Consider the following 115,343-nt stretch of genomic DNA (forward strand, 5'->3'; position numbering starts at 1 on the left):
AGTCCCAAAGTTGAAAAAGGGATCGGGTACGGTTGCGATGAAGCTGCATTAAAAGCTCTTACTGCAACAAAATGGGTCCCGGGTGTACACAAAGGGAAAAAAGTAAAGGTAAGAGTGGCACTCCCAGTAATGTTCAAACTGCAATAGGCTTTAAACAAACGGCAGTATATAGCAAAACACCGCAAGAATCATCCGGTCTGAACCGGTCGCCTTGCGGTGTTTCATCATAAGGGTTACTTTAATTCCGGGGTAAATTAAAAGAAGAACTGTTCCAGAACTATTTTGCCATCCTTTACCTGATAAACACAGACTTCTTCCATGTTCATGCGGTTGCCGTCCTTCAATGTGCAGTCGACTCCCATCGTCAAACTGAAATGACTGCCTGCAACTATCGGATCACCTACGAATGCACTGTGAATCTCTCCGATCATGGCATTCCATTCTTTTCCCTTCTCAAGGATTGCATCGATTCCCTTCACTTCTCTGTTTGGGGAACCTTCCCCTTCGATGCTGACGCAATCGGGTGAATAAAGTTCTTCGTAGCAAGTGGCGTATGCACCTTCTTTACAAAGCTCCACGAGGCGGTTTGCAATTTCCTGTACTGTCATTTTTCTGACTCTCTGATTGATGATTAAAAGATGAATGATGAAGGTGAAAATTAATACTTTTTTAGTATTATTCCCAATACTCAGTGTTGAATGGTTACATAATTTGATAAAAATTTTAAACTTAACTTGCCTTATATTTGTCAAATAAAAGTATTCTTATATAAAGCACTTATGGAAATCCGATGAAGCATCTCTATTTCATGTCTCTTCTTTTAATCGCACTCTTTCCTTCCGTTTTTGGGCAGTCGTTTACCGTTAAAGGTATTGTGGTTGATTCGCTTGACGGTTCACCTCTCCCGGGAGCCAGCATTTCCCTGATTCCCGCGAGAGCTGATCAGCAGCAAATGAATATGCTCTCCGGTTTAAACGGCGAGTTTGAGTTCAAATTGGCGAATCCCGGACGATATCTCATAAGAATTTCCTTTATGGGTTATTTCGATTTTGCTGACAGTGTGAGAGTCAGAAGAAACGAAACCACAACAGATCTGGGCAAACTCAAACTTAAAAGAACCAGCATTGAGATGAAGGAAGTAGACATCACAGGTGTCGCAATCCCCTCCTCTCAGAGTGAGGACACCCTGAGTTTTGCTGCGAAGGGATACAAAACCAATCCGGATGCAACCGCCGAAGACCTCGTTACAAAGCTTCCGGGTGTGCAGAAGGAAGAAGGCACTCTGAAAGCCCAGGGTGAAGAAGTGAAGCAGGTACTCATAGACGGACAACCGTTTTTCGGTGACGATCCCAATGTGACATTGAAAAATCTTCCTGCAGATCTGATAGAAAAAGTTGAAATATTCGACAAACTTAGCGATCAGGCGAGATTTACGGGATTTGATGACGGACAAACATCCAAAACCATCAACATTGTAACCAAAAGAGACCGGAGAAACGGACAATTCGGGAAATTGTACGGTGGTTACGGTTCAACAGAAAAATTCCAAAGTGGTGGTACCGTAAATTTCTTCACCGAGGGAAGAAGAATAAGTCTGCTTGGACTCGCCAACAATGTAAACCAGCAAAACTTCTCGCAGCAGGACCTTCTCGGTCTAAACCAGGGTGGCGGCAGCGGTGGACACCGTGAAGGGTTCCAGGGCAGAGGTGGCGGACATGGCGGTGGAAACAGGGGTGGTGGTAATGCAGCAAACAATTTCCTCATCGGTGCACTTGAGGGTAACACAAAAACCTGGTCGACAGGTATCAACTACCAGGAAAACTGGGGTAGAACTGCTGTGCTGACCGGAAGCTACTTTTTTAATTTTTCCGATAACAGCAACAACCAGACCATCGGCAGGCAGTATTTTACATCCTCCCCCGGCAGTCAGTTGTATGATGAGATATCTTCCTCCAATTCAAAAAATTATAATCACAGACTGAATTTCAGGCTGGAGTATAATCTTGACACCATGAACACAATCGTCCTCACTCCGAGATTCAGTTTCCAGACCAATGAATCGGCAAGTCTCTACTATGGCATCAGTACATTCGGAAATCAGGGAAGGTCAAACTCGACTGACAGCAAATCAGGAAGTGACGGATCGGGCTTCACATTCAATAATGAGTTGATCTACAGACTCCGATTCGCAACTCCGGGAAGGAGTCTGTCATTCACCATCAATACCGGCGTGAATCGCAGAACTCTCGACCGAAACCAGTTTTCTGACAACAGATTTACCACCGGAAACAACACAGTCACTTTTGACACAATTAATCAGAAGGGAAACGATCTTGTAAAGGGCTACAATTATTCCGGAAATGTGGTTTACACCGAACCGGCGGGTAAAAACGGCCAGTTACAGGCAAGCATCAGTGCCGGCTTGACAAATAATTTTAGCGACAAAAACACTTTCAACTACAATTCTGCCTTAAACCGGTATGACTTGATCGACTCCATCTCCACAAACAAATACGATAACGATTACATGACCTGGAGAGGCGGGCTCGCCTATCGTCTGAGAGATGAGGCTATTTCACTGAATGTTGGACTAAATTATCAGATTGCGCAGTTGACGGGAGACCAGTCGTTCCCGCACAAGATAAAAACTGAAAAGGATTTCTACAATTTCCTCCCCTCCTTGAGGTTTAACTATAAAATTTCGGAGGCACAAAATTTCAGGGTATTCTACAATACGAATGTGAACGCACCCTCGATTACCCAGCTTCAGAATTTTTACGATGTTTCCAATCCCCTCTTTATCAAAGCCGGAAATCCTGACCTGAAAGCGGAATTTTCCCACAGGATGTCTGCCCAATACCTTACCACTGATAAAACAAGCGGAGCCAACTTTTTCACGATGGCATTTTGGCAAATCACAAAGGATTATGTCGGAAGCTCCTCCTTCACTGCACAAAAGGATACTCTCGTTGGTAAAAATGTTCTCGTAAAAAGAGGGTCACAATTTTCATTCTCAAGAAATTTTGATCAGAGTAATATTGGAAGATTTATGTTGAGTGGCGGACTCCCTGTCCCATTCATCAAAAGCAACATTTCGCTGAATGTGGGCATCGGATATCAGACGCTGCCTTCGGAATATCAGTCTTTGACAACGGAATCAAAAATTTACTCTTTCAACCAGGGTATCACGATTGCGAGCAATATCAGTGAAGACATCGATTTCAAGTTCACCTGGTCACCTTCATATTACATCGCGAGAAACGAATTGCTGCCAAACACGAATGATGAGTACTGGGTACATTCGGGTACCGCAAACCTCTTCTTCAATGTTTTCGACCTGTTTTTCATAAGAACCGATTATTCGCTATACAAGACTTCCGGTATTTCCAACGGCGGAGACATCTCGTATTCACTTTGGAACGCAGGAATTGGTGTTAAATTTTTGGAAGGTGACCGTGCAGAGTTGAGACTTGATGTGTTTGATCTGCTCAATGAAAACAAAAGTTTTATCAGAACAGCAACCGATATTTATATCGAGAACAAAACAACCCAGGTTCTGAAACAATATTTCATGCTGACTTTTACATATAACCTGAGAGCTTTTTAATTTAACAGGATGCTGCCTGAAATTTCATATTCAGGCAGCTTCGAATATTTATTTCAGAAGTGTCATTTTACCGGTTTTTGTTCCTGATGGTGAGACCAGTTTATAGAGATACACTCCTGATGGCAGGTCTTTAGCGTTGAATGTCACAGAATGATTCCCGGCTTTGGTGTATCCGTCGAGAAGTGTCGCCACTTCTTTCCCGATAACATTGTAAACCTTAAGTGTGGTTTGTCCATCCGCTTCGAGACTGAAATTAATCTTTGTGGAAGGATTAAACGGATTCGGATAGTTCTGTGATAACGAAAATGCTGAAGGTGTCTCGATATCATCTCCAATACCGGTAATGGTATCGGGTTTGTAATAGAGCCCGTCCAGCCGTCCAGCCCAGATTTTTCCTCCGCTGATATTCATCGAATAAGCAAGAGAACCCGACTGCATATCATTCCTCCACCAGGTAACGCCATTGTCATTCGAGTAGTAGATATAATATCTCGCTGCTTTCGAGAGTACGATCACAATAGTGTTCCCTTTTACGGAAATTTCGCTGCTTTCAACGAGACCGATTCCAAAGGTGTGTTTTGTCCATGTCAATCCGCTGTCGGTGGAAGTGTAAACTCCCTGATGTGCAGATGCTACTATTTTGTTGCCACTCTTCCCGAATGCGAGTATCCCGTTGGCTTCACCATTGAACCAGTCGAAAGAGATTTCAACCCAGTTTGAAGTATTTTTCCGGTTGACATAGAAAAAACCGTTTACACCTCCACCAGCATAAAGATCGCCGTCGATGTTTTTGATACAATAGACAGTCCAGCCGGTATTCCAGGGTATTCCGTCAGAAAAAAGAACCCATTCACCCGGATTGGTCAGGGAGTTTCTGTAAATGCCGCCTCCGATGGTGGAGACATATACATAATCATCCCTGACCGCAAAATCACTGATCTCCTTCGCTCCCAGTCCGGTCAATCCCGCAGATCTTTCTTCCCACGAATTGCCAAGGTTTGAAGAGAAATAGACTCCTTTCAATGAAGTACCAATATATATTCCCCCATTGACCGGTAAAATAGCGTTAATTCCGTACTCAACATCCGGCACCTTGGCTGATTTAGCCCATGTGCTGCCTGAGTCAAAAGAGTAGAACAGGAGACTGTCACCACCGGCAAAAAGTGTATCACCCGAAGACCATAGTGAATAGACAGATCCCGGTGATACCGGCTCGACCTTCAGCCACTGTCCGAAGGTTACTCCCAAAGAGGAAAGCATCAGAAAAGTTATAAGCGCATAAATGCGTTTCATAGTCATAAATTCCAAAATTGTGTAGCCCAATTAAACATCCAAACAGTTGAGATTGAACCGGGAATATGTTTCTGGTGTATTATAATGATAAATGGTTATTATTTTTGAGGATTACTGCTGTCAGGAAAGTGGAAGAGTAAAGTAAAATGTCGTTCCCTTTTCGGCATTTCTGCGTACCTTGATTGTGCCGCCGTTCTGTAATATAAAATCATGGCATAAAATCAACCCGAGACCTGTCCCCTTTTCACCAAGAGTACCAGTGGTTTTGATTGATTCGTCGATCCTGAAAAGCTTTTTTATGTCTTCTTCTGCAATACCCACACCATCATCTGTTACTGAAACAATTGCCATACCGGAAGAGATTTCAGACGAGATGGTTATTTTTCCACCGGGGGCGGTAAACTTGCCCGCATTTGTTATCAGATTTCTGAGTACAGTCTTTATCATATTGGTATCAGCGAACACTTCTAGTGAATGTGGTACCTCAATTTCGAGACTAAGTTTTTTCAGAGTTGCCTGAGAGCGATACGATTCCACTGTCTTCATAATCAGATCGCTCAGGTCGAACTTTACCGGTGCAAATGCAAGGGCACCTGTCTGCTGTCTCGACCATTCGAGCAGGTTCTCGAGAGTCTTGAATGTTTCTTTTGCAGTTTGATTTATTTCATTCAGCAACTTAAGTTTTTCATCATCCGGAAGCTCGGCATAATCTTCTATTACAATGTCAGAAAGACCGATGATCCCAAAAAACGGATTTTTCAAATCGTGAGCAATTATCGAAAGGAGTTTGTCTTTTGCGGAATTCAGTTCCTTGAGCTCATTTCTGTTACGGGTCAACACTGCTTCACTCATTTTAAGATCGGTAACATCGGAAACACTGATTAATCTGCCTTGGGGGTTTCCTTCCTGATCGGAAATATCAATTGATGTGGCACTGAAATTCATTCCATTGAAAATGAAATCGATCTTCGATATCTCTTTTTTGTCACAAATCTCAGCAAGTTCGGGAATATTGGAGAAGAGTATCGAAGGTTTTCCGCCAGTCAGGGCTTTTTTCCCGGTGTATGTAAGAAAGGTCTTGTTTACATCAATTATTCTTCCTTCTCCGTCAAGTACAATAATCCCTTCATTCAGATTATCAAACAAAATGTTTCGGGCGACAGGAATAAGATCGAGAAATGAGTACTTGAAGATTGCAGTGGAAATCAAGACCCCCGTAACTGCAAATGCAACAGGTGTCGGATCGATATAGCCAATGTACTCACCAAAGAAGACATAAACTGCGTTTACTGAGATAGGCAAAATTTGTGCAATCAGCAGGAGCAGGAGTTGCTTTCTGAAAAGACCCGAGAAAGACCAGATTCCCCTTAGAAGATGTAAAATTGTTGCTCCCACTGCAGAGTATGTAACCACTACAACGATGTAGAAGAAGAGACCATGACCGTAGTCTGCCGTTATACCTGCAGCTCCGTTTGAGAGTGTGACTGCGGGCCAGAGAAGCTTGTGATAACTGTTGGTTGCCGCTGCCAGGAAAGCTGTTGCAGGGAAGATAAAAAACAGTATTTTGGTCAGTTTTATATGAAAACCGGAAGATTGTGTAAACCGGAGAACAAATGACAAAAATGCGAATGGAATCAAAGGAATAGCAAGATAGGTGAAGACCGACCAGAATGTTTTCGCTTCCACAGTTGTGACTGCCTGCTCGAATGTTCCCCCTAAACACCAGATGGAAACGGCAACAATCATCAAAAAGAAATAGTCACCCCCCCTGACTGTCCCTTTTCTCTGATAAACTGCGATCGAAACGAAAAAAGATAGTAAAAATGCTATAAAAAGAAGGGCTATATAGAAATTAAATTGCATATATTTGAATTAAAATAATTCTCAATCTACGAAATTGTTTCGTTTAATTTACTGATTAAATAACTCTCTAATTTCTATGTCATTTCTAATAGTTGCGCTTGGTTCTGCTCTTGGTGGAGTGCTCCGCTACTGGCTCTCGAATGTGGTTTACAACTTCCTGCCCGCGACCTTCCCTTTCGGTACGATGCTGGTAAATTTCGCGGGTAGTTTCATTATCGGTGCCACAATCTTCGGGCTAAGCGACCGGGGTTTAATATCTCAGGATTTGAGACTCTTCCTCACTGTCGGATTCTGTGGTGGTTTCACTACTTTTTCAACCTTCTCGTTGGAAACCGTCAATCTCCTGCGAAATTCTGAATATATCCTTGCCGGCGTGAACATTGGTTTATCTCTCATAATCTGCCTGGCAGCAACTTTTCTCGCATTTGTAATTTTTTCACAGGAGCAGTAATATGGTAATCCCAAAAGAAGCCAAACTGTTGAGAATTTTTATCGGTGAGTCTGATAAAATTCACCTGATCCCCGTTTACGAAAAAATCGTATTGTTAGCCCGTGAATCAGGACTTGCGGGTGCCACTGTTTTCAAAGGTATCATGAGTTTTGGGGGAAGAAGCCGGATTCACACAACAAAAATTTTAAGGCTGTCTGAAGATCTGCCATTGATAATCGAAATAGTGGATGACAGCGAAAAAATAGAGAAGTTTTTACCCGTTGTCGATGACCTGTTTTCGAAAGCCGGGTGTGGCGGACTTATTACAATTGAAAGAGCGGAAGTTATCAAGTACACTTCGGGCGGATAAAGGATTTCAAACAAAAAATACCAACATTAAATAAATTTACTTTCAGAACATCTACCGGAAAAGTTCAATGAACACAAACATATCAAAATTCTGTATCGCAATTTTAATTGCTATAATACTATACAGTCCAATACACTCCCAAAATCCTGTTATAGAGAAAAAGATCGACTCCCTTCTTTCCATAATGACCATTGAAGAAAAAGCCGGTCAACTGCATCAGGTTAGTCTTTCATGGAGTACGGGTCCTGCTTCACCCGAAGGAAACAAACTGGACGACATTAAAGCCGGGAGAATGGGTGCCATTCTGAATATTCTCGGAGCAAAAAAGATTCGCGCCCTTCAGGAACTGGCAATGCAGTCCAGACTTAAAATACCGCTTCTCTTCGGACTTGATGTTATTCATGGCTACAAAACCACTTTTCCCATTCCTTTGGCGGAATCGATGAGCTGGGATCTTGCAGCAATTGAAAAAGCGGCGAGAGTTGCTGCATATGAGTCCGCTTCAAGCGGGATCAACTGGACATTCGCCCCAATGGTCGATATTGCAAGAGATCCGAGATGGGGCAGAATAATGGAAGGCGCGGGGGAAGATACATATCTTGGTTCACTTATAGCTGCAGCAAGAGTGATTGGATTTCAGGGAAAGGGTCTTGGAAGTCTCGATGCTGTGATGGCATGTGTGAAGCATTTTGCAGCATACGGTGCAGCAGTCGGGGGAAGGGATTACAATTCAACAGATATGAGTGAAAGAACACTTCGTCAGACTTATCTTCCTCCGTTTAAGGCTGCCACTGATGCCGGTGCCGCCACCTTCATGAACAGTTTTAATGATTTGAACGGAGTTCCCGCAACGGGAAGTGCTTTCCTGCAAAGAAAAATTCTTAAGGGTGAATGGGGATTTAACGGTTTTGTTGTCAGTGACTGGAACTCAATCGGCGAAATGATCCCGCATGGATTTGCTCTCGACAAATACGATGCTGCGAAAAAAGCCATACTCGCCGGAAATGATATGGACATGGAAACTTACTCTTACAGGGATCTCCTGGCAGAACTTGTGAAAAACGGGGATGTACCTCTCTCAATAGTTGACGATGCAGTAAGAAGAGTCTTGCGGAAAAAATTCGAACTCGGTTTGTTTGATGATCCGTACCGTTTTACGAACGAAGAAAGAGAAATCAAAGCCCTTTCTGACCCCGAAAACAGAAAGGCAGCCCGGGATATGGCTAAAAAAAGCATCGTCCTTATGAAAAACGAACATAAAACTCTGCCTCTTTCGAGGAATAAAAAGGTTGCACTTATTGGACCCCTTGCCAAATCTGAAACCGACATGCTCGGTGGATGGTCTGTTGGCTGGGATGACAACAGCGATGTGGTCTCACAATTCGAAGGACTCGAAAATCTTCTAGGAAAAGGAAATGTCCTCCACGCTGAAGGTTGTGGAGTAAAATCACTTGAGAAAAAAGGATTTCGGGAAGCCATCGAAACAGCAAAGAAAGCTGATGTTGTAATTCTTACTCTCGGAGAGAGCCGTGATATGAGCGGGGAGGCTCAAAGCAGATCTGATATCACAATTCCCGGCGTTCAGGAAGAACTCGCTGAAGCTGTTTTTGCACTCGGCAAGCCTGTGGTTGTATTGATTAATGCAGGGCGACCTCTGGTTTTTGAAAAAATAGCGAAAAAGGCTGACGCAATTTTTTATACATGGTTTTTGGGAAGTGAAGCCGGAAACGCAATCGCTGATGTACTCTATGGCGCGTATAATCCTTCCGCAAAACTGACAGTTTCTTTCCCCAGAACTGTCGGTCAGGTACCTATCTACTATGACCACTTCAATACGGGAAGACCCTCAATGACCGACATCCCTTCGAAGGATTACAGAACGGGATACACAGACTTAAAACAAAGCCCTGAATACCCGTTTGGATACGGACTCAGCTACACCACTTTTAAGTATGATGGATTAAATACTTCAAAAGTTGAGATGAAAGCGGATGGTAAAGTTGAATTCACATGTACGGTGACAAATACAGGCGACTATCCAGGTGAGGAAATTGTCCAGCTATACATTCGCGACAGGGTAGCTTCACTGGTAAGACCCGTAAAAGAATTAAAGGACTTCGCAAAAATTTATCTGAAACCCGGTGAATCGAAAAAGGTGAGTTTTGTCATCGATAAGGAAAAGCTCTCCTTTTATAATGAAAATCTGGAATGGGTGGCAGAACCGGGTGCGTTCGATATCATGATTGGAGCATCTTCAGCCGATATCAGGCTTTCAGCAGAACTTAAACTGGTTAAATAATAACTGATGGTTAAACTTCTTTTTTTTGAACATTGTCTATGAGTCAGAAAAAACAGGAATAACTTTGCGAATATTAATTTTTCTGCAGATTCTGTTGCTTGGGATTTCCCAGGCACAGAATCTCTATTTTCCTCCCCTCACCGGAAGTGAGTGGGAGACAGTATCCCCTGCATCTCTTGGCTGGGATTTAACAAAAACCGACTCTTTATACGCTTTCCTCTCTTCCACCAATACAAAGGCATTTTTGGTATTGAAGGACGGGAAAATTGCCATCGAAAAATATTTTGGTTCCTTCACGAAAGACAGTGTATGGTATTGGGCATCTGCGGGAAAATCATTAACTGCAGTTCTGGTCGGAATTGCAAAACAGGAAGGGAAAATTAATCTCGATGACTCCACTTCCAAATATCTTTCACAGGGCTGGTCTTCCCTTTCACCCTCACAAGAGGGCAGAATAAAATTAATCCATCAGTTGACCATGACTACCGGACTTGATGACGGAGTTTCCGATCCCTACTGTACACTTCCCGCCTGCCTCATTTATAAAGCTGAACCGGGCACCAGGTGGGCATATCACAACGCCCCCTACACTCTCCTTGATAATGTGATTGAGAGTGCCACCGGACTGAACATGAACCAGTTTTTCCAGCAAAAACTCCGTCCTTCTACAGGTATTAACGGGCTCTATCTGAAAAACGGCTACAATAATGTCTTCTACAGCAACGCGAGAAGCATGGCACGGTTCGGTCTGTTAATGCTTAACAAGGGGAAGTGGAACTCGACATCAGTGGTCACAGACACAACATATTACAGGGAGATGGTAAACACCTCACAAAACCTTAACCTCTCCTACGGTTATCTGTGGTGGCTGAATGGAAAAGAATCATTTATGTTACCTCAGACTCAGTTTGTCTTTCCCGGTGCTTTTGCACCGGATGCCCCTGCTGACATGATTGCCGCCATAGGCAAAAACGGACAACTTGTAAATGTAGTACCCGGTGACAGGCTTGTAATGATCAGGATGGGAGACGCTCCCGGTTCAGGGGTTGAAGTGCCAACATTTTATAATAACGATATTTGGAAGAGACTGAAAGTGGTGGTTAACCCCGCCACATCGATTAAGGAAAACTCATTTTCAAAAAAAGAAGAAGTCGGGGTATTCCCGGTTCCGACAGGCAGCACACTTTTCATCAAAGGATTGGGTGAGTCGAAGGAACCTGCAGAGGTAAATATCTACTCAGTGACCGGCGAGAAGGTTCTCAGATCATTTTACAACGGTTCTCTCGATATCTCTTCTCTGTCCGATGGAGTCTGGATTGGGGTGATTGTCACGGAGAAAGGAACCGGCACCTTTAAGTTTGTGAAATCATCACAATAACGCATTTAATGCGAAATATGACATCATGATTGCATAGAGAATAGTCGACAGGGAGAAACGAACCAGTCTGCCAACCGATCTATTCTCAGAAGTGAAGAAACGGTATCCGTGAAGGATACCCGCCTGAAAAAGATAGAGAGCATATCCGAGTATCACAACTGCCTGTGCAACCATCCCTCTGTCAGGAAATACGGCGACAAATCCCGCAATTCCAAATGCAAGATTTGCAAATCCAACTTCAAACATCCAGTCCGGACGGTCGGTTTCCCACCCCATCCTTTTTGCATCTGACTTGTGAAAAATTACATGTCGTATGAATGCAAGAACACCGACAATTCCAACTGTGGTAATGGTTACCGTTTTAAGTGCCAAAACGGCATTGTTTGAGGTTATGAAGTAAAATCCGAAAAATATTCCGATAGTGCCGCATAGTGTGCCGGTAATACCGATTATGTTGGCAATCATCTTTCAACTCACTGAATGGTTAATTAAATGCTGTTGTCACGGGCTACAATGATCTTACATTAATTTTCGGATGCAGGGAGAGAAAATCTGAAAGTGGCACCTTTGTCGACCACTCCTTCAGCCTCCACTGTTCCACCATGTTTCATAACGATCCTCTGAACAATCGCCAGTCCGACACCGGTACCCTCAAATTGATTCATCCCGTGAAGCCTCTGAAACACTCCAAAAAGTTTGTCTTTATATTTCATGTCGAATCCTGCTCCATTGTCAGAGATTGAATAAATTATTTTGTTTGCGACAGATTTACAGGAAACAGTTATTTCGGGTTGCGGAACCCTGGAAGAAAACTTCACGGCATTCGAAACGAGGTTGTAAACAACCTGCCGGATCATCGTGGCATCTCCATAACATTTTTCAAGCTCCTGCCTGTTAAATGTGATTTTATCACGATATGATCCGGTTGTAATCTCCATAAAGGTTGCGTCAAATAAAGCGTTCATGTCGATGGGTGACCTGATTATATCTTTTCTTGCGAGTCGGGAGAAACTAAGCAGGTCGTCGATAAGTTGCCCCATCTTTGTGGAATTCTCCTTGATAATCGAGCAAATTCTTCTTCCCTCTTCGTCAAGCTTGTCACCATAGTCCTCTTCAAGCATTGAGGTGAATCCATTTACCGCCCGAAGCGGTGCCCGCAAATCATGTGAGACGGAATAACTGAATGCCTCCAGTTCCTTGTTGGCAGCGAGGAGCTGCTCGGTTCTCTCCTCAACTCTTTTTTCCAGTTCGGTGTTAAGCCTGAGGAGCTCTTCACGGGTTTGCTTTTTTTCAGTAATATCGGTGATTATGATTTGAATCGCCGGCATTTCATTGAATGAAACAGGGGTCTCAATAATTTCCACATCGATTTCGGTTCCGTCAAGCCTGAGATAGACCTCTTCGATTGGAAAATGTTCCAATGAACCCTGGATCAGCCGGTCAGTCCTTTCCTGGGATTGTGTTCTGAAGTCGGGGTGAATAAATCCCTCAATTTCTTTACCAAGCAACTGATAGTAGGAACTGGCACCCAATAAATGAAGAGCCGAGGGATTTAGATAAACAATATTTCCCCATTGTTGAACAATAATACCAACCGGAGCAACATTTAAAATATTTTTGTATCTCTCCTCACTCTCCTTCAGCGCAAGCCCGGCGAGAACTTCCTCCGTAACATCCACAATTGTGGAAATCAGTAAATTGGATTCAGGCAACGGAATACTGGTAGCAGTAATGTACCTCATTATCTCTCCACCTCTCGAGATTGGAACATTCTCCCATCGCATCCTCGATTGTTCACCCGAAGCAATATCCTCCAACACTCTTTTCTTTATATCCGCTCTGAATTCAGGATCTTCATATACTGCCTCCCAAAATGCGTCAGGATCTGTTAATTCCTCCCTGGTAGTGCAATAATATTTTGTGAATAAATCATTCATAAAATGAAATTTCACATCAGGGAATACCGAGTTGACTGAAAGTCCGATTGGGAGATTCTCCATTATAAGTTTAGAAAGCTGCTCTTTTTCCTTAATCTCAAATTCTGCATTTTTCAACTGTGTTATGTCCGCAACCACCCCGAAATACCCGGTTACAACTCCGTCATCATCGAACATGAATTTCGATTTTGAAAGAATCCAGAAAGGGGATCCGTCTTTTCGGAAAGCGCTCAATTCATGACACCATATTTTGTCTCCTGTTGGCTGACCGGTTTCGATGAGATTCGATTGCTCAAGAACGGTCTCCGATATGGCCTGAAGAGATTCCGTGGTCAGAAAATCTTTCTGTCGAAGTTCTGAGAACTCTGCGGTCGTATATCCAAATATCTTTTCAACAGACGGACTTACGAATGTAAGATTCCTGTCGAGGTCTGAGGTCCAGATCATTTCGGAAATGTTTTCTGTTATCCTCCGGTATTTGAGTTCGCTCTCTACCAGGAGTCTTTCCGAGACTTTCTGTTCGGTTATCTCCTGAAAAATAATGGAAATCCCGTTTGGTGAGGGGTAGATTCTGTTGGCGAACCATCTGTCCCATGGGGGGTAATATTCCTCGATGAAAATCGGTTTTTGTGTTTGAAAAGCTTCAATATATGCATCTGCAAACTTCGTCCCTTTTGCCTCAGGGTACTCTTCCCAGTAGTTTTTCCCGACAAGGTATTTGGACTCCCTACCCAACATCGTGCTGGCATGATCATTTACATATATGTAGTTAAACTTCTCGTCGAACGCAACCACTCCGTCACTAATTCGTTCGAGCAATTCCTCCAGCATATTTACTCTTTTTTCAGATTCAGATTTTAATTCAACGGCAGCCATTTTTTTCTCGATTCAAAATATTCTCACAACAACAAGTAACTTATCTAAAAACTTCAAAACAGCAAAAACAGGATTAAAGCAGCATTCCTATTTGCCATTTATTTGGAAACCGTAAAATCGAATCTGGTCCCTCTGCCGGGTTCTGAATCCACTGTAATAACGCCACCCATCCCTTCAACCAGTTTTTTCACCGTGGCGAGTCCGATCCCGTTTCCTCTTCCTCCAAAGCGGTCACGAGTTGATAAAACCGTAAAAATCTCAAAGATTTTATCCTTAAACTGAGGAGAAATACCTCTCCCGTTATCTGAGACAAAAAAGTGGTAAAATCTTTCCGATTCACTGAACCCGATTTCCATCTGAACCCGGTCGCTGTCGTTATATTTTATTCCGTTCGAAATCAGATTTAGCAATACCTGCTGCAATCCGGTTTTGTTAACTACAATCTCCTTTCCGGCTTCGGGCAGAATCAGGTCTGTCTCTTTTGCCGCCGGTATAAGGGCAAGTGTCTCTTTGAGGAAGTGGTCGAGGTTTAGATTTTCCTTTGACATTTTGGCAAACCCCTGAGATCTGCTGTGTTCGAGAATGCCATCTACCAGACTTCGAAGTTTGTCTGCCGACCATCGGATTGCCTGCAGCATCTCTTTGGCATCATTATCCACTCTTTCACTGTATTCCTCGAGTAACATCTGTGAGAGTGCCGACATACTGCCAAGAGGCGATTTTATGTCGTGTGCTGCAACGAATGCGAATTTCTCCAGTTCGGAATTTCTCTCCTCCAGATCGTCAATTGTCAAATCGAGTGCTTTTTTGTTCTTCCGCAGTTCAAAGAGCTTAACAACCTGTTTTGCAAGAATAATAAGAGCCCTGACATTTTGTTCACTTATCACTCTCGGCTCATGGTCGATAACACATAGCGTACCCATTGGCAGCCCGCTCGCTGTAACCAATGGTACTCCTGCATAGAAGAGTATCGGCGGGTTTGCAAGTACATTTGGGTTGTCGTGAAATCTTTCGTCCAGTCTTGCATCAGGTACAATAAAAATCGATCCGGGATGGTTAATCGCGTGGGAACACATCCCCAACTCTCTCGGAGCTTCAGTAAATGGAATTCCGAAATGAGATTTAAACCATTGACGGTTTGAATCTATCAGATTCACCAGAGAAATTGGTGTTCCACAGATGAACGATGCGAGTTCGGTTATATCATCATATTCCACTTCAGGCATCGTATCAAGAATTGAAAATTCTTCAAGTTCTTTTAATCTTTCCGCTTCCCGGGGATGCATCTCAGGTTTTATCATCAATATCGCAGTTTTAAGTTTAAAAATGAAAAACGAAGCAACTGTGTCAGGCAAACTGTCAATATTTTTTTTTGAAGTTTGCCAACTTTCCTGTCCTAAAATAATAAATTAGACAAAGAATTAAGCAGTGATTTTTTTGTTTTTGGTTCCAAATCGGTCCTCGTTATACAAAAAGTTAAACCCCCTTTCTTTTTGAGAATTATTTTTGTATTTTTCATTCTATTTAAAAATTAATAAGTACTCTGTTCATGTTGAAGTCATAATCAATAACGAAAAATGATAACATCCTCTCATTCGCCAGTCAGGAGATCACTTAAATGGTAGATTATAATGACATGTCTAAAAATGATCTGATCAAACTGATCAGTGGACTTAAGGAAGAGGTCGACAGGTTAAAAACCGCCGAAAAAAAGAGATCCGGTGAAGCCGCTTTATCAGGGATAACAGATCTGGAAGAGAATATATATATCACTACTGCCGAGTACTCCGAGATACTTCACCGTATACCGGCGGGAATCTATATTTTCCTTATTACTGCCGCCGGTGAAATGAGTTTCGTGTACGGGAGCAGCAAATACTGCGAAATGCTTCAGATAAGGAAGGAAGAACTTCTTTCGAATCCTGAGGTTGTGATGGACAAAGTACACCCCGATGACCGCCCTTCTCTTGATGAAGCAAACAGACAAGCCTGGCTGAATAAAAAACCTTTCCGCTGGGAGGGGAGGTGTAAGATCGAGGGTGAGATGAAATGGGTCCGAATTGAGTCCATCCCAACCATTTTGCCGAACGGTGATTCATACTGGAACGGTATCATGTTCGATATTTCAGAGCAAAAAAAGTTTGAGTCAGCGCTCATTTCAAGTGAAGAGAAATTCAGGTCACTGTTCGAAAATATGATCGAAGGGTCTGCAGTACATGAATTAATCTATGATGAATCATCAACTCCATACGATTACAGGATACTTGATGTAAATCCTTCTTTCGAGAAAATACTTGGTTTGAAGAAGGAGAGCATCCTGAATAAAACGAGTCGTGAGGCGTATGGCATAGCCGACCCTCCATTCCTGGATATTTACACTAAAACAGTTGCAACAGGTGAGCCGGTTGTCTTCGAAACCTCGTACCCCCCTCTCAATAAATACTTTTCAATTTCTGTATATAAAACAGACTCGAGTGGTTTTGCCACAATATTTCAGGATATTACGGAAAGAAAAAAATGGGAAGACGCTCTCAACAAAAAGAATGAAGAGCTTGAACGGTTTGTGAAAGAGAAAGAAAAGTTTTTCTCGATAATAGCCCATGATCTCAGAAGTCCGTTTCTTGGATTATTGGGATTGACCGAGATACTCGCTGATGACGCAGCGGAGATGGAGAAAGATGTACTCCTCAAGTTCAGCAAAAGTGTCCACAATAATGCGCAAAATATTTTTGAGCTCCTAAAAAATCTGCTCGAATGGTCTCAAATGCAAAAGGGTTCAATGCCTTTCGACCGGACTGTGTTCAGTCTGAACTCGATTATTGAAAGTAATATCGAATCTCTGGCAGAAAGAGCATCACAAAAGGAAGTTCAGATTGTCAACAAATTTACTGATCCTGTGAATGTAATCGCTGATAAAAACATGATTAATTCCGTCATACTGAATCTGCTGACTAATGCAATCAAATTCTCAAAAAGGGGTGGATATATCTGTTTTGACATCGAGGCTCTGGATGATACTATGGTTGAAGTATCTGTGAGAGATACAGGAGTCGGAATGGACAGTGAAAGATTGGCAAAACTTTTCCATCCGGGAGAAAAAACCGGTTCAAAAGGGACAGACGGTGAAGCAGGAACAGGTCTGGGATTGCTCCTTTGTAAGGAATTCGTTGAAAAAAATGGAGGAACTATCCGGGTTGAAAGCAAGGAGGGTGCAGGAAGTAAATTCTCATTCACTTTGAGAAGATCAACCGGCAACTAAACAGCTAAAATATCCTGAAGTTAAAAAAACGGGCTGGAAATAAATTCCAGCCCCCTGAATTATACGAGGTCTCTTCCGTCAGCCATTTTCATGCTGCCGGTGATGATCTGAATAAGATCTATCAGTGACCAAATACCGCAACCACCAAGCGTGATTAACTGCAACCACCAGTTGGAATAGCCCATCATAAGACGATGAATACCAAGTCCTCCGAGAAAAAGACAAACGAGGATCATGGTTACCTTTGATTGAACTGGTTTCTGTTCTGTCATAATTATACCTTTTGTTTCTCCTACTCGTCAGGCTTTTCGGTGACGCCCCGTTTTTTAATGTGGTTTCTGGGCTCCACAGTATATTAAAAAATATTGGTCTTGAAATCAATTGACAATTCAGGTAATTTCAGACAATACATCCCGACGGCAGGCAAAACTCGGTGAGTGACGATAGTCGCTCGCTGTGCCGTCAGCAAATTGTGTATTTTTTTGTTATATCAGAGATTGATATAATTGGGAGGTTTTTGGACCTGAGTCGAAGAAAACTATTATTAAAGTAACGGTCGAAATTAGTTTTTTTTCACATTACTACCAAATAAAATTTTGAAAAATATATTATTTTTTAATAATGGGATTTTATTAAAGTAAACAGGTGGAGTAATGTTTTTCATCACTGCAAAATTTTGATGACTACATTCCCTTTTTTGTGTCCTTTTTCCGCATATTCGTGGGCCGCTGCAGTTTCCTCAAGCGGATAAATTCTGTCGATTACCGGTCGATACTTTCCATTTGCAATCTGTGTTGCCAGAAAGTTTAGATTCTCCGTGGTCTCCTTTACAATACCCCCGGTCACTTTCACCTTTGTTGTCAGGTTCGTCCACAATCCCCTGAAAAAATCCACGGGACTATGATGAACCGCTCGCAAATATCGCCCGCCGTCTTTCAATGATTTTACACATCCCCTAAACGGGCTTTTCCCGACTGTACAATAAATAACATCATATTTTTTACCATTCTTCGTAAAATCCTCTTTTGTATAATCCACTGTGAAGTGTGCTCCCAGCGATCTGACCAGGTCGGAATTGGAACCGCTGCATACAGCCGTCACTTCCGCACCCAAATCGTTCGCTATTTGAACCGCCGCCGTACCAAGACTCCCCGAAGCACCATGGATCAACACTTTATCCCCCTTTTTTATATTTCCTTTTTGCAGGAAGTAAAGACTGGTCAGTCCGCCAAATGCAATGGTTGCAGCCTCTTCAAATGAAATATTCTTTGGTTTATGGGATATAATTGCGTTTTCAGGGAAGCAGCGGTATTCAGCGTAAGTACCGAAATCAAATCCCGCTGATCCGAAAATCTCGTCATCTTTTTTGAACAGAGTAACATTTTTACCCGTCTCCTCAACAATTCCTGAAAACTCAATGCCCAGGATTTGCTTTTTTGGAGCGGAAAGACCATACACTAATCTTGCTACCCACGGGTCTGCTTTTCTGATTCTAATGTCAGCCGTGGCAACCGTTGTAGCCATTATCTTAACTAAAATCTCGTTGTCGTTGGGGGAGGGTTTTTCCTGTTCCTTAAGTTGAAGTACCGAGGGGGGACCATATTTCGAATAAATTATTGTTCGCATGAATTTCCTGAGGAAAGTGACAAATAAAAGGAGATAACTTTTTTCGTTTGTAGTAAAAATCGCAAAGACTTGCCAAATTTTAATGGCGGTAATATAAATTACGATTTCAGTCTGCTAAGTTACAACTATCCAAAGAGCATGAGTCCTGAATAGTTTGAACGGGTGAATTGCCTTTCAGACGGTTCTGTTTATGCCCTCGTCGCTTAATGCCTCATTCAGATAATCTATAAGGGGTTTATTTGCCAGATATGATTCTTCAACCAGATCGATCAGCCCACCTGCCGTAACCTCATTAGTTGAAAGCGTTTTAAGCGAAATAAAACTTTTCATCTTAAGAAATTCGATGTATTCATGATCTTTTGGGAATCCTTTGGGAGCAGTCCTGAGAGTTTCTTCGCTTGAATCGAGGCATCCATAGAAATTGACAAAACGGTTTTCAGTCACAATTTCTTGAAGTTCCTTGCCGTTTTGTGCCACGAATCTTCTCACATTTGCGAGCAGGTCAGCAGGTGGACGGTATAGTCCCCCACCAACAAACGACCTGCCGGGACTGATGGAAAGATGAAATGATGCATGAGCAATCTTCAGATACGGTGTGAAAGTGAAATTGTCTTTATAGACCGGTTTGTCGGGCTGAAATCTCCGGTTGTTGTAGATTCTGTGGACTGTGTCCTTCGGTTGTATCCCGTGCAGTAGCTCGTCGTAAATCGAGAGTCTGTCGAGCATTTCAGCCACCTGATCCATCCAGAAATCTCTGACAGCGAGGTATCTGCTCTTCTCTTTGTCCATCCACTCTTTTGAATTATTCGCTGAAAGGTCTTTCAAAAAAGCCAGTATATCGTTAATATTCACTTTTACCTCCAATGATCGAATGAAACAAAACAAATCAATTACTAAACTCCTGCAAGTCGCATCACGAGAAAAACAAGAATTGCTGCTGTGGAACTCCGGTATATCCATTTAATATACACCCTTCCCTCGTCACCTTCTGATTGAAGAAGCCGGAACACAGAAAGGATTATTACCCCGTCCATAACGAGAAAAGGAATCAGGAAGGGAATCTTAAACCAGCCCAAAACAAACGGGATAACGGTCAGAAGTATAACAAAACCAAATATGTAGCTGCTGATCTTTAATGCCCGGGTTCGTCCGAATTTGATAGCAAGAGATTTGGATTGAATTTTTTTATCGCCTTCCAAATCCATCGCATCGGCAGATATTTCCTCCCCCAAATCCAGCATGGCAGCAAGCAATCCAAAAAATAAAACCGTTTTCTCAAAAGGAAGTCCAACCGAAATTCCGCCAAATACAAAAGTCATCCCGACGGAAAAGCTTACCATAAGATTTCCGGGGAATCCCGTTCGCTTCAGTCTCCAGTTGTATAAAAAACCAGTGATCGCCAGAACAATCCCTGCCGTGAATGCAATAATATTTAAGAGGTAACTCAGGAACAATCCAACAGAAAGCAAAACGATAAAAAGTACAAGAGCTTCTGATTTTGAGATCATCCCTGAAGGGATCGGGCGATGGGGAGCATTAATGATGTCTGACTCGACATCGAAATAGTCGTTGATTGCCAGAATGGCACCTGAGATCAGGGCGACTGCGAAGAACCCGGTAATGGTTTGCAGGAATGATGCAGGGGCTCCAAGAGCAAGAAGTTGACCTGTCACAACACAGATTCCCGCAGCAACAGAGAGGTCGGGTCTAATGAGAGTAAGACTGCCTTCTATCCGGTTCATCGGCTCAGCGATACTGTGAGAAAAAATAAATCATCATTGTCAAAAATAACCGAAGTGGAGCATTTAAAACAAAAAAGCCCAAGAATTTCTTCTCAGGCTTTTTTTCTTGTAGCGGGGGCCGGACTTGAACCGACAACCTTCGGGTTATGAGCCCGACGAGCTACCAATTGCTCCACCCCGCGATCAAAAATCTTATTTATATTTCCTGTACCGTAACTGTTATAATTTAGTCTTCAAATATAAACATTATTTCCCAATCCACCAAATATATAACAGTCCTAATCCTTATCCCCTATTTCAGATCTTCAAAACTGATGTCCATCAGGTCAAAACTCTGCCAGCTTGAATAATCATAATGCCACCATTCACTCTCGAGAGCTTTAAACCCGTGTTTTTCCATGACAGTCCTCAAAAGAGCGCGGTTTATCCTCTGCTGAGGTGATATTTTCATATACTTGTGGCTCGCCTTTTCTGTAAAATCATCGAAAACAGTCGGCATTTCGAGCAGTTCACCCGAAACGATGTCGTATAAACCGATATCAATCGCGCACCCCCTGTTGTGACGACTGCCGGTTTTGGGACTCGCGGCAAAATCCTCATCAAGGACAAATTCCCAGATTTTTTTTGTGATACTGTAGGGTCTGTATGCATCATAAACAACAAGCCCGATACCATTCAAAGCAAGTTCTTCAGCGATCTTTTTTAATGCTTCGGCAGCAGGTTTCCTTAAAAAAACTCCCGGAGTCGTGTAAAGCACCTGTTTTGTGACATTATCTGTAGTTGCGTACTTCACATCTTTGCGAAGATTTGGTGCTAATCCTTCAAGGTTGAGCAATGTGTTCTCAACATTGACGGCGACCTGAGCCAAATAAAGGGATTTGGAATTAACGACCTTTAATCCAAATTCATTTACGGGAACTTCCGGTTGGGAAAATGCAATACCTGAAAGAAACAGGAATACAGGAAGAAACCACTTGAAAGAAATATCAAACTTTTTCATTCGACTACCCTTAAAATTGGATATACACAGTAGTTTTTATCAAAATAAGGTGACTTTTTATAGAAAAACGAAAGTCTTGCATCGGGATCATTCCTGAATTTTTCATCTGATGCAAGTTTTTCTTCGAATTCCTTTTTTAAGCCAGGGTTGGCTGCGAGCATTTCGAGAGCCACTTTTTCCATAACATAATCCTCGAAATACTCCTTCATTTCAAAAATCTGATTAAAAAATCCCCATGATAGAAAGGAATCCTCGGAACGGGGTTCAAGCAGCAGGTTGATAACTTTAAGTGTCCTCTGATCGCAGGAAACAAAAAACGACCCGGAAGGAACCACTTCTTCTGATTTCGAAAGATCATATCCGGAAGTTACCCTGAAACGCCCCTCATAAGGTGATTTGGCAAATGAAAAATCATTGAATTTTAGCCTCTCAACAAGGAATTTCTTTGGAGATTTAAGTTGCTCCACCTTGATTCCGTGAAGCTCCAGTATAGTCACAAGTGACGAATACTCGGCGGGAATTATGTAACCCGTCGGAACCCTTATCGAATCTGAGGCGACCACATTATCGAACACCGGTATTTCCTTTTCAAATTTCCTGCCGGTATAAACGATTTTTTCAGTGCCGGAGACTGTACTCGTTTCAAGAACAGCTTCAATTCCTTTGAATAAAATGCTGCTGCCTGCAGTTTCTGTTGTAGAAAACTTGATTGGAAGCCATTTCGCACCGTTTCCGACGAACTGTTTCATGTTGTTGTCAGCTTTGTTATTTTCTTCTCTGATTATTTTACCATTTAATACAAGAAATTTTGCTGTTGCCTCTAGAACTGATTTCGTGGCGAAAACACGATCCTTGTATGGTTTCATCATATGAGTTTCAACCAGCAGCGAGATCCTGTTTTGTGCTGCAGTATATCCACCGGAGAATCTGGGAGTTGAAGCCCAGTCGAGCATCCCCTTCTCAACATTATTGTCCTTAAAATAAACATAAGGAGCCACAAGCCATCCGGCAGACTCAACATTTTCAATAAGAAACGGCAGGAAGACTTTTTCAGAAAGCTTTGCCAGATTTGGTGCAATATTGCCATGGCGTTCGAGTCCGTAGGTGACAGTATACTGATAGTCGGCTCCGTCGGTTGTATGGTTATCAATCGTGAAATCGGGCATCCATGCCGAGAACAATCTCAGCATCGCACGCATTTCCGGAGCATCAGCTTTCATCCAGTCACGATTCAAGTTTATATTTTGAGCGGTGGTTCGCCATCCCATGTTTGTCGGACCGTTTTGATTTATTCTGTTCCAGGCGGAACTTCTCTCATGGCCGTCCACACTAAATATCGGGATAACCAGTAAAATCACATTTTCGAACACCTCCTGATGCTTTCCCTCAACAAGCATTTCACGAAGGAACAGCATCGAAGCATCTTTTCCCTCTATCTCACCGGAGTGGATACCATTCAGTACCAGCAGCACAGGCTTGCCCGTTTTCTTCGCTGCCTCAGGAGTAAAAGCCTTCTCCTTTGAAACGATAAACACTTTAATTTCCCTTCCCTGGGGTGATGTGCCTATGGTTTCATACCTGACAGCGTCGCTGGTTGTGGCGAGACGGGTGAAAAACCTGTCTGTTTCTTCATAAGTTGAAGTGGCTTTAAAGTCAGATTTTTCAAATTCTGTTTTCCAGTCAGCCTGAGAAAACATGGTAGAGGAGAGAATCAAAAGCAATAAGATGATTCTTGAGAAATATTTTGCCAATTTCGATGATTCCTGGTTAATTTTAAATAAATCAGGTGGATAATTTAATTAAATGAATCGAATAATCAGGCAGCAGAATTGACGAAGTTTTCCGAATTCCCTTGAATTTTATCCCTTATTTAAGTATGTTAGATGACAGTTTTTCCCGAATAATGGGAGATGGGAGATCGAAACATGCTTACACAACTTGACAAAAGCAATTACTTAAAGGGACTGTTAATTGTCGCGAGAATCGACAACAGTTTAATAGACAAGGAAAAAGATATTATTAGAAATGTTGCCACGAAACTTGGATTCAGCAAAGATTTCTATGAAGAAGTAATCAAAAATTTAATGATAAATGAGAATATAAGCGATAATCCGCTTTCGTTCAGTTCTGCCGCGATTACAGAAGTGTTCATCGATGAGGCATTGAATCTTGCATTCTCCGATAACGACCTTTCCCGACCCGAGGTGGACTGGTTAAGAAAAACAGCGGAAATGAACGGGATTTCGAATCACAGATTTTCGGAAATCCTCACAAATTTTACAATTCTTAAACAAAAAGAGATAGCGTCGAAAGTATCGGCTTCTGCATGAACTGATTCACACTTTTGTGGTCTTTAGATACTTGAAACAGTTTGAATGAATTCTGAGGCCTGTTAATTTCGGCATCAGGGGGGAGTTATGCCTTGATTTACAGTTTCTGTAACAGATCTGCCGTTCCCCCCGTTCAATAACCCTCCATCAAAAAACGGTTGAGTTATCAATTTTTTTTGAATAATATTCAAATCCATTTTTCCATTAACAAAAACAGCAAGGTACTATGACTCGAATAATCATGTTTATTTCTCTGCTATTGGCAGTTGTCGAACTGCAGGCACAGGAATCCCGGCTCCTTCGATTTCCAAATATCAACGGTGATCAGATTGTTTTTACTTATGCAGGTGATCTGTATGTTGTGAATGCAACCGGCGGTACTGCCCGGAAGATCACCAATCACACGGGAATTGAAATGTTCGCCAAATACTCCCCGGACGGCAAGCATATAGCTTTCACGGGGCAGTATGATGGAAATACAGAAGTGTATCTGATACCCTCCACAGGTGGCGTCCCAAAAAGGCTGACTTACACGGCAACCCTTGGCAGAGACGATCTGTCTGACAGAATGGGACCAAACAACATTGTGATGGCTTGGCGTGACAACGAAACCGTAATGTTCCGCAGCAGATGGACAGAACCAAACGACTGGAAGGGACAGCTCTATTTCGCAAATGTAAAGGGTGGTCTCGCTGAACAGCTTCCCCTCCCAAGAGGCGGTTTTGGCACATTCTCACCTGATGGAAAAAAACTTGTTTACAACAGAGTCTTCAGGGAGTTCAGAACCTGGAAACGCTATCGTGGCGGACAGGCGGACGATCTCTGGATTTATGATTTTGATTCAAAGAAAACCACCAGAGTTCAGGAGAATCCTGCTCAGGACATTTTCCCGATGTGGGCAGGCAACAAAATATATTTCGCCTCCGACAGAACCGGAACCATGAATCTCTATTCAATCGATCTTGCAACAAAGCAGGAGAAACAGATTACAAATTTTACCGATTTCGATGTAAAATTCCCCTCGATCGGTGGAAATTACATTGTCTTCGAAAATGCAGGATACATCTATAAACTCGATATTTCAAATGACAAATATTCAAAAGTCGATATCCGGATCAGTGATGACTTTGCCACAGGCAGAGACGGAATTGTTGATGTAAGCCGTAGTATTGCTTCATTTGAAATTTCACCCGACGGAAACAGGGCTCTTTTAAGCGCCAGAGGTGATATTTTTACCGTTCCCGCAAAGAACGGCGCCACCAGAAATCTGACCGCCACCTCAGGAATCCATGAACGCTTTCCCAAGTGGTCACCTGACGGTAAATTCATTGCCTTTATCTCCGACAAAAGTGGAGAGGATGAAATTTATATTACTCCTCAGGACGGTAAAGGTGAGGAAATTCAGATTACCAAAGGCGGAAATGCTTATAAATTCTCTATTCAATGGTCACCCGACAGTAAAAAACTGATCTTCGCTGACCAGAATTATACATTAAACTATGTTGATATCGACTCAAAGACGATTACTCAGGTCGACAAATCGGATGTTTCACCTGTGTTTGCCTACGACTGGTCTCATGACAGCCGTTACATTGCCTACAATAAGGCAGAAGACAATGTATCATCCAGAATATATATCTATTCGCTTGATGATAAAAAAGCTTCTCCTGTAACCGACGGATTTTTTGATGTCGGGCAGCCTGTTTTCTCAAAAGATGGCAAATATCTCTTCTTTACATCGGAAAGGACATTCAACCCGACCTATGGCTGGACTGAATGGAACCACATCTATTCTGACATGACAAAGCTGTATCTGATTACACTTCAGAATTCGACCAAATCACCATTCGAACCAAAAAGTGATGAAGTCACTGTAAAAGAAGACAAACCCGCTCCTGAGAAGAAGGAAGAGAAAGATACCAAAGAGTCGAAAGAGACAAAGGACTCAAAAGAAGGATCGAAGAAGCTCGTTATCGATATTGACGGAATCCTGAACAGGGTGGCAGAAATACCGGCACCGGCAGGAAGTTACGGGAACCTCTCGACAACTGCTGATAAAATTTTCTACTACAGGAGAGGAGCAAGAGAGGACAAATTCAACCTCTACTCCTATAGCCTGAAAGACCTTGAAGAGACAAATCTCGGTGAGGTTGCCGGATATGAAATCTCTGCCGACGAGAAAAAGATGCTTGTAAGAGTCGGAAATTCTTATGGAATTATACCTCTTCCCTCTGCTCCTGTAAAAATAAAAGATGCCCTGAATCTTTCCGATCTAAAGGTATCACTCGACAGAAAAGCTGAATGGAAACAGATATTCAATGAGTCATGGCGCCAGATGCGTGACTTTTTCTATGCGAAAAACATGCATGGTGTCGACTGGGCTGCCGTAAAAAAACAATATGAAGTGCTGCTTCCCTATGTAAATCACAGAGTCGACCTGACCTACATCATCGGTGAAATGATCGGTGAACTGAACATCGGGCATGCCTATGTCGGAGGAGGTGACTATCCCAAAGCTGCAAGAATCGCCCTGGGGCTTCTCGGTGCAAAACTCGAAAAAGATGCCTCCGGATATGTGAAGGTAAAGAAAATCCTTTCAGGACAAAACTGGGACAAAGACTTCCGTTCCCCTCTCACAGAAATTGGCGTAAATGTGAAGGAAGGTGATTATATCATCGCCGTGAACGGAAAATCTGTGAAGGATATGGATAACATTTACGAATCGCTCGTCGACCGTGCAGGAAAACAGGTGGTACTTACCGTCAATACAACTGCTGACGAAAAAGGTTCGAGAGATGTTACCGTGGTTCCGGTTGCAGATGAACAGAATCTTTATTATCTCAACTGGGTTGAAGGAAACATTCAAAAAATTACCAAAGCCACCGACGGAAAAGTCGGCTACATCCACATCCCTGACATGGGTGTAAACGGACTGAACTGGTTTGTTAAATATTACTATCCGCAACTAAACAAAGAAGCCCTTATTATTGACGACAGAGGAAACGGCGGCGGAAATGTGTCTCCTCAAATACTTGAGAGACTCGCCAGAATGCCGGTCATGATGAACTACAGAAGAAATTCCATCAATACATTCAATCCAACCGGAATGCATGTAGGACCCAAGATTCTCCTGATGGATGAGTTCTCTGCGTCGGATGGCGACATCTTCCCTTATCGTTTCAGGGCTTCAGGCCTCGGCAAACTTGTTGGGAAAAGATCATGGGGTGGTGTTGTGGGAATTTCCGGTTCACTTCCCTTTGTCGATGGTGGCACTCTGAACAAACCGGAATTTGGTCCTTATGATCTGAAGGAAGCTAAATGGATTATGGAGGGGCATGGTGTCGATCCTGATATAGTTGTCGACAACGACCCTGCACTCGAATTTTCAGGAACTGATGAACAGCTCAACAAGGGAATCGAACTGATACTGAAAGAACTGGAAAAGAATCCGGTTAAAAAGAATCCTGTTCCCGCTTTCCCGGATAAAAGCAAATAAAAGTCGTAACTGAACATAAAAAAAGGCTGCCTGATCGCCCGGGCAGCCTTTTTTTTAATTAATTACTCTACTTTTTATCTGCAGGTACCAGCTTAAGGTTGTCTTTTGCTCCCTGGTTGTTAGGATCGAGAACCAGAATTTTTTCGTAGGAATCTCTGAAATTTTGTTTCCAGGTATCTTTGAATTCAGGTTTATCCTGACTTTGGAAGTAAAAATAACCCATATAATCATATGCATTAATGAGCTGTGTCTTGAATTTCTCCGGAGTTTTACCTGCGATTGCAATAAAACTGTCAAATACAGGTTTTGCAATTCCAAACTTGGTGGAGTCAAGAGTCTCTATCTGAGAGAGGCACAATGCTTTGTAAAAATAACCGAGAGCAAAGTCAGCCTTTTGGCTTAACAGGCTGTCGAACGCCACAATACCGGCATCGTAATTCTTCCCGAAATAGTAAGCCATTCCAAGGTTGTAATATTCTCTCTGTGCCAGTCCGCGTTCGAGCTGTTCTTTCTTTTTATAACTCTTTGCAGCAGATTCCCAGTCTTTCTTCTTGAAATAGTATGCTGCAACATCACCAAGAAGAGTTGATTTGGTGGAATCGAGATCGACAGCTTTGATGTAATTCAGAACTGCAATCGAGTCGTTCCCGATTTTCTTCTGGTTTTTACCATAAAGTTCGTAATCATACGCTTTGATCTTTGGCTGTTCAACGAATGAGAAATATTTATCGAATGATGCGATTGCATTTGTTGAGTCGCCCGTCATATCGTATGCATAAGCCTGAAGAACCCACATGTCGGCATTCTTTCCATCGCTGGCAAGAAACTCTTTGGTGGTTGCAACTGTCCCGACATAATCTTTTCCGTTATACTGGATAATGGCAAATCTTCTGAGATTGGGAAGTGTCTTTTCCGACTTTTGCAGATATTCTTTATAGTTCTGGATTGCCTTTGCATAGTCTTCCATGTCGTAGTTCATTTCTGCAATCTCACGATATGCAGGAGCGTAGTCAGGGTTGAGTTTCAGTGCATCCTGAAATTTAATTTCGGCAGAACCATATTGCTTGATCAGTCTGTAAACCTGTCCATACCCCACATGTGCGGCAGGCTTATTACTCTGGATATCGAGTGCTGATTTGAAGAATTTAAGTGCATTTGTGCCGTCAGGAATGGTATAATAGATCTTTCCGGCTGCGATCAGGAGATCGTAGTTTTTTGGATCTTTTGAGAGATTTTTCAGGATGGCATCAATTCCAAGTTCGCAAATATCCTTGTCGGCACCACCAACATAAATGGCATCAGAGAGGTCAATGAGAAATTCGACATCATAAATCGTTGTCCCTTTTTTCTCAGTGGAAACTTTTGCGAGTGCCTGCGAAATCAGGTCTTTGGCAAGAGCAAAGTTCTTATCTTTGAATGCGAGGGTGGCGGCTCCAAGCATGTAGTAAGGATCGCCGGCAGCAGTCGCAGTAAATTTATCCAACACCATTTTTGCGCTGTCATTTCTTGCAATATGCTGGTAGGCATGTGCTAAAAAATAACCATACTTAATATTGCCAGGTTCTTCAGCCAGCAACTTGTTGTATGTCAGCAGTGCATTTGTGTAGCTTTCGTTTTCCAGATATTTGTGGGCATCTTTAAGATTTTGAGCATTACTTACTGTGAATGCACCAACAACAAAGAGGAGGGAAAGCAAGATTGTCTTTTTCATATATATTCCGGCTTTACTTGATTTGAATATTTTCGTTTGTTATTTGTAAGATTCTGACGGGCATCCGTGCAGGCACCAGACCAAATCTGAGCACTGTCCGCTGTCCCGGTTCGCTTGCCACATAGGCGGTAAATCCCTGTCCTAAACCTGCCCTGCCTTCAAAGTTCACTGAAGTGAGACTTCTGACGAGCGGATAGAGGGGTGGTTCTCTTTCGGTGTTCACAGTGGGATCGTACCTTTGGGCAACATAGTACTGCCACGGACCGACTGCTTTTTGGTCTGATTTAACAGAATCAGCCACTTCGAGATCGAGAACTTTAACATCTTTTATAAAAGTCGTTTTGTTTGTGTCAGCATCATCGTACACATAAATTGAGCTCAGGAAGCCAATTGCATCTGTATTCGTGGAAACATGACTGATAAGGTCTTTTGGAGTTTTAAGGTCATAAACATTTTTTGCAGTACGGAAATCTTCACCATATCTGGCAGCAAAGAAATTTACTGTTCCGGCGAGTGAGTTCTCGAAAACCAGAGAAAACGGTTCTTTTGCCAGACCTTCTTTTATCTCGTCAAATTTTGTAACCTTGCCGGTGAAAATTCTCATAAGATCGTCGTGGGTCAGGACACCAAGCTTGTTATTCTTGTTCACCAGAACTGCAACTCCGTCATAGGCAATTTTTGTGTTGCGTGCAACCACTTCCCTTTTTGCCATAATTGCGGCTTCTTTTGCGTTCAACTCCCGGGCAATAAAAATGATCTGGACGGAATCCTGGAGAAGAAGGTCGACCACCTTTGATTCTGGTGCATAAATGATGTCGAGAAAAGCATTTGGGTAGAGTGTTTCGAACTGTTTTTCAAGTTCTTCAAAGACAGGTTTGAATGTTTCATCAACGGCGATCTTCTTTTTCCCCATCGTGGGTTCATCAGCCTGACCGGTTGAAATTTTATTTTCACAGGAAGTGAAAAGGAAGGCAACTGTTGCCAAAAATAATACTAGAACTCTATTGATCTTCTTCATTTGAGTTTTCCTCGCGGCTCTCCATTATCCTCTTATACGATCTGTATATCCTGAAGGTTCCATAGACGACCAGTCCGCCCGAGATAAGATACAGCTCATAATCCGAGAGATTCTCGAATAACGGGATGTATCCCAAATATACCACAACACCTGCACCAATGTAGAAGAGTGCCATGAACATTTCAAAATATCTGATAACTTGTGAAAACAATTTCGCGCCGGTTAGTGTTGAAAAGGTACCGTTTAACCTTTAATTTGAAGCGGTATCAAAATTCGTAATTTTTTTAAAGGCAAATATTAATATAAGCAGAAGAAAAAAAATAATTTAGATAATAAACTTTTCATGATGCATTTTATAAGGCATTTTTACTTTTTTTCCGGTACAATAACCTTCCTTTTTTGTATTTTTACACACCCCCTTTATTCATTCATTATGAGACAAGAGATGCTTAAAAAGTTGCTCCTGACGCTGGTCTTTTGTGTGACCACAATTTTAACCCAGTCGGTTGATATTAAAGTAAACAGTTTTCTCGTTTACGGACCCCTTAAAACAACCGGACCGGTTATCCAAACAGAAAAGAATGCCGAAATTAAATCGGTATTTTCAGATGGTGACAATATATTGCCCGTAATCGGGTTACTCGCAGATCGGGATAAATGGGATGTGCTGACTCCTTATTTTCTTGAAAATGTTGATAAGAGCAAAAATTCAATCTATTATGCAGCCTTTTATCTCGAGGTTTCCGATTTTACTTCAACCGATATGAAGGTTACCTCCAGAATGCCATACCGGGTTTATTTCGGAAGTGAGGGTAAAAAATCGAATATCGACGCACCAGACCCCGACACTTCCATCACAAAATCTGTCACAATTCCCCTGAACCTCGAAGCAGGGAAACATCTTGTTGTTATTAAAATACTTAGCGTTGGCAATGTACCCGGCGACAGAGACCTGAAAGTTTCTCTTACACAGCCCAAAGAACCCGGTACTCTTATAACTCCAACAACAGATCCGACCCGCTATACTTCGTTCGAAAGACTGCTGGACGATCCAAAGATACAGAGTGTGTCAATTTCGGGGAACGGCGAGTTCTCGGCTGTGGCAATCAGCCAAAGAAACAAATCGAAGGCTTCATTTGACAGGAATATTCTGATTTTTGAGAATGAAACCGGAAGCCAGGTGCGGACTGTTTCAGTGTCCGGATTTGAGTGGGTAAAAGATGACTCTTATGCATACAGTTCGAGCGGAAATAAAACTTCCTCCATCCATCTCGCCTCGATGAAAAACGGAGCCACTCAAACCCTGATTGAGGGAATTGAAAATCTGTCCGGATTTTTCTTCAGCAAAGACGGTTCCAAACTCTTCTATACTGTTTACAAGGAGGTTGATCAGTTCGAGAACGGAGCAAAAAGACACAAGGGAATCCAGGACAGAGCCCCGGGATTCAGGAATAAATATAAAACACTCTCGTATGACATTAAAACAGGGCTTACCTCTGCTATAACCGGGTTCGACGACAATCTGATTGTCTCCTCCCTCTCCGAAGATAATAAAAAACTTATCCTCACCAGGTCCGATTATGATATGACGAGACGCCCCTATTCGTACACCGATCATTTTATTTATGATTTTGAAACAGGCACTCTCGACTCCCTCTTCAGACTTTTTTACAGTGGCGAAGCTCTGCTTAACTCAAACAATTCACAACTTTACATCACCGGCGGACCCGCACTTTTTGGGAATACAGGAGTAACAACCCCGCCCGAACTTATCCCGAACGACTATAACACACTCCTTTTCCGTTATGATCTTAAATCTAAAAATGTGGAATGCCTGACAAAAACATTTGATCCTGCCATTTCATCTTTCAATCTTGATGACAATTCTGGCATTATCTGGCTTCTGACCACAGATAAAAGTTACAAATCACTCTATTCCCTTTCCTCTGACGGAAAATTTAAAAAAATTGAGTTGCCTGTGAAATCGGTAGAAAAACTCGATTTCGACAAAAAATTCAGGTACGCCATAATCAGCGGTTCAAATCCCGACTACCCCGAACGGGTCTGGCTCTATAATACAAAGACTGGAAAATCGACACTTTTATTCAACCCGAATGAAAACACATATAAAGACATTGTTCCCGGAAAATATGAGGAATTTACCTTCACTTCCGGAAAAGGAAGAACAATAGAGGGAGCGGTTTTCTTCCCACCAAATTATGACCCGAATAAAAAGTACCCCTGCATCGTGAATTACTATGGCGGAACCACCCCTGTTTCGAACCTGTTCGAAGGGCGGTATCCTAAGAACATCTGGACTGCAAATGGCTATATTGTTTTCATTGTACAACCCTCGGGGGCAATTGGCTACGGTCAGCAATTTGCAGCATACCATGTAAACGACTGGGGTGAAGTGGTGGCTCAGGAAATCATCGAAGGGACCAAGGAAATGTTGAAAAGGTATTCGGCAGTCGACCCTACCCGACTTGGGTGCATTGGCGCTTCCTACGGCGGATTTATGACAATGTCATTGATAACGAAGACCGATATGTTTGCTGCTGCAATCTCTCATGCCGGTATAAGTTCCCTGTCGAGTTACTGGGGTGAAGGATTCTGGGGACTTGTTTATTCTGCAGTGGCAACGGCGAACAGTTTCCCCTGGAATCGGAAAGATATTTATGTCGATAAAAGTCCTCTCTTTTCTGCCGACAAAGTGAACACTCCCCTTCTGCTTCTTCACGGAAATGATGATACAAATGTACCCCCCGGAGAAAGCATGACATTCTACACCGCACTAAAATTACTGGGGAAAGATGTGGAATTAATTGAAATTGACAAGCAGGACCATCACATCCTTGACTATGATAAAAGGAAACACTGGTCAAAAACAATTCTTGCTTATTTTGATAAATATTTGAAGAAAAATCCCGCATGGTGGAACTTCCTGTATGAGGGCTCTTCAAAATAATTTTTATGTATATTAGCGGCTTGTAAATCTCTTTTTAATCAATCTAAATAAAGCATATGAGTCTTTATAAATCAATCGCCCTGTTTTCCGATAATCCCCGCTCAATTGATATATATCTCGAATTTGCCAGAGAAGGAAGTCACGACCTCCTTCACCTGGCTAAAAACACCCAAAATTTGAGCGAACTTTCTTCAAAAAAGTACGACCTGATTATCGTGGAGATTTCCCAACCCTCAATGTCTGAAATCGAGTTTATTGACGCGGTTCACTCAAGGGGGGAAACGGCACCTGTTATCGTTATTTCCTCCTATTTCTACGATACGAGAGAGATAGTTTTTGGAGGTAAAATAAGCCATTTTATTCAGAATCCATTGACCGTTGCCAAGCTGAAGGACGCTGTCTCTCTCTTCTTCAAGGATGAAGCGGAGCCGATAAGACCCGCCGAGCCTGACAGTGGAGTCGATAAACTGATTCTTGTGAATAAAAGATTGACTGTGCTTCTCGAGTTGTCCCGCTCCCTTACTTCCATCACTGACCTCGACGAGCTTCTCGCCCACATTATTAAGATGACGGCTGAAGTGCTTGCTGTCGAGAGGGCAACCGTCTTCATCTACGATAAGGAAAAAGACCAGCTTTGGTCGAGAACAGGAATAGGACTTAAGGCGTCTGAAATCAGATTCCCATCGAATCAGGGTGTTGCCGGAGAAATATTCACTTCCGGTGAGCCGTTGATTATCCCGGATCCTTACTCACATCCCGCATTTAACAAGGAATTTGATCTAAAATCAGGGTTCAGAACCAAAAATATTCTCGGTTATCCCTTGAAAAACATTAACGGCGAAGTAATCGGTGTGATCCAGTTGTTGAATAAGAAATCGGGTGAATTTGACCACGACGATGAATCGTATCTTGGAGCCCTTGCGTCAGGTGTTGGGATAGTGCTCGAAAATGCACTTTTGAGAGAGAGTTACAGGAACAAACTTGAAGAAATTCAGGTTGCATATAAGGAACTTGACATTGCACAGGATACAATATTGCGTGAAACAAAATTTGCTACAATTTTCGAGATGAGCGGAATTATTCGTGATGCTGTGGCACATAATAATCCGCTGGGGGTTATTGACAATTTGAGGTCCGACTATTTATACGATTCCAAATTGATTCGATCGCTCGATTTGATCGAGGGTTCAATCAGAAAAATAATTAATGATACCGAACAATTCGCAAAAAATAATGGCCATTAAGCTTTTTCTCTTCCTTTTCCTGATGCTTCTTCCTGTTACCGGTTGTCAGAGAAATCCGGAGGAGGAGACAAAAAAATACGGAGATAAAATGACAGTCGACAAATCGAAACTCGATACAGCCACTTTTGGTGCAGGGTGCTTTTGGTGTGTGGAGGCAGTCTTTCAGCGTCTTAAAGGAGTGGAAAAGGTAATCTCCGGTTATTCTGGAGGAAGTGTAAAAAATCCTTCATACAAACAGGTTTGTGACGGAAACACCGGACACGCCGAAGTGTGCAGAATTTTCTACGATCCTTCCGTGGTTTCATTCACCGAACTTTTGGAGGTGTTTTGGAAGACTCACGATCCCACCACTCTGAACCGTCAGGGAAATGATGTCGGAACCCAGTACCGTTCTGTGGTTTTCTACCATAACGAGGAACAAAGGAAACTGGCTGAACACTACAAACAGGAACTCGATTCATCAGGAATTTTTCCTGACAAAATAGTCACGGAAATATCTCCGGCTCAGGAATTTTATGTGGCTGAAGACTATCACCAGAATTATTTTGATGAAAACGGGAACCAGCCCTATTGCTCATTTGTAATAAAACCGAAAATCGAAAAATTTAACAAAATATTTAAAGATAAAATCAAATAACAACACTTTAACCAAACTGGAGTACAAATGAAATCACATGAGATTGATTACACCATTATAGGCGATGATCTGCAAATGGTCGAAGTTGAGCTCGATCCCGGAGAAACTGTTATTGCTGAAGCAGGTGCGATGTGCTATATGGAAAGCGGTATTGAGTTTGAAGCCAAAATGGGAGACGGAAGTGATACAAACAGCGGTTTTTTTGGAAAGCTCGTTTCTGCAGGTAAAAGAGCCCTCGCTGGTGAATCCATTTTTATGACACATTTTACCAACCGCGGTAGTGGTAAAAAAAGACTTGCTTTTGCTTCGGCTGTTCCCGGGAAAATTATTCCGGTGGATCTTGCTGAGTTCGGTGGAAGACTCTTTTGCCAGAGTGATGCTTTCCTCGCTGCAGCATTGGGAACAAAAGTCAGCATTGCTTTTACAAAAAAACTTGGAGCAGGCTTCTTTGGCGGTGAAGGTTTTATTCTTCAGAAGCTCGAAGGTGACGGAAAAGCATTCATCAACTGTGGTGGCAGCATAATCAGAAAAGACCTGAAGAACGACACTCTCAGAATCGATACAGGTTGTCTTGTTGCCTTTACAGAAGGCATTGATTATGATATCGAAAGAGCCGGAAATCTGAAAACGATGTTCCTCGGTGGTGAAGGAATTTTTCTTGCCACATTGAGAGGTACCGGAACGGTTTATATCCAGAGCCTCCCTTTCTCGAGACTTGCTGACAAAATTATTGCGAGAGTTCCAAAACCCAGCACTACTACTTTCAGTAGCTCAGACTAACCTGATCTAAATTGCAGATAAAAAAAAGGCGGCTCTTCACCGCCTTTTTTTTTGTTTTTAGAATTCAACTTTCAATCCAAAAGTCGGTAGTATCTGAAATCCCTTCTTCACTATCGAACCATCACGATTGATAAATCTCTCTTCATTCACATTTAACCGGCTGTAGGCATTCGAGATGTCGAGAAACATTACCAGTGCAAGTTTCCCCAGTTGCAACCTGTGATCAACTCTCAGGTTCAATGTATGAAAATCATCGAATCTTTCAGAGTTGTTTCCGGTTATTTCCTTTGAATATCTCAGATAGCCGGGATTGTTCATTACATCGGAATAAAAAGTATAAGAGTCTTTTGGTCTTCCGGTGGCATACTTCCACTTCAGTGAAACTGCCCATGCTTCGTTGAACTCGTAACCGAGTAAAATATTGAACAGATTTGGCTGACTGAAGTCTGAATTATACCACCCTTCACCGAGGTCATCATTTCGTTTGCTTTGTGACCAGGAATAGTTAATCTGTCCGTACCAGTTGTCAGTCAATCTTTTTACGATTGAGATATCAACACCCGCTGCCCATCCTTTTCCACCGTTGATTCGTGCGGGAGTTGTACGGTCGGGTCTCACGATCAGATCAGAAAATTCTTTATAGTAGGGTTCAACCGTTAATTTATATTCATCGGAGAGATATGCGGTTACACCTCCGATAAAATGAATCGATCGTTCATTCTTCAGCGATTTGTTTCCGTTGAATTCGGTAATGAGCAGAAAATCGGGTGCCTGATAATAAACTCCGGTGGCAAAGTTGATTCTGATGTTTTCGGCAGCAAACCACGCAAGACTTAATCTTGGTGAAAAATTGTCTGACTTGCTGAATCCTGTTCTTTCATATCTTCCTCCAATATTGTAGCTGAATGACTGTCCAAACTTTCCGTTCAATTCGGCAAAGAAACTTCCATTTACTGCATTGTCACTGAAGATATTGTTCACCATTCCGGGAGTGACGATCAAATATTTTTTTGAAGGGTCTGGTCTGAAATCATTCCTGTCGAATGTATAAACGGTATCAGTCCTTGAAAGAATAAAATCGTATGATGCTGAAATTTGGCTGATCTCGAATCCCGAGGATACACCAAGTTGTTTGCTGAACTGGTGATTGAACTCGAATTTCACACCGGCTTCCTCTTCGAATCCGCTGTTACGGTAAAGATCCTGAACTATCCCGGCCTGCTCTTTTGCCGGCCGGATTCCATTAACCGGATCGTTGATTACCCTTCCGAGTGTAACCGCCACATCTTTGTTTTTGTAATAACCCGTCAATGTGAAATAACTGTTACTCCCCAACAGACTTCTCCAATTGATGCCGAAAACTCTTTTTGTCTCTGTTTGACGAATAAGGTCGGTATCAAATGCCTTATCGCTTTCGTAAACATGGTCAATGTTTCGGTCGAACAGTTCCGGTGAGAAGATGCCCACCACTGTTATTTTGTTACCATTTTCGAACCGGGTCGTGCTCTTGAAAAGAATATCCATGAAGGAAGGATCGCCGAGTTCTTTTTGGCCCGTCCACTGAAGAATATTTCTGAAATCCTGTTTTCTTGCAGAAAAGAGAATCGAAGTGTTCTTGTTGATAAACGATGGACCGTCATAATTCACTTCCCATCCAAGAATATCATAGGTACCGTTCACAGTAAATCCGTCAAAATTGCCCTCCTTCAATTTCAGGTCGACAACCGAGGAATTTTTCCCGCCGTACCGCGATGCAAATCCGCCTGCCTGAAATGTTGCCGCATCAATCACTCCCGGTGTGAAGATCGAAAATCTGCCTCCCTGCACTTCCTGATCTTCATTTCCTCTGTCAAAGTGAGCAATCCTGTCAAAAGGGATATTGTCCACGAGTATGATATTGTCCTTTGGACTTCCTCCTCTGACCGAGAATGCTGTAAATTCCCCTCCGGCGCTGCTGACACCGGGAAGAGTCTCAATGGCTCTGAAGATATCTCCACCTGCTCCCGGTGTTCTAAGTATCTCTTCCCTGTTATACCCGAAAGTGTTGATCGTATTGCTCTGGTCATCATTGAACAGTCCTGCCCTGATGGTAACCTCCTTGCCTACAACCGGAGCCGGAACAAGCTCGACCTCACGAACACCCGTCACTTTTTCGCGGATTACCCGTGTGTCCTTTTCGAGATGAGTGCCATAACCAACGAATGAGAATTCCACTCTGTAGATTCCTTCCGGAATCTTATCGACTTTGTATTTTCCGTTGTAATCAGTGACGGCACCAAGCTGAGTGCCGAGAACTCTGACAGTAACCCCGGGCAATGGTTGTTTTGTGTCCTGATCATACACAAATCCTGATATACTGCCTGTGTTCTGACCGAAAACCAGTCCGGTAACAAGTATTAAAAAAACTATTAAACGCATTGCTGCCTCTTTATTTTTGATTAATTATGATTGATTATTTAATTAACACTGTTTAGTTTTATGCCAAAAAAATTTAAGTATGCACTACTTCATTTAACATTGAATCAATTGTGCTGTTAATTAGTGCCTGAAGGTCATCACCTTTAACTTCATTTACTCTTTGCCTGTTTACAAGTGAAACAATGCCGTGAACAAAGGACCAGAGTCCAAAAGCCACCGGCATGGGAGGACCCTTCTTTACCACTCCCTTTTCCATCGCATATTCCACTGCACGGTGAAGCACCATAAAACTCTCGCGACCCTCTGTCCACTCCTTTGTTTCGCCGTATTTTTTCATCGGAGCTCTGGCTATAAACATCAGATCGTAATATTCAGGGTGCTCAAGACCGAACCTGACATACATCCTCCCGAGTTCTTTCACTCTTTCTCTGGGGTCTGTCACAGATTCTGCCTGACGAAGAAAATTGTAAAACTTCACAAAACCTTCCTGCTGAAGATTGCTCAGTATCTCATCCTTGTCCTGAAAATAGAGATAGATGGTAGCGGGAGAATATTCGATTTTGTCCGCAATCTTTCTTATTGAGACATTCTCATACCCTTCATCGATAAACAGTTGTATGGCTGTATCGAGAATCATCCTCCTTTTTTCATGTTTTTCTCTCTCTTTTCGCTCGCTGATTCCCATAAAAGCCTCGTTTACTGAACAGTGTTTATTTTATATGCAAAGTTAAGTATTTTAACATATCCATGTCAAGAACTTTTTTTTATTTTTTCTTGCATCGTAATTTTATCTATCGTATATTTACGATATACAATTAAGGAATTCCATGGCATTTTCTAAAAAAGAACAATTTACCGATGAAGAGATCTGGCTTGCGGATATTGCAAAGTCACTTTCTCATCCGGCACGAATAAATATCCTGAAAATACTCAACCGGATGAACAGTTGCATGGTTGGCAGTCTTGTGGATCAACTCCCCCTTTCGCAATCAACAGTCTCACAACACCTTGGCGAGCTGAAGAGAATCGGACTTATAACGGGAGAGATTGACGGACCTAAAATCTGCTACTGTATCAATAAAGAAACATTAGCCAAAGCCAAGACGGCAATGGACAAACTTTTTACTCACATAGGCTGTTGCTGACAGCCTGATAAAAGGAACAAAACAATGAACAACAACGAAAAAATGAAAAACATAGTTAAAGACAGATATTCCAAAATCGTCATCAATGCAACACAGTCAAGTTGCTGTGGACCGCAGACAAGCTCCTGCTGCTCTGATACAGAGGATTTCACAGTCTTTTCAGATGACTACACAAATCTCCCCGGCTACACTCCGGATGCCGACCTTAACCTCGGGTGCGGCTTACCAACCGAGTTTGCCGGTATAAAAGAGGGTGACACCGTGATTGATCTCGGTTCGGGAGCAGGAAACGATGTTTTTGTTGCAAGAGCACTGGCTGGAGAAAGGGGAAGAATAATAGGACTCGACTTCACAGAAGCGATGATTCAAAAAGCAAACGAAAACAAAACCAAACTCGGTTATGAAAATGTTGAATTTGTCTTCGGAGACATAGAAAAAATGCCAATCGAGGATAATCTGGCAGATGTAATTGTATCAAACTGTGTACTGAATCTCGTACCCGACAAAGAGAAAGCATTCAGCGAAGTTTACAGAACAATGAAACCCGGTGGACATTTCTGCATGTCAGATGTGGTGCTCCAAGGTGAGCTCAGAGACGAGTTGAAAGAATCCGCAACACTCTATGCTGGCTGTGTCGCCGGTGCCCTGCAGCAGGAAGATTATCTTGAGATCATAAAAAATGCGGGATTCAAAAACATCGAAATAAAGAAAAGCAAACGAATTACACTTCCTGACGAATTACTTCAAAAGTATCTGGATGAGGCAGCATTAAAAGCGTTCAGAGAGAGTGGTGCGGGAATATTCAGTATTACTGTAGTCGGCGAGAAATAAGTTCGAAAAAAACTAATAACTAATAAATCAAAACTCATAACTAAAACCCGGTACCCCCGGCAGGAATCGAACCTGCGCACATGGCTCCGGAAACCAATGCTCTATCCACTGAGCTACGGGGGCAATATAATTCGGACTGCAAATTTAACAAATTAAACCGTATTTACCTAAAAAAGCCCCGGTGGTTGCCGGGGCTTTTTAATTTTGTCTCAGATTTTACGGATTAGAGATACTATTGCAACTGGAATCTGATAGGAACAGTTACCTGAACATTCACAGGCTGACCGTTTTGCTTACCGGGATTCCAACGGGGCATCATCATGACCACACGAAGAGCTTCTTCGTCGCAGCCACCACCGATACCACGGGCAACTCTTGGAGAAGATATCTGACCGGTTTTTGATACTGTAAAGGTAACAATAACCTGACCCTCGACGCCTGCTCTCTTGGCAATTTCAGGATAAGCTATATTCTGTCCTAAGAAAGCATACAGCGCACCATCTCCACCAGGGAAGGAAGGCATTTCTTCGGCAAATGTAAAGACTTCATCTTTCGTGTCTTTCTTCACATCTTCCTTGGATACATCGGGTTTTTTGTCATCGAGACCATCGGTAAATTCAACATCAGCATCTCCACGGATATCGCCGTTACCATCAACACCCTGACGGGTAACAGTACCGACATTTTTATCCTTCAGTTCTTCAACTGTTGGAGGAGCTTCCTCTTTTACCTGATCATCCGGCTTGATAACAGGAGGAGTAAATTTGACAGAGGCTCTTTCAGGAGCTTTTTTCTCCTGTTCTTTGAAGACTGTCTCTCTCTTCTCTTTCTCCTTCTGCTTCTTCATGTTCTGGAGTTGAGCTTTCACATCCATCGTTACTGACTTCTGGTCGCTTGCAGTACTTTTCTCGATAGCGTTGATAATCATCGGCATCGAGATTGCAGTACTAAAGAAAAGTGCAGTAATAATGAGAGCTATAGTCACGAACTTGCCGTATAGTTTACGAAAAACATAGGCACCGTATTCCTTGTTTTTCAGAGCAAAAACTATATCAGTTAAATCAACTTTTGCCATTTTACACTCTCACTTTTTACGGTTATTGTAAATACTCAAGTCAGACTCCGCAACGTCAACTATGGCGTATTTCTTCACTTCAGTAAAATTCATCATATCCAGCACATCAACCAGGTTTTGATATGACGACTTATCAGTAGGTTTGATAACAACAAACAAATTTGTTTTCTTTGTTTTCGGGTCATCATCCGTTTCAAGCTCATTTTGCTTTTTGGCAATATCAGCTCTTAATTTTTCGTATGCAGCCTTGTTCCTTGGTTCGAACTGAGGTATCGATACGGTTTTAGCTGTATCCAAACCGAAATAATAGATGAGCGTGTCTTTACCACCAATGATGATGGTCATAGCCTCACTCTGCCTTAACTCGGTCTGATTTATTTTCTGTTCCTCCTGTTGTTCTTTATCTTTAACAGGCATCACAATGTCCATTACTTGCGGCTTGCTGAAGGTTGTGGTAAGCATAAAGAAAGTAACGAGCAAGAAAGCCAGATCCACCATTGGTGTCAAGTCTATACGCGTAGACGCTTTCTTGGGTCCTTTCTTTTTACCTTTACCATGTCCCCCCTTCGCCGAGGTATCCAGTTCAGCCATTTTTCAATATCCTTTTCTAATTCTTAGCTTTCAGCTCTGTTACAAACTTGAACTTGTTAAGGTTTTCCTCCTGAAGAATCGCAATGATTCTCTTGATAACGGGGTAACCTGCATTTTTATGTCCTTTTATGGCAACGCTGGGCACTTTTTTAGTCGTGACTCCCTGCATTATATACCAGGCATCCAAACTGTTTGTAACCCACTTTCCGAGCTCGTTATTAGCTGTGTCGATGGGGATACCACCCATGAACTCCTTGTTCTTTCGCTCGAAAGATTCTGCTTTCAACAACTTTTTGAAGTTACTCAAAGAAGTTCCGAAACTTCCAATCTTTCCGAAAGCATTAATCTCTTCATTTGTCAACCCGAGATCATATGCGTCGTTCATGGCAGCCATTACCGTCTTTTTCAATACTTCGTGGTTATAGATTCCGAAGAATGTCCTTCCGGCTGAATCGATGGTAATAGTAAACACATCCACATCCGGCAACTTCGATTTTGAGATCGACCCCGGAGTCTGAACAGTTACTGCCTCGTCAGGTTTGAACTGGGTTGTCAAAATAAAAAATGTAAGAAGCAAGAATGACACATCACACATAGCCGTCATGTCAACCAGCGTGCTCTTACGAGGTATTTTTACCTTTGGCATTTGTTAACTCACATTTTTATTTGTTTTTTGCAATAAATTGCTGTGTAATGGCAACACCGGCTTCATCGATGCTATAAGTCATTTTGTCGATTTTGGTCGTGAAATAGTTATAGAACACGATAGCGAAAGCTGATGAACCGATACCAAAAGCTGTATTGATGAGCGCCTCAGAAATACCTGTTGCAAGAGCTGATGCATCAGGTGCACCTGCGTTTGCAAGAGCGGCGAACGCTCTGATCATACCCAATACTGTTCCCAAAAGACCAACGAGGGTCGAAAGGTTTGCAAGTGTCGACAGGATTACGAGATTCTGTTCGAGAACAGGAAGCTCAAGTGATGTAGCTTCTTCAAATTCCTGTTTGATTGCAACAACTTTTTGATCCTTTGTAAGTCCGGTTTCATTCAACATTTCTTTGTATTTGAGAAGACCGGCTTTTACAACATTGGCTACTGAACCTCTCTGTTTGTCACATTCATTGATAGCCACTTCAAGATCAGCTTCCTTGCCTGAAAGAAGTGAATAGACTTTAGCTATAAAATTAGCGACATTTCCTTTTCCTCTTGCTTTACGGATTACTATAAATCTCTCTACAGCGAATGTCCATACTGAAAGGAACATGGTCATAAGAATCGGTACAATAAAACCGCCTTTATAAACCATTCCGAGGTAATTTCCAACTTTAGGATCCTTCGAAGGATCATTTCCCTGGAAATTCTCCGGGTTACCCATTACGAACATGTAAATCAAAACTGCAATTACAAAAAGCACAGGAATGGCAACAGCTGCAAATCCCGAAAAGAATGCTTTTAGAGGTGATTGTTTACTCACAGTTAACTCCTATATCTGGTTAATTATACTTGTTTAATTCTGAAAATGTTTCGAATAAAAATGTTTCATTCATACGAGTATAAAATTAACAATTTTTAAGATAACGAAAAAAACATTTATTCGTTAATTCGATTTTTATTCAACTTTTTTTTTTGTATCTTACTTTTCCAAATGGACGGCTAAAATGCCGGATAAACCGAAATGTCGACCCGGAATCTGACAAAATTTTCAGTTTACCGAAAGAAAGTGACTTCGGTCAATTCAAATGTCCCGGGGAATCTTAAATTACATTTTCATATTCAGGATTTTATTTTTTTTAACCGTAATATGCCAAAAACCCGTAAATTATTTTTTATAGTTATCGCTGCATGTATTACAATTGCAGCACAAAAAGGATATATACTCCCTCAACTCGGTCACGCAGGCACGATCAATGCTCTTGCATTTTCCGGTGATGGCAGGTTTATTTTTTCTTCATCAGAAGATAACACGATCATTATGTGGGACGCAGCCACACTCGACCAGTTGAATATCTTTGGCGGTCATGGAAAGGCTGTGGTTTCATTTAATGTTGCCGATGGAAATAAAAGAATCATCAGCAGATCGGAGGATAATTCCTTCTCGGTGTGGGACTGGTTGACTGGTGAACAGCTTTTAAATGCTGAAATTCCCGGTGGTTATAAATCAGACATGTTTCTGGATAAATCTGAAAGTGTCCTCCTCTTCGTAACTCCGGATTCGAAGCTTTTTACATGCGATCTTGAAGAAGACGATAGCCCTGTGGAAAGAGGCACCCTCCCTGTTGCAGATATTGCCGCAATCAATTTTCAAAAAGATGTAGAAATTTTTGCTGTTGCTGATCCATCGGGTGAAGTCTTCCTTATAAACGGTGAAGACCTCTCGGTAATTGGGAAAATGTATCAGAGCTCAAAAAACAGTTTTCATGAGCTCATATTCTCACCCGACGGCAAATACCTGGCTGGAATTACTGACGATTCTGTAATCTATGTCTGGAATGTGAGCAACAAGTCGATTGTTTTCAGCACAAGGGGTGAGACAGGATTGCCCCCAAGAGTTGCATTTTTCAACAATTCAAACTTTTTTGTTTATTTCCTGAGTGATATTAAAATTTCAGGATATGACCTGGTAAATAAATCCGAAGTTTTTTCGCACAAACCGATGGGAGACATAACTGCGATAGCAATCTCAGGTGACGACAAAAAACTCGCAGTCGCTTATTTTGATAAATCAGTAGTGCAGTTTGAAATCCCATCTCAAAAAGTTATTAACTCTCATGAACCTGTTGTTGAAAAGGTTACGCAAATAAAATTCAGCGCTGATAATTCAATACTTTTGATGGCTACCAACAATTCTTCTTTTCACATATGGAATAAATTTAGCAGTGAGCCACGAAAATATCTGCAAACCTGGGACGGCTTAATTTCAGCCATGGACATTTCTCCGTCAGGCACTCATTTTGCATATGGCACAATGGATGAGACGATCAGAATTTACAACACCTCTGATGCAACTGAAATCAATACCATTTCGGGGAAGCCGGGTACATTTATTAATGTGATTAAATGGAGTAAAACGGACCGTCAGCTTGCCGCCGAGTCAGAAAATCATACGATCAAATTCTGGGATATTATGGATGGGAGCAGATTAAAAACTTTTTCCGGTCCACAAAAATCGATAGGTACCATCTCTGTAAGCGATGACGGGAAATTGATGGCAGCAGGTGGAGTAGAAGGTAATATTTACTTGTGGGACATCAATTCTGAAAGCCTTATTAAAAAATTCGGTGATTTCAACTCACCCGTCACAGGTATCAGTTTTATTAAAAAGGGTAAAGAACTTGTTTCCACCTCAGGAAATGGCGACCTCAATTTTTTCAACACAGAAAATTTTTCCAAAAAAGCGGGTCGGTTAAACTATCAGAATTCTTCTTCTCTGGTTGCATTCTCACCGTCAGGTGAATATGTTGCTGTTTCGAGCGAAAACACCAACTATTTCTTTATTCAGAAAGTGTTCGACACCCTGGCACCCAGGATGGTGGACATCGCATTTGGTCCAATTGATGCCCTTGAATTCTCCGGAAATTCTAAGTTGCTTCTCGCCTCCTCTGCAGACAGAGGGCTTTACATATTGGATGTCGCCACCGGAAACCAGCTTGGAACACTCTATTTCTTCGGGTCCGGTGACTGGGCTTTCATCGCAGCGAATGGTGAATTCGAAGCATCTGAAGGAGGATTGGACTTCCTGAAGTACATCGACAACAACCTGGCATACCCGATTGACAAGAGTGTAAAAAGCCAATATAAAGAGGGCCTCCTCAGTTCGATCCTCTTTTAATCGAAGCACTTGTCTATTGACAAACATATTTTTTTTTCGTACATTGTGGTATTAATCGAGTTTTTTCCCAATTAATCAAAAATTTCTCTTCGGAGGCTGAAGCATGGACCAGCTATCATCAGGATTGAATCTGCTTTTGTTGATTGTCTTTGGTATTTCCTTCATGGTCATCCTTGGAGTTATCTTATATCAGCAAATTTCCCGGAACAGAGTTGACCATTCAGTTGAGCAGTCGGCTGCCGGTGTTGTAATGGAAGACCCTGATTCGATTGAGAGAAAAATTCTGCTGGATGACAAAATAGAGCCGATCCTCCCAAGGAGTAAGAAGGATGATCACGAAATAAAATTCCGGTGATTCCACTTACAAGTTTATGAGCCCCCGAGAGGGGCTTTGCTTTTTTAAAGAATTTTTCTTTTATTGGGTTTAATTTTTTGGATTATATTATGCGATACTCGCGAGAAATAAAAGCTCTAATCGATGATAAGCGGTTTGCCATTGCCAAAGAAATTCTTACCGCCCTAAAACAACTTCAGGTACCTGACTACAATCTGCTGTCAAGACTCTATCCTATTGACCTTGCGAAGATTGCGATGAAAGATATCGAGATATACCTTGGCCAAAATCTTATCTCCGGAAAGAATGTAAGGGCTCACATTTATGAAGCTCCCACAGATATCTCGGATGCCCGTTCCAAAGTTGAAAACACAGTATCATATCAGTATCTCCACAGCCAGCTCCTGACTGGACAGACTCCTGATATAAAGTATATCGATGAGTTTTACGGGGAATACTCTGGTTTCGCCTTTAAGGTGTTCGAGCAGTTCAGAAAATACCGCATGTTTAGAAAATGCGGCCTCCCTTCTGCTGCACATGTCAACAGAGTAGGTGCCATAGCTTCGATCATAAACATAAATGATCCGGGTTCAAAATTATATTCCGCCATTGCTGTGGGCCATGATCTCATCGAGGATATCCTCTACAAAGCTGTGGACGATTATGGAATTCATTACGGATTTGACAGGTACGAAGAGTTTATTAAAAAGTTCATCCCTTCGGAACTGAGGGAAGGAATTGCGATACTTACCAACCATTACGATTTGATTATAAAATATGTTTCGGAATTTCTCGACGAGAGAGGAATCGGTATAAACAACGGGTCAATTATATTCGCTTTGGAAAATTTGCAGGAGAAAAATCATCCTGTACTTTCAAAGTATGCTGACAGAACACTCGAGGTGCTGAATTCACTCCCCCCCGAGACCAAAAATCTTGAGGAAATAAGGTGGGTATGCTATAAAGACCTCTACCTGAAAGATATTGCACAACTCTCGGTCAGAGCCGACAACTTCCGCTTCTATGAAATAAAATCGTTCGATCTTTCAGATAATGGACACGGAATCGGGTCTCTGAGCATGGATGCCCGCATAAAAAACCTCCTTAAACAGGAGGCATGGGCGAGAGAAGGTTATCTCTTCAAGACACAATGGGAGCCAATAAACCGCCGTATCATGGAACTGAATGAAGACATTCTCGTCTTTGCCGAAGCATTCGTCATCAAAGACCTGCTTGAGTTCCAGTCAATTCAGGATTTCCTGCTTTCTGCTCTCTACAAAATCAGAAGGCTGAAACAGATATTCTACACAGACTAATTTGTTATTAGTTTGTATCCAATTCCGTGAACTGTCAAAATTATCTTCGGGTGATTCGAGTCCACTTCGATTTTTTGTCGTAGTTTCAGAATAAAATTGTCCACAGTTCTCGTTGTGGGGTTTTCTTCGTAACCCCATATGTCGTTAAGAAGATTGTCCCGACTTACTGTGTTGTTTTTGTTCTGCCACAAGTATTTAAGTATCTCATACTCCTTGTGTGACATCTGAACGGGTTTCCCGTCAACAAATGCGGAATAGGTCTTAAAGTTAACATGGAGAAGTCCGATATCGGCTTCATCCTCGGGCTCGGTTTCACCTGTCCCTCTCCTCAATACCGCTTTTATTCGTGCAAGCAGCTCCCTAAGGCTGAAAGGCTTTGTCACATAATCATCGGCTCCAAGTTCGAGACCAAGAACCTTGTCTATCTCCTCCCCTTTCGCTGTAATCAGAATAATCGGGGTTTTTACTCCTTTTGCCCTCGCCTGTTTGCATATTTCAAACCCGGAAACTTTTGGCAACATCACATCCAGCAGAATCAGGCTGTATTTTTCTGTAGTGGCTTTTTCAAGCCCTTCCTCACCATCCGAGGCGAGATCCACTTCATACCCTTCGAACTCGAGATTGTCCCGCAATCCCATACGCATATTAGGTTCGTCTTCAACTATTAATATCTTTATCATTTTCGATGCCATTATTTAATGATTGTTGCAATTTTTGATTGGCTTTTAGAGGAAAAAGAAGACGAAACATGCTTCCTCTCCCATAAGTGCTGAAAAGTTCAATTTTACCTTTATGATCTTCCATAATGTGCTTTACAAGACTCAGCCCGAGACCTGCTCCTTTTGTGTTGTGAACGGGCCCGGTGTTCTCACGGTAAAATTTCTCAAAAATCTTTTTCTGGTGTTTTTCCTTGATTCCGATCCCTTGGTCTCTTACTTCAATAAAAACACCTGATTCTGAATATCCGGTGTGTAATTCAATATTTTTTTTGTCACGGCTGTATTTTGCCGCATTATCGATAAGGTTGATTACAGTTTCGGAAAGTGCTTCATAATCGGCAATTATAACGGGGATATCCTTCCCCTCGAAATAGCTGAATTTGAATCCGTTATGCTCAAGGTGAAACTTGTAGGTCTCGTAAACTTTTGCACATACATCGTTCACATCTACATAATCGAAGTGGTATTTCCTCTTCCCGGCTTCAGTCTGTGAAAAATTCAGTAGCCTGTTTACAATTTTTGAAAGTCTTTGTGCTTCCTGGCTGATGATTTTGTAATATTCCTCCCGCCGGCTGTCACTCCGAACCCTCCCGAGCTCCAGGGTTTCAGAGAACATCGAAATCAAAGCCAAAGGCGTTCGAAGTTCATGAGATACATTTGAGACAAAATCACTTTTAAGCCTGACAAGCTCAAACGCTTTTTTAATGTTTTTAAACACTACCCATACACCGACAATAATGACCAGGTTTAATATGAAAATCAGAGCATAGCTTCTCCACGCCCGCTCATATACCAGCTCATCGATTGTCTTTCCTTTGGGACTGATGCCAATATAATAGCCGGGTAGAAACCAAAGTTCTTTTCTGATGGTGAACTGAGATGCCAGAAGCGAGTCGGGACCGGCAATAATCGAATCCCTGACACCGTTGATGACCGGGATGGTGAAATCGTTACCTGCAACCTGCTGAACCTTGTTTTTAAGAATGTCCCTTACAAAATTTTCAGGTTGAATCAGAATTCCATAGAGCAGATTACTGCCATTCAGGGTATCGGGTACAAAGTAAAGAGAAACCAAGGGTGTATCTAACGGGACATAGAACGGCTCAAGCTTCGAATATCCCTGTTTAAGGAATACCTTCAACCGGTCGAGCTTGGGCCTTCTGAGTTGAATTACGGAATCCACAAGACGATAGAGGGAGTCACTTCTCGAGGGTGGATAAATGTAATTTGAAGTGCCGGAAATGATGCTGATATATTTTACAGGCGGTTTGTCTTTAAGAAAATCGTTGAGTGTTACATTGACCTCATCTGTCCTTCCGGAAGAAAGAGCATTTCGCAATTTAACTGCCCAACTTGTAAGTACATCCTCGGAATACTGGTTTATTGAGAATAGAACAGCTTCAAGCTGACTGTTGTATATCTGGAGTATCTGCTCCTCGTTCTGATTCAATTTTGTGAATTCATACGCCGAGTACATGATAGAAGGGAGCAGTATCGCAACAAACAAAATTATGGCGAACCGGTTTTCGGGTGTTCTCATTTATCTCGGATACTCTGATATTACAAATTTTCTCTTCATACAACCACAAAAATAGAAATAATTGTCCATTGTAAGGAATTCTCTTGGATAATTGGTGCATTATTTTGGTAAAGTGATTTAGCATTAAAAAAATCCGTGAAATAATTCCCCATTTATCTTGGCCTTTTTCCCAAATTTGATTATTTTGTACTTAATATCTTTTGCATTCCCCATCAAAAAGATTGGAAGTTTTCCGATGGCCCAAAATGTTTCCAATACCGACAATTCTATTCCGGCAGACAGCGGGTTGGGAACAGATGAATCCGCATTTCCCTCAAAAAGTAAAGACTCTCGCACTGTGATGCAGACGGGCGACACAATCATTCAAAGTCTTGAATCTTCCGATCTCATATATGTAATGAAGACTGATGCAAATGGAAATTATACATATGTGAACGACTCATTTTGTCAGGCATTCGGACTCATAAGAGAAGAAATTCTGGGTACACCTTCTTTGATGACTTTGATTGAGGAAGACAGAGCAAAATGTATGGAATCAGTTATAAAATGCTGTACCAATCCGGGAGTCCCGTGTAAAGTAACCTTAAGAAAACCATACAAAAACAACAGATTTAATGCCACTGAATGGGAATTCACTGCATTTTCAGATGGAAAAGGTGGCGTTTCTGAAGTGGTGTGTATCGGTTTTTCAGTGTCGGATAAAGTTAAGGCGGAACGGGATACCGCAGTGATACTCGCAAACATCAGTGATGTAATTATCACAATGAACACTTCGGGTATAATCAAATATGTCTCCCCCAGCGTTACAAAACTCTACGGCTACTTCCCCGAAGAATTAACAGGGAGACACTTCAAATATTTCCTCGACAGAAATGAAGTACCTGCCGTTCTGGAGAAACTCGGACAAATACTTTCAACCGGCATAAGTCAGAGCATGGAACACAGAATCAGGGCTAAGAACGGAGAATTTTACTGGACCAACTCGAAAACTTCCCTTAATCCGGAAAACGGCGAATTTATCGTAATTACGAACGATATAACATATCGAATTGAACATGAAAACGAATTGAAGGCTCAAAAAAACGAGTTGCAGGCGATCTACGACTGCTCACCCTCGATGATTTGCACTGTGGATGCCAATAGAAGGGTTCTCACAGGCAACAGGGCTTTCTGCGAAGCAACCGGTTGGCCCGACCAGTCACTTATTCTTTCGGACAAAGCATGTGGGGTTTTCGGTTGCATCAATGCCCTGGATGATCCGAGGGGCTGCGGTTTTGGAAAGAGATGCGGTGAATGCAGTCTGCGACTCGCACTGAAAAGGACGCTTGAGACAGGAGAAGGTTTGAGGGATATTGAACTGCAAACCACTGTATTGCACGGAGGCGAAACCAAATCCGTCTCTCTTCTCGGCTCCACTTCAAGGATTTCCAGAGGAGAAGATTTTGTTGTTCTCCTTTCGCTGATCGATATCAGTGAGTTAAAGGAACTGCAGACGGGACTCATCAAAGCAAAAGAGAGTGCTGAAGCTGCCAATAAACTTAAAGATGCCTTCATCGAAAACCTTTCACATGAAATCAGAACACCTCTTAACGGGATTCTCGGTTTGACCAGCATCGTTCAGGAACTTGTGGAAAATTCGGACGATCAAGACTATGATTTTGTTTTCAAAGGCCTTGAAAAATCAACTAAAAGACTGATTAATACTGTCGATATGATTCTGAACTTCACCAGGCTTCAGCACGGGGATCAGGAAATCAGACCGACACAATTTAAACTGACCAACATCCTGACAAATATCGAAAAGCAGTACAAACCTCTGGCATCTGCAAAAGGTTTGATCCTCAAGCTTAAATCCTCTACCGCCAAAGACACCATTCTTGCTGATGAAAACAGTGTCCTCGCCATCTTCGTGCACTTGCTCGATAATGCTGTAAAATTTACCCAATTCGGGAAGATAAGCATTGAAATATTTGAAAATTCTTCCGATATCTGCGTTAAAATTGAGGATACAGGGGTTGGAATTTCTGAAACCTACCAAAAGCGGCTCTTCGAACCATACTCTCAGCAGGAATCCGGTCTCGACAGAGGTTACGAAGGACTCGGTTTGGGCCTCCCTATTGTAAAAAAACTCGTCGATTTAAACAATGCCACAATTTCAATCAAAAGCAGTGAAGGCATTGGAACCACCGTAATCGTCTCTTTCAAATCAACGAGAGTAACAAAGATTTCGCCCGATTATTGAGGGATTGAAGAATAAAAAAAAGGTTGCCACTTTCGTGACAACCTTTTTCAATTTTTGTTTGAGATCGATTGGCTATTGTAACTGCCATGTGAAGTCGGGGAGTTCATCCTTGTATGACTTCAGGTTGATCTCTCCCTGCCAGTAGAAGTAGGTGTCTTCTCCGGAGGTGGGATCTTTTACATAATCTGTCTCTGCGTAAAGCTTTGTTGTACCCGAACCTACCTGCTGGAATTTGATATACTGACCCGGTTCAACTGATCCCATGAATACATCGTCAACATAGATGTGGATCTTGTAGGTCGAGTAGTTCTCTATCTGGAGTGTGCACTCTTTGGCTCCGGGACCTCTTAAGCTCTTGCCCGATTTCCCTTTTACTGCTGCAGCAAGTTTTGCAAGTTCTGTTGATTTTGCAGCATCGTTACCGAGGGTTTTTGCACCCCATGCATCTGAACATGCTATAAGAGCCTGGTAGTTGTTCTGATTCGTGGCTTTTGTGGTTGCTTCTTCAAGAAGTGCTTTTCCGGTTACGGAAGCTTTCTTTCCTGTGGCTGCTTCTTCCATGAAGAGGATCATGGCTGCTGAAACGAGGGCTTTTACATCGCCGTCTCTTCTGCCGTCACTGATGATCTCTCCAAGTTTCGAGAGAGCACTGTTGGATGAACCGAATTCAGCTTTGAAATCGATCTTGTTTACATTGACAGTCTTGCCTGCTGCGTTGGTTTTGCTTTTTATAACTTCCGGTTTTTTCTGTGAGAAACCTGCAAAGTTGAGCAGAAAAAGTGCTGCCAGTGCGAACGCGAAAAATCTGGTGTTGATTTTCATTGTGATACCTTTGTTGTTGGTGATTGATGATGATTGATTTTTAATAAAAATAAATTCAAAATTATTTCTGTCATTTACACTTCGATTGATATTTCATTGTTCCTGAAGTTTAACTGAAAATTGATGTCGTGTGATTCAGTTAACATCTTAAAAAAATGACGGAACTTTCTGATTTTGACCCTAAAAAAAATAATCAAATTGGAGAGGAACTTAAATTAATCTATTTATTGATTAATTCCAAACTGTTTTTCATAATTAATATAAATTAGAACGCACTTTAAGAGAGTAAAAGGTATTTCAGAACCTTTTTACTCGTCGTAAGTCAGTTCGGAAGCGTAATTTTGGTTATTTCCAAATCCGGGATCTTCCCAGAATGAGGCGACGAGCTTCAGGAGTTTTTTATTTTTTGCTTTTAGCGCCAAGGTTGTAGCCTCCTGCAATACCGAGAGTCCGGTTATAGACGCTTCAACACCCGAGCATTTTTCTTCCATAAAAAGAATAAGTGCGGCACTAAGAAGTGTCTCCACACTTTTGTGTGATCTTCCCGATTCAAGAAGTTGTGCCACCTTTGCGAGTGCATTGTTGCTGCTTGCAAAAGTTGTGGAAAAATCTGTCTTAAATGGTGATTTAATGCCGGTCTGGTTCGGTTTTGATGCAAGAATTTCCTGAGCAAACGATGCCGAGGAGAGTATCAAACCGAACCACAATAAAATGCCAAGCTTTCTCATTGAATTCCTTTATTTTTTTAACATAAAGGTTATACGAATGAAGTGTAAATCAGGTTCCGAAAAGTTTCTTTCGTTCAGTGGTAGAAACAAACCTCCCTTTTTCCCGTATCGTCTCAATGAGCTTCCGGTAGTGAAGTGAAGTCCTTAAAACGGAAACCGAACCAAGAACAATTAGCTGTTCCTGCGCTCTACTGAGTACAACATTCAGTTTTCTGTCAACTTCCACTTCATTTTCCACACTTTTGTTTTTGCCAAAGGAACCAAGTCTTTCGAGCTGGGAAGTGTTGGAGACGGAAGTTGAATAAATTATGATTTTGTTTTCAGACCCCTGAAATCTTTCCACTGTATCCACCGGGAGTCCGGTTATTCCCTTCATTTCGAGTCTTTGGTTTATGGCTGCAATCTGAGCCCTCCAAGGGGTGATGATACCAATGTCCGGGAGTTCGTCTTTCGGAAGTCCCGAAATTTCCCTGATCTTTCCCGCTATCATGCTGACAATCTCAGCCTCGGACTCATTCATTTTACCCGTTTTGGAATATTGGGTCTCAATAAATATCAATCTGTTCCCTGTTAGAATTTTCGAAAGAGCAGAATCGTCAGGGTTTGGATAAATGGAGTCGAGACTTTCTCTCCCGGAGAGTGCACATTGCAGATTCCCGTGATAATAATGGTTTATCAGGTCCATTATTACTTCATGCATCCTGAATTGCTCTTTTAGTGTACCGTATGCATGCGTCCACCCCTTTGCCACAGCAGTGTAAAACATCCTCTCGAAGAGTGAAACTTTCATATCCCGGATACCCGCTCCGTTCAAGTCAGAATCAGTAATCAAGGTGTTTGCATCACCCTGAACCGTAACGGCAGGTAACTGATTTTGATCTCCAATCAGGATAAACCTCTGGAAATTGACGATAATACCGGCAAGTTGTGGCTCCAGCAACTGACTCGCCTCATCCACGATGAGAGTATCGAACTTAAAGAACGAACTCAGATCCTTGCTGTTTCTTACAAATGACGCCACAGTGGAAGTAACAACCCGAATGCCTTTTATGTACTCCTCGAAACTCTCCAGATTGTGCGTTTTCACCATGGTTTTAAGCGAACTTGTATCATCTTCGCTCGCACTGTTGAAAAGATAGTCTATACCTGCCTCTTTCAGTTTCTTGCAGACCTCCTTTATGGCTTTGTTTGTAAAGGCAAGAATTGTCACCGTTTCCTCCCCGTCTCCGGCAAGAATTGCCTTAATCATCGACATTAGTGCCATGGAAGTCTTTCCTGTCCCCGGAGGACCCTGAAGCAGGTAATAGTCTTTCGCTGAGAGAGCTTTTTTTACATTTTCTGCCTGACTTTGCTGCATCCCTGTCTCGTCGATTGATGGCAGGTCCCCCGAGACCGGAGCCCGGAGACCGAGCAACAATTCCTTCTTTCTTGTATCAGCCTCAAGAAAGTTAAACATCATCCTGACCGTGCTGATAATGCCGGAATCTTTGTAATCAGGTTCGATGGCAAAATATTTCCCTGAGTTGAAAACAGTTTTATCGAGCTGCTTGTTAAAAAGCTTAACTGCGACTTTCTCATTGGTCAGTTCAGCAATGGTTCCCTTTAAAATCTGACATTTTAAAGGTTCCAGCTCATATTCATCGTGGGGATAAAGGATAATAAGATCATTTTCCCTGAATTTTGATACTTTTTGAATTGTTCTGTCGAAAACAAACGAGTTCTTTTCCTTGTCATGGTGACTGAACTTTAACCCTCTTATAAGACTGAACTGAAAATCCTCTTTAATTGCCGGTTGTTGTCTCCAAAGAGATGCAAAACTGGAATCGGTCTGCTCATTGTCATTAGAGGAAATTTTACTGTCAAACAGTTCATTAATCATAAATGACACACAGACACGGTAATACTTTTGCTCAAGAGGTGAAGCAGCAGAAAAATTCTTTCGGAATTTTTCGATTTTAGCAGGTGCAAATTTGTTATTAGACGGGGGATCAAAATTCATAAGGCGGGCAAAAAGTCTGTCGTCGTTCTGCCTGAGCATATTCAAAACGAGGAAAATCTCATTTCTGCCCGTGAGATATTCAATCGATTTCTGAGCCATTACGGGGACATTTCTGAAATGGTTGGTATTGGCTTTGGTATAAAAAATGGCACTGTCGCCAAGTCTGTCGAATCCGTATGTTGATTGCATAAGGAGATTATAAGCGGTTACCTGCATCTCCTCACTTTTCCAGACACCCGATGAACTTGCCAAACCCGATTTTAGCTCGATCACATTCTTCCTTTTTGGATCAGTGTTCGAGGATTGAAGAATATCGAGTCGTCCTGTTATTCCAAAAAGTGCCGAATAAAATGTAGGTTCCGTTATAACTGTGTACTCCCCTTCCGCACCCCGCAATTTCGGAAGTTCTGCTTTTATTCGAGGGAGATGAACAGTCATTACCTCTGTTTTAACTTTTGGAAGGTCATCTTTGAAAGTTGTGGCGGAAATCAGATTTTCATTTAGAAACCCGGTGTATGTCTCTTCAAAGTCCACATTGTCGTTGTAAAGATATTCATCAAGAAGATTATTTACGAGATTTCCTTTGAACATCGCCGAATTTGTTTCCTGTGGAAGGAGTTTTTCGATGATGTAAAGTGCAGGGCTCCTCTCTGCAGAATAAAACAGTGTCCCGATATCCTTCGCCTCAAGAAGGAAATCAGGCTCGAGAACTATCATGGTCCTCGTAAAATCGAGAGAGTACTGATCGGGTCTCTCTTTATTTTGAAGTATGTAGAAAAAATTCACCTGACTGTATTCAGGAATGAACTGCCCCCACTCGAACAGGTTTTTGGATGGTTTTGATTTATTATCTACATTTCTTTGATTTTCGTAGATGATTACAGAGAAATCACCCATCTCTTCCGAGAAACAAAACAATAAAATGTAGTTTTTAGCGTCAGGTCCCTGTTTTTTCTTCACTACTTTTTTTATAGTTGCCTGAACAAATTCCACGATCTCTTTGTTTTGCAATCCTTTAAGTCGAAGCAACGGCAGTTTTTCATTCGAGTACAATAACTGGATTGATTCAGGAACGGGAGTATCCAAAAGGGCAGAAAATACGAGTGATACCGCCTTAATTGCGGCTAAGATCTGATCATCGGGACAGTTGTAAGGGTAGTTGTGTGATGCTTTGTTTGCAAGTTTTAAGAATCCAAAAAATTCATCTTCGTGTTTTTTGGCTTCAGGATTTTTGTCGAAAAGGTAGACAGCCATATGACTAAGCTGGGAGATACGGACACCGTGATCCTTTATCAAAGACCTGAGCGTCTCCTCTGAAATTATTCTTAAATTTCTCAGCTTTTCGTCGTTGGTCAATCCACTTGAATGGATTTCCTCAATTCGTTGAAATACAAATTCTCCCGATAGTGCCATATGTTTACCTTCTTTATTAGAGAGGAAGAATCAAAACCTGGTTTTAGAAATCCATTCTTTTTTTGATTCTTCCCAAAACTGTTTCTTATTTTCAGTGGTTGCTATAACTCTTCAATAACATCGAGTCCGGAGGGCATAGGCAGATAGAACATAACTTTTTGTACCGATCCGTCTTTCCTTACCTGTCTGATGATCCTTTTTCGGATTATCACACTGTGCTCAACATGTACATCATCCTCTATAATCGAACCGAAAATGTAACTTGTTCCTTTAATAAGGACATTTTTCCCGAGAATCAGTGGATAGTCATCACTTCCCGTCATATTCACGCTCGATTCAATGACAGAATTTTCACCAATTATAATGCTTCCTTTAATGATATCTCCCCAGGAAATTGATACCCCGTCACCAATCGTAAATGTCTGGTGTGGAAATGTTGACAAATGACAGTTTTCGGCAATTTTTACATTTTTACCGAATACAACATTTCCTTTGATATACACATTCTTTTTGATTTCGACACCATAATTGAGTTTCACACCCTTCCCGATGTGGGCTCCCTTCCCTATCTTGATATCCAGGGGAATTCCCTCTTTGTCGAGATTTATCAGATCTCTTACCACCCCTTCATCTATGAAGAAATCGTCGGGATCCTGAATTTCGATGATGTTTTTAAGTTTGTTGTACACAATTTTTTTATACAACTGCTTCATTTCCTTCAGAACTGATTTGTCGTTAAAGCCCATAACCACATACTCGTTTTTAGGGCTGACAGCATCGACCGAGTAACCGGCTTTGTTGAAAAGGGCAATCAAATCGGTAATGTAGATTTCATTTTGAGCGTTCTGACTCGAGATATTCTCCACCTGCTCAATCAGTTTTTTATGGTCAAAAGCATAGACACCCGAATTGTATTCACGATTTTCAATAAGTTCATGCTTCGAGTAGGCGTATCGTCTTCCGTTGTATTCGGTAACATAGTGAACATGATCGCTAAGAGCGAGAATATCTTTGTGCTCCATAATCTCGATTACTTTATTCTCGTCCTTGCCCGCAGGTTGTCCGTCGATGTCCGTTGACTTCACACGCACTATTCTTCCATACTGATTGGCTTCAATATTTCCCTCATACATGCCTGTCAGTACCATCATATCAGCACCCGAGTCCTTAAATGCCTTTCTAAACATTGAGACTGTGTCATTGTCTATCAACCCCATGTCACCGGGGAAAACATAAACCACACCAGAGAACCTGTTTTTGTCCACTTTTTCCAGTCCGACCTGCACAGCATGACCTGTACCGTTCTGAAATTCCTGATAAGCAAAACTTACCTTGTCTCTTTTACCAAAAACGGCAAGTACATCCAATGCTTTTATCCCAACCACGAGCACAGTATTCATTGACGAAAACTCGTTGTTGCAGGCATTGTACACCCTCTCCACAGTTGGGATACCCCAAATTGTATGAAGCATTTTTGAGGTTTGCGATTTAATTCTTTTCCCATGCCCGGCGGCAAGTATAATTGCCACTTCATTTTGTGAATAATCGAGTTCAGAACTAAATTCTTCAACCCCCTGATAAACTTGTTGTGCGTATGTCAGTTCCATTGTACACTCCGGATTTTTGTTAATTACTTGCTTTCCTCGATCCACTTCTTCCATGTTTCCGGTTCATAACCGACGGTACATTTTTTACCGTTCCTCACAACCGGAGTTTTCAGAAGAAGAGAATCATCCAATAATTTTGTGAATTTATCAAAGACCATATACTGCATGTTCAGCTTTTTATAACGGTCGGAATTTTCATCAAAGACTTCCTCAATATCAAGAACTGCTGTGATGTTTTCCAGTTCTCCTTTTGACAGCCCTTTTTCATTCAAATCTCTAAAATGAAAGGGTACCCGCCTTTCCTTAAAATATCTTTCTGCCTTCTGTGTCTCACGACATTTTTTTGTACCAATTATAATAATGTTCATCGCAAAATTTTAATAAGATTAAAGTGTAAAGTAAAAAATAACTTCTAATACTTCTTGAAACCCTTCCAAATAGCTGCAAGTCTTTCCTTGATGGTTTTTTCGCTGCCGTTTTCTGAAGGAAGATAATACTGCCGCCCTTTCAATTCTTTTGGGAGATACTCCTCCTGTAAAAAATGACCGGGATAGCTGTGTGGATATCGGTAGTTTGCGCCGTAACCGATATTTTTCATGTAACCGGTGGGTGCATTTCGCAGATGAAGTGGAACTGCATGGAGTGGTTCCTTCTCAACATCGGCGAGTGCCTTGTCGATTGCCTGATAAGATGCATTACTTTTAGGAGAAGATGCAAGGTAAGTGGCACATTGAGACAGAATTATCCGTGCCTCGGGCATCCCGATTTTATCAACAGCAGAAAAAGTTGCCTCAGCGAGCAAAAGGGCATTGGGCGAGGCGTTTCCGATATCTTCAGATGCCAGGATTATCATTCTTCTCGCGATAAAAAGAGGGTCTTCACCTCCGGCAAGCATTCTTGCCATCCAGTAAACAGCGGCATCGGGATCACTTCCTCTGATACTTTTTATGAATGCAGAGATGATGTTATAATGTTCTTCACCCGCTTTGTCGTAAATAATGTTCTTTTTCTGGATGACATTCTCAATTTCAGCCTGACCAATCGTTACTTTCGCAGCTTCAGGACTCGACAACACAATCGCTTCAACGATATTCAAAGCAGACCGGGCATCACCTCCTGAAACAAGGTAAAGATAGTCGAATGCAATATCATCAAAATCGACTTTTGCCATCGAGAGTACCGGGTCATTCGTCAAAGCCCCCTTTATTATCCCCGTAATGTCCTGCTCCGCAAGCTCATTCAGTTTGAAAATTCTCATCCTCGATCTTAGAGCCGGGATTACTTCAAAGGAAGGATTTTCGGTAGTGGCGCCAATAAGAGTAATTGTTCCCTGTTCCACAGAACCGAGCAACGCATCCTGCTGCCCTTTGTTGAACCTGTGGATTTCATCGATAAAAAGAATTGTCTTAAATCCTTTTGTTTTCTCTTCGAGAGCCTTGGCAATAATCTCTCTTACTTCCTTGACGCCTGAAGAAACGGCATTAATTTGATGAAATTTAGAACCCGTGGAATGTGCAATAATCTTGGCTATGGTTGTTTTGCCCGTACCGGGTGGACCCCAAAGGAGAAAGGAGGAAATAAACCCCGACTCAATCATATTACGCAGGGGTTTTCCTTTTGCAAGGAGGTGTTCCTGCCCCTTAAAATCGTCAAGTTTGAGAGGTCTGCATCTTTCGGCGAGGGGAACAAAACTTTCATTAAGAGTCATTTTTTCTCAACCTTGATGACTTTTTCATTCTCTTTTTTCATGTTGTGCTTTTCCCTTGCCACCTGCTCAATTTTGGCATCATACTGCTTTTGCAGCGAATCGATTTGATCCCGAAGCCCTTTATTCTGACGGCGAAGAGTGTCAAGCTCCATGCCAAGGTCTTTAATCTGTTGTTTTAATTCACTGTGTCTGAAGAATCCATTGGCATTGAAAATGATATATGTCGCAATCAATCCAACCGTTAGAATTGAAAACCAGAGAAACAGCCGTGGCTTCTTCGTCTCTGTCATCAGAGGGAGATCCTTACAATTTTGTCAACGAGTTCTTCATAACTGATCCCTTTCTCTTTAGCCATCTTTGGGAGGAGACTTGTAGCTGTCATTCCCGGGAGAGAATTGACTTCCAAACAATAAGGTCTGTTTTCCGGAGAAAGGCGGAAATCAACTCGCGCGTATCCTTTACACCCGATTGAATGATAGGCAAGAAGTGTCTGTTCCTGTATAAATGCAGCGAGATCATCGTCAATCGGAGCAGGAACAAGATATTCACTCATTCCCGATGTGTATTTACACTCGTAATCGTAGAGACCATGTTTCGGCCTGATCTCGAGAACAGGAAGTGCGACTCCGTCAAGGACTCCCACGGTGAGCTCCCTTCCGGGGATATACTCTTCTATCAAAACATTTTCCGAATAATCAAAAGCAAATCTGAATGCTTCCTCAAGTTGATCTTCGCTTTCAACCAGTGTCAATCCGAAAGTGGATCCTTCATCGTTTGGTTTGACAATGACGGGAAAACCGAAATCTTTGATCACCCAGTCTTTGTCAATTTTATAATCGAAACTCTCCTTGAAAACATTAAAACCTTTTGGAACTATGACACCACTGTTGTTGAAAATGATTTTTGCCTTCCCCTTGTTCATTGCCAGTGCGCAGGAAAGTACTCCGGGTCCTGTATATTTTAATCCTCTTAACTGAAGCAGTGACTGAATTTGTCCGTCTTCACCCCACCTGCCGTGCAGACCGATAAAAACAAGATCGGCATCATCAAAGACAGGCAGACTGACAGAAGGGATATAATTAAGGAAAGATACCTGCCTGCCATCATCGGGTAAAAAGTACTTTTCGGCTTCACTGTACTGGTTGGTTCCGAGAGCCGGATCAATAACCGTTACTTTATATCCATTTGCGAGGAGAGCCTTGTAGATGCCGGAGGATGAACTTTTAGAGACTTCTCTTTCGGAAGATGCCCCGCCGGCGAGTAAAACCACTTTTGTTTCGTTTTTTGTCTTCATTAATTTTCCAAATTATACGGGTAACAAGAAGAAAAGTGAAAAACCATCATCTATCTGAATTTCCCGGTACCGTGTGACGATTCGAAGTTTGTCACTATTCCTAAAATCTGTTTTTTTGATGCAGGCTGATGCCGTAGCTTTTTCCGGCAATCGCATACAGTTCATCAATTTGATGCCTAAGCAGAGGTTTTATTCCCCCTGTTTTTGTTGCTTCAAGCACGACCTTTGCAGTATGCTCAAGTTTGTCGGTTCTGTAAAATGCCTCTTTCAAATTCCTGCCCGTGGCAACCGCACCATGATTTTCAAGCAGAAAAACCGTTGCATATTCGAGAAAAGGATCGAGAGCGCGGTGAAGTCCGTCCGTTGAAGGAGCAGCATATCTGCATGTCGGGATACGCCCGAGTGTAAGAATAACTTCGGGGAAAAGAGGCTTATCCAGGGAAATATTTGAAGATGCACAAACAAGTGCAGAGACAGGATGCGTATGCACCACTGCATTTACATCACTTCTGTTCTGATAGATATGCAGGTGCAGTTTATATTCTGTACTGACCTTTCTGCCTCCGGAAACTTTTTTCCCGTCAGCGTCAATTTCCACTAAATCGCCTGCAGTTATCTCGCCTTTGCAAACGGAGGAACCTGTTATCAGGATGTTTCCGTTCGCAAGCCTGACAGACAAATTCCCGTCAGTTGCAGCCAGAAAACCCCTTTCCCAGGACAATCTTGAGTAGTGAAGAAGTTCTTCTACTTCCTGCATTTTCTTTCCAGAGCTTCCATGAGCTGCATGTTCACAAGCCCGTCAAGTGAGGTGATTGGTGGTTGTACTTTTTTAAGAAACGATGTATTCACATCACGCAACAGACGGTAGAGTTTGTTTGCTCTTTTTCGGAAGACTTTCTGAGCTTCTCCTTCAAGGCTTATCATAAGTTTTGAAGAGCTGTAGCGCATCCCGATCAGATTATCTATGCGAATAGAGCCTTTGTGACCGGTTATTTTAAGGGAGTTTATTCCCTTTTTTGCTGCGTAGGAGACTGTAAAATTACCAAAACTGCCGTTCTCGAATTTTACAATGGCAGTTGCGAAATCTTCAACATCGGCTTTATAAACGAGGTTGTCGAGATATCCGGAAATTTCAGAAATATCTCCGAGTAAAAACCGGAAGGTATCTATCATGTGGGTTCCGAGGTCCCGAAGCGCACCTCCCCCTGCCTGCGCCCGCTCATACCTGAAATTTGAACCGGGTACGAGGTCGACATTAAAATCAGCCTGAATGCTTAAGATTCTGCCAAGTTTGTGATTATCCAGCAGGTCCTTTGCCTTTACTATAAAGGGGTGGTACCTGTAGGTGTAGTTGATGGTAAAGATTCTGCCGGTCTCCTGGGCGAGTCTGTGCAACTCAGCGGCTTCCTCGGCGGTGTTCGTTACAGGCTTTTCACACAGCACAAAAATTCCGGCAAGAAGAGCCTTTTTTGCCTGCAAAAAGTGAGTCGAGTTGGCGCCTGCTATGTAAACCGCGTCAATTCCTGATGCAAGAAATGCATCAAAATTATCAAAATGGTTGGCTGCACCAAATTTGTCTGCAAATGATTTAGCCCGGTGGATGTCTCCACTGTAGACCGAAAGAAGTTTTGCCCTCCTCAAAAGGTTGAACGCGGGCATAAACCCCGTCTCAGCGAAGTTCCCAAGACCGGCGATGCCCCACATCATTTTTTGTCTTCTGATAGAGGAAGCTATATTAAGCATTTTTTTACCTTTTGAGAAAAAGTCTCATTAAATTTTAAGTTTTTCCATCAGCATGTTCACCGGTTTCGGGTTTTGCATTATGTAGAAATGCAGACACGGTACACCTGAATTGATAAGTTCCTCGGCTTGTTTCACTGCCCAGTTTACTCCCACTTCCATCACATGCTCTGGTTTTGCTTCCATTATTTCACCCGAGAGTTCTTCGGGAATGTTGATGTAAAAATTCTTTGGGATGTTCTTCAGATGCGATTTTGAAGTCAGTATCTTCAGTCCCGGCAGTATCGGGGCGGTAATTCCGATTTCAGCCGCTTTCTCACGATAATTGAAAAATGCCTGATTGTCAAAAAACATCTGAGTGACTATGTAGTCAGCTCCTGCTTCAATTTTTTGCTTGGTGAAAAGCAGATCTGTCTTCAGGTTTGGAGCTTCATAATGTTTTTCAGGATAACCTGAAACTCCGATACAAAAATTGGAGGGTTTTGCATCCAGAAGTTCCTCCTCGAGGTAGATTCCTTTGTTCATGTCAGTGACCTGTTTAACCAGATCGATAGCATATTTGTTTGTCGTTCTGCCGCTTGAAATCTCTTTTTCAAATCCCTTGTCGTCTCCCTGAATGGCGAGAACATTGTTCACCCCAAGATATCCGAGTTCGATAAGAAAATCTTCGGTCTCTTCCTTTGTGAAGTTTTTACAAAGGATATGGGGAACAGCTTCAATTCTGTATTTGTTCTGAATAAGGGCACAAATTCCCAAAGTCCCCGGGCGTTTGCGGATAACTTTTTTTCTGATTCCTTTTGGAGTCTCTTCATAAACTATTTCGGCTGCATGGCTTGTTATATCGATAAAGGGAGGTTTATAACGGGCAATACTCTCTATTGTGTGAAGAAGGCTGTCGATTTCACCACCTCTTTTGGGTGGAATTATCTCAAAACTGATTAATGTATCTTTAGCGTTGGCAAGAACTTCTGTAACTTTCATCTAATCTCAGCACTGTTTGATTTATTGTGATTATAATAACTTAAAACGAATCCGTAAATTTAAACTATAATTATGAAAAATTATCCGTTTTACATCATTTTTTTATTTAACGGACTCATTTTAAACAAATCTCAAAAATGAATTTATTACTCTCTAAATTTGATTTACTGATGCCCTCTGCCTTGAAACCCCGGAAAATTTATACATGAAAACAGCACTTTTACTCTCCGGTGGTGTCGACAGTTCTGTTGCACTTGCCTTGTTGAAAGAGCAGGGACATGATGTTACCGCTTTCTACCTCAAAATCTGGCTCCAGGATGAGTTCACCTCCCTCGGTGACTGCCCGTGGGAAGAGGATATTGAGTATTGCGAAGGGGTTACAAAAAAACTCGGCATCCCTTTCGAAGTGAGAACCATGCAAAATGAGTACTGGGATGCAGTGGTTTCTTACACAATCGATGAAATTAAGGCAGGCAGAACTCCAAATCCGGATATCTTCTGCAACAGTCTGATAAAATTTGGCAAGTTTTTTGACAAAATTGATGATTCCTTTGAAAAGGTGGCAACCGGACATTATGCCGGAGTGGAGGAAGTCGACGGGAGATTTCTGCTGAAGATTACCCCCGACCCCGTGAAGGATCAGACTTATTTCCTTTCTTATTTGAATCAAAATCAACTCTCAAGGGCTTTGTTTCCATTGAGTTCACTCAAGAAAAGTGAAGTCAGAACTGTGGCTGCGAGATATGACCTGCCGACACAAAACAAAAAGGACAGTCAGGGAATCTGCTTCCTCGGACAGATAAAATTTAAGGATTTTATCAAATACCACCTCGGTGAAATGCCTGGTGACATGATTGATATAGATACCGGAAAAACGATGGGAAGACACAGCGGTTACTATTTTTACACCATCGGGCAACGGTCAGGACTTGGCTTGAGCGGCGGTCCCTGGTTTGTAGTTCAGAAAGATATCCCAAACAATATTCTCTACATATCCAGAGAAGATGAATCAATCGACCGTGAAAGAGACAAATTCAGGGTAACCAATTTCAACTGGTTTGCAGGGAAACCACCCGAATCGATGGAAGGTCTAAAGGTAAAGGTAAGGCACGGTCCAAACTTCTACAATTGCACTCTTAACTTTGACAGTGAAATTTCGGCAATTGTAAAAATTGAGAAACCCGACAAAGGCATCGCCCCGGGACAGTTCGCTGTCTTCTATCAGAATGGCTGGTGCCTCGGGGGAAGTTTGATTTTTGGGATATAGGATTTCGGTTTCAATTCTACTCCCACTTCCCGTTTTTAACAACGCCCATATAACCTGTGACGACTTTACGGGTTGAGTCAAAGAATTGATAATCCTTTTCGAGGTCATATCCAGCGGGATTGTGGGGTCTTGTGGTTATAAGGGTCTCGTGAACACACCATTTTGCATCACGATTGCACCCGCTGTTCTCCGCAATATATTCATAAAGAATTGTTTCATCCTGAAATTTATTCTTTACCATTTTTGCTTCTTTCGCCATCCCCGAAAATGTTTTGGTCTCGGCATCAACAGCATAAAATGAATATATTTTCTTCAGGTTTTTTACCATCTTTTCCGTAAGAGTATACCCTTTTGGAATTCCCAACTCACCATCAAGCATTATGTAGGTTATCCTGTTTTTTGTGATTCCTTCCGGGTCGAGAACTTCAAGTTTACGCATTTTCATACTTTTATTGTTCGGGTCATCTCCCCCGATATAAAGGAAATCAAACATTTGATGTGCCGGGAATACTCCACTCGAGTGAACTATCAAATAGGTTTCGTTAAATCCATATTCCTGATATGCCGCTACATATCTTTTTGTCATCTTTTTTATTTCAATCTCCCTTGAATCGTAATATTCTTCCACGGGACCCTTCACCACTATTATCATTCCGATATTAAACTCGTTTAACTTTGCCTTGTAAAGCTCCTCCGTCCATTTCTGAACCCATTTTAGTTTTGCCCCCATACCACCCATGGTAATTAGTACATTCCTCCCTTTTAAGTTTTCCTTGCCTGATGGATAAATGATGACGATTTGATTCTTTCCGATTGAGTCTGAGGGGGTGAAATCAATGGAATTCTGAGAGGCAGAGTCAATCAATGATGTGTCTGAATTTATCTTCCCCGCAAGAACGACTGTCTTTTTATCATCTGAAGAATTATTGACAAAAGTAAACAGAGTAAGAAATGAGACTATGAAAACAAACACTATGATTATTATCTTTTTCATTGTTACGGCTCTTGGAATTTAAAATTTCTGATCTGTTATTATAAATGATTTGGAATACTGTACAAACGATCTGAACAGATATTTCAGGAACAGGGAGTTTTAGGTCGCATCTAAATTGAGTCAAGAATTGTTCATTCTCCGTAGCGGAAGTCCGGAATTGCAGGATAAATCTTATTATGGTAAATTTGGTTAATCATTTCCATAAAAATCCAGTACACAATTGATCAAATTCAAGCAATTAACCAAAAAGTTCGGCTCTTTCACAGCCGTGAATTCCATCGACCTCCACATAAAAAAGGGGTCTCTTTTCGGATTCCTGGGACCAAACGGAGCGGGTAAATCAACTTCAATTAAGATGCTCACCGGTATATACTCTCTGACCGAAGGTGATATTGAAGTTAAAGGAATTAGCATTCTTAAAGATGCACAAGCGATAAAGCTCATCACAGGTTATATTCCCGATCAGCCATTTCTTTATGACAGGCTTACCGGTCTGGAATTTCTTTATTTCTGCGGGGGGCTTTACAATCTCGATAAAAAGAGTGTGAAATCAAGAATCGATGAAATGATTGATACTCTTAAACTTGGCGACTGGCTCAACAAACGAACCGAAGAATACTCACAAGGAATGAAACAGCGAGTGGCGATTGCATCCGCTTTCCTTCACCACCCCGAACTGATAATTCTCGATGAACCTATGGTCGGTCTCGATCCGCAGTCGGCTGTGTTGGTGAAACAATTTTTGAAACGGAAATCAGAAGAAGGGATTACTGTTTTTATGTCGACCCACAGCCTCAATGTAGTGGAAGAAATCTGCACTGATGTCGGCATTATCAACAAAGGAAAAATAATCTTTTCGGGCGGGCTTGAAGAACTCCTTTCCATGAAAAAAGAGTTGAGCCACAACTTTGAAACTCTGTTTATTGAACTGACAAGCGAGACTGAAAATTAGATGACCCAAATTCTCCATATCATCTGGTTTAAGATACTAGCCTTCATGAAGCCGGAGATGGATTTTTCAGCGCGCGGACTGGTAAAAAGTGTCGGGAGCACGCTCGTTTATGCTGGTTTTGCAGCGGGAGCATATATTTTTGCCATAAGGGCACTCGATTTCCTGCTGATAGAGCAACGAATAGGGCTTTTTCTGCTTCACCGGTTTATCTCGATAATTTTATTCATATTCTTCCTTTCTGTGAATGTTGGCAACATTGTTGTTTCATACTCCACTCTTTTCAGATCTCCCGAAGTGGCATTTCTCCTGACAAAACCGGTAAATCCCATCCGGATTTTCGTTATTAAGTTCTTTGATAATTTTTTCTATTCCTCCGGAACCCTTATAATGGTGATGGTGGCACTTCTGACCGGATTTACACTCTACTTCAAAGTAAATGTTCTCCATGCAGTGTTCCTGTTCCTTTTTAATTTTCTTCCTTTTATGCTGTCGGCGGGACTTCTTGGTGTGCTCCTCCTGTTGGTTTTGATAAATACAGCTCTGAAGTTTGGATTTAAGCGAGTTGTAGCTGTCCTCGGTTTGGGCTATATTGGTATAATTGTTCTCTTTTTTCAGGTATCATCGCCCATCGATACGGTCGCCGGTGTGATGAAATTTTTTCCGAATGTCGATGGCTATTTTGCTTCCCTGATTCCTCCCTATATCCGTTTTCTTCCAAGCAACTGGCTGGCTGAAGCGATGTTCTGGACAGTGAAAGGAGATATTTCAGCAGCATTTCCATACTATCTTCTGCAGGTTTCCCTCTCATTTTTTCTGTTGATTGTGGTTACTCTAATCGGGAAGGCAACATTTCTTGATACCTGGCACAAGTCGATCGATTTCAGAGAAAACAGGGAAACAAAGGTGAGCAAGCCCCCGATATTTGCATTCAGGAATACCTCGTTTTTGAAAAATGCCTTTTCAGAGGTGATTTATAAAAGAGAGTTTCACCTTTTTCTACGGGAACCAGCTCAGGTGATACACTTTTCAGTCCTTTTGTTTCTGATCATTATCTTTGTTGCGAGCCTATCAGGTATCTCGATGCTCGCTTCAAACAGGTTCCTGTTGTTGACAACCATTTTTATGGCTGTATATCTGTTTAATGTGTTTTTTATCGTCACGCTTGCTCTCAGGTATGTTTTTCCTCTCATAAGCCTCGAAGGAAATGTAGTCTGGAAGATTAAATCTGCTCCCGTAAGTACTCGGAAACTGTTAAGAAAAAGGTTGATGATTCCCTTGACCATCATTTTGATTCTCTCACAGATGATGTCTCTTTTTATTGTTTGGAGATTTTCACCTTCGCTCGTGCTCCCGATGGCGATCATCTCTTTTTCATCCTCGTGGTTTCTTGTAATGATGAGCTTTGGAATGGGAGGACTGTTTATCAACCTGAAAGAGAAAAACCCCGTGAGACTTTCATCGTCCCAAGGGGCTTCAATTTCTTTTTTGTTCAGTATGATCTATCTTGTGCTACTGATTGTTGCTCTTTATGTACCGCTTTCACAGTTTTTCAACAACTTTCTGCGTAACAGGATTATTGATGCTTCAGCTTTATACACCACTTCCCTGCTCGTTTTCCTGGTCTCCATAGCTTTCGGCTGGTTCTTTTACAGAATCGGCATCAAGTCATTGGAGAAAGATGTATAACTCTTTTTTAAGTTTAAATTCGTTCATACCGAAATATAACAATTTACAACACGATTTTATAGCACAGTTTTAGCACTGTTAAAACAGGAGACGGCTGCAAATTTACGCTGAACAATCACAGTCATCAGATAAAATCAAGTACCATTTTTTATCGATTTTTGCAAAATAGAATCTCTTTTGTATCCACTTGTCCACCAGAATGACAACTTTCATCACCTGTGCGTTCTTGTATTTCGCAGGGAGTGAATATGCCACACCTTTTTCTTTTTCATGATCCCAGTACTGTGGAAATTTACTGTTCTTAAAGTAATAAACGCCGTTTTTATCTTTTGACTCGTCACATTGACCGTTTTTCGGCATTTTATTGTAGAATTTTAATCCTGTAATATTGTTCTTTTCCCAACCGGTTTCCTGTGGCATCATAATTCCGTAGTTGTTTTCACGCTCGAGAACGCAGAATGCTCCCGGATTTGTAGCCCGTGCGAATCCGACAACAGGATGAAAAAAGTTTGTAACTGCCTTGTCATTGTTGTAGAGCAGCATATTGAAATTGTTATTGTACCAGGTTTGCTCCAGAAAATATTTCAGAAATTTCGGGAAATCCGACTGATTACGAAGTTTATCGTTCGATACCTGCGATTTGCTTGTAGTATCCGCCGTTGTCTCTTTCTGTTTTCCTTGTGCTGTTACGGTTACTGTGATTAACAGACTGAAACACAGGACAGTAAGCAGGGATGATTTTATTCTTTTCATTTTTTGGTTCCGTTTATCTTATTTTTGGAATTAGCTATTTATCGTATCTGACCACAGTTCTGACAGTTTTTGTGATCTTTGTGTCTTTTTGTTCAGCACCAATCTCACCTTCATGATTGTTGAAAATTATCTCTTTTAAAAGTTCATTTTCATACAAAAACGAAGTTATCTCTGTAGTCCCGCCTTGATACAGTTTCATTTCGACCAATCGTTCACTCGAATCGTACAAATTGTCCAACCCCACATTATGAGAATAGACATTGTTAATTCTTCCATATTTATCGCCTGAAGTCGACATTAAACTAACCGAGTCTTTCGCAATATATTTACCATCTTCATATGAAATTTTAACCGACTGATCTTCGCCAAATCTGATTGCAACTTCAATAAGTTGTCCGTTTGCATACTTGTAATCGTAATTGACTTTATCTTCATTTTCTCCAAATTGAAGATTTGTTATTTTCCCCAAGCCATCTCTTTTAATGACGAGAGAATTTACCTCTCCTTCTTTTGCACCTGTAAGGAGACCCGCTTCATAATTATATGCGGTTGTGAGTCTTACTGCGTTCTCTGCTCCTGGAAACGGGGAAGTGTAAACTACGGACATCAGCTTTCCATCTGAATCATAGTTAAATGTGGTTGAGTCGAAAGGAAGTGGAATTTGATCAGTGAATGGATTTATGTCATATGAAACATATGTTTCTTTTTTTATACCATTCTTTTTGATTGCGGTTTGCCAGACAGGGAGGAATTTATCTCTGATATTGTTTGAATATTGAAGATAAGCCAGAACATTTTCAGGAATAAAATCCTGAGCACTGGTATTGATGAATAATCCCAACAGTACAGCTATCAAATACTTTTTAAACATTACGATTCCTCAGAATTAATAGAATTATAAATGTAACTTAATAAATGGAATCGCAAGAAACACGAAACAACATGAAATAAAAAAAAGGTCGCCACCCTCTCGAATGACGACCTAAAAATTATTGCATTATTGGATTATTGCATTACTGCATTATCACATCAGTAGGCGTATAAAAATCCCTGTCTTTTGCGGGCTTCCTCATCCCACTGCTTGGCTACAGTTTTCAGGAATTCCTCTTTGTCAGCCATCATGGCTTTTAGATCGAATCCAAGAATCGACTGCGCTTTCGCCTTTGTGGAAAAGTCAGGGAGCACTACAGGATAAGTTTTCCCGTGCTTAATCAGAATGATAGCGAGTTCCTTTCGTGCTTCTTCAGCTTTAGCAAGAGATGTTCCAACAACACGAAGTGCTTCAACGGGAGCATGGAAACCAAGTCCGTTTGCAGCAGCCACCCAATCCCATCTCCATTGAGCATGACGGATGAGCTTTAGTGCGGGCTTCATTTCTTCTGGAGTGGCACCGGCATCCCATGCGGCTTTAGCTTCAAGATGAGCTGATGCTATCGCCTTTTCTGCGATTCTTCTGAGTTCTTCCACTCTGTCCTGTCTGTCATACACATCCTGAATCAGTTTATCTGCTTCTTCACGGTGGCAAACCTGGCATGAATTTGCCACATTTGCGAGAGGACTTTGAATATGGTGATCAGTGTACTTTACACCACCTTCGGACTTGTACGGCATGTGGCAATCGGAGCACGATACGCCTCTTTTTGCGTGGATGCCGGTCATGAAAAGTTCAAAATCAGGGTGCTGGGCTTTGAGCATCGGAGCTTTTGAAAGCTTGTGCTCCCAATCTTTGTAGTCCATTTTATCATAATATGCTTCCATCGAATCAGCACTGAAACCGTTATCCCAGGGGAAGGTCAGGTATTTTCCGTCACCTTTGAAATAATATTCCACATGGCATTGTGCACAAACGAGTGATCTCATTTCCTGTCGTGAAGCTTTTGTGATATCTTTGCCTCTTCTTTGATATGCTTCCACGAGAGCAGGTCTGGTGATACGAAGATTCATGCTCTTGGGATCATGACAGTCCTGACATCCGATCGGATTCACTATTTCCGCTCCTTTGTCTTTCCACTTTCCTTTATAAAAGTCGGTAGCCCCAACTTTATTCATAACTCTCGGCACATCGGTACTCTTGCAGCTCCAGCAGGTGGCAGGTTGTGGACTCTCTTTCACACCACCGGTTCTTAGAGTCAGGCGGATATCCCTGATTGCATGTCCATGGCCTCTTCCCTGCTTGTAGTCTTTCGCAAAGGCGTAACCTGCCCACATTATCACCAGTTCGGGGTATTTTTCAAGATAATCTATTTCTTTCGATCCTCCATGCTTGCTCGCAAAACTGGTATCGAGTGTTTTCATGTAGGTTTCATATTCACGGGGATAGTTCTCTCCCCATACTTCATTTCTTGGTTCCCAGTCTGCGATTGGTTTAACAGCCTGAAGTGTGAAGCTTTCGGCTCTCCTCTCGACAATGGTTGAGGCAAAAAGGCCGAGTATAAATACAACTGCAACCGTACCAAGGAAGATTACCCAACCCAGCCACGGTTTTTCTTTTAATAATTCGGAAACAGGTTTCATTTAGTCCTCTGGTTTCTGGTTTGAAGTGTTGGTTTTAAGCCACTCAGGTACAACGGGAGTAAGTCCGGGTACTTTTGCATCGGGAGTGGATGACAGGGAATTTACTCTTCCGTGCGGCACATCTCTGTGACAGTCCCAGCAGTAAACTCCTTCCATATCAATGGATCTGTTCCCGGCAGCATATCCCCTGTTCGAAATTGGATGTATAGTGTTGTCATGACACCTGATACAATTCGCCTGTACAGCCTGTTTTCCGGCATCTTTTATCTTGATCACTTGCGGCTCAAGCCTGAATGTGAACATAAAAGAGTGCCTTAGACCATCCTGGGCTTTGAACATGTATTTGGAGATGATGTTGTCGTGGGGAACATGACAGTCGTTACAGACGGTTACCCGTCCGTGGCTGCCCTTCTCCCATGTGGCGTAGTAAGAGTTCATTACATGGCAGTTGATACATGCTTCGGGTTTGTCTGAAGCGTAGGAAAGTGCATTCGAAATGTAAAGGACATGAAAGCCCAGTCCAAAGAAGATGCCAAGCGTAACGATAACAGGAAAACGCCAGTTCGGGGGTGGAATCAGTAGATTGAGTAACTTTTTTATTACTCTCATTCCGTTCTTTCCGGTTTGTTAGTTAAATCAGATTTTTAATTCTGCTTAAATCAAAACTACAAAAACCAGCAATTGTATGCAAGAAAATTCTTTCGAAATATACAATTTATTTTAGAAATGTAAAGTATTATTTTCAGGATTTTTTCAAAAACTGTCCGGAACTGGTATAATTCGGACGAAACCGGTGGATATAATTAAAAGCTGCCCCGTTTCAGAAGGCAGCTTTTAAAAATATTAAGATAAACGAGGAGTGCCGGAGTTGGAAGTCTGTTATTTACCGTCCCGGTAAATTCTGTAAACAGTTGTCGTTATTACCTGAGCCAAGGATTCGTCCACATAACTGCCATCGGTTTTTTGCAACTGTGTCATTAATCCATCCTTGTAGTCGACAACTATCTTGGTACTAAAGCCTTCGCCTCCACCGTCGGACATGCTCCACCTGTCTCTCGTGTCATAGAGAAGGGCTACACCTGCTTCGTGCCAGCGGACATCCCATGCCCTGCCGTACTCATCGTATTTCCCTTCGTAGCGGTCCATTATCTGCCCGGTCTTTTTTGCATCTATGAAGTAGTTACCTTCTTTATAAATTTTCCCGACTTTTTGAAGCGCACCTTTTTTATAGGTATAAACGATGTTATCTGCTTTGGTGATCTTACCGTTTTTGTCTCTGGTGAAGGTACGGATGGTCTTTTTATCCCCTTTAATCTTAACCAGATCTCCTTTTTTGTCATATTCAAAGAAAAGGGAAGAGGATTTGGTTTTGTTCGATTTCACTCTGTCGTTCACAACAATCGAGACAAGTCTTCCTTCTTTATCGTATTCACAAACAGTGCTGTCGAGGAGATTTTCCTTCTTTTCATTATCGACAGAAGAAGTTACATGAATTTCCATCATTACCCCCTGCTCCTTGATGGCATTACGATAATATGGCATCAGTTTTTCCCTGATTACGGGATCAAGCCTGAAATCCGTGATTTTTGTATCATTATATGTACGGACTGCTTCAAAGTCCAATTGCGAATACGGTTCCGTCAGGATAAAATCCTGCGAAAATATTTTGAATGTGCTGAGAACAAAAAATGTTGCAATTAACAAGAAGTGCCTTCTCATATTGCTCCTTTCGATTAGAAGTGATTTTTGGTATTAAATAATGAACATCGATAGTAACCAATTAATTTAACGAAGAGTTCTAAATCGAAGGCTTCGCAACCAAAGCTCTGAATTCCGATATGCAGACATCCTGCCATCTTTCCCCGGGTTTAACTCCTCTGCAGATGATTTTCACAGAAGAAGTCAACACTTCCGGAAATTCAATGGTTTGCATACCATCATATACTCTCAGATTGATCTCTCTTCTGGTCCCATCGGAAAATTCCAGTGTCGCTTCAGTCAAAATGGCATTTTGGTAGTAAAGGTCTCCAAAATATTCGCCCCCGTTTGAATAATTGGGATAGTGTGCACCGTTTAGAATTTTTATCCCTCTCAACTTTTGTGGCTGACCAAAACGATATTCTATCCATTGACCTGGTCGACTGTCCTCAGGACTCCACCATGAAAATTCGTTACCATCGAATGATTTTTCAGCCGGGTAGCTGAAACCGTAACTTGCGGGAAGTGTGGAACTGACATTTGCCCCGACGGGTACAATATCAACCGGCTGCTCCCCGGTTGCTGAGTCTTTTGCTTCAGACCCCTTCACCGGAAATCCCCCTTTCATAAAAAACAGAAGGAGCACTGTCACCAGTAAAAAAATGGTGATCGAAAGAAGAATTATAATAGTCTGGTTTTTCTTTGCCATTTCAAGCTCACAAATAATGTGTCGGTTCTTTCTGCTAAATATAGCAAATTGTGGGATTATAGTCCATACCCCCACCGGTTTTATTGTGTATTGTAATTGCACAATAGAAATGGCACTGCCTCGACTTGATAGAAATGACACTCAACTTGAAAATTTTCCACCATAACCGGAAATTCGACCATAAATTTGGAAAATTTTCTACAATAATCGCATTTTTTTAGATTTTTTTCTACAGTAAATTGGTTTTGCTGAAAGGAAGCTGCTTATTGAATATCCTTTTTTTATTATTGATTTCTTTTTAAAGTTTCGGAATCGGTGAGTTGCAAATTTTAGGAGGAGATTGTATTTGGCAATTAGCGAGCAGTGGCGAGTCTGTATTTAAAATCGAACTACTTATATAGTGCGGACGCTTTATGAATCCAAGAGTTGCATCGGTAAAGACCTTGGAAGGTGATAAACTCCTTCTGACATTCACTAAAGGTGAACAACGGATATTCGATATGGCTCCCTATCTGGAGATAGGAATTTTCAAAGAGCTAAAAGAAATTTCGAACTCGGGCAATCACCTAAATCGCATACCCGCTTTATCCATCAACCCTTCAACCAGCATTACCATAGCCATGGTATCAAGTTCACAATAACGGAGAAGACCATCCCTGAGTTGCTCCCGAAGTGTATCCGAGATTTCGGAATACTGCAGCAACCCGTATGCCGTCATCGCTGCGCCACCATCTTTTACCTCATCAAAACCCCCGAAATACTTATCCAGCATTTCGTCATCATAATCCGTAAAGAGTTTGGGAAGCGTTCTGTATGGATCGTTATTTTTTTCAGAATTAATCCAAATATGACTCTCAAAATTTAAACTGTGGATTTCCAGTCCCCTGCCGTAGATCGGTTTACTGTATTTCTCCCTCAGATACCCGGAATTATTAATAATCGCGGGTAGAATTTGCTTTATTGAATTGCTGCCTTTTGCGGTTGGCGGGTAGTAATATTTGATGATTATTTGGAACAAATCTATCATGTTCCGGATACCTTCCACTTTCTCCTTCCCGTCTTTATAATTGGTGATCGATCTTATGAATTCCTGCAATTCAGTTTTGTCACCGGGTGCGTCCTGGTCAGACTCGAGTTGATCATAAATAATTTTAAGATAGGTGTTTTCGTGATTGTGATAACGGAATATCGAACCATTATCAACTTCAAGCTGCCTTTTTAATTCCCTTACAAAATCATAGTTCGGAAAAACTCCCTTTTCAAAAGAGATATATTCGCCTGAATGTTTAACACTGCCATCTTTTTGAATCGTGTGGTGTGAAAATTGAAATGCAATTCCTTCGTAAGGATGCCTGTTTTTATTAAAGGGAATTGCCGGAGCAGAAGTTTCAAAATCGATCATGTGAAGCGGGTAAGTCCAGGTTAAAGCCTCGTTTTTGAAACCTTCACTGTCAAAATAGCTTTCCTTAGTACCGGATTTTACGCGATTAACCTGTTGCATTCTCCTTTGAAAGGGAGTCAATCCGGTAGAATCACTTCTATCATTTTTGGGAGCAATATCCGGTTCTTTAATTTCTTTAATCAAGTGGATATTCTTTTTCAATAGTTCTGCGACTATGCTTTTTCCACCTGCCAAACCACCCCAAAGTTCTGTAACCGGGTCATTTTTTCGTAATTCTTCCCCAAGCTTTGTGTGATGATCCCAGCATTCATGAAATCCGCTTTGAAATTCACCCAGCCCTGAAGAATCATTTTTAAACTGGCAGCTTTTACATTCAGTACTGAGTGGAACAAATATCCTTTCATCATTGGAATAGATATCTGCGGCAAAATTAACAAAATCACGAAAACCCAAACCATCATCGTAATTTGTCGGGAATTTGAAATCATTAATTATTCTATCCACTTCAGAACTTACATCAATGATTTTTAAGATTGAAGTGTCGAGGTCACTCCTGCTGATTCCGGGTTTTATGATAACTTCTTTGTTTCCGGAATCGTTTTTCAAAACTGTGAACAACTGATTCATTCCGTCAACGGAACAGATTTTACTTTTATCAACGAGTATTAAATGAGGAACAATGGTGTAGTTATGTAGTAAATCAGAATTGGAGAGAACGAAGTATTGAAAAGCCACATCATAAAGATAGGAGACCCATTCAGATTTGATGTAAATCCGAAATCTTAGAAGATTATTTGAACTAAATATTTAGGGGCATTCCAAAAATGCCCCTTTTTCAAATCATTCTATCGTTTTATTCAGCAACGGCTGACTTGCTCAAAAAGATTCTCCCTAAGTAAAACGCTGAAAAACATAATTACTGAAGAGTGAATTCCTACCATCCAATCTTTTTAAGTTTCGCATTAAAAATTTCAATATACGAACTATAGATGCTGATTGGGCCATCACCGTACTCATTTCTTGAGTCCTTTAAATCGATTTCAAAGATACCTTTATTACTATCATTGGCATTTTTGTTGAATTCGTTCAATGTCTCTTTAGGTAATTCAAAGAACACCGTTACCCCAGCCGATTTTTTACCCAAGAATACATTTTTTGCGCGACAAGTGATTTTCGTATCAGTTGTGTCCACTACTACGAATTCAATCGGTAGTTCCATTATTTTGAAATCTTTTTTCTCAAAGTGAATAATAAATGGATAATCGATCAAGAAATTACCATCCTTTTTGACAAGCGTAATTTTCGTATAATTTTCAATTTTATTTGGAGTGTCAGTTCTGATAACCACAAACGCGGTATCATTGGTTGAATTGAATTCTGGATCTATGAAATAAGTTTGAAGAGGTAGGTTATTGGGCTGTTGAACAAAGATTTGATAAAAATATTTAAATGAAAAGTCGGGATTATTAAAATAATTCCTTAATTCACTTGTGTCCTTAGCAGATGATATCGCTTTTGATAGGTCATCTACAGTTGGTGTTTTCATGGTTTTACTACAACCTGCGAAAAAGACGATAATAGGTTATAAAACTAAAAGTTTTTTCATAATACTACTACTCCTTTAATGATGACTAATATTGTGTATGGTTAATGGAAAAACCAAATCTTTCTGATCCTTTGTATTATATATAGACTTTCTTGTTTGCCAGTTTTTATCTCATTTCTATTTAGCATTGAAAAAAAAAGTTGACTAATACAACAAGTACCCTCAATGAATCTAAGATTTAATTTGTATCATCACAAAATTAGTAAAAATCGTTGACCTAAAAAATCTTTTTCTTTTAAATTATTTCAGTGCAAAATAGAAGGTAAACATTAAATTATTTAATCAAAATCACTCCATCAAATTTTAATTTGATTCAAGCGTATTGGATCGTTTGTCATGACATGGTGGATTTTTGCACTTGAACACAAAGTTGAAACATTAGTACAAAAATTACAATAAAAGTTACAATTTCCACCATTTAAATTACCACTTCTCCCAGAATTATCCTAAAATTATTTTATTTTTTATAACAAATTATTTTAAAGAATGGCTTTACCAAATTCAATTCATAGATCTACTAAATAAATTAATAAATCTACTAATTTTATTAGTATATCAACGAAATCATAAAACTGTAGAAGAAAATTATTTTATGAATCAATTTAAGCACTTTCAAAAATCCGGAACCCCGTTTAATGTTAAGGAATCATTAAGTCTTTGTTTTCATAAATTTAACAATTCCGTAACATTAAAAGGGATTTTTTCGTGGCACGCATCTTATTTTTAAAACAGTCAAATTTGAAATTACTACCCGCAAAAACGGAAGGAACAGCGATGAAAATCGAATACCAAAATTTCGAAAATTCTATTTTTGAAAAGCTTTGCAACACAGAAAGAAGTCAGGCATTAATCATAGTAAACTGGCTTGGAGCGCCGGAGGAAAGCTTGTTGAAGTTGCTCAAAAGACATCTTAAAGTTGTTGATCTTTCGAAGAAGATTATAAATTATCTTATTCCCGGTCAAAAAATCAAATCTCCTCACAATGCAGCAAGGGCAAGATTTGACCCCAGCAATACCCGCAAAATATTCTATACTTCCACTTCACACCTGCCGTTTATTTCGTTGACCAGACTGGTGGATTTTTTCAACACTTTAAGTTTTGACGCCGATGATATTAACATTGTATTTTTGTTGAAAAAGTTTGAAGAAACTGTTACAGAGAATCACGACAATAAAGTCAAAAATATAAACTGTTATTCGGATATAAGCATACTGGAGAATCACTCTCATTCTACCCATGAACTGTATAATTTTATGCATGAACCGCACAATTATTTCTCTCTTCACGGATACAGACTCAATGCCAATAATGCTGACATGATAATTTGCTGCAACACATTGATGACAATCGCTAAAGAATCAAAAAACGGAAATTTCCGGGTTTCCAAAACTGCAAGATACCCGGTAATACCATTAAGGAGACCTAAGCACTCTTACCCGAATAAAGAATTATTTGATATACTCTCAGTTTTAGCCAAAATTGTAACCCCCTTTTCGTATGAGAACAAATTTTACTCAGATGAAAAGCATCTACGAAGCTCGAAAGAATTCAGGGATATTATTGGTGATTACGAAAAACTTTACGCGAAATCAACTGCAATGATGGATGAAAACGAGATGTGGATATTCAGAACCGGGGAGGAGCAGATGCAACTGGATCAGGCAGTATGGAAAGAGAGGATCAAAGTTCAAAAATATCTGTTTGATTTGGTGAACTTGTTCCCTCTCCTGGAGTCAGATGAGGAGGCACCCCTAACTGTTTTCAAGATGTACGACTGGTAAAATAAAATTAATGACCTTAAAACATCAGCTAAAAACTTTTTGCATCTGACCTAAAATTATTTTACGATAAGACTCCTTATCCGTTTCATTCAGGAAACTTTTTTCGATTATATCAGAGAATTTACTTTGCAATCCGGCAAATCTATCATGGATTTTGTGAACTATATTTCGGTCGATACTCAATGAATCTGCAAATGACATGAAATCCTTAAGTTTCAAATTACTTTTCTTTCCGTTCAGTGTCAAGGCGCGATCTTCGGGATCATCGGTTATTATTAATTTTGTATTTACAAGATCATAAGCAGGTGAGAGTGATATTTCATTGTTTACTGATCTAAGCAGTGAAAAATTCTTTAGGTGCATATCAGCATTCCCGGTGAGAAATGAGAACAGAGTCAACTCATAAAATGAGACGAGATCGTTTCCCGGAAAGTCTGAATATTTTGTAATAATTTTCCCGATTTTCTCGTACGATCCTTTATATTTTCTCGCCGTCAACACTTCCGTAAGTTGTGCCATATCCTCCAGGCAGAGTTTGATTCCGTTTTGCCTGTCAAATCGTTTGGAAATATATGCAAACTCTCCTGATTTTAGAGGAATCAAAGAGTGTCTGGCTGTCTTAATCCCTGCGACCTCTGCCAAATGCATTGTTAAATCTTCATTTTGAGGCAAATCATGATATTTCTCAAATGGCGGCTTAAAAATATAACTTCCCCAGAGCCCGACTACTGTCAACCTTAATCTATTCTTACCAATTCTTTCTGTTTCAAGCGACATTTTTGGTTGAACACCGGTTACCGAGAGGTTTTTCCCCAGATATTTAAGAGCCAATTCTTCAATATCTCCAAGATTAAAGTCAATCTCAGGAGGAAATTTTGAATCAAAAATCTCTTTACTGCATTTCGGGTGGTAGATTAATTCCGGTTCAAGCACCGGTTCATAACAGAATAAACACTTACGATTATTGGTCATCAGGCACCTCATCGGGAATTATACTTACGGCACCAATGCAATCCCTGCAACACAACAGAAGAAGACTCATCCTGTCTGCCTGATCAATTTTCCAATTATGGGATACCAGGTCCAACAACCATCCCTCCGGAATCAATCCGTCAAAAAACGGGAACAGAATATTGCTTTTGTAAGTTTTCTCCGTGAGTGGAAGCGTCAGACTTACCGGCAGTGACTCCTTCGATTGAAGATATGCGTTGTCATATTTAAAAAAGTATCCTTCTTCGCTCTCTTCTATCATTCCTGCAAAAATCTCCCGAAAATAAACCTTGCCCCGTTTAATCATTTGAATCACCTCTTATGATCTTTGCGGGACGCAGTTCATGTCCAAAAAGATAAAGCACTTTGTTCACTTTATCCATTTGGAGAGATTTCTTTCCCTGTTCCAACTCTCGCAGAAAACGCAAACCAACGCCTGCTCTCATGGCGAGCTCTACCTGGGTATAACCAAGGTACTTTCGTTTTTTCTTCACAAATTCAGGAAGACTTTCAGTCGACATATATATTCCAAATTACTTGTCCGTAAAATATACCTTTTCGGGTATAAATGCAACAATTAATTTATTTTTATACCTGTGCGGGTGTAATTTTTCCCTGAAGGTAGCTATTTATACCCGAGCGGGGGTAGAAATGAAAAATCTTCGTCCCGACATCTTTTTTTGGATCATTTTCAAGAAAAAAAATGGATAATCTATGGTTTATCGTTTGTTTATAAGAGTAAATATGCTACTTTTTGAAAAATGATATATATAATTTTTTGGAGGCTGGAACATGTTGTCTGAACTATCAACTCTTCAACAGAAATGCCGCGAGAAAGACATCAAACTATTTGGTGCCATCTCCGGTGATGTAATCGGATCAGATTATGAGTTTGCCGGGATAAAATATTACGATTTTAATCTTTTCCCCCCAAATTCCAACTACACGGACGATTCAGTCCTCACTATAGCAACAGCAAGTAAACTAATTCTCTCAAGCGACTATTCGACTGAATACCGCAACTTCGGAGCAAAATACCCAAACCCCAAAGGGGCTTATGGTAACAATTTCAGGATGTGGTTACGAAACCCTGACGCGGTGCCATTAACCAGCTTTGGAAATGGCTCGGCAATGAGGGTGAGTCCGGTGGGGTATGCCTTCAAGACAATCGAAGAAACTCTCCTTGAAGCAAAGAGAAGCGCCGAAGTTTCCCATGCTCATCCCGAAGGAATTAAAGGAGCACAAGCTACCGCTGCCGCTGTTTTTCTTGCAAGAACCGGGAGTTCAAAAGAGATTATCAAGGAGTTTATCTCTACCACCTTTCAGTATGATTTGGAGAGAACCTGTGACGAAATACGCCCGAAATACCGATTTGACCCCTCATGTCAAGGTACGGTCCCCGAATCAATTATTGCATTCCTCGAAAGTAAAGATTTTGAGGATGCCATCCGCCTCACTATCTCCCTCGGAGGAGATTCCGATACGATGGGAGCTATAACAGGTGCAATTGCGGAGGCGTTCTACGGTGAAGTGCCCCAGTCAATCAAAAGGAAAGTAGTTGAATTGCTTCCTCTCGAATTTCTTGATATTATTCTGAAATTTAATACGAAATTCATGTAGATTTTCCCATTTCAAAATAATTTTACATTCATTAAGACAGATAAACATGATCTTCCTGTTTTGAATAATTGAAGCGATGGTCTCCGAGTAGTGTTAAAGTTCAGAAGAAAGTGTAATTTCATACTGGAAAAGTATCCTTCTTCACGCTTTTCCATAATTCGCAAAGACTATGGATGACATAACATTCCATATTACTCATTTATAAAATTTACCTTTTCGGGTATAGATGAAAACAAGAAATTTATTTTTATACCCGAGCTGGTATAGAATCTCCCAAATCTTTTACCTGTATCCTTCACTCCTGTTAAATCGATTTGCTTATCTCAATCCAAATATTTAAGTTTCAACTCAATATTAATTATTTGCAGGCAAGAGATGAAAAAGTTGATAGCAGCAATATTTATTGCATCAACAGTACTGGCACAAGCCCCTTGGCAGGATCCGGGGTTAAAGATAGAGTACGCCCTTTCACACAATAATTCCACTTCAATCTTCTACCGTGACTACACTTCCACAACGAATAACAACGACCTCGTTTTCGAAAACAAACTGTACCGAAAGAATATTAATTCAGGCGAAGAAACACTTCTTTTTAGCAGCAAAACGGTTTATTCAGGTACAAATCTTCTCTCAAAAGTGGATGCGGAATTTCTCTCATTTTCATCGGAGCATCCCGACAGCTTTTATATAGCAGGACAAATTTCAAGTGATTCCACGGGAGCATTTGTAAAAGGGAAGGAAATTAATGTATTCCATCCAAACAAAATAATTGAGTTCTTCTTTGCCTCAAAACAGACTCCTGGAAAATTTTATGTGAAAATCGATGGTGCTTACAAAGTTTCGTATGATTACTGCAAGACCTTTCAGATTCTCCACCAGGTTGAGCGATTCATCTGCATCTCCCCTTTCAATGACAACGAAGTAATTGCCTGGAATTCGGGTGGTATTGTCCGGTCAATTGACGGAGGAATCAATTATACAGCTCTTTATCAGCCGACATGGTCGTATGATTCTGTATCAGTATCTTATACTCGTGACAGTTCATTCCTGTTACTAACCTCCCGCTCTATTTATGACTGGATGAACGAAATAAAGTATTCAACGCAGGCAGGAAGTGCCGGAACATTCAATTCGGCACTTAATAATTTTTTTGGAACTATGCATGTAATTCCTTATAAATCCCCTTCTGACAGCATTTATTTTTATAGAGCAGATACGCTTTTCAGCAAAAAACTGGGAGCACCGGTTTTATCAGGGCAAAAGGTGTCAAATATATTTGATACCAGAATTACGGGCTCATCTGCGATAACAGGATCGACCGATCTGTTCATTTCAACCACCAATAAGATATTCAAAAAAACAGGAAATGTCTATGAAGAAGTGAAATGGATTACCACTCCATTGCCAGAACCTGATTTTTACCCGTTGCACATAGGTGATTTTTGGGTATACAAGGTGACAGGCTGGTGGGCTGATACTTTTTGGTATCCCATTGACTATACAACCGTCACTCGTGTGATGAGAGATACCCTTGTACCGGGCTGGGGCAAGTTTTTTGTTTCTGACAGATTTAATTCAAATCCCAATTTCCCAAAGCTCGAGATGAAGAAAGATAACGGGAAAATATACGAATTAATAAAGTGGGGATCGGATACAACCCACAATATATTATTGACTGAAGACAATTCACTTCTAGAGGGAGATGTGTCCGATATGAGTGTTTTAGGATCCGGGAATATCTACTGCCGGGTTTCAGATATCAGTTACAAAGAACATTTTGGTAAAATGCGTGCCACCAGAGAACTTGACATATATTCTTTATATTGGTATCTGGTGAGATCGGTTGATGGTGTTGGGATTGTGGAGGCAAGGTCTTCATTTGATTTCGGAGAAGAGATTTTCAAATTGACGGGTGCTTATGTAAATGGAGTGGTATATGGTGACACTACAACAACCGACATTGTGGATGAGGAACAAACACCACAAACATTCAAGGTAAGCCAAAACTTCCCGAACCCGTTTAATGGCAGTACAAAAATCAGTTTTTCACTTCCCGCATCCGGGGAAGTGGTGGTAAGAATATTCAATATCCTTGGACAGGAAGTGATGAGGATAAATCCCGGAAACCTACCGGCGGGCAAAAATGAAGTTTCACTCACCATGCCGGCACAATTCAATTCCGGAGTTTATCTTTGCCGTTTGGAATTCGGAGATAAAGCGGAGACCAGGAAGATTATTTATTTGAAGTAACCGGTATAAAGGATTTTCAAGCTAATATACAAAGTTTGCCGGCGAATTAGTGCTCAATATCCGATACTGCATTCTTTTTTTGATTCAAGCTTTTTTCCTTGTTCACATGCTCCAATTTTTTAGCTCTTTCAGCCCAAAACATAATCTCTTCTTCCAAAGTCAATTTTGCTAACTTTTTTTGCAAAATTCTGGCTCCTTTTCTTTTCATTTCAACACAATCGAATGGCTTATCCATAGTTTATCACCTCCAATGGAGAATAAATGGCTATCGGTTGATAACCATTTACCAGATTAATTGAATTGTATAATGGAATTTTATCAAAATGAACGATATGCTTAAAATTCCAACTGAGAATTACAGGACAATTATTAACAGTAGCGATTGCAACATGGAGAGCATCGTTGGAGCTTTTTTTCGTAACAACATTTGCCTTCAAATAACATTCACGAAGTCTGATTGCATTTTCGTCAACACCAATAATAACTACATCCTGATAGATTTCTTTGAAAAATTCTCGAACCATCTCCGGAGCAGCTGTCAACTCCTCTTCAACAAGATCAGAGATAACTATTTGGAATCGACCATCCTCAACTTGATTAAAAAACTTTTTTGTTGGATTCGAAAATTCTGAATCGAACACTCCACCGATAATGGATGTGTCCACATAGACTTTTATTTTTTTCATAAATGCAAAAGTTTAATTGGAAAATTTAGCAAATTATAATTTAAAATAACGCTTATCCTTTTAGAAATAAGAAGAACTGTTTTCTACCTTTACATCCTCCATATGGTAGCGATAACAAATGTGACAACAAGCCCCAATACTACAGGCATGAAGGTGGAAAAGATTGTCCATTTTACAGAGCCCGTTTCTTTATATATGGTGTAAATTGTCGTTGAGCATGGATTGTGCAACAGAGAAAAAAGCATGAGATTAATTCCCGTGAGCATAGTCCATCCGCCGTGCTGGAGAAGAGCTGCCGTCTGAACTTCGTCAAGATCAAACATAACACCGGCTCCTGCACCGGCACCGGCAATTTTTGCTGACATTACGGTGAGCATCAGAATTGTCGGGATTACAATCTCATTCGCCGGAATGGCAATTATGTAAGCGAGAAAAATGACTCCGTTCAATCCAAAGAAGATCGCAACAGGATCTGCATACTTGATGAAATGCTCTGCAATCGAGAGATCACCAATATGAATGTTTGCGACGAGCCAGATAACCAGTCCGGCGGGAACGGCAAACACAATAGCCCGCCACAACACAAAAAGTGTCCTGTCGATTAGTGAAGTGTAAAGTGTCTGCAATATTCGTGGTGGTCTGTATGGTGGCAGTTCCAGACTGAAAGTGGAGACTTCCCCTTTCAAAAATGTTTTAGAGAGTGACCAGGAAACAAGCAGGCTTAAAAATATCCCAAGCAAAGCCACAAAAACAACCGCACCGGCTGATGCTATTCCGGCAAGCCAGGGAGGTGCCACCGTCCCGATAAATATTGATGCAATGAGTATCTGAGTGGGCCACCTGCCATTGCAGAGTGAAAAATTGTTTGTGATAATTGCAATCAGTCTCTCCCGGGGCGAATCAATGATTCTTGTTGCCACCACTCCGGCAGCATTACAACCAAATCCCATGCTCATGGTAAGTGCCTGTTTACCGTGTGCTCCCGCCCGCCTGAAAATTGAATCAAGATTAAAAGCCACCCGTGGAAGGTATCCAAAATCCTCAAGGAGTGTAAACAACGGGAAAAACACCATCATTGGCGGGAGCATTACGCTTATAACCCATGCTCCTGCAAGATATGCTCCGTCGACAACTGCTCCCGAAAGCCACCACGGTGCTCCGGCATTCATAAACAGTTCCTTTAACCAGGGATGACCCCACTCAACCAAAAGGGTTGCTAGCCAGCCCGACGGGTAGTTTGCCCCGACAATGGTAATCCAAAATACCAGAGCAAGCATCAAGAGCATCAGGGGAAAACCAAATATCCTGCTGGTAACAAGTTTATCTATTGTTGTATCGAGCCTGAAAGCTTTTTTTGAGTCACCAAATTTTACTGCTCCTCCGGCTATTGAAGCCGCCTCGGAATAGATTGACTCGACGAGGCTGTCGTGAAAATTTTCACCTCTCTCGATTCTTAAATTTCTTGCTGTTTCCAGAATTTCTTTTTTCATATCTCTAAAATCTTGTGTTCAATACTGTATGGAATCTTCCAAACCAATTAAAATTTTTCATCTGTAAAGTTCTGCAAATTCATCATTTTCTATTGCGTCGATAATTCTTTGATCCCCTTCAAGAAGGCGGATGGCTACCCATCTTGCATTGGGAAGGTCAGGGTATTCTTTTTTTATTTTACTCGTCAATTCAGTTACTGCCGAGGAAATCTCGGGTGAGAGAGAAGAAACTTTTCGGGGTTTACAAATAAAATCCCCTTTTGCCACCTGATTAATATAAGAAAGAAGTGCAGGTATGCCCTCTCCCTGTCGTGCGGAGGCGGGAACCACCGGGATTCCCAGATCCCGTGACAAACTTCTTATATCGACTTCAATACCGTTTCTTTTTGCTTCATCCATTAAGTTAACACACAAAACCGCTTTATCAGTAATCTCGAGTACCTGTAAAACAAGATTGAGATTCCTTTCGATTCTTGTGGCGTCAGCAACAATCACCGTTACATCAGGTTTTCCAAAAAGGATAAAATCGCGGGCAATCTCCTCATCAGTACTGGTCGAGAGGAGCGAATAGGTACCGGGAAGATCGACTATTTTATATCTGCTCCCGTCATACTCAAATGCTCCCTCTGCCCGTGCCACAGTTTTACCGGGCCAGTTCCCGGTGTGTTGCCGTAATCCTGTCAGGGAGTTGAAAACCGTGCTTTTCCCTGTGTTTGGATTTCCCGCGAGGGCAACTGCAAAATTGAACTTGTCAAGATTGAGTCCAAGCCTTTTTAATGTGGCATTTTGATTTACCGGACAGATTTCACATGCATCGCCACTCATCTTTAAGCAACCTTTCTTACATTTTTCACAAAAATCAGTCTTGCCTGTTCCAGTCTCAATGCCGCAACCGCACCGCGTACCCTGTAAGCAACGGGGTCACCCGATGCACTCGACATTTCGTATATAATAGTGCTTCCGGGAACAAATCCCAGATCCATCAACCGTCTCCGCTGCTGCCCTCTCAACAATTTTGAGACCTTGTAAATCTCACACTCATAACCTTTTTTTAGCTTGTCGAGAGTAACGAGTTCAAGAGGTTCACTTTCCGACTCCGGGATTTCTATAATCGTCACATTGGAAGTGAGGAGACGCGTGAAGATTTTTTCCTCGCCATCAGCTACAAAAACAGTTTTTCCGTTCTCATTTTCCAGAACCCTGATTGTCAAACCCGGATAGACATTTTCAGCAATTATCTGGTTGTAGACCTCCTGTGGTTCATCCTCAATATGCGTAACTTTGGCAAATGTGTTTCCTGCTGAATCCCTTAGTAAAATCCCTTTTCTCGGTGGCACAAATCCCTCTTTGTCAGGAATCGGATCGCCATCCGGATCATAGAGTGGATTGCCAAGTCGGGAGGCAAGCCGGTCAGCTTCCTCCTCGGAAATTTGATGCTCACGGGCTTCCGCTTCCCTGTGCCATTCAATGCTCGGGGTACCTGTTTTGTCCGCAAGATAACTCTCCCAAAGTCTGTGGATTCGAATGACCTTCAGGGCGTAGCTTCTTCCTGTATCAGTCAGTTCTATTTTTTCATCCTTCACCGAAATAAGTCCGGAGGATTCGAGTTGCTCCCTGAGCTCATTCGATTTTTTTCTTCCTGTCCCAAGTGCTCCACCAATGCTTTCACAGGAACCGTTCCCCTTTTTCGACTCGCAGTCGTAGAGATGCTTCAGTGCATTCTCAAGAAGTTCCTTCTCGATGAATGCTTTTTGCCTTTTCGACCTGAAAAGATTTGCCAGTCCGGGAATCATTAACATTACTGCTCCCGACACTAAAAAAGATATTTCATGGATCATTTTCATTCTTCATCCTCCACCGGTACAAGGAAGAGATTCCCTGCCACCTTTTCACTAAGACTGTGTGTAACATTCCCGATTATGACAACAGTTGAGTTGTCGAATGCAAGTCTGGATTTTACTGTAATTTCCTTATTTAGACAAAGGCCGATCCCCGAAAAATAATCCATTAACTCAGAGGAACTGTCAATCACCCTGACAAGTTTATAAATTTTGCCTGCTTCACAGGAATGAAGCGGGACAACGGCAGGCACTTCGGGCATGTTGCCTTCTCTGTCAGGTATCGGTTCACCATGAGGATCAAACTGAGGATGTCCCAGATATCCATCGAGTTTCTCAATAAGAAAGTCAGAAGTGGAGTGCTCCAAAAGTTCTGCTTCGGCATGTACCTCGCTCCAGGTAAGCCCCAGGATATCCCTAAGAAACAGCTCCCAGATCCGGTGCCGCCGAATGATGTTCAGGGCTTCTTTCCTTCCCTCATCTGTGAGGGACATGCCCCGGTATTTCTCATAGTTCAGGTATCCCTGCTCTGAGAGTCTTTGCACCATTTCGCTGGTTGCCGCCTTGGATACATCGAGGCGGCTCGCAATCTCTGCAGTCGAAACTGCGTTACCATCACTTCCGGTTGAAATCTGGTAGATGGCTTTTAGATAATCTTGTTTTGATATTGTTGGCATAAATAAAGATAAATTGTTATTTAAATTTAGGCATTCCTAACTTTATTTGCAAGGTAAATTAAAAGACTTGCAGTATTTATTTTGAATAATTTAATTGCTATTTTTCAGTTATGAAATTTACTCTCTTTACTTTCCTGCTTGCACTGATTGGAGCCACTTTAGTTGGTGGTCTGATCGGTTATCTTTTCAGAAAATTTTTTATCAAAGAAGATAATCAAAACCGGAGTGCTGAAGAGGGTATTCAGGCATCGATAGAATATTTCAAGAAGAAAGAAGCCATACGGTGGAGGGGTTCGCTCATTTTATTGCTTTCTGTCGGCTTTGCTCTGATAGCTCAACCGGTTGCCTGCAAAATCGGAATCAATCTGAATCCTTTCAACCTGTCGCCTGACCATCAATTTTTCATGCTTGTCACAGGTGGTGTTTTGATATTGACCGGACTTTTGTATCTCGCTAAAAACAGATAATTTTAATTGTCAGAACTGGAAAAAACTTGAATAAATATCTCATCCGGCTGGTTTTTCTCACTTTCTTTTTATTGATAGTAAATTCCACTTTAAATGCACAATTTATTAAGCTTCATAAAGCCGGTGCCGGAGCGGGACTTGGCGTGCTGAAAGGGAACACACCCGAGGAATTTGGTTATTCCGCTCAAGCATCTGTGGATTTCAAACTGTGGTTTTCTGAAAAATATTATTTCAGAACTGCGGCTTTTTATGCAAGGAAGTTTTCGATTTTGCTGCCTGAGGACAGATTCGGCAGGAACTATCCCTTTGTACAAGGTTTTTCGCTAAAATTCATGGGAGAGCAACTGGTAACAACACACATTTCCATCGAAGGTGGAGGCGGGCTGGCTGTTATAAATGACCGCTCATTTCCGGAGGTCAATTCCTGGTCTTTCGGAAGCGGAATTTCCTTCCATACAGTCTTCTATTTTTTTGATAAAACCGTGGAATCGAAAGGGTGGTCTCTACATGCAGGTGTGGAATGGAACATCGGATTTTTTAATACAGTCCCCGAGTTGAATACCATTCAGGCGCAGTTGCATTATAATTTTAATTAGGTTGCTTTACCCTCACAATTAAAGCTGTTTCATCATCATAAGGTTCCCTTTCACCTCTGAAACTTATGAGTTCTGATGATATCCTGTTATACTGTTCTTCCGGGCAAAGGTGATTTGTAGCAGAGAAAATTTCCTTCAGCCTGTCGTCTCCGAAAAGTTCGTTTTTATTGTTCATCATTTCGGTTATACCATCCGAGAAAAGTAATATTGAAGTGTTGGGGTGCAATTCTATGCGAACCTCTTCAAGGTGCTGATCGAAAAGCTCGCCTCTGTCCAGACCGACCGCCAGACCTTTCGGCTGTAAAAATTTCGTGGTTCCGTTATGTGAAATCAGAACAGGAGTATGTCCTGCCCTGCAGACCCTCAGGCAGTTCAAACTTGTATCAAGCCCGATAAGAGTCATGGTGATAAACCAGTTCTTGCCGAGAGAATCGTAAATCTTTTTGTTCAGCTCCTTAAGGATTTCGGCAGGGGTTCTGTCCACAGTGCAAAGCATCCTTAGCATCGCCTGCACTCGGGTCATGTGAATCGCTGCCGGGAGCCCTTTACCGCTGACATCACCAATCACCAGAAAGAACCGTGAGTCAGAGACCTTGATGATATCAAAGTAATCACCGCCAATGTGAGAAGCAGGTATCATCCTGCCGAACATTTCAATGTTGTCACGAACAGGGAAAGATGCGGGGAGAAGTGACTCCTGAATACTTTTTGCAACATCTATATCCCTCTCGAGCTGGGCTTTCTTTGTCTCTTCGAGATAAAGTCGTGCATTTTCAACCGACACCGCAATCTGGGAGGCAACAGAACTGATCGACTCAATATCTTTCTCCGCAAAAGGATTGCCGTTATATTTTTCACCAAAAGCTATAAAACCAATCAATCGCCTGCTTACCTTTAGAGGAATAATAAGGACATAATGCTCCTCCCTGAACCAGGTTCTGTCTTCCTTGTTAAAGATGCTGAATGATTCGCCTGTTATTCTCTTCTTCTTTCCCTCATCCAGATAAATTTTATACTTGAGTTCAAAATCTGCGAGTTGTGTGGAAAGCGTTTCTCTTGTTTCACTGTTTCCAAACTCTGTGGCGAGGTGGAATGAATCGTTGCTTGTTAGATAGACAGACATTTTTCTTACGAGAATCAGGTCACGGAATGTATCTCTGACCGATCTGAGAATGTTTTCAAGTCCTACAATATTTGCAAGTTCCTCACCGTAACTCAACAGTATCTGATTGTTAAAATACTGATCAGGGAAGAACCGTTTCGTGATAAACAAATGGAATTTATCTTTGGTCCTTTGAAAGACGAGGGCAAAAATTACAAAACTGAGGACTGCGACAAAGTTTTTATACTCCTCTCCAAAAATGGTACCCGCTCCCTGACCGAAACCGTAAATCGAGAGAAAATAGATGACTGCAATACTGATAGATACACTTCCGTAAAGAATCGAATTTTTTACGACGATGCTGACATCCATCAACTGATATTTGAAGATAGCAACCGCAAATGCAATTGGTATCAGGGTCAGAGTGAGAAGTACTACATAAAATTCAGGATTATTGTAAAAAATAAGAGCATTTCTTGGAGCAAAGAAAAAGAGCCCGAGTACGCTGAAGAAACCCAAAGCGTACACAGCCGTCAACCAGCGGAGTGGCACACCTTCCTTTTTCTTCCAGTATCTTATGCTGCTGACAATCAGACTGATCAACCCGAAAAGGAGTGAAAATACATTTAACAGATTTACAATTCCCTCCGGATTTATATAAGACATTCGATATTCGGGATCATTCAGTCTCATATGAGTCAGATAGATTGCTATCAAACTGGGTATTATAAAAAACGAATATAGTATATAGAGAGAATACTTGTACTTAAGCAACACGCTTTTATGCGGAAACACAAGGAAAAAATGAACAAAGATTCCGGCTGTGGCACAACTTATTATCAACCAGGGATAATAATACAAAACCGGGACCGAAAAATTGGGATTCAGGTAGAGCAGATGATCTATAAATGCCCCCCTGCTGGCATATATTGTCCCAAATACACCGATAAGATAAAACAGAGTTTGAACAAGTCCGTAAGGGTTGGAAAAGATTACAAGATAACCTACCATCAGCCAGACAAAATAGAAAATTGCATAATAGAGATCGGGATAACTGATAAGTTTTTTCACGAACACCTTGGTCGTAAAAACCTTGTCACCCCTTTTTATCGTATATTCAGCGTATTGTCCGTAGTCCAGCTTATTAAGAATCTGTTGAGCGTTGTAAGTATCGTAAACAGGTTGTCCGTTAAGCTTCAGAAGTACATCCTCGTTCTTGATACCTGCGAGGTCAACAACACCTCCGGGCTTCACATCCCTGATATAGATCACCCAGTTACCGTTTTTCCCTTTACCGGCATACCACAGGCATTCATCGTTGGAGGTGGTGTTCACAAAAATTAGTTGATAAATACTCAACAGACCAAGCAGGGCAACCAGCAGGGTTGCAGCATTTATTATAAACTTTCGTTCAAAAAAGAGGCTGTTTATCTTCACTTCTTTTTTACCTTTATCACTATAATGGTGATATCATCAGACTGAAAGGCACCGTTTGCAAAGTCATAGACCGAATGACGAATCCTGTCGAGGATCTCAACCGCGGGAAGTGCAGCAGACTCCCTGACCAGCAATTCGAGAGTTTCATCGCTGAATTCCTCATCCTCCGGGCTCTTCGCTTCCGTAACCCCGTCTGTAAACAAAACTAAAAGATCGTCTTCGTGAAGCTGAATCGTCTCGGTGAGATACGGGGTAAAAGTCGGCATGACACCAAGAATGATACCTCCCTTGTCGAGATAGGTTATCTCGCCGCCTCTGACAAGAAGCGGGGGATTGTGACCGGCATTCACATACGAAAACTCCAGATTACTGTTATCGAGGATCCCCCAAAAGAATGTAATAAATTTTCCGTCGGAGGTATTGTCCGCCACCAGATTATTTATCGTGCCTGTGGCATCATCGATGGCAACATTCTGGGTACAAATCGATTTCAAAAACGCCTGCAGATTTGCCATCAGAAGTGCGGCAGGAACTCCCTTCCCTGATACATCCCCGATTGCAACAAAATATTTATGCTGATCCTTTTTAATTATATCATAATAATCGCCACCGACCTGTTTTGAAGATATCGATGTGGCTGCAATCTCAAATGCCGGCATGGATGGAATCTCTTTAGGCAAAAGATTTTTTTGGATGTCTTTTGCGAGCTCAAGCTCTTCTTCAAGTTTTTGCTTTTCAAGTGCTTCCCGGAAAAGTCTTTTGTTCTCCAAAGATATTATTGCAAGACTGCCAATAGAGTAGATAAATTCTATGTCAGTTTCGAGAAACAACTGCTGGTTCGCCCTTTTACCGAGCAGGATAAGCCCCTTTGCTTCATTTTGAATCTTCATCGGGACAACAATCTCAACTTTGAGTGATGCCAGGTCAGGATGAAGTTTATCTATTTCGTCACCGAGGTAGTGGGTGTCGATACTTTTAAGAGCGAGTGAATCTGCGATATCCTTCAATTTCCCCTTGGAAATGGTGGAATCAAGTATTTTCGCCTTCCTCTCTTCAAAAATAATTATGGCATAAACGGAGGAGAGAAAATGCCCGAGAAGAGAGTAGGCAAGAAGCTTGCTGATGCGTGACTCCTCGGTAAGAAGTCCAAATTCCTTGCCGAGTTCAAATAGTGAACTGAGTCTGTTAATCCTCGAATCGAGGTTACGGTTCACCTGTTTAAGTTCTGTTATGTTAAGTGAATTTTCTATTGCTGTGGCGGCAATGTTCAGGATTGTTCTTATAAAATCAATTTCATCGCTATTATAAGGCTGTTTGGTAATCTTTTCGCCTAATGCGATGTAGCCAAGCTCTTTCCGCGAGGAAGAGATTTTCTCGACCACTGAAACACCGAGTTTTGAGAAGTACCCATCCTCAACGAGTCGATCTGAGAACCGGTGGCCTGCGGAATTAAATTCCTCCACCAGCAGATGTGAAATTCCTTTTGCGGTTTTTATCTGCGCTGTTCCGTTTTCTTCGATAAGCACAAAACCTTTGGTCGTCAGGAATTTGCCAAGACAACTGAAAAGAAGGTTGTTCAGCGTAAAATCGAGATCAAGACTCGAGTTCACTATCCGGCTGAACTCCACAAGAGCAGAGAGATTTCGCTGGAGTTTAAGTGTTTCAGTATCGGGCATCTTTAAAAAATCTTCTTCTTTAGAACAAGTTTATTGTACTCACCGGTCACCGAGAAATAATCGACTTCATCCATCAATATTTTCATAAGATGGATTCCGAGACCGCCCCGCTTTTTCTCCTTAAGATATGCAACCATATCAGGATACTTCACCGAGGAGGGGTTAAATCCCGTTCCGTGGTCGGTAAGAATTATCGTGCATTCGTTTTCATCACAGATGAAGGTAACCACAATTTCACCTTCCGGGCTGTTTTTGTACGCATGCCTGATAATATTTGAAGATGCTTCATCAACTGCAAGAATTAACTTGTCAACGACATCCTTGCTGATACTGAAATGCCGTGCGGAATTACCCACGAACTCCCGAATCAGCGCAAGGTTTTCGGTGCTGCTCTTAACTCTCAACTCCAGGTTGTTAGCATTGTTGTTATTCACTTTGGTCAGGCACCTTGTTGTTTAAATTTTGTGAGAGCCCCGTCGACATCAGGAAGAATATCGTAGAGAAGGGGGAATCCCAAAAGATCAAAAATACTGTAAACTGTGGGTTTCATGTTGGCGAGTTTAATGTCGCCTCCATTCTCGCGCATAGTCTCAATGTAAGCCATAAATACACCGAGCCCGGCGCTTGAAATATATTCAAGGTCCTGAAAATTGACAACCACTTTATACTTGCTTTTGTCAATCAGTCCGGTGAACGCCGATTCCAATTCAGGCGCCGTATGAGCGTCAAGATAACCGGTGAGTTCAATAATACTGCACTCACTTGCCTCTTTTAAATTGGTTTTAAATTCTGCCATTATTGTTTCTCCGTTTTAATTCTTTTCAGGATCACAAGTGTAATATCATCATGCTGTGGTTTTGATCCTGCAAATTCAGTTAAATCTTTTACTATCCGGGAAGCGAGATTGTTCACACTTCCGTTATTCTCTGATAGAACAAGAGATTTTAGCCTCTCTGTTCCGAAATCTTTCATAATTTCATTTTTCATTTCATTAACCCCGTCGGTGAAGAGAACGATCTGCTCTCCCTCGCTCAGGACGAAACACTCTTCAACAAGTTTTTCCTCGAAAAGCCCCGTAAAATTCATTCCAAGACCAAAACCCTGAGGAACTCTCTCCGTGATACCGGTGTCCGATTTGTGCAATACAGGACAATGCCCTGCCCTCGCAATTGTAAACTCCCCTGTTTCCGGATTGAAAATTCCGTAAACAGCGGTGATAAACACCCTTCTGTCCAGAACTTTCTGTAAAACTTTGTTTGCCTCCACCAGAATCTCTTTGGGAGTAAATTTCATCGTTGCAAAAGATTCGAGTATCCCTTTTAGTTCTGCCATCACAAAAGCTGCCGAAATCCCTTTCCCCGAAACATCCGCAATTACAAATCCTGTCATTCCGTTTGGAAGTGAAAAGAAATCATAATAGTCACCCCCAACTTCGAATGCCGGTATAAAAACAGCGGCTATTTCGTAACCCTTTATTACCGGAAGTGAAGCCGGAAGAATCTTTTGCTGCATCTCCCTTGCAACATCGAATTCTTTTTCCAGTCTTTCTTTTTCGATTGACTCCTGTAGCAGATATGAGTTCTCGATCGCGACCGATGCATAATCTGCAAAAGTCTGAATTATGTTTCTCTCCTCATCGTCATACTCGACTGCATCTTTTTTCAGCAGAATGAGCATTCCGTGTGTCCTCGAATATGAAATCATCGGCACTACATACACGAAAGAATATTGCTCATCAGTCATTTCGCTACGGTAAAACTCCTTCAGGTCGAGCATCAGGATCCTTTTTACCGTGGTCAAATCATGTTTTGAGGTGAGGAAAGCAGTCACTTTCTCCGCCGTCACAAATCCTGTTCCCTTTATTCCTTCGGTGCGGTTTTTATCACCAAAAAGGAAAAGCCACGAAGCATTCGCGCCTGAAACATCCAGTGCCAGATCTGAAATGGTATCGGATAACTCCTTCGCATCAAAAACCTGGTTTATCAGTTTACTGAAATACTGAAGTGACGATATCTCCTTTGTCCGCCTGTCAAACGCTTCCGCTGTAGGAAGGTGGAACAAAGTAGTAAAAAATAAAACGCCAAAATAAATTATTCCATAAACGGTTATTAGATTATTGAAACGGTAAAAAGCATGTGAAAAACCGGAGAGTAAATTGTTGAATCCCGACTGGTCAGAAGACACCGAAAGATAAATTATCAACAATGCTATCATCATAACCGAGATCAGAAGCAACTGCCTCTTCTGTCTTTTCTTCAAAAAAGCAATCCATGAAATCTTTAAACTGTTCATGAACATCAAAATTGTGGCAACCACATAGAATGTAATCTGGATGAACTCGTAATCTGTAAACCTCTTCTCGGAAGTGAACGAAGTGGCAACCGTCAGTGCGATAAAAATCAGCATCGCATTGAAATAGATATTCAGGTTTTTGCTTTGTTTCAGAAAGAAAAGGTGCCTGAATATCACGAGTGATGCCACTGATATAATTATAGTTGTGGTATGCAGAATCAAAACGAGCGGCAACACATCCAGCCCGATCAGTTTTTCATAAGAGACTGATGCTATGGGGAATAAACTGTCGATGGAATTGTAAAGAAGTTTAAGAAAAATACCGATGAAAGTAAGAACAAGGAGCGCCGTAACTAACCAGGTGGGTGCTGCCTTGTAAGACGAAGTCAACTTAATCGATTCGGATATGAGCACAAAAAGTATGGCAACAGATCCAAACTCCAACAGGAGTACCGTCCCAAAACTGTCTCCGGAGATGAAGAAAGTTCTGAAAATGCTGAGTACTACAAATCCGATAACTCCGGGAAGTAAAAACCGGTTGAACAGTGGTGGTATCTGCAAAGAATGCTCTTACATAATTTTCTGGTAATTGGTAAATAAATTACCAAAAAAGCCCGTCTCTGCAAAATATTGAGTGATGAACGGCAATGTTTAGTTATGAATTATGAGTTTTTAGTTATTAGTGAACCCACTCATAATTCATAACTAAAAACTCATAACTAAATAACGACTGCCTTCTTCTCTTTTTTTGGTTTAGGTTTAAGCTGTTTCATTTCGTCGCGGAACTTGTCCATTTCTTCACGGAATTTATTCATCTCTTCCTGGAACTGTTTCATGTTTCCGTCGAAATTTTTGAACGGGAAATTGAAATTGAAAGTGGAATCTTTTCCTTTGAATTTGAAGATCATCAAAGAGTCGAGATTGCCGAGTCCTTTTAAGTCTTCCAGTTTTTCAATTCCCTCCGGAACAAGTATTTTGAAACCGGCACTGTCTTTACCGGGGAAATGCATATCGAAATTGAAGCCCTTTGAAGTATCAAACTTGAATTCAAAGATGTTTCCGGAACCCGGCACACCCATCGAATCGAGCTTGAACTTAAATCCGAATGGTTCTCCCGGTTTTGAGCCTTCAAAATTGAAACGGAGGTCGAGGTTTTTCATGCTCAGATCGACGAGTGAATCCAGGCGTTTGAGTACCATGATATCGGGAGTGGCAGCTTCAAAAGCACCTTCCGGTATATCAAACTTCAGGAAGTTGGTATCAATGAACACCTTGAATTTAGTGGATTTCGAGGAATCACCGTTTTTCCCGTAATACCCGCCAAATTTGTGTTTTCCAGTGTTAAAGTTTTCAGTTTTGTTAGCGAAGATTGCTGTTTTGTTGGCAACCGGGATGTTAAATTTCGGATCCTTTGTGTTCACCTTAATCGATGCGATAAACACGGTATCAGGATTGATACAGACATAATCGTCTGCATTTTCAGCAAAGTCAATATCCGAGAAAGCAGGCATCGATTCAAGGAAGGCAGCCGGCATCACCTTTGCGAGTGCCTGGTTTTCCGCTGCGATAGCCATAATCTCAGCCTTTAAGGCTTTATTATAGTTCCACAAATTGGCATTCACCGCTACCGTGTTATTCTCGTTTACCAGGATGGCTTTTCGAATCTTGCTCTCATATTTCTTCAGGACACCATCCAGCTTGGTTTTCTGCTCTTGATTCAGATTCAGTTTTTCGGTGAATTCTTTCAGCGAAATCTTTGAGTCGCCTGCCGTCATCTGTCTGATAGCTATCGAAGCACCATCTTTCGATCCGTCAAGGCTGATTACATTCGTTCCCATTGAATCAACCGGCAACACCTGTGAAAACGCAAAATTAAAGATATCGTCCTTCGAAAGTTCATCCTCCTGGAAATAGGGTCTGAGGTTCTTTGTATAAAACTCCACAATATTCCCTTTCTGGTCTTCCACGAGTCTGTCGAGGAATTCAGGACTCACTCTGAAGAAAAACATCAGGACGACAGTAAGTACCGCAAGTGATGCTGCGGGTTTTACGAACGGCTTCCACTTGGCGGTTTTTTTGTTCTCTGTTTTTATAAATTCGTTTAGTCTTGTATAAAAATAATGGTCCTCAGGAAGTGGCGGCAGTTTCCGGACAACCTGTTTTATTTTTGCCATTTCCGCATATTTTTCTTTGTATGCAGGGGAATTTTGTACTTTTTCCTTGTAGACAGCCGCCTGATCCTCTCTCAGTTCATTGTCGATCAATGCGGAAATATTCTCAAAATCTTTATCAAATTGCTTCATATTAGTTCCTCGCGCCAGGGTTCTAAAATCTTTTTTAGTGCTTCGCGTGCTCTGAAAATTCTTGATTTAACTGTGCCGATATCGGTGCCCGTTGTTTCCGAAATCTCCTGATAGCTGAGACCTTCAAAATCCCGAAGGATTAAAGGCTCACGCAGTTTCTGCGGAAGTTTCGCAACAGCATCCCGTACCATTTCGTTTATATCGAAGTTGTCTTTATACCCTCCGGAATCAGGGAGATTGTCTCCTTCATCACCATTAAAAGCTGAAAAAATCGACATGATTTTCTGCTTTCTGACATGATCCCGGATCTTGTTGATTGTGATTGTATACAACCATGTGGTAAACTGCGACTGAAAACGAAACTGTTTCAGCTTCCTGTAAACAGAAAGAAAAACATCCTGACTGATATCATCGATCGATGATGTGTTGCCAAGATTCAGATAGATAAGATTTCTGACTTTCTCTTTGTGTCTGACCACCAGATCCTTAAAAGCCGACTCCTCGCCGTCCTTAAAAGCCTGTATCAGAGCAAAGTCATCTTGCAGACTGAATATATTCTGTGCTGGTTGAGGCATATCTTCATTATTTTGTTTTTCGTTCATAGCTTTTGACGAGCTCCTAAAAGTTTAAGTTCCACGATTGTTGAACTTTGTTTTGCAGAGGATGTGCAAAGATAGGAAAAAGAGTTTAAAAGAAGCCACTTGTTTGTGCTGAGTGGCTGATGACCATGACTTGTGACAATATTCAAAAATAAATAAAAAAAAGAGGCTGCCCGTTTTCACGAACAGCCTCCAAATTTGAGAGTGTTACTGGATTACTGAATTCTAAAATTACCGCATTCCAATTCGCTCTCCATACACATCATCCATCATTATTTCATCAAAGTCATTTTTTTGGTGATGCTTACATCGTTTCCGGTCAATCTGTAGATATAGATACCTGAAGGCAGATTTGAAGCGTTGAAATCAAGTGAATGAACACCTGCTGTAAGCTGTTCTGCTGCAAGTTTTGCCACGAGTTCGCCGGTGATGCTGAATACTGACACTTCATAGAATCCATCTTTAGGAATACTTACATTGATTCTTGTGGACGGATTGAACGGGTTTGGATAGTTCTGTGAAAGAGAGAACTGTGTTGGAATCTCAGTCTTCTCTGATTTCACATCTGTAACACCTGAAACAGCCATGTAGATTGATCCGTTTGCTGTTCCTGTGTAGATTTTTCCGGTTCCCATTCCGTCAGGTGTGCTGCCGTTTGAAACAATAAGGAGTGAGCTTAATCCAAATCCTCCCATACCGATGCTCGACCATGTGTTTCCGTTGTTGGTCGAAGCGAAAACACCACCTGAATAAGAAGCACCAAATACATTGTCTGCTGCATCTATTCTGAGCTCGTACACATATGTTCCGGGGAAGCTTGTTTTGGTCCAGCTCGTTCCACCGTTGGTTGAACGGTAAAGTCCGTCACCATAAGTTCCTGCGAAGATGTCACCGTTTGAGTTCGAAGCCATTGCCCAGATGTAGTTGTATCCTACAGTCTGTGATACCCAACTGGCTCCATGATCAACTGATTTGAAGACTCCACCATCGAATGTACCGACAAATACTGTGTTGTTGTCTGTTACAGTTATTCCCGTTACAATAAGGTGTGTTCCAAGTCCTGTATTCGACTGTGTCCATGTAAGTCCACAATTGTTGGAGACATACATTCCCTGTCCCCAGGTTCCTGCGAATACATTTCCAAGAGCGTCTATCCTGATTGTGCGGACATCTTTGTATTGAAGTGTGCTGAGTGTCCATGCGGTTCCGTTATTGGTTCCAATATAAACACCTGTCACGGTTCCTGCAAGAAGTGTACCATTAGGATGGGTTTCAATTGCCCATACTGCGCCTGAGTAAACCAGCGGGTTAACATGTACCCAGTTTGGATTGTTGCCGGTTCTCTTGTAGATATATCCACTTGCAGTACCTGCATAGATATTGCCCTGGTTATCTGATTCGAGACATGTAACAACCTGACCTGAAGGTATGTTACCGATCTGCTGCCAGTTACCTGATCCGGAGCCACCACCTGTACCGCCACCACTTCCGCCACCATTTGACGGGAAGCTGGCTACTGCAGATGCAGTGTTGTTGGCTGTGTTGAGATCAGAGATGTTTGAACCTGTGATCGAAGCAACATTCACGATGCTCTGATTGGCAGGGATGTTTCCAAGGAACGGAGCGAGGTTGAACTGTCCACTTCCTGTCATCGACTTAACAATCGTCTGTCCGGTTATGATACCTGCAGGGAAGTTAAGTGCTGCGAGAGGTGCAAGAACCGATCCTTTTACATCTATTCCCGAGATTGTAAGGGAAGTTGCCTGCGGGAAGTTGTAAAGTACATTGTTCATCGCAGTACCGTTAACGAACAATCCACCATGCCAGTTGATTGTTGTTCCTAGGATGTTGACCACTACTGCTGAACCGTTTGGTACATTTATTTCGAATGTATGGGCTGCATTAAGATCACTGCCGTTAACTGTAAACACATTAAGATAAGGATCATTGTGTGTAAGGTTCACAGTACCCCACTGGAAAGTGGTGGTTCCGTTTACTGCATAACCGCTAAGCTGTGTGCTGAGGTTCTCAAGATGAGTCTTTGCAGCGGCAAAGTCGATTACTGAAGCATCATGTCTTAAAGTGCCTTCGTCTATCGAAACAGCCGAAATTGGAAGATTTGTAAGTCCGCCATATGCTACATTACCATTGTAAACACGGCCACTTGTGTAGTAGAGATTTCCGCCGACAACCAGAACATCCTCTGCTCCGTTTGAGTTTGGAAGTTTGTCGCCTACACTGTAGTTTGACAGATTTGCATTTCCGCCAACTGCAAGCTTGCCTTCGGTATCTGCAGACGGCTGAATAATGTTTTCAAGAACAAATACATTGTATGGTTTAGCAGGTCCAAGATCGATGTTTGCATTGTTCATTGCAGAGCAATCAACTGTTACATCGATTGTAAGAACAGCTGAACTTCCATTTGTAAGAGTTCCGACAGTCCAGTTTCCTGTACCTGATGTGTAAACTCCCTGTGTAGCAGATGCTGATACATAGAGAAGTCCTGCAGGCAGTATGTCACTGACTGTAATGCTGCCGGCATCGGCAGGTCCGTTGTTGGTAACAGTGATTGTATAAGTGAGGCTCTCTCCACATGTCAATGTTGAGCTGTTTACTGTTTTTGTAATCTGAAGATCTGCTGCTCCATAATAGAGACCTGCATCATTTGAGTTGTCGGTTGTTCCGCCAACAAATGTTTTGCATGCTGTTTTTCCTGTTAAAGGATCAACATCAGAGTCAGCATTGTCATCTGAACCCTGATTCTGAGGAGAAAATACATAACCTGAAGGAGCTGTAAATTCAACATAGTAATCGCCTGCAGGGATGTTGTTGAAGTGATACAGTCCGTTTGCATCGGTGGTTGTTGTGGAAACAAGAACTCCGAGGCAGTTATATAATTTAACTGTAACATTTGGAATACCTGCTTCGCCGTTGTCCTGTACACCGTCTTTGTCGATGTCATTCCATACTTTGTCACCAATTGATACAGGTGCAGGTGGTGTTGCATAAAAACCGGCATCAACTGTGATGTTGTTCTGTCCGGCGACCAGTGTATAGTTACCGGTCTTTCCGGTCGTAACATCTGCATCTGAATCTTTTGTGTCATCCGATCCGGCATCTTTTGGTGATGCTGTGTAACCTGATGGCTTTGTGAATTCAACGAAGTATGTTCCGGCTGAAAGATTGGTAAAGCTGTAGTTGCCGTTTGCATCTGTGGTTGTTGTGCCGACAAGTACATTTGCTGAGGTGTAAAGTTTTACTGTTACATTTGCGATTCCTGCTTCGCCGTTATCCTGAATACCATTCTGGTTTGCATCATTCCATACTTTGTCACCGAGTGATGCCGGTGCTGGTGGTGTAGTCGGGCATGTAAGGAAATTTTGATTAACTGTACCGTTATCAAAGTTTTCATTTATCGAAGTTGCGGCATCGTTGATTTGAGAAAATGTGTAAGGAGAGCTTCCGCCACCAATCTTGGTGTTGGCAATTACCAGGAACTCACTGACAGTTTTTCCTGCGAAAGTACCCGTCGTGATAACGAGATCTTTTAGCTTCAAAGGATTGGTTCCAAGGTATCCGGCTTCATCATATTTTACATTAAGAAGAAGCGCCATTACCTGTCCGCCAAGAACCCCTGCGGAAGTTGAGGTTGGATTGCTGTAATTCGCATTAAACGCTGCAGAGGTTCCACCTTGAGGCAGGAAATCTTTTACTGCTGACGCACTTGTAAACGAGGCAGTAAAATTGCCGCCCATTACTGCGCCCGATGGAAAAACTGCATTGAAGTATGCATCTCGTATTCCACCCGGGGTGCTGTTGGAAGGACTTCCCCATCCGCCCTGTGTATAGGTCTTGAATCCATTCAGATTGCACGATCCCTGGGCTTGAAGATTCCCAACAGAAACGAAAGTAAACAGGATCACGAGGATCGCGCTGTTTATCAATGTTTTCGCTGTTTTCATGTTATAGTCCGGTTAATTAGTTATTTGAAAAATCTGACTATTAACATCAATAACCATGCCAACAATTATTTTCTTTGTTTTTAGCCCGTAATAAGCATTTTTTAAGGGGTTTCAGACTGAAAAGAGGGATAAGGGATGCCGGAAGATTCCGAGGGGAATCTTTAAGATTTGACTGGACAGTGTCTCATTTTGAGTCACAATAATATTGCATTCTGCGAAGAGTGTAATTAGTGCACAATTCCATCGCGTAATGTTGCATATTCAACACAGAAAAGGGTTTTCTCATTTGAAGACGACAGGTTATGTGAAAAAGCCGTGGATTCTCATTATGATACAAAAAAAAAGGCTCCCCGTTTTCAGGAGGAGCCTTTGATTCGATTATTTGGAATCCCGAATATTTTTTCTTTTATGACCAGTTGGTATTTATGTCCGGTCTGTCAACAACTCGCTGTGACTGTCTCTCAAATGTATAATTTACAACCTTGTAGCGGGTGAGCTGTGCTGGTTTTGGAGCAGGTCTCGTTGAACTGATTTTTACCGTTTTCGAAGTAATTTTGGGTGGTTCAGCCCTGCCGACTGTCAGAGCTGAAACAGATGGTTCTCCAAATGTATGCGGCTGAATCTGCGTGGAAATCTGATAATCCTCTTCGATTATGACCGGTGACTCTCTGTAGGGGACCTGAACTTTTACCCGTTCCAAATAAACGGGTGTTGACTTCCCTCTCATCTTGTATGCTACAAAACTGCCAAGAGCAAATACAAATATTACCACAAATGTTCCTTGTGCAATCAGTATCGTTACATCTGCTAAATTCATCGACATGGTTTCCGTATAAAAGCTGTTATCTGATCAGTATCTGCCGCGGGATTCTCAGTCTCCACACCGGGTGAAAAGCACATATCTCTTGGAGATCGTTATGCCATTCGGCAAACACTTTCTATTAAATGCATCTCTATACTTACAAGTTTCGTGCCAACTCGATTTTGCCCAAAAACCATTTCTTTTTCAGACAGTCTAAAATTGCAATAAAGGTCAAAATCAGAAGAAAAAGCCATTTCTATTTTTCAGATATAACAAATTTTAACCATAAGCAACTGTACCATTTAAATACAGTTTTTTCAGAAAATGAGGTAGATATTATTTTTTCGGGGGCAGGGCAGTAAATTTCCTGCGTTTTTGGTGTGAATTGCGGTTTCTCATAATTCTACAGGGAATATCTGCGATTCTCATAATGAGACACAATCCTGGCGGTTAAAAGAAGGTAGCAACAAATAGTACTAAAAGAGAATTATTAAGGAGATTTCTGACAGATGTACAATCTTTACAAAAAAAAGGTCGTCATCCTCGCGAATGACGACCGAAAATTCCTGCACTATTGAATTATGCAAATTACTGCATCAGAACGAGTTTCTTCGTCTGAGAAAATTCACCGGAACTGAGGGTATAAAAGTAGACTCCGGAACTTAGTCCTCGCGCATCAAAACTGATTTCATAGTTGCCTGCTTCTCTTACTCCATCAACGAGAGTCGCAACCTCTTCGCCTGTCTCATTGTACACCTTCAGAGAGGTCATCCCTGAAACGGGTAACGAGAAGCGAATAACAGTTGTCGGATTGAAAGGATTGGGATAGTTTTGACCAAGTTCAAACTGTCCGGGAACAGAAATCACAATTTCATTCAGAAGCGAATAGATGGTTTCCCTTCCGTCAAAATCGCGTTGAATAAGCCGGTAGTTATATGTCCCGGGTGTGAGATTGTTATCGGAAAATCTGTATTCCACAGGCTTGGTTGAAGTTCCGGCACCCTGAATTTCGGCTGCTTTTATCCAGGAACCGGACGCGGATTTTCTCTCAAGAGTAAATCCGGCGTTGTTCGTTTCAGTAGCTGTCGACCATTCGAGGGTAACTGAATTTCCGGAGATTACAGAAGAAAAGCTGGTGAGTTCCACAGGTACGATAACATTACCAAGAGTACCGTTTGTATTTATTTTTTGTCCGTAAATGCCATTTCCAACTCTTTTGTCAGTCCAAAAAGCGAGACCTGCATCGGAAATATCTTTCACTATCTGCAGTCGTCCCTTGTCAGACACAAGCGAGGAGAGGGGCAGTGTGCTTCCCCATGCGTTTGTACCGCTGGAGTTGATCATCAGACCCTGGACAGTGTTGCTGAGTCCGGCTGAATTTCCGACATTATAAACAATATACGCCGAGTTGGAGATTGCTGCAAGATCATATCCGACAATATTGGCTGTGCCTGTCATCGCCCTAAGGGTGATGCCATCATCGGTAAACTGTCTTACCCCTGAAGCATTAAACTTCTGTACCGCGAGTCCGTCCTGATTCTGGTCGGAATTTGTAAATCTCCAAAAAGCCATAACTTCATCTGAGCCGGTAAGTTTTGCCGCCACAGGGTTCCATTTATGAATTCCGGAAGTGGTGGCACATTCCGCTCCATTTGCCGGGAAAGCAAGGGTTCCATCAGATTTCACCCTCTGCACCCACGCACTTTGAAGATTTATCGAGTTCCGGTCGTCATGCCATGCGACTATCACACCATTGGCGCCATCAGATTCTGAATATTGTGCTGTAAATGCCATTACCTTTCCAAGGCTTTGCACCCAGACTCCACCGGTACCCCACTGTGCCACACCGGAAGAATTAAACTTCTGTGCAGCGAGCTTAACTGTTTGTGCCGGGAAATTTCCGGTTGTCACCTTGTGTGAAACTATTACAGATCCGTTATCAGATGGTACTATTTTCGGGAAATTATACCCCTCTGTTGCGGACCCGTAGATGAGAGGAGTTGCTCCCCATTGTTTTGCACCGGTGGCATCAAGTTTTTGCATGTACACTTTATAGGGATTTACTGCATAAATCCAGGCTACAACCACATTTCCATCGGAAGTTACAGCAACTGTGGGATTGGCTTCGTATCCTGTTCCCGATGAGAGAGCCACCCCGTTAGCTCCCCACAAAAATTGCCCGGCTGGAGAAATCTTGTATGCAAAAACATCGAGATCCCCCGATCTTATGTCAGTGAAAACAACAATCGCATTGCTCTGAGCGTCACATGTTAGATCGTAATCCACCAAAGATGAATTTTGTGGATTATTGGAAATAAGCAGACCCTGTGAGCCCCAAAGTTTTACTCCCTCGGGGTTGAGCCGTTGCATGTAAACTGCATAACTCCCGCCTCTGCTGTCAAACCATGAAATGTAGGTGCTGCCATCGGGGCAACTGACAGATTTGGGCAAGTCCTGCTCACCTGTTGTGTCGGCAATCATCAGGTTGACAGTCGGGTCTGATGACCACTGTGCCAGACCCGAAAATGACAATGCAGCGAAAAACAGAATAAAAAGCAGATATCTTTTCATCGCGGACTCCTTTTCCGGTTAATTAAATGTGATGTAACTATTAAATTCACTCAATGGTGTTTGAAACGATTGGATCGTTATTATTTTCCTTTTGAGTTTTTCTCCGTAACTTTTTGACCATAAACGAGGTCTTTTCCTGTCCTTTTGTCACTCCAGACTACAATCGCAGAATTCGATTTATCAAGATCTGCACCAATTCTGCTCCTTTCTGATTCGACCGATGATACATCAAATATCCCGCTTGAATTTTTAAGTCCCGATGAAGGAAGTGTAATCCCCTTGATGGTGGATTTGAACCCGGTAAAATCGGAACTTATGTAGAAAAGGGATGCCGATTTCGCAGTTCCAACCACATCAAAATGACTGTAACGGGCTATTCCGATTTTTTCAATTTCCACACCGTCATCGCCCCACAGCTTTTTTCCCTTGGAATCGAATTTTTGTGCGTAAATACCCTCTTCTGACTGGCTGGCATTAGCCATCTTCCAAAAAACGATAATTTCATTGGTTGCAGAGAGTCGGCATGCTACAGAATTATACTTGTTAAATCCCTTCTTTGAAGAGAATTCCGCACCATCTGCAGGAAATGCAAAAGTTCCGTTCGGGTTTATTCTCTGAACCCATCCGCTCTGTATGTTCGTCAGGTTACGGTCATCATACCAGGAAACTATCGCTCCGTTTGCACCGTCACTCGCAACAAATGGACTGCTAAATTTCATCGCATAACCAATTGACTGAACGGGGACACCTCCTTTTTTCCATTCAATGCTTCCTTTTGCATTAATTTTCTGAGCAAAAAACCGGATTGACTGCCCCGGAAATTTCCCGGTGGAAACAGAATGTACCATAATGACGGAGCCTTTGTCGGATGGAACGAGTAACGGGGTCAGATAGCCCTCCTCATTATTACCGCTTCCGTAGACGACCGGTTTGTCACCCCACAACACTTTACCATCTGCTGATATCATCTGCATGGCAATCTTGTCAACTTCATCTGATGCATTCCAGGCGATTACAAATTTGCCTTCTGTTGTTGCTGCGATCGAAGGGTTAGTCGCTGATCCACTCCCGGAAAGCAGAAGCAGTCCGTCAGCACCCCAGACAAATTTCCCCGCCGGTGATATCATATAGGCAACGGTAGCCATGGATCCGGTCCTGACATCGACGAAAGCAACTACTGCATTATTATTTTTATCTGTAATCAAAGAATAATCAACAAGATATGTGTTTTGCGGATGTGCTGAAATGAGAAGACCTCCTTCACCCCACTGTTTTTTACCTGCAGCATCCAGCCTTTGCATGTAAAGCTTGTATCCGCCATTCCCGTTTGCAAACCAGGAGATGTAGCTGCCACCGTCCGGGCTTGTCGCCACTTTGGGCAAGTCCTGTGACATGGTGGTATCGCCAATTCTGAAATTCTTTGCAGGGTCAGCACTCCACTGGGCAAATGAAGTGATCGAAATAAAAATTAGAAATAAAACGAGTTGAAAAAGACGATGCATTCCGTTTTCCTAAATATTGTGGCTATTAAATGTTAATTACAATTGCAATCGGCAAATTATCATAAAAATAAATAAAATAAAAGCAATTCCTGCTCAGTTTACTATTTTTTCTGTCAAAATTAAAATTATTTAATCACCCTTTTCGATAAATTTTAAAAAATTATTCTTTATATTTTAGTTCTGTAAAAATGTAATTAATCATTCAAAAGCTTAAAAAATCAAAGAACCAAGAAACAGGAGTTTCTATGAAAATGAAAGTAACTGAACGGTATGAAGCCATCGTCATTGAACTTAAGGGCAATGTCCTTGGCGGTCCCGAAGCTAATGAGTACAGCGATACCATCAAAAAATTCCTCTCCGAAGGGAAAAAGAATATCGTTGTTGATCTCGGAGAAGTAAAATTTATGAATTCATCCGGTCTAGGCATGCTTATCGCAGGTTTGACCACGGTGAATAAAGAGAATGGTAAACTTAAACTCGCCAATGTTGAAGAAAAAATCCACAGCCTCTTGGTAATTACCAAGCTGGTTACAATTTTTGAAAGCTATCCTTCTGTTGAAGACGCACTGGCAAGTTTCTAATTAAGCAAAAAGAGCATTATGAGTGTAACTGTAATTGTTGGCGGACAGTGGGGCGATGAAGGCAAAGGCAAAATTGTTGATATTCTAAGCGAATCCCATGATATCGTGGCACGATATCAGGGAGGTGCGAACGCCGGCCATACAATCCAGATTAACGGTAGAAAATTCGTCCTCCACCTCATCCCTTCAGGGATTCTAAGGGATGATGTTATTTGTGTTATCGGAAATGGTGTGGTTATCGACCCCGCCGCCCTGCTCGAAGAAATCGAACTTCTGAGGCAAAACAACATTTCAGTTGAGGGAAGACTTTTTATAAGTCAGAATGCCCACCTCATAATGCCCTGGCATAAAATCATAGACTCCCTGAATGAAAAAGGGAAATCGAAGATCGGAACAACAGGTAAAGGTATCGGACCCTGTTATATCGATAAATATGCGAGAAAGGGAATCAGAATAATCGACCTTCTCGATCCCGTTAAGCTTGAACGGAAAATCAGAGAAAATCTCGAAGAAAAAAATAACCTCCTCGCAGACTACTACAAAAGCGAACGGCTCGATGTTGAAAAGATTGTTGAGACATACCTTGCCTTCGACAGAGCAATTGACCCCTACATAAAGGATGTTCCTGCTTACCTGAACAAAGCAATCGCTGATGGCAAATCAGTATTGCTCGAGGGTGCCCAGGGTGCCCTTCTCGATGTCGACCATGGAACCTATCCATATGTGACCTCCTCCCACCCCACTTCGGGAGGTGCCTGCACAGGAACAGGAATTCCACCAACAAAAATCAATGAAGTGACTGCTATCATTAAAGCCTACACCACACGCGTGGGTGAGGGTCCTTTCCCTACAGAACTTCTTGATGAAACCGGCGAAAAACTGAGAGCCAAGGGGTTTGAGTTTGGAGCAACTACAGGAAGACCGCGGAGATGTGGCTGGTTTGATGCATTCCTTGTGAAATATTCATCCATGGTTAATGGAACAACATCCGTAGCGCTGACCAAGATGGATGTTCTCGATTCATTCCCGGAGATAAAAGTAGCTACCGGCTACATTCACAAGGGAAAACTCCTCTCCAACTTCCCTGTCGATTGCGACATACTAAACGAATGTGAACCTGTTTATGAAACGGTCGAGGGTTGGAACTGTGACACCTCCGGCTGCACTTCCTGGAATGATCTTCCCGATAAGGCTAAAAGATATATCGATTTCATTTCGGAAAAGGCGGGAATGAAGGTCGCGATAGTCTCCATCGGACCTAACAGGGAGCAAACTTTCTTCGTCTGACAATCTGACGATATTTATTTACATTTTCTTCTTCGTCTTTATCCGTTAATTTGGCAGTTCCAATTTATACAATTTCCCGGAGAGAGACTGTGAAAATGTCGGGCGGTCCGGCTACCGCAAATATCAAAATGGCTCTTATTTTTGCTGCCCTGCTTATTGCTGCCGGTACTCTTTACTATACCCATACAATCGTTCAAAAACTTCAGGCAAGAGAAAGGCAGATAGTGCAGCTCTATGCCAATACTCTGGAGTATATTGCGAACTCCGAAGACAATACCGATCTGACCTTCCTGCTTGAAAATATTATTCAACCGATCGATTTCGAAGTTATTCTCTCCGATGCGAAGGACAATGTCGATATGTCGGGGGCACAGAATTTTCGTAATGTAAAGATGGATTCCACCCTCTCCAAAGAGAAACTTCAAAAATTCTTCAGGGACAAAATAATTTCGATGGATGATGCCAATTCCCCCATCCTCGTAAAACATGTAATGGGAACCGACACTCTCGTCCTGAACAAAATTCATTTTGGTGAATCAACTCTCGTAACCCAGCTCCGGTTCTTCCCCTATGTGCAGATGCTGATTGCATTCCTCTTCATAATTACTGCATATATTGGATTCAGCCAGATAAAAAGGAGCGAACAGAGCAACATCTGGGTGGGTATGGCTAAGGAAACTGCCCATCAGTTCGGTACCCCACTTACAAGTTTGATGGGGTGGATTGAACTGTTAAAATTGAATTACAGCGATCCCGACAAGGTGCTCGACACAGCAGAGGAGATCAACAATGATGTCCATAAATTGAGCAGAATAACGAACAGATTCTCAAAGATCGGTTCGAAAGCAGAACTTAAAAAGGAAAATGTCAAAGACAGCCTTACTGAAATTTACGAGTATTTCAGCAGACGACTTCCACGGCTCGGTAAGAAAGTTGATCTGGTTCTACAGGGTGATGACAAGGCGGAAGCTTTTATAAACAAGGAACTTTTTGGCTGGGTTATCGAAAATCTTATCAAAAATGCACTCGACGCAATCGACCACTCCACCGGCAGAATTGTTGTGAATGTGGTGCAGGTGAAAAACAAAATCGAAATTGATGTGACTGATAACGGGAAGGGTATCGACCTGAAGAGAAGAAAAGATGTATTCAGACCGGGTTACAGCACAAAAACCCGTGGATGGGGACTCGGCTTAAGCCTCTCAAAAAGAATTATTGAGGAGTATCATGCCGGAAAAATTTTCGTCTCAAATTCAATTCCGGGTGAAGGGACAACATTCAAGATTATCCTGAATAAAGCGGGGAATTCCTAATCCTTCATCAGTTCATTGATGCGGGATATAAAATCATCCCTCTTGAATGGCTTCTCGACGAAACACTGGAATCCTGACTCGAGAAACCTCTGTTGATCTCCGGGGAGTGAAAACGCTGTAATTGCAACCAGCGGGGTCTTCTGATAGACCTCCATCTCCCTGACGATGTGTGCAATTTCCACACCGCTCATACCACCAGGAAGATTGATATCAAGGATCAATATGTCAAATTTGTCTTCGCTTAGCAACTCCAGAGCTTCTTCACCGGTATGTGCTACTGTAATGTCATAACTCTTTAGGAGGTACATCTTCATTAGGTTGGCACAGACAGCATCATCTTCGACGATAAGAATCTTTTTCTTGTCCGGATTATCACTTTCCTCATCCTCGCCTGTCACTTCATTCTCTGAAATAAAACCAATTTCAAATATCGAACCGGAACCAAACTGACTCTCAACTGTAAGTTCACCAGCCATCAACTCCACATACTTGCGGGCAATGGTAAGCCCAAGACCTGCTCCCTCATATTTTCTTCCGTTGCCCTCACTTACCTGTCTGAAAGGTTCAAATATCTGCTCTTTCATTTCGTCAGGAATACCTATACCTGAGTCGACAACTTTCAGGAATGCAGTTTTTTGTTTCCCGCTCCCCGAAATACCGGTAACCACCTTGACAAATCCTGTATCAGTATATTTGATGGCATTGTTCACGAGATTTCGCAACACCTGCGACAGAAGTTTCTCATCCAGCAAAGCCAGCGGTGCCACATCGCTAAGTTCAATCTCATACCTCAACCTCTTTAACTTCGCTGCTTCCTCAAATTCCCTGAAAATTTTCTGCGCCAGCGAGTTCAGATCGTGAACAGAAAAGAGAGTGTCTGTCTTGTCGGATTCAAGATTGGAGAGGTCAAGGAGCGAATTTAATGTGTCGCGAAGTCTCTCGCCTCCATTAACTATTGATGAAAGCATCTCCTTGTTCCCCTCATCTTCCACTTCATCCATCAGAATCTCTGCGTAACCCATAATATTTATAAGTGGTGTACGCAATTCGTGACTCATGTTTGCGAGGAAAATACTTTTCAACCTGTTCATCGTCTCGGCTCTTTGCCGTGCATCATTCAATTCTGATTCACGCCGTTTGATGTCTGTTATATCTCTGAATATTGCAAGGAGAAGCATCTCACCGTCGTCATATTCCATGAACCGGCTCAGGATGTTTACCCAGATCTTGTCACCATTCTTCAAGTGAAGTAACGATTCCTGATAATTGGGTATCGACCTCGCTGCAAATTTCGCTTTGTATCTCTCTCGTGCATTTTGATATGCAGACTCATCCAGATAATCGGTAAATATTTTCCCGGTCATATCAGCCTTTGACAAACCAAACAGCTTGCAATAGGCTTCATTTACCATCACGAGCTTCCCTTCGGCATCTGTGAGCCTCATCGGATCGAGAGAGTGTTCCCACAATGTATGGAATCTCTTCTCCCGCTGTGTCAAATCCTGTTCCATTTGTCGTTCCACAGTGATATCATTTTTGATCGCCAGATATCCTGTTATAATACCCAAATGATCTTTGATCGGAGAGAGAGATGCAGATTCCCAGTAAAGTTCACCATTCTTCTTCTTGTTGTGGAAAACTCCCTTCCACCCCTCACCTGTGGAAATGGTTTCCCACATGGTTTTATACTCATCCGGCGGTGTTTCGCCTGATTTTAATACTCTTGGGTTTTTCCCCTTCACTTCCTCAAAACTGTAACCCGTTATTTTCTCAAATTGCGGATTGACATACTTGATATTGCCTTTGGGATCGGTAATAACTATCGATGCAGTATTTTGCTGGACTGCAAGCAATAAATATCTGTTTTCAAGGTCGGCAGCATTCTTGGAAACGACACTTTTTATCGACTCGCAGAAGAGTGTAAAATGATCCAGATCCCCTTCATCATAATCAGTCTGAGAAACCACTCCAATGGCTATTTCAGGGTACTTCATCTCAAGTGCTGGATATCCAATGAAGTGATTAGTGTTGGAGCCGTCCGAGCCGTAGATCTCCTTTATTCTCATAAATGGTATGTCGGAATTAAACAGTTCCGACCACTCGATTGCGATCTGACTCGTTGTAAATTCATCGTACCTGAATGCACTGCTCAGCAATATCTCATCTTTGTAATGGGCGACCAGCACTTCTCCTTCATCGAAGAAAAAGGCTATGCTCTCTTTCGCTTCAGTTACTGCCTTCGCTTCTTCTGCAATTTCACCGAGAAACTCAAGGTTGTTTCCGGAGAGACTCTCTTTTAACCTTAACAACGACTCCAGTCTGAGTCTGTTTAACTTTCTCGTCCTTTCGGATTTCTTCTGGGTTGTTACATCACGAATGAGACAGATAAGCGATCTTTTTTTGTTTATTACCACTTTACTCAAGGTGAGTTCAAGGTACGCCCTTGTATTTCCGGGTTTGCCAAAACTGACTGAACCCGTAAATATTTCACCCGCGTTTACTTTGTCAAAAAGTCTTTTCTCTTCCTCTTTATTCAACTTCAGGAGTTGAAGGAAATTATAATTCGCATTTTCCCCCGCTCCAATCAGTCCGGCAGCCACCAGATTATATTCGATTATCCTGAACGAATTGGGATCGAGAACGAGTATCCCTTCAGGTGAATGGTCAAAAAGATAACGGTATCTCTCCTCCGCAGAGCGGGCTGCGGTCTCTATCTGATGCTTTTCGGTGATGTTCTCCATTGAACAATAAAAACTGATTTCAAACTCGGAATTTTTTCTCATTTTGAAATGAACAATGATTTTCTCTCCGGCAGAATTCAAAAATTCCAGTATGTCTTCCAGTTCATCCTTCCCTGAAGCAAGGAAGCGGTCAAATCTTTCGGCAGAGTCTTCCGTGAGCAAATCAGTTATTTTTTTATTCTTGTTACACTCCCCTTTATCGTTGAACATTTTGCAAAATTCTTCGTTACAGTCGATAATTTTTCCGCTGCTGTCGAGAATAATATATGGAACCGGAGCATTTTCGAAGATTGCCTTAAGTTTTTTCCTCCCGTCCTCAACCAGCCTGAGTCCCCTTTTCTGCTGGTTTAAAGACACCAAAATAAACAATGAGATCGATGCGATTACAGAAGCATAAAGATTCATATCAAGTATGGTTGTCTTCAACTCCTCTTCCCTGTACCTGAACAATCCCTCATTCTCCAGCAGGTTTGCTACAAGAAGGAGAAAAAATCCCAAAAGGACATAAAAATTTGTGCGGGTTCTGAATCTGAAGAGCGACCATATTATCCCCGGCATGGCGAGATATTTAAACAAAAATTCCCGCTGATCGCTCATTTGGGTCTGAGCAAATATTGCAATTCCGAGGATATAAAGCGCGAGAAGAAATCCCTCTGCCAGCTTTCTGTTCGGAACTTTTGCGATTTGAAGGCTGATACCTGTCTTTGCAAACACAAAAAAGACGGGAGTAAGATAAAGCAGGCAGACCCACTCGGCAGTAGCCCATACCTTAATCACTTCAATGGAACTGGCCGTCTGGTTGGTAAGCAGACTTATGGATATTGCACCCAGAGTTGCCGCCATAAGACTCTTGACAAATCCGCTGATTATGAAATAGAGTATCTCAAAAGTGTCTTCGAACTGTAACAGATTTGGACTGACGCGAAGCAGGAACTCATACTGCAGAAAGGTAGTGCCTATGTTGGCAACAGAAAACAGAAACGACAGCAATAATCCGCTGC

The 115,343-nt window shown here is 41.7% G+C and carries 93 protein-coding genes, 2 tRNA genes and 1 pseudogene (2 of these 96 cut by a window edge); 31 read left to right on the plus strand and 65 right to left on the minus strand.

The genetic code is table 11. The features are described 5' to 3' along the window. Positions 1 to 147 carry the 3' portion of an energy transducer TonB gene (locus LCH52_09475; GenBank protein ID MCA0388712.1) on the plus strand. The gene continues 324 nt to the left of window position 1, outside the view, so only the last 147 of its 471 coding nucleotides appear in the window; its start codon lies beyond the left edge, outside the window; it ends in the stop codon at positions 145 to 147. A 107-nt stretch (positions 148 to 254) separates the two neighbouring features. Here the strand turns inward: LCH52_09475 and LCH52_09480 are convergent, their stop codons facing one another. Continuing rightward, positions 255 to 608, minus strand: a complete 354-nt coding sequence (locus LCH52_09480; GenBank protein ID MCA0388713.1) for a nuclear transport factor 2 family protein — start codon at positions 606 to 608, stop codon at positions 255 to 257. A 182-nt stretch (positions 609 to 790) separates the two neighbouring features. Between LCH52_09480 and LCH52_09485 the strand changes: the two genes are divergently transcribed. Beyond that, the gene (locus tag LCH52_09485; protein ID MCA0388714.1) at positions 791 to 3,607 is read left to right on the plus strand and encodes a TonB-dependent receptor; all 2,817 of its coding nucleotides are present in this window, start codon (positions 791 to 793) and stop codon (positions 3,605 to 3,607) included. A 48-nt stretch (positions 3,608 to 3,655) separates the two neighbouring features. Here LCH52_09485 and LCH52_09490 read toward each other — a convergent pair whose 3' ends face one another. After that, on the minus strand, positions 3,656 to 4,900 hold the full coding sequence (locus LCH52_09490) for a T9SS type A sorting domain-containing protein (protein ID MCA0388715.1): 1,245 nt from the start codon (positions 4,898 to 4,900) through the stop codon (positions 3,656 to 3,658). Positions 4,901 to 5,020: 120 nt separating this feature from the next. Further along, entirely contained in the window at positions 5,021 to 6,763 is a 1,743-nt protein-coding gene (locus tag LCH52_09495; protein MCA0388716.1) for a PAS domain-containing protein, read from the minus strand. Between the two features lie 76 nt (positions 6,764 to 6,839). Between LCH52_09495 and crcB the strand changes: the two genes are divergently transcribed. The 4 genes from crcB to LCH52_09515 all read left to right on the plus strand — a co-directional run bounded on the left by crcB (position 6,840) and on the right by LCH52_09515 (position 11,240). Beyond that, on the plus strand, positions 6,840 to 7,214 hold the full coding sequence (crcB, locus tag LCH52_09500; protein ID MCA0388717.1) for a fluoride efflux transporter CrcB: 375 nt from the start codon (positions 6,840 to 6,842) through the stop codon (positions 7,212 to 7,214). A 1-nt stretch (position 7,215) separates the two neighbouring features. After that, positions 7,216 to 7,563 carry a DUF190 domain-containing protein gene (locus LCH52_09505; protein ID MCA0388718.1) on the plus strand — a complete coding sequence of 116 codons (348 nt, stop codon included), beginning with the start codon at positions 7,216 to 7,218 and terminating at the stop codon, positions 7,561 to 7,563. Between the two features lie 67 nt (positions 7,564 to 7,630). Beyond that, a complete protein-coding gene (locus tag LCH52_09510) occupies positions 7,631 to 9,862 on the plus strand; it encodes a glycoside hydrolase family 3 C-terminal domain-containing protein (GenBank protein ID MCA0388719.1) in 2,232 nt (743 codons plus the stop codon). A gap of 64 nt (positions 9,863 to 9,926) precedes the next feature. Beyond that, positions 9,927 to 11,240 (plus strand): serine hydrolase, encoded by a 1,314-nt coding sequence (locus LCH52_09515; GenBank protein ID MCA0388720.1) that lies wholly within the window; start codon positions 9,927 to 9,929, stop codon positions 11,238 to 11,240. On the opposite strand, the gene LCH52_09520 is transcribed toward LCH52_09515, so the two are convergent. The 3 genes from LCH52_09520 to LCH52_09530 all read right to left on the minus strand — a co-directional run bounded on the left by LCH52_09520 (position 11,232) and on the right by LCH52_09530 (position 15,354). Then, positions 11,232 to 11,705 (minus strand): hypothetical protein, encoded by a 474-nt coding sequence (locus LCH52_09520; GenBank protein MCA0388721.1) that lies wholly within the window; start codon positions 11,703 to 11,705, stop codon positions 11,232 to 11,234. The two genes, LCH52_09515 and LCH52_09520, sit on opposite strands and share 9 nt — an antisense overlap. 59 nt (positions 11,706 to 11,764) lie before the next feature. Beyond that, entirely contained in the window at positions 11,765 to 14,053 is a 2,289-nt protein-coding gene (locus LCH52_09525) for a PAS domain S-box protein (protein ID MCA0388722.1), read from the minus strand. A 98-nt stretch (positions 14,054 to 14,151) separates the two neighbouring features. Continuing rightward, positions 14,152 to 15,354 (minus strand): histidine kinase, encoded by a 1,203-nt coding sequence (locus LCH52_09530; GenBank protein MCA0388723.1) that lies wholly within the window; start codon positions 15,352 to 15,354, stop codon positions 14,152 to 14,154. A 317-nt stretch (positions 15,355 to 15,671) separates the two neighbouring features. Here LCH52_09530 and LCH52_09535 point away from each other — a divergent pair, with 317 nt between their 5' ends. After that, positions 15,672 to 17,312, plus strand: coding sequence for a PAS domain-containing sensor histidine kinase (locus LCH52_09535; protein ID MCA0388724.1), 1,641 nt, complete (start codon positions 15,672 to 15,674; stop codon positions 17,310 to 17,312). A gap of 59 nt (positions 17,313 to 17,371) precedes the next feature. Here LCH52_09535 and LCH52_09540 read toward each other — a convergent pair whose 3' ends face one another. The 7 genes from LCH52_09540 to LCH52_09570 all read right to left on the minus strand — a co-directional run bounded on the left by LCH52_09540 (position 17,372) and on the right by LCH52_09570 (position 23,431). Further along, positions 17,372 to 17,584: a TM2 domain-containing protein gene (locus LCH52_09540; GenBank protein MCA0388725.1), complete on the minus strand. Its 213-nt coding sequence runs from the start codon at positions 17,582 to 17,584 to the stop codon at positions 17,372 to 17,374. Positions 17,585 to 17,975: 391 nt separating this feature from the next. Beyond that, entirely contained in the window at positions 17,976 to 18,938 is a 963-nt protein-coding gene (locus LCH52_09545) for an NAD(P)-dependent alcohol dehydrogenase (GenBank protein MCA0388726.1), read from the minus strand. A 174-nt stretch (positions 18,939 to 19,112) separates the two neighbouring features. Further along, positions 19,113 to 19,790, minus strand: coding sequence for a DUF2461 domain-containing protein (locus tag LCH52_09550; protein ID MCA0388727.1), 678 nt, complete (start codon positions 19,788 to 19,790; stop codon positions 19,113 to 19,115). Positions 19,791 to 19,831: 41 nt separating this feature from the next. Beyond that, positions 19,832 to 20,680 (minus strand): UbiA family prenyltransferase, encoded by an 849-nt coding sequence (locus LCH52_09555; GenBank protein MCA0388728.1) that lies wholly within the window; start codon positions 20,678 to 20,680, stop codon positions 19,832 to 19,834. Positions 20,681 to 20,789: 109 nt separating this feature from the next. Further along, positions 20,790 to 20,862 (minus strand) — tRNA-Met (locus LCH52_09560). Between the two features lie 110 nt (positions 20,863 to 20,972). Further along, positions 20,973 to 21,680, minus strand: coding sequence for a M15 family metallopeptidase (locus tag LCH52_09565; protein MCA0388729.1), 708 nt, complete (start codon positions 21,678 to 21,680; stop codon positions 20,973 to 20,975). Then, positions 21,677 to 23,431, minus strand: a complete 1,755-nt coding sequence (locus LCH52_09570; protein ID MCA0388730.1) for a M14 family metallopeptidase — start codon at positions 23,429 to 23,431, stop codon at positions 21,677 to 21,679. Before LCH52_09570 ends, LCH52_09565 begins: the two co-directional genes overlap by 4 nt. Positions 23,432 to 23,605: 174 nt before the next feature. On the opposite strand from LCH52_09570, the gene LCH52_09575 reads away from it, so the two are divergent. Then, positions 23,606 to 24,010, plus strand: a complete 405-nt coding sequence (locus tag LCH52_09575) for a hypothetical protein (GenBank protein ID MCA0388731.1) — start codon at positions 23,606 to 23,608, stop codon at positions 24,008 to 24,010. 226 nt (positions 24,011 to 24,236) lie between these two features. Further along, positions 24,237 to 27,506 carry a PDZ domain-containing protein gene (locus tag LCH52_09580; protein ID MCA0388732.1) on the plus strand — a complete coding sequence of 1,090 codons (3,270 nt, stop codon included), beginning with the start codon at positions 24,237 to 24,239 and terminating at the stop codon, positions 27,504 to 27,506. A 67-nt stretch (positions 27,507 to 27,573) separates the two neighbouring features. On the opposite strand, the gene LCH52_09585 is transcribed toward LCH52_09580, so the two are convergent. The 3 genes from LCH52_09585 to LCH52_09595 are packed head-to-tail and all read right to left on the minus strand — an operon-like array spanning position 27,574 to position 30,446. Next, entirely contained in the window at positions 27,574 to 29,217 is a 1,644-nt protein-coding gene (locus LCH52_09585) for a hypothetical protein (protein MCA0388733.1), read from the minus strand. 13 nt (positions 29,218 to 29,230) lie between these two features. Then, positions 29,231 to 30,235: a substrate-binding domain-containing protein gene (locus LCH52_09590; GenBank protein ID MCA0388734.1), complete on the minus strand. Its 1,005-nt coding sequence runs from the start codon at positions 30,233 to 30,235 to the stop codon at positions 29,231 to 29,233. Next, positions 30,219 to 30,446 carry a hypothetical protein gene (locus LCH52_09595; GenBank protein MCA0388735.1) on the minus strand — a complete coding sequence of 76 codons (228 nt, stop codon included), beginning with the start codon at positions 30,444 to 30,446 and terminating at the stop codon, positions 30,219 to 30,221. The genes LCH52_09590 and LCH52_09595 overlap by 17 nt, the downstream gene beginning before the upstream one ends. 234 nt (positions 30,447 to 30,680) lie before the next feature. Between LCH52_09595 and LCH52_09600 the strand changes: the two genes are divergently transcribed. The 4 genes from LCH52_09600 to LCH52_09615 are packed head-to-tail and all read left to right on the plus strand — an operon-like array spanning position 30,681 to position 35,864. Beyond that, a complete protein-coding gene (locus tag LCH52_09600; protein MCA0388736.1) occupies positions 30,681 to 33,203 on the plus strand; it encodes a prolyl oligopeptidase family serine peptidase in 2,523 nt (840 codons plus the stop codon). A 56-nt stretch (positions 33,204 to 33,259) separates the two neighbouring features. After that, positions 33,260 to 34,447, plus strand: coding sequence for a GAF domain-containing protein (locus tag LCH52_09605; protein MCA0388737.1), 1,188 nt, complete (start codon positions 33,260 to 33,262; stop codon positions 34,445 to 34,447). Continuing rightward, positions 34,437 to 35,084, plus strand: coding sequence for a peptide-methionine (S)-S-oxide reductase MsrA (gene msrA, locus LCH52_09610; GenBank protein MCA0388738.1), 648 nt, complete (start codon positions 34,437 to 34,439; stop codon positions 35,082 to 35,084). The genes LCH52_09605 and msrA overlap by 11 nt, the downstream gene beginning before the upstream one ends. A 27-nt stretch (positions 35,085 to 35,111) precedes the next feature. After that, on the plus strand, positions 35,112 to 35,864 hold the full coding sequence (locus tag LCH52_09615) for a TIGR00266 family protein (protein ID MCA0388739.1): 753 nt from the start codon (positions 35,112 to 35,114) through the stop codon (positions 35,862 to 35,864). A 57-nt stretch (positions 35,865 to 35,921) separates the two neighbouring features. Here LCH52_09615 and LCH52_09620 read toward each other — a convergent pair whose 3' ends face one another. Together LCH52_09620 and LCH52_09625 are read right to left on the minus strand one after the other, a co-directional pair. Beyond that, entirely contained in the window at positions 35,922 to 38,282 is a 2,361-nt protein-coding gene (locus tag LCH52_09620) for a TonB-dependent receptor (protein ID MCA0388740.1), read from the minus strand. A 73-nt stretch (positions 38,283 to 38,355) separates the two neighbouring features. Further along, complete coding sequence (locus tag LCH52_09625) at positions 38,356 to 38,967, minus strand: TetR/AcrR family transcriptional regulator (protein MCA0388741.1); 612 nt, start codon at positions 38,965 to 38,967, stop codon at positions 38,356 to 38,358. A gap of 142 nt (positions 38,968 to 39,109) precedes the next feature. Between LCH52_09625 and LCH52_09630 the strand changes: the two genes are divergently transcribed. Beyond that, positions 39,110 to 39,427, plus strand: coding sequence for a metalloregulator ArsR/SmtB family transcription factor (locus LCH52_09630; GenBank protein MCA0388742.1), 318 nt, complete (start codon positions 39,110 to 39,112; stop codon positions 39,425 to 39,427). Between the two features lie 24 nt (positions 39,428 to 39,451). After that, positions 39,452 to 40,258: an arsenite methyltransferase gene (arsM, locus tag LCH52_09635; GenBank protein ID MCA0388743.1), complete on the plus strand. Its 807-nt coding sequence runs from the start codon at positions 39,452 to 39,454 to the stop codon at positions 40,256 to 40,258. Positions 40,259 to 40,309: 51 nt separating this feature from the next. Here the strand turns inward: arsM and LCH52_09640 are convergent. From LCH52_09640 to LCH52_09660, 5 genes are all read right to left on the minus strand, one after another. Next, positions 40,310 to 40,381, minus strand: a tRNA-Arg gene (locus LCH52_09640). A gap of 109 nt (positions 40,382 to 40,490) precedes the next feature. Beyond that, a complete protein-coding gene (locus tag LCH52_09645; GenBank protein MCA0388744.1) occupies positions 40,491 to 41,333 on the minus strand; it encodes an energy transducer TonB in 843 nt (280 codons plus the stop codon). A gap of 9 nt (positions 41,334 to 41,342) precedes the next feature. Further along, complete coding sequence (locus LCH52_09650; protein ID MCA0388745.1) at positions 41,343 to 41,924, minus strand: biopolymer transporter ExbD; 582 nt, start codon at positions 41,922 to 41,924, stop codon at positions 41,343 to 41,345. Between the two features lie 16 nt (positions 41,925 to 41,940). Further along, positions 41,941 to 42,570 carry a biopolymer transporter ExbD gene (locus tag LCH52_09655; GenBank protein MCA0388746.1) on the minus strand — a complete coding sequence of 210 codons (630 nt, stop codon included), beginning with the start codon at positions 42,568 to 42,570 and terminating at the stop codon, positions 41,941 to 41,943. Positions 42,571 to 42,586: 16 nt separating this feature from the next. Beyond that, positions 42,587 to 43,399 (minus strand): MotA/TolQ/ExbB proton channel family protein, encoded by an 813-nt coding sequence (locus LCH52_09660; GenBank protein ID MCA0388747.1) that lies wholly within the window; start codon positions 43,397 to 43,399, stop codon positions 42,587 to 42,589. 327 nt (positions 43,400 to 43,726) lie between these two features. On the opposite strand from LCH52_09660, the gene LCH52_09665 reads away from it, so the two are divergent. The 3 genes from LCH52_09665 (at position 43,727) to LCH52_09675 (ending at position 47,404) form a co-directional block, all read left to right on the plus strand. Beyond that, the gene (locus tag LCH52_09665) at positions 43,727 to 45,754 is read left to right on the plus strand and encodes a hypothetical protein (protein MCA0388748.1); all 2,028 of its coding nucleotides are present in this window, start codon (positions 43,727 to 43,729) and stop codon (positions 45,752 to 45,754) included. 103 nt (positions 45,755 to 45,857) lie between these two features. Continuing rightward, positions 45,858 to 46,109 carry a hypothetical protein gene (locus tag LCH52_09670; protein ID MCA0388749.1) on the plus strand — a complete coding sequence of 84 codons (252 nt, stop codon included), beginning with the start codon at positions 45,858 to 45,860 and terminating at the stop codon, positions 46,107 to 46,109. Between the two features lie 89 nt (positions 46,110 to 46,198). Then, a complete protein-coding gene (locus LCH52_09675) occupies positions 46,199 to 47,404 on the plus strand; it encodes a hypothetical protein (protein MCA0388750.1) in 1,206 nt (401 codons plus the stop codon). On the opposite strand, the gene LCH52_09680 is transcribed toward LCH52_09675, so the two are convergent. Both LCH52_09680 and LCH52_09685 read right to left on the minus strand, forming a co-directional pair. Continuing rightward, positions 47,401 to 48,084 carry a response regulator transcription factor gene (locus LCH52_09680; GenBank protein MCA0388751.1) on the minus strand — a complete coding sequence of 228 codons (684 nt, stop codon included), beginning with the start codon at positions 48,082 to 48,084 and terminating at the stop codon, positions 47,401 to 47,403. The genes LCH52_09675 and LCH52_09680 overlap by 4 nt on opposite strands. Then, positions 48,062 to 49,663: a HAMP domain-containing histidine kinase gene (locus LCH52_09685; GenBank protein ID MCA0388752.1), complete on the minus strand. Its 1,602-nt coding sequence runs from the start codon at positions 49,661 to 49,663 to the stop codon at positions 48,062 to 48,064. The genes LCH52_09680 and LCH52_09685 overlap by 23 nt, the downstream gene beginning before the upstream one ends. A 235-nt stretch (positions 49,664 to 49,898) precedes the next feature. Between LCH52_09685 and LCH52_09690 the strand changes: the two genes are divergently transcribed. Beyond that, the gene (locus tag LCH52_09690; GenBank protein ID MCA0388753.1) at positions 49,899 to 51,905 is read left to right on the plus strand and encodes a PAS domain S-box protein; all 2,007 of its coding nucleotides are present in this window, start codon (positions 49,899 to 49,901) and stop codon (positions 51,903 to 51,905) included. A 72-nt stretch (positions 51,906 to 51,977) separates the two neighbouring features. Here LCH52_09690 and LCH52_09695 read toward each other — a convergent pair whose 3' ends face one another. From LCH52_09695 to LCH52_09745, 11 genes are all read right to left on the minus strand, one after another. After that, positions 51,978 to 52,727 carry a hypothetical protein gene (locus tag LCH52_09695; protein MCA0388754.1) on the minus strand — a complete coding sequence of 250 codons (750 nt, stop codon included), beginning with the start codon at positions 52,725 to 52,727 and terminating at the stop codon, positions 51,978 to 51,980. A gap of 308 nt (positions 52,728 to 53,035) precedes the next feature. Beyond that, positions 53,036 to 53,455, minus strand: coding sequence for a hypothetical protein (locus LCH52_09700; protein MCA0388755.1), 420 nt, complete (start codon positions 53,453 to 53,455; stop codon positions 53,036 to 53,038). Positions 53,456 to 53,504: 49 nt separating this feature from the next. Continuing rightward, complete coding sequence (locus LCH52_09705) at positions 53,505 to 56,867, minus strand: DNA2/NAM7 family helicase (protein MCA0388756.1); 3,363 nt, start codon at positions 56,865 to 56,867, stop codon at positions 53,505 to 53,507. Positions 56,868 to 56,968: 101 nt separating this feature from the next. Then, positions 56,969 to 58,474: an NTP transferase domain-containing protein gene (locus LCH52_09710; protein MCA0388757.1), complete on the minus strand. Its 1,506-nt coding sequence runs from the start codon at positions 58,472 to 58,474 to the stop codon at positions 56,969 to 56,971. 23 nt (positions 58,475 to 58,497) lie between these two features. Next, positions 58,498 to 58,842: an ArsC family transcriptional regulator gene (locus LCH52_09715; protein ID MCA0388758.1), complete on the minus strand. Its 345-nt coding sequence runs from the start codon at positions 58,840 to 58,842 to the stop codon at positions 58,498 to 58,500. A gap of 44 nt (positions 58,843 to 58,886) precedes the next feature. Continuing rightward, positions 58,887 to 60,182 carry a replication-associated recombination protein A gene (locus tag LCH52_09720; protein ID MCA0388759.1) on the minus strand — a complete coding sequence of 432 codons (1,296 nt, stop codon included), beginning with the start codon at positions 60,180 to 60,182 and terminating at the stop codon, positions 58,887 to 58,889. Next, positions 60,179 to 60,472 carry a septum formation initiator family protein gene (locus LCH52_09725; GenBank protein ID MCA0388760.1) on the minus strand — a complete coding sequence of 98 codons (294 nt, stop codon included), beginning with the start codon at positions 60,470 to 60,472 and terminating at the stop codon, positions 60,179 to 60,181. Before LCH52_09725 ends, LCH52_09720 begins: the two co-directional genes overlap by 4 nt. Beyond that, a complete protein-coding gene (locus LCH52_09730) occupies positions 60,472 to 61,476 on the minus strand; it encodes a D-alanine--D-alanine ligase (protein ID MCA0388761.1) in 1,005 nt (334 codons plus the stop codon). The genes LCH52_09725 and LCH52_09730 overlap by 1 nt, the downstream gene beginning before the upstream one ends. 100 nt (positions 61,477 to 61,576) lie before the next feature. Continuing rightward, the gene (locus LCH52_09735; protein ID MCA0388762.1) at positions 61,577 to 62,233 is read right to left on the minus strand and encodes a class II aldolase/adducin family protein; all 657 of its coding nucleotides are present in this window, start codon (positions 62,231 to 62,233) and stop codon (positions 61,577 to 61,579) included. Beyond that, positions 62,221 to 63,219, minus strand: coding sequence for a Gfo/Idh/MocA family oxidoreductase (locus tag LCH52_09740; protein ID MCA0388763.1), 999 nt, complete (start codon positions 63,217 to 63,219; stop codon positions 62,221 to 62,223). Before LCH52_09740 ends, LCH52_09735 begins: the two co-directional genes overlap by 13 nt. Before the next feature lie 27 nt (positions 63,220 to 63,246). After that, the gene (locus tag LCH52_09745; protein MCA0388764.1) at positions 63,247 to 64,197 is read right to left on the minus strand and encodes a methylenetetrahydrofolate reductase; all 951 of its coding nucleotides are present in this window, start codon (positions 64,195 to 64,197) and stop codon (positions 63,247 to 63,249) included. Between the two features lie 205 nt (positions 64,198 to 64,402). On the opposite strand from LCH52_09745, the gene mnmA reads away from it, so the two are divergent. Further along, positions 64,403 to 65,464: a tRNA 2-thiouridine(34) synthase MnmA gene (gene mnmA / locus LCH52_09750; protein ID MCA0388765.1), complete on the plus strand. Its 1,062-nt coding sequence runs from the start codon at positions 64,403 to 64,405 to the stop codon at positions 65,462 to 65,464. 16 nt (positions 65,465 to 65,480) lie between these two features. On the opposite strand, the gene LCH52_09755 is transcribed toward mnmA, so the two are convergent. Then, complete coding sequence (locus LCH52_09755; protein MCA0388766.1) at positions 65,481 to 66,458, minus strand: hypothetical protein; 978 nt, start codon at positions 66,456 to 66,458, stop codon at positions 65,481 to 65,483. Positions 66,459 to 66,678: 220 nt separating this feature from the next. On the opposite strand from LCH52_09755, the gene LCH52_09760 reads away from it, so the two are divergent. Together LCH52_09760 and LCH52_09765 are read left to right on the plus strand one after the other, a co-directional pair. Further along, positions 66,679 to 67,410 carry an ABC transporter ATP-binding protein gene (locus LCH52_09760; GenBank protein ID MCA0388767.1) on the plus strand — a complete coding sequence of 244 codons (732 nt, stop codon included), beginning with the start codon at positions 66,679 to 66,681 and terminating at the stop codon, positions 67,408 to 67,410. Beyond that, positions 67,411 to 69,096, plus strand: a complete 1,686-nt coding sequence (locus LCH52_09765; protein ID MCA0388768.1) for a hypothetical protein — start codon at positions 67,411 to 67,413, stop codon at positions 69,094 to 69,096. It abuts the gene before it with no gap. Between the two features lie 102 nt (positions 69,097 to 69,198). On the opposite strand, the gene LCH52_09770 is transcribed toward LCH52_09765, so the two are convergent. The 6 genes from LCH52_09770 to LCH52_09795 all read right to left on the minus strand — a co-directional run bounded on the left by LCH52_09770 (position 69,199) and on the right by LCH52_09795 (position 74,770). Then, a complete protein-coding gene (locus LCH52_09770; GenBank protein ID MCA0388769.1) occupies positions 69,199 to 69,849 on the minus strand; it encodes a hypothetical protein in 651 nt (216 codons plus the stop codon). A gap of 34 nt (positions 69,850 to 69,883) precedes the next feature. Then, a complete protein-coding gene (locus tag LCH52_09775) occupies positions 69,884 to 70,720 on the minus strand; it encodes a hypothetical protein (protein ID MCA0388770.1) in 837 nt (278 codons plus the stop codon). 158 nt (positions 70,721 to 70,878) lie between these two features. Next, complete coding sequence (nrfA, locus tag LCH52_09780) at positions 70,879 to 72,363, minus strand: ammonia-forming cytochrome c nitrite reductase (GenBank protein ID MCA0388771.1); 1,485 nt, start codon at positions 72,361 to 72,363, stop codon at positions 70,879 to 70,881. After that, positions 72,364 to 72,972, minus strand: coding sequence for a cytochrome c nitrite reductase small subunit (gene nrfH / locus LCH52_09785; GenBank protein MCA0388772.1), 609 nt, complete (start codon positions 72,970 to 72,972; stop codon positions 72,364 to 72,366). Between the two features lie 270 nt (positions 72,973 to 73,242). Further along, on the minus strand, positions 73,243 to 74,082 hold the full coding sequence (locus LCH52_09790) for a hypothetical protein (GenBank protein ID MCA0388773.1): 840 nt from the start codon (positions 74,080 to 74,082) through the stop codon (positions 73,243 to 73,245). 79 nt (positions 74,083 to 74,161) lie between these two features. After that, positions 74,162 to 74,770 (minus strand): discoidin domain-containing protein, encoded by a 609-nt coding sequence (locus tag LCH52_09795; protein MCA0388774.1) that lies wholly within the window; start codon positions 74,768 to 74,770, stop codon positions 74,162 to 74,164. Positions 74,771 to 75,183: 413 nt separating this feature from the next. Between LCH52_09795 and LCH52_09800 the strand changes: the two genes are divergently transcribed. Further along, the gene (locus tag LCH52_09800; GenBank protein MCA0388775.1) at positions 75,184 to 75,411 is read left to right on the plus strand and encodes a DUF2442 domain-containing protein; all 228 of its coding nucleotides are present in this window, start codon (positions 75,184 to 75,186) and stop codon (positions 75,409 to 75,411) included. Here the strand turns inward: LCH52_09800 and LCH52_09805 are convergent. Continuing rightward, complete coding sequence (locus LCH52_09805) at positions 75,333 to 76,907, minus strand: DUF2779 domain-containing protein (protein MCA0388776.1); 1,575 nt, start codon at positions 76,905 to 76,907, stop codon at positions 75,333 to 75,335. The two genes, LCH52_09800 and LCH52_09805, sit on opposite strands and share 79 nt — an antisense overlap. A 199-nt stretch (positions 76,908 to 77,106) precedes the next feature. Continuing rightward, the gene (locus LCH52_09810; GenBank protein ID MCA0388777.1) at positions 77,107 to 77,718 is read right to left on the minus strand and encodes a hypothetical protein; all 612 of its coding nucleotides are present in this window, start codon (positions 77,716 to 77,718) and stop codon (positions 77,107 to 77,109) included. Between the two features lie 834 nt (positions 77,719 to 78,552). Here LCH52_09810 and LCH52_09815 point away from each other — a divergent pair. Next, positions 78,553 to 79,560, plus strand: a complete 1,008-nt coding sequence (locus tag LCH52_09815) for a hypothetical protein (protein ID MCA0388778.1) — start codon at positions 78,553 to 78,555, stop codon at positions 79,558 to 79,560. A 24-nt stretch (positions 79,561 to 79,584) separates the two neighbouring features. On the opposite strand, the gene LCH52_09820 is transcribed toward LCH52_09815, so the two are convergent. The 3 genes from LCH52_09820 to LCH52_09830 are packed head-to-tail and all read right to left on the minus strand — an operon-like array spanning position 79,585 to position 81,071. Next, complete coding sequence (locus LCH52_09820) at positions 79,585 to 80,532, minus strand: HipA domain-containing protein (protein MCA0388779.1); 948 nt, start codon at positions 80,530 to 80,532, stop codon at positions 79,585 to 79,587. After that, positions 80,522 to 80,854, minus strand: a complete 333-nt coding sequence (locus tag LCH52_09825) for a HipA N-terminal domain-containing protein (GenBank protein MCA0388780.1) — start codon at positions 80,852 to 80,854, stop codon at positions 80,522 to 80,524. The genes LCH52_09820 and LCH52_09825 overlap by 11 nt, the downstream gene beginning before the upstream one ends. Beyond that, positions 80,850 to 81,071, minus strand: coding sequence for a helix-turn-helix domain-containing protein (locus LCH52_09830; GenBank protein MCA0388781.1), 222 nt, complete (start codon positions 81,069 to 81,071; stop codon positions 80,850 to 80,852). The genes LCH52_09825 and LCH52_09830 overlap by 5 nt, the downstream gene beginning before the upstream one ends. Before the next feature lie 271 nt (positions 81,072 to 81,342). Between LCH52_09830 and LCH52_09835 the strand changes: the two genes are divergently transcribed. Both LCH52_09835 and LCH52_09840 read left to right on the plus strand, forming a co-directional pair. Continuing rightward, positions 81,343 to 82,170 (plus strand): ADP-ribosylglycohydrolase family protein, encoded by an 828-nt coding sequence (locus LCH52_09835; GenBank protein ID MCA0388782.1) that lies wholly within the window; start codon positions 81,343 to 81,345, stop codon positions 82,168 to 82,170. Between the two features lie 375 nt (positions 82,171 to 82,545). Then, positions 82,546 to 84,420, plus strand: coding sequence for a T9SS type A sorting domain-containing protein (locus LCH52_09840; GenBank protein MCA0388783.1), 1,875 nt, complete (start codon positions 82,546 to 82,548; stop codon positions 84,418 to 84,420). 46 nt (positions 84,421 to 84,466) lie between these two features. Here the strand turns inward: LCH52_09840 and LCH52_09845 are convergent, their stop codons facing one another. The 5 genes and pseudogenes from LCH52_09845 to LCH52_09865 all read right to left on the minus strand — a co-directional run bounded on the left by LCH52_09845 (position 84,467) and on the right by LCH52_09865 (position 89,111). Beyond that, positions 84,467 to 84,655, minus strand: a complete 189-nt coding sequence (locus LCH52_09845; GenBank protein ID MCA0388784.1) for a hypothetical protein — start codon at positions 84,653 to 84,655, stop codon at positions 84,467 to 84,469. Beyond that, a complete protein-coding gene (locus LCH52_09850) occupies positions 84,648 to 85,106 on the minus strand; it encodes a type II toxin-antitoxin system VapC family toxin (protein ID MCA0388785.1) in 459 nt (152 codons plus the stop codon). Before LCH52_09850 ends, LCH52_09845 begins: the two co-directional genes overlap by 8 nt. An 89-nt stretch (positions 85,107 to 85,195) precedes the next feature. Continuing rightward, a pseudogene (feoB, locus tag LCH52_09855) lies at positions 85,196 to 87,421 on the minus strand (ferrous iron transport protein B). 2 nt (positions 87,422 to 87,423) lie between these two features. Beyond that, positions 87,424 to 88,440, minus strand: coding sequence for a metal-dependent transcriptional regulator (locus tag LCH52_09860; GenBank protein MCA0388786.1), 1,017 nt, complete (start codon positions 88,438 to 88,440; stop codon positions 87,424 to 87,426). Then, positions 88,437 to 89,111 (minus strand): metal-dependent transcriptional regulator, encoded by a 675-nt coding sequence (locus LCH52_09865; GenBank protein ID MCA0388787.1) that lies wholly within the window; start codon positions 89,109 to 89,111, stop codon positions 88,437 to 88,439. Before LCH52_09865 ends, LCH52_09860 begins: the two co-directional genes overlap by 4 nt. 110 nt (positions 89,112 to 89,221) lie before the next feature. Between LCH52_09865 and LCH52_09870 the strand changes: the two genes are divergently transcribed. Together LCH52_09870 and LCH52_09875 are read left to right on the plus strand one after the other, a co-directional pair. Next, positions 89,222 to 89,578, plus strand: a complete 357-nt coding sequence (locus LCH52_09870) for a hypothetical protein (protein ID MCA0388788.1) — start codon at positions 89,222 to 89,224, stop codon at positions 89,576 to 89,578. A 26-nt stretch (positions 89,579 to 89,604) separates the two neighbouring features. Further along, the gene (locus LCH52_09875; GenBank protein ID MCA0388789.1) at positions 89,605 to 90,174 is read left to right on the plus strand and encodes a hypothetical protein; all 570 of its coding nucleotides are present in this window, start codon (positions 89,605 to 89,607) and stop codon (positions 90,172 to 90,174) included. Here LCH52_09875 and LCH52_09880 read toward each other — a convergent pair. The 11 genes from LCH52_09880 to LCH52_09930 all read right to left on the minus strand — a co-directional run bounded on the left by LCH52_09880 (position 90,167) and on the right by LCH52_09930 (position 108,420). Then, complete coding sequence (locus LCH52_09880) at positions 90,167 to 92,713, minus strand: SpoIIE family protein phosphatase (GenBank protein ID MCA0388790.1); 2,547 nt, start codon at positions 92,711 to 92,713, stop codon at positions 90,167 to 90,169. The two genes, LCH52_09875 and LCH52_09880, sit on opposite strands and share 8 nt — an antisense overlap. After that, positions 92,710 to 94,389 (minus strand): SpoIIE family protein phosphatase, encoded by a 1,680-nt coding sequence (locus LCH52_09885; protein ID MCA0388791.1) that lies wholly within the window; start codon positions 94,387 to 94,389, stop codon positions 92,710 to 92,712. The genes LCH52_09880 and LCH52_09885 overlap by 4 nt, the downstream gene beginning before the upstream one ends. A gap of 2 nt (positions 94,390 to 94,391) precedes the next feature. Next, positions 94,392 to 94,823, minus strand: coding sequence for an ATP-binding protein (locus LCH52_09890; protein MCA0388792.1), 432 nt, complete (start codon positions 94,821 to 94,823; stop codon positions 94,392 to 94,394). 5 nt (positions 94,824 to 94,828) lie between these two features. Further along, positions 94,829 to 95,185 carry an STAS domain-containing protein gene (locus tag LCH52_09895; protein ID MCA0388793.1) on the minus strand — a complete coding sequence of 119 codons (357 nt, stop codon included), beginning with the start codon at positions 95,183 to 95,185 and terminating at the stop codon, positions 94,829 to 94,831. Next, positions 95,185 to 97,242, minus strand: coding sequence for a SpoIIE family protein phosphatase (locus tag LCH52_09900; protein ID MCA0388794.1), 2,058 nt, complete (start codon positions 97,240 to 97,242; stop codon positions 95,185 to 95,187). Before LCH52_09900 ends, LCH52_09895 begins: the two co-directional genes overlap by 1 nt. Before the next feature lie 158 nt (positions 97,243 to 97,400). Beyond that, complete coding sequence (locus LCH52_09905; protein MCA0388795.1) at positions 97,401 to 98,984, minus strand: hypothetical protein; 1,584 nt, start codon at positions 98,982 to 98,984, stop codon at positions 97,401 to 97,403. Next, on the minus strand, positions 98,981 to 99,586 hold the full coding sequence (locus tag LCH52_09910) for an RNA polymerase sigma factor (GenBank protein ID MCA0388796.1): 606 nt from the start codon (positions 99,584 to 99,586) through the stop codon (positions 98,981 to 98,983). The genes LCH52_09905 and LCH52_09910 overlap by 4 nt, the downstream gene beginning before the upstream one ends. 269 nt (positions 99,587 to 99,855) lie before the next feature. Next, entirely contained in the window at positions 99,856 to 103,545 is a 3,690-nt protein-coding gene (locus tag LCH52_09915; GenBank protein ID MCA0388797.1) for a choice-of-anchor A family protein, read from the minus strand. Between the two features lie 406 nt (positions 103,546 to 103,951). Continuing rightward, the gene (locus LCH52_09920; GenBank protein MCA0388798.1) at positions 103,952 to 104,362 is read right to left on the minus strand and encodes a hypothetical protein; all 411 of its coding nucleotides are present in this window, start codon (positions 104,360 to 104,362) and stop codon (positions 103,952 to 103,954) included. Between the two features lie 573 nt (positions 104,363 to 104,935). Next, the gene (locus LCH52_09925; GenBank protein ID MCA0388799.1) at positions 104,936 to 106,918 is read right to left on the minus strand and encodes a T9SS type A sorting domain-containing protein; all 1,983 of its coding nucleotides are present in this window, start codon (positions 106,916 to 106,918) and stop codon (positions 104,936 to 104,938) included. A gap of 80 nt (positions 106,919 to 106,998) precedes the next feature. Then, positions 106,999 to 108,420 carry a hypothetical protein gene (locus LCH52_09930; GenBank protein MCA0388800.1) on the minus strand — a complete coding sequence of 474 codons (1,422 nt, stop codon included), beginning with the start codon at positions 108,418 to 108,420 and terminating at the stop codon, positions 106,999 to 107,001. A gap of 245 nt (positions 108,421 to 108,665) precedes the next feature. Between LCH52_09930 and LCH52_09935 the strand changes: the two genes are divergently transcribed. The 3 genes from LCH52_09935 (at position 108,666) to LCH52_09945 (ending at position 111,601) form a co-directional block, all read left to right on the plus strand. Then, positions 108,666 to 109,001 (plus strand): STAS domain-containing protein, encoded by a 336-nt coding sequence (locus tag LCH52_09935; protein ID MCA0388801.1) that lies wholly within the window; start codon positions 108,666 to 108,668, stop codon positions 108,999 to 109,001. A gap of 18 nt (positions 109,002 to 109,019) precedes the next feature. Next, positions 109,020 to 110,288: an adenylosuccinate synthase gene (locus LCH52_09940; protein MCA0388802.1), complete on the plus strand. Its 1,269-nt coding sequence runs from the start codon at positions 109,020 to 109,022 to the stop codon at positions 110,286 to 110,288. 95 nt (positions 110,289 to 110,383) lie between these two features. Continuing rightward, positions 110,384 to 111,601 carry a HAMP domain-containing histidine kinase gene (locus tag LCH52_09945; GenBank protein ID MCA0388803.1) on the plus strand — a complete coding sequence of 406 codons (1,218 nt, stop codon included), beginning with the start codon at positions 110,384 to 110,386 and terminating at the stop codon, positions 111,599 to 111,601. On the opposite strand, the gene LCH52_09950 is transcribed toward LCH52_09945, so the two are convergent. Then, positions 111,598 to 115,343 carry the 3' portion of a PAS domain S-box protein gene (locus tag LCH52_09950; GenBank protein ID MCA0388804.1) on the minus strand. It continues 184 nt past the right edge of the window, so 3,746 of the gene's 3,930 nt are visible here — the last part of the coding sequence; its start codon lies beyond the right edge, outside the window; it ends in the stop codon at positions 111,598 to 111,600. The two genes, LCH52_09945 and LCH52_09950, sit on opposite strands and share 4 nt — an antisense overlap.

Source organism: Bacteroidota bacterium (assembly GCA_020161395.1).
Lineage (GTDB): Bacteria > Bacteroidota > Ignavibacteria > Ignavibacteriales > Ignavibacteriaceae > UTCHB3.

Excerpts from the sequence above, each read along its gene's own strand:
- LCH52_09925 (MCA0388799.1), bottom strand. The coding sequence starts at position 106,918 with ATGAAAAGATATCTGCTTTTTATTCTGTTTTTCGCTGCATTGTCATTT.
- LCH52_09630 (MCA0388742.1), top strand. The coding sequence starts at position 39,110 with ATGGCATTTTCTAAAAAAGAACAATTTACCGATGAAGAGATCTGGCTT.
- LCH52_09485 (MCA0388714.1), top strand. The coding sequence starts at position 791 with ATGAAGCATCTCTATTTCATGTCTCTTCTTTTAATCGCACTCTTTCCT.
- mnmA (MCA0388765.1), top strand. The coding sequence starts at position 64,403 with ATGAAAACAGCACTTTTACTCTCCGGTGGTGTCGACAGTTCTGTTGCA.
- LCH52_09905 (MCA0388795.1), bottom strand. The coding sequence starts at position 98,984 with ATGAAGCAATTTGATAAAGATTTTGAGAATATTTCCGCATTGATCGAC.
- LCH52_09615 (MCA0388739.1), top strand. The coding sequence starts at position 35,112 with ATGAAATCACATGAGATTGATTACACCATTATAGGCGATGATCTGCAA.
- LCH52_09525 (MCA0388722.1), bottom strand. The coding sequence starts at position 14,053 with ATGGCTGCCGTTGAATTAAAATCTGAATCTGAAAAAAGAGTAAATATG.
- LCH52_09755 (MCA0388766.1), bottom strand. The coding sequence starts at position 66,458 with ATGAAAAAGATAATAATCATAGTGTTTGTTTTCATAGTCTCATTTCTT.
- LCH52_09915 (MCA0388797.1), bottom strand. The coding sequence starts at position 103,545 with ATGAAAACAGCGAAAACATTGATAAACAGCGCGATCCTCGTGATCCTG.
- LCH52_09835 (MCA0388782.1), top strand. The coding sequence starts at position 81,343 with ATGTTGTCTGAACTATCAACTCTTCAACAGAAATGCCGCGAGAAAGAC.
- LCH52_09910 (MCA0388796.1), bottom strand. The coding sequence starts at position 99,586 with ATGAACGAAAAACAAAATAATGAAGATATGCCTCAACCAGCACAGAAT.
- LCH52_09930 (MCA0388800.1), bottom strand. The coding sequence starts at position 108,420 with ATGCATCGTCTTTTTCAACTCGTTTTATTTCTAATTTTTATTTCGATC.
- LCH52_09850 (MCA0388785.1), bottom strand. The coding sequence starts at position 85,106 with ATGAAAAAAATAAAAGTCTATGTGGACACATCCATTATCGGTGGAGTG.
- LCH52_09935 (MCA0388801.1), top strand. The coding sequence starts at position 108,666 with ATGAAAATGAAAGTAACTGAACGGTATGAAGCCATCGTCATTGAACTT.
- LCH52_09695 (MCA0388754.1), bottom strand. The coding sequence starts at position 52,727 with ATGAAAATCAACACCAGATTTTTCGCGTTCGCACTGGCAGCACTTTTT.
- LCH52_09800 (MCA0388775.1), top strand. The coding sequence starts at position 75,184 with ATGAATCCAAGAGTTGCATCGGTAAAGACCTTGGAAGGTGATAAACTC.
- LCH52_09885 (MCA0388791.1), bottom strand. The coding sequence starts at position 94,389 with ATGCCCGATACTGAAACACTTAAACTCCAGCGAAATCTCTCTGCTCTT.
- LCH52_09895 (MCA0388793.1), bottom strand. The coding sequence starts at position 95,185 with ATGGCAGAATTTAAAACCAATTTAAAAGAGGCAAGTGAGTGCAGTATT.
- msrA (MCA0388738.1), top strand. The coding sequence starts at position 34,437 with ATGGCCATTAAGCTTTTTCTCTTCCTTTTCCTGATGCTTCTTCCTGTT.
- LCH52_09830 (MCA0388781.1), bottom strand. The coding sequence starts at position 81,071 with ATGTCGACTGAAAGTCTTCCTGAATTTGTGAAGAAAAAACGAAAGTAC.
- LCH52_09535 (MCA0388724.1), top strand. The coding sequence starts at position 15,672 with ATGGTAGATTATAATGACATGTCTAAAAATGATCTGATCAAACTGATC.
- LCH52_09845 (MCA0388784.1), bottom strand. The coding sequence starts at position 84,655 with ATGGATAAGCCATTCGATTGTGTTGAAATGAAAAGAAAAGGAGCCAGA.
- LCH52_09735 (MCA0388762.1), bottom strand. The coding sequence starts at position 62,233 with ATGCAGGAAGTAGAAGAACTTCTTCACTACTCAAGATTGTCCTGGGAA.
- LCH52_09795 (MCA0388774.1), bottom strand. The coding sequence starts at position 74,770 with ATGGCAAAGAAAAACCAGACTATTATAATTCTTCTTTCGATCACCATT.
- LCH52_09700 (MCA0388755.1), bottom strand. The coding sequence starts at position 53,455 with ATGAGAAAGCTTGGCATTTTATTGTGGTTCGGTTTGATACTCTCCTCG.
- LCH52_09480 (MCA0388713.1), bottom strand. The coding sequence starts at position 608 with ATGACAGTACAGGAAATTGCAAACCGCCTCGTGGAGCTTTGTAAAGAA.
- crcB (MCA0388717.1), top strand. The coding sequence starts at position 6,840 with ATGTCATTTCTAATAGTTGCGCTTGGTTCTGCTCTTGGTGGAGTGCTC.
- LCH52_09840 (MCA0388783.1), top strand. The coding sequence starts at position 82,546 with ATGAAAAAGTTGATAGCAGCAATATTTATTGCATCAACAGTACTGGCA.
- LCH52_09495 (MCA0388716.1), bottom strand. The coding sequence starts at position 6,763 with ATGCAATTTAATTTCTATATAGCCCTTCTTTTTATAGCATTTTTACTA.
- LCH52_09770 (MCA0388769.1), bottom strand. The coding sequence starts at position 69,849 with ATGAAAAGAATAAAATCATCCCTGCTTACTGTCCTGTGTTTCAGTCTG.
- LCH52_09720 (MCA0388759.1), bottom strand. The coding sequence starts at position 60,182 with ATGACTCTTAATGAAAGTTTTGTTCCCCTCGCCGAAAGATGCAGACCT.
- LCH52_09725 (MCA0388760.1), bottom strand. The coding sequence starts at position 60,472 with ATGACAGAGACGAAGAAGCCACGGCTGTTTCTCTGGTTTTCAATTCTA.
- LCH52_09730 (MCA0388761.1), bottom strand. The coding sequence starts at position 61,476 with ATGAAGACAAAAAACGAAACAAAAGTGGTTTTACTCGCCGGCGGGGCA.
- LCH52_09790 (MCA0388773.1), bottom strand. The coding sequence starts at position 74,082 with ATGAGAAGGCACTTCTTGTTAATTGCAACATTTTTTGTTCTCAGCACA.
- LCH52_09590 (MCA0388734.1), bottom strand. The coding sequence starts at position 30,235 with ATGAAGAAGATCAATAGAGTTCTAGTATTATTTTTGGCAACAGTTGCC.
- LCH52_09870 (MCA0388788.1), top strand. The coding sequence starts at position 89,222 with ATGAAATTTACTCTCTTTACTTTCCTGCTTGCACTGATTGGAGCCACT.
- LCH52_09645 (MCA0388744.1), bottom strand. The coding sequence starts at position 41,333 with ATGGCAAAAGTTGATTTAACTGATATAGTTTTTGCTCTGAAAAACAAG.
- LCH52_09865 (MCA0388787.1), bottom strand. The coding sequence starts at position 89,111 with ATGCCAACAATATCAAAACAAGATTATCTAAAAGCCATCTACCAGATT.
- LCH52_09685 (MCA0388752.1), bottom strand. The coding sequence starts at position 49,663 with ATGAGAACACCCGAAAACCGGTTCGCCATAATTTTGTTTGTTGCGATA.
- nrfH (MCA0388772.1), bottom strand. The coding sequence starts at position 72,972 with ATGAGAGTAATAAAAAAGTTACTCAATCTACTGATTCCACCCCCGAAC.
- LCH52_09820 (MCA0388779.1), bottom strand. The coding sequence starts at position 80,532 with ATGACCAATAATCGTAAGTGTTTATTCTGTTATGAACCGGTGCTTGAA.
- LCH52_09580 (MCA0388732.1), top strand. The coding sequence starts at position 24,237 with ATGACTCGAATAATCATGTTTATTTCTCTGCTATTGGCAGTTGTCGAA.
- nrfA (MCA0388771.1), bottom strand. The coding sequence starts at position 72,363 with ATGAAACCTGTTTCCGAATTATTAAAAGAAAAACCGTGGCTGGGTTGG.
- LCH52_09605 (MCA0388737.1), top strand. The coding sequence starts at position 33,260 with ATGAGTCTTTATAAATCAATCGCCCTGTTTTCCGATAATCCCCGCTCA.
- LCH52_09670 (MCA0388749.1), top strand. The coding sequence starts at position 45,858 with ATGGACCAGCTATCATCAGGATTGAATCTGCTTTTGTTGATTGTCTTT.
- LCH52_09520 (MCA0388721.1), bottom strand. The coding sequence starts at position 11,705 with ATGATTGCCAACATAATCGGTATTACCGGCACACTATGCGGCACTATC.
- LCH52_09510 (MCA0388719.1), top strand. The coding sequence starts at position 7,631 with ATGAACACAAACATATCAAAATTCTGTATCGCAATTTTAATTGCTATA.
- LCH52_09705 (MCA0388756.1), bottom strand. The coding sequence starts at position 56,867 with ATGGCACTATCGGGAGAATTTGTATTTCAACGAATTGAGGAAATCCAT.
- LCH52_09530 (MCA0388723.1), bottom strand. The coding sequence starts at position 15,354 with ATGATAAAACCTGAGATGCATCCCCGGGAAGCGGAAAGATTAAAAGAA.
- LCH52_09620 (MCA0388740.1), bottom strand. The coding sequence starts at position 38,282 with ATGCGTTTAATAGTTTTTTTAATACTTGTTACCGGACTGGTTTTCGGT.
- arsM (MCA0388743.1), top strand. The coding sequence starts at position 39,452 with ATGAACAACAACGAAAAAATGAAAAACATAGTTAAAGACAGATATTCC.
- LCH52_09675 (MCA0388750.1), top strand. The coding sequence starts at position 46,199 with ATGCGATACTCGCGAGAAATAAAAGCTCTAATCGATGATAAGCGGTTT.
- LCH52_09765 (MCA0388768.1), top strand. The coding sequence starts at position 67,411 with ATGACCCAAATTCTCCATATCATCTGGTTTAAGATACTAGCCTTCATG.
- LCH52_09600 (MCA0388736.1), top strand. The coding sequence starts at position 30,681 with ATGCTTAAAAAGTTGCTCCTGACGCTGGTCTTTTGTGTGACCACAATT.
- LCH52_09565 (MCA0388729.1), bottom strand. The coding sequence starts at position 21,680 with ATGAAAAAGTTTGATATTTCTTTCAAGTGGTTTCTTCCTGTATTCCTG.
- LCH52_09540 (MCA0388725.1), bottom strand. The coding sequence starts at position 17,584 with ATGACAGAACAGAAACCAGTTCAATCAAAGGTAACCATGATCCTCGTT.
- LCH52_09740 (MCA0388763.1), bottom strand. The coding sequence starts at position 63,219 with ATGCTTAATATAGCTTCCTCTATCAGAAGACAAAAAATGATGTGGGGC.
- LCH52_09625 (MCA0388741.1), bottom strand. The coding sequence starts at position 38,967 with ATGGGAATCAGCGAGCGAAAAGAGAGAGAAAAACATGAAAAAAGGAGG.
- LCH52_09940 (MCA0388802.1), top strand. The coding sequence starts at position 109,020 with ATGAGTGTAACTGTAATTGTTGGCGGACAGTGGGGCGATGAAGGCAAA.
- LCH52_09715 (MCA0388758.1), bottom strand. The coding sequence starts at position 58,842 with ATGAACATTATTATAATTGGTACAAAAAAATGTCGTGAGACACAGAAG.
- LCH52_09555 (MCA0388728.1), bottom strand. The coding sequence starts at position 20,680 with ATGAACCGGATAGAAGGCAGTCTTACTCTCATTAGACCCGACCTCTCT.
- LCH52_09775 (MCA0388770.1), bottom strand. The coding sequence starts at position 70,720 with ATGTTTAAAAAGTATTTGATAGCTGTACTGTTGGGATTATTCATCAAT.
- LCH52_09575 (MCA0388731.1), top strand. The coding sequence starts at position 23,606 with ATGCTTACACAACTTGACAAAAGCAATTACTTAAAGGGACTGTTAATT.
- LCH52_09680 (MCA0388751.1), bottom strand. The coding sequence starts at position 48,084 with ATGATAAAGATATTAATAGTTGAAGACGAACCTAATATGCGTATGGGA.
- LCH52_09585 (MCA0388733.1), bottom strand. The coding sequence starts at position 29,217 with ATGAAAAAGACAATCTTGCTTTCCCTCCTCTTTGTTGTTGGTGCATTC.
- LCH52_09650 (MCA0388745.1), bottom strand. The coding sequence starts at position 41,924 with ATGGCTGAACTGGATACCTCGGCGAAGGGGGGACATGGTAAAGGTAAA.
- LCH52_09860 (MCA0388786.1), bottom strand. The coding sequence starts at position 88,440 with ATGAAAATGATCCATGAAATATCTTTTTTAGTGTCGGGAGCAGTAATG.
- LCH52_09945 (MCA0388803.1), top strand. The coding sequence starts at position 110,384 with ATGTCGGGCGGTCCGGCTACCGCAAATATCAAAATGGCTCTTATTTTT.
- LCH52_09665 (MCA0388748.1), top strand. The coding sequence starts at position 43,727 with ATGCCAAAAACCCGTAAATTATTTTTTATAGTTATCGCTGCATGTATT.
- LCH52_09815 (MCA0388778.1), top strand. The coding sequence starts at position 78,553 with ATGAAAATCGAATACCAAAATTTCGAAAATTCTATTTTTGAAAAGCTT.
- LCH52_09710 (MCA0388757.1), bottom strand. The coding sequence starts at position 58,474 with ATGGAACTGACATACGCACAACAAGTTTATCAGGGGGTTGAAGAATTT.
- LCH52_09810 (MCA0388777.1), bottom strand. The coding sequence starts at position 77,718 with ATGAAAACACCAACTGTAGATGACCTATCAAAAGCGATATCATCTGCT.
- LCH52_09505 (MCA0388718.1), top strand. The coding sequence starts at position 7,216 with ATGGTAATCCCAAAAGAAGCCAAACTGTTGAGAATTTTTATCGGTGAG.
- LCH52_09920 (MCA0388798.1), bottom strand. The coding sequence starts at position 104,362 with ATGAATTTAGCAGATGTAACGATACTGATTGCACAAGGAACATTTGTG.
- LCH52_09490 (MCA0388715.1), bottom strand. The coding sequence starts at position 4,900 with ATGAAACGCATTTATGCGCTTATAACTTTTCTGATGCTTTCCTCTTTG.
- LCH52_09745 (MCA0388764.1), bottom strand. The coding sequence starts at position 64,197 with ATGAAAGTTACAGAAGTTCTTGCCAACGCTAAAGATACATTAATCAGT.
- LCH52_09655 (MCA0388746.1), bottom strand. The coding sequence starts at position 42,570 with ATGCCAAAGGTAAAAATACCTCGTAAGAGCACGCTGGTTGACATGACG.
- LCH52_09545 (MCA0388726.1), bottom strand. The coding sequence starts at position 18,938 with ATGCGAACAATAATTTATTCGAAATATGGTCCCCCCTCGGTACTTCAA.
- LCH52_09690 (MCA0388753.1), top strand. The coding sequence starts at position 49,899 with ATGGCCCAAAATGTTTCCAATACCGACAATTCTATTCCGGCAGACAGC.